The following is a 114,001-nucleotide window of genomic DNA, read 5'->3' as shown; positions in this document are numbered from 1 at the left end:
TGACCTTCGGGTTCGACCATCTTGAACGGCAGCACCTGTTCGCGATCTTTCGCGGTCAGCACCAGACTTGCCTGGAACTCATGCGGTTCGGCAGGGGCGACGGTGCTCTCAAGGCGGTGATGGTTGTCGCCGACAGGTTCGAGGCGAAGCGTCTCCGGCCCGCCGGGCCGGTCGATGATCACCGTCGCTGCCAGATCGTCGGCGTGGCGATCGATGGTCAGCCGTATCCGCTCGCCGGCCGGTGTGTCGACGATTTCCAACGTCCCCGCAGCCAGACCGCAGGCGACCTTAAAGGGCTCCGGCGCATGATGGTGAGCATGAGAGGTTTCCGCGCCAGTGACGGCCGGCGCGGCCGGGCTCAACAGGCGGACATTGGCTTCCACCAACGCCGGCAAATGGGCGAACAACTCCTGCTTGAGGGCATCGGTTACGCCCAGCACGTCCTTGGCCGTCGCCATCTCCGGAACACTGATGGCGACGTCGGCATGCAGGCGATGTCCGATCCAGCGTGCCTGCACGCTTTCAACGCGCCCGATGCCCGACACATGCTCGGCGGCATGATGGATTTCGTCGATGATGGCGGGCTCGACACCATCGAGCATGCGCGTCAACACGGCTTTCGACGACTGCCAGACGATGGCGAAGATCGCCACGGTGATCAGCAGTCCTATGATCGGATCGGCAAGCGGAAAGCCCAGCCATACGCCAATAGCGCCCAGCACGACCGCCAAGCTGGTAAAGCCGTCGGTGCGAGCATGGTAGCCGTCCGCGATCAGCGCAGCGCTGTTGATCTCTCGCCCGACGCGGATACGAAATACGGCGACCGCTTCATTGCCGATGAAGCCTATGAGGCCGGCGATGGCGACCCAGCCAAGAAATGCGATAGGACGCGGATTGATCAGCCTGTCGATCGCCTCATAGCCAGCGACGATGGCACTGAAGAGGATGATGAGAACGATGACGATCCCGGCCAGATCCTCGACCCGGCCCAGGCCATAGGTGAACGTCTTGCTCGGTTTGCGGCGGGCCAGCACGAACGCGATCCACAGCGGAATAGCAGTAACCGCGTCGCCGACATTGTGGATCGTGTCGGCCAGCAGCGCCACGCTGCCGGAGAGGAACACTACCACGAGCTGAAGCCCTGCCGTAATGGCCAGAACGACGAATGACCATTTGATCGCCCAGATGCCGCGCGTTGTCGTGGCGATCGTCGGATCGATGACGCCGTGTGTGTGGCCATGGCCGCCATCACCGTGATCATGTCCGTGGCCGCCCATGCCATGCGTCATCGGGCCAAACCCGAACCAATCGCGAACTTTGTCCATCTGGCGCTTCTCACAGGTACTTGGTGATGTCCTTGAACTCGTCGATCGAGCGGCGCTGCTCGCGCGCCAGCGGCCCGACGACGTCTTCAAGGCAATGGTTGAGATGATCCTGGATCAGGGTCTTCTTGGCTTGCGAAATGGCCTTCTCGACAGCATGAAGCTGCTGGGCAAGGTCGAGGCAGGGCCGACCCGCTTCGATCATTTCGATGACGCCCTTGAGATGTCCGTCGGCCCGTTTCAGGCGCTTGACGATATCGGGGTGGGTTTCGTGGACGTGAGATTGCTGGCTCATATCTTGATACTATCCTCCTGGAGGGGATATGACAAGCCTCAGAGCGGCCTCGATTCTGGTTTAAGCAACAACCATTCGTTAGGATTTGGAGAATAGTCGCCGCTCATGCCGAATCGGATCAGCGGCGCAGCTCTTTGTCTCGTCAAAATCCCTTACGGCAAAGGTTTTCAATATCCGCTTTTGCCAGTCCTTCGATGCCGAGTGCTGGAAGGATATTGTTGTCTCTCTTGAGATCGCGACCATAGGCTGCCGAGAATATGTTGATTCCAGACTCATGGAGGATCGCTGGATTTCCACTGATCTTCCCCAAAAGTACCGTCGGTAGCAGCCCGAAAGGAACGTCCTCGAGAACATAGCGGCTTTCGATAGTTGACGGGCCGAAGCCGCCGCGGCCTTGGCGATCCATCTCCTGGTTCATTTCCGAAACGGTGCCAATGGGGACGTGAAACGACAATGAAAAATGCTCTTCAACTGTGCGCACGGCAATTCCAAAATGGGCGGCGATCGCCAATCGTTCGGCGTCCAGAGCCTCGACAAAGCGTCCGACGGCCGGCGTGACGTTTCCACCCTGGCTCCACTGCTCGGCCTTCTCCATGCGTGTGAGATTGAGAAGGGCAATCCCCAGATGGTTCTGCGGATTGAGGTTGCTGAGCGCGATCGCAAGCAGGCCGTCGCGCTTGACGAAACGATCGCCGAACAGGGCCGTACAAAGCTCGAATCCTTGGTCCAGCGCATCGAAAGGCAGCGTCGCAACATCAAGCTTCTGGCGAACGGTGACAACATCGATTTCAGTCGGTCCGAGCTGGCGGCCGGTCACGAGCGTTGTGCCCCAGACGACGATCGGCAGGCTGACCTTGCGCTTTGCCAGTTGCTTGGAGAGATACAGCGCCCCGAAAGAACTATGCGAGCTGATGATGACCGGTACACCCTCGCTCAGATAAGGAGTGGCAGCATCCATCACCATCTTGTGGCCGTAAGCCGGCAGCGCGATCATCACCACGTCCGCATTGTCAATGGCATCTTTACAATCCTTGGCGATACGCACCGACACCGTTGCCTCGATAGCGCCCGTAGCCGTTAGCGATTCGCCGGTGGCCAGTGCCTTGGTGCGCTCTCCCGACGGCGACCAAAGCATTGGATCGTGCCCCGCCTCCGCCAAGTAGGCAGCAAGGCCGTAAGCAATTGCGCCGGCCCCCAGAATACTCACCCTCATAGGATTTCTCCTGTTCCAGTCTTTATGTATCGCAGCGCGGCGATCGCCATTGCATGCATGCCCAGCAGGCAGGCACAACTCGATCGAAACCTATCGCTTCCTTGAGCCTGGCTACCCATGAAATCGTCATCCATGGGGTTCAGCTGGAACGCGTTCGAGCCACACGGCCGAGACGGCCGGCGACGCTCTGTGGGCTTGCGAATCATTCCGTACGGCGAATCACCGAGGCGTCTCCGGCCATATTATTTCCGCCTTGACATATATCAAATCCGCATGAGACGATCTTGTTCATACACAACGCGCATGTAGGCGTAAATGGAAACACGAGATCTACAGGCCTTTCTTGCTGTTGCTGCCAGTGGCAGCATCACCAAGGCTGCCGAGATGCTCGGGTGTTCCCAGCCTTCGGTGACACGCACCATTCAGGATCTCGAGGCGGAGCTCGGCTTCGAATTGCTGCACCGTGTCGGTCGGCGGGTGCAGTTGTCCGAGGAGGGTGTGGCCTTCGAGGAGGAGGCGCGGCGCTTGCTGATGTCCTTCACCGAGCTAGCGGCGCGGGCCAAGATGATTGCCGCCGGCAAAGGTCGGATTCTGCAAATCGTTGCGACCTCTGCGATCGGAACTGGCTTGATCCCGACGGCTATGGCCGAGCTCAACGGTGTCGAGCTTCCAGACGAGACGCATCTCGGGCAGTTTCTCCCCTCGATCGTCGCGCAGGAAGTGCGCAGCGGACGTGCCGAGATCGGGTTTTCGAGCCTGCCGCTCGATACGCCCGGTCTGGATGTCCTGAGGCTCTATTCGGCGCCTGATGTTGCTGCCGTGCGGGAGGACGATCCGCTGGCTGAACTTGACGTCATACCGCTTTCCGCTTTTGCCGGTCGCCGCGTCGCCACATTGCTCAACCCCCTACGTTTCCAGTTGCATGTCTCCAAGGCATTGGCGGCCAGGGGCATCGACACCGGGCCAGTGATCCGGACGAATACAGCATATGGCGCGTTGCAGATCGTTCGGCGGACTGGCGTTGCGGCTGTCATCGATCCTCTCACCGCCTATGGCGTGGCCCTGCCTGGGGTCGTCATTCGCCCGATCGACGTGACCGTTCTTTTCTATTGGGGCGTTGTGGCTGCCGAGAAACGCCCCCTCCGTCCAGTCGCGCAGGCGTTGATGGATGCGGTCGAGGCGGTGGCTGAACGGTCGATCGTCGGCTTCAAGAAACTAGATCCGACCCTCGCTGGCCAATTGGTGAACGATCCTGCATCCGGCACAAATCACGGAACGGGAATATGAAGCATACCCCCGCCGCGCCAACGTCGACAGGTCTTGCTGCGCTCGAAGCACAGTTCGCGCAGGATCTCGACTTTCTCGAACTGCCCGCCAAGCCATGGGTTCCCGCGCGTTCGCGCGATGGCGTGCCGGTCCGTGATGTCGTGGTGATCGGCGCCGGCATGTGCGGACTTGCTGCCACGGCAAAGCTGGTACTGACCGGGATAACCAATGTCGTGGCCTATGATGCGGCTAGGGCCGGGCTCGAAGGACCATGGGTAACGTTTGCCCGCATGCAAACGCTCCGGTCGCCGAAAACCCTGCACGGTCCGTCGCTTGGCCTGCCGCAATTGACGTTCCGCGCCTGGTTCACGGCGCAATGGGGCGTTGAGGCCTGGCGGTCGCTGGACAAAATCCCCAAGGGCCAGTGGATGGACTACCTGGTCTGGTACCGCAAGGTTCTCGGTCTGCCGGTGCGCAACAGCGTGCGCATGACCGGACTGGCACCCGTTGGAGATCTGATTGCGATCGATGTCGAGGGCGCGGAAACCGGCCAGGTCCTCACCCGTCGTCTCGTTCTGGCCACCGGTCGGTCCGGTTTGGGCGGTTTTGCCGTGCCCGATTTCCTCAGCGGCATCGATCGTGCCTATTGGGCCCATTCTGCCGACGACATCGATTTCGATGCGCTGAAAGGCAAGCGCGTGGCGGTGATCGGTGCCGGTGCCTCTTCCATGGATAATGCCGCAACGGCACTCGAGGCGGGAGTCGGCTCTGTTGACATGTTGATCCGGCGCAAGGAAATGCCGCGCATTAACAAGCTGACCGGCATTGGCAGCCCGGGTGTTGTACTCGGCATGCATCACTTGCCCGATGCCTGGAAGTGGAAATTCTTCGATTATACCGCCTCGACCCAGACACCGCCGCCGCGTTCATCGACACTCCGCGTGTCTCGCCACCCCAATGCTCGGTTCCTTCTTGACTGCGGCATAGTTGCGGTGAAGGAGGAGGCAGGGACCCTGCTGGTGGAAACCACGCAGGGGCCGATTCGCTACGACTTCCTGATCGCGGCAACCGGCTTTTCAAATGACTTCAGCGGCCGCCCGGAATTTGCGGCGATCGCCCCACATATCCGCACCTGGTCGGATGGCCGATATAGGCCGGATATGGGGCAGGCTCGTGCAGGCATGTCGGACGCGCCGGATCTCGGTCCCGCCTTCGAGTTTCGCGAACGCGTCCCCGGCTCCTGCCCGATGCTGGCGCATATCCACTGCTTCAACGACGCCGCCATGCTGACCCACGGCAAGGTCTCCGGCGACATCCCAGCCGTCAGCGCCGGGGCCGACCGTCTGGTCCGCGGCATTGCCGCATCGCTGTTTGCCGAAGATGTCGAAACCCACTTCGCCAATCTGATCGCTTACGACATCCCGGAACTTCTGGGGGACGAATGGGTCGATTCAACGTTGCATAAGGAGGCCGCACTGTGATCGACGCCATGGATAAGGCCGCGGGGATTTCCCCGGACGATGCTCTTTTCACCGCGCGTCGGTTTCGGCCCGAATTCGTTCAAGGGGCGGAGGAATGTCGCCTCTCAGTCCTACAGCCGGCAAACGATCAGGGGCTAGCGCCGAATTTGAGGGTTGCTCTGGCCCATCGCATGGCCGCTCTGAATGCTGATCCAGTCCTGATGGCCGAATATGATGTGCAACTGGCTCAGCTTGGTTCGACGGAGCAGCTTCTGGCCTTGGCCCGCGGGGAAAAGGATCTGGAGGAACCGTTGGCGACCATCGCCAGGCATGTCGACCTGATCACGCTGACACCGAAAAGGGCGGAGGCGAGCCACATCGCCCTGCTCGCCAAAGCCGGGTTGAACAATCCGCAGATCGTCGCGCTCTCCGAACTGATTGCCTTCATCAACTTCCAGACGCGGGTGGCGACGGGCTTAAGACTGATGAGGTCGGCATGATTTCCTCGGTGCGCCTGAAGCCGCTGAACTGGCAGCCATACATCGCGCCGGTCGAGCTATCCGAGGCCACGCCGGAACAGCTCAATGCGATGAAGGTTACACCCTCCGCCAAGAAAGTTTCGGAATATGTACGGACCCTTGTGCATGATCCGGAAAGCTATCTTGCCCGCACCATCTTGTTCAACGCGATCATGTACGTCGAGGGTGGGCTCGCCCGTCCCGATCGCGAGCTTGGCGCCTTGGGCGCCTCGATGGTCAATGGTTGCAAATTCTGTGCCGTTGTTCACGCCCGCCGACATGCGGAGTTGACCAAGAGCGACGATGTGGTCACCGCGCTGTACCTCGACGAACCCGAAAAGCTTGGGCCGCGCGATGCGGCAATCTACAGCTTTGCCCGCCGGCTGTCGGCGGCGCCTTCGGAAGCGACCGCAGACGATATCGCCACGCTGCGATCCGTCGGCATGAATGATGCCGAGATCATCGACCTTATCCACGCCATCTCGATCTTCGGCTGGGCAAACCGGCTGATGCACGTTCTCGGCCATGCGGAGACCGGGAAATGACATTGCGTATCATCACCACGCCCAGGCGTCTCCAATCAGAGCCAGCTGAACTGGTGGCTCATAAGGATAAGAGGGAACCAATGCAGATGAGTTCTTGGCTGCTCCGCAATCATTCAGCTGTTCTGGCTGTTTGTCCCTCCTCTAGGAAATGAAGGACACCAATCAGAAATGCTCGAACTCAAAGATATAAAACTGTCCTACGGAAGCACGCAGGTCCTGAACGGCGTTAATCTTTCGGTGAAACGCGGAGATGTGGTGTCGATTATCGGGCCTAGCGGCACCGGTAAGACCACGCTGCTGAAGTGCATCAACTACCTGGCCAAGCCGTCATCCGGGACCATCGGGTTCGATCAAATCCAGATGGATTACCAGCATGCCGACAAGACCGCGGTCCAGGCGATACGGTTGCGAACAGCCATGGTCTTCCAGCAGTTCAACGTCTTCAAGAACATGACGGTGATTCAGAACGTTATGGATCCGCTCGTTGTGGTGCAGCGCAAATCCAGGGAAGAAGCGCAGGAAATCGCCCAACGGGAGCTTGAGCGGGTTGGCCTCTCCTCGAAGCGAGACAGCTACCCATCCCAGCTCTCGGGCGGTCAGCTCCAGCGTACCGGTATTGCACGTGCGTTGGCAGTTCGTCCGGATGTGATCCTCTTCGATGAGCCCACGTCATCGCTGGATCCTGAACTTGTTGGCGAAGTTCTGAAGGTGATTAGAGACGTCACGTCCTCTGGCATCACTTCGCTGCTTGTGACCCACGAGATGCAATTTGCAAAAAGCATCTCAAACCGCATCGTCTTCATGGATCGGGGCGTCGTTGCCGCCGATGGCAGTCCGGCTGAGATCTTCGATGCACCTTCCAGCCCAAGACTTGCTCAATTCCTGCAGTCAGAACTCGCATTTCAATAGTCCAACAAGAAGGGAACCAAGAAATGTCTGCTATCAAATCCAATTTTTCCCGTCGCTATGCCTTGGCTGTCGCTGGCAGCATCGCAATTGCCCTTGCAACCGCAGGGATCAGCTATGGTCAGACCGTTCGCACGATCAAGATCGCGACGTCTGCCGAATCCAAGCCGCTGGCATGGGGCGCGATCGGCGTCGAGCCGCAAGGCTATGAGCCCGATCTTCTGAGAGCGATCAACGCAAAGCTCCCGCAGTACAAGTTTGAGATGGAAGGTGTTTCGGATATCGCGCAGGAAACCGGCCTCGCCACGGGCAAGTACGACATCGCGGTCGGTGGCTACTACAAGTCGCCTGAGCGCGCCAAGCAGTTCTTCATTCCGGAAAACCCCATGGGCGCCAGCCTGATGAAGATCTACAGCAAAAAAGGCAGCGGCATAAAGGAAATGAAGGACTTGGTCGGCAAGAGGATCGTTCCGACCACGGCCGGCGGTGGAACATACAAGTTCATCATGAATTGGCAAAAAGAAAATCCACAATACAAGCTTGAAGTAACGGCATCTAGCGCCGGTATTCCCTATCCGAACCGCCTGGACGAAGTTCAGTATGGCAAATTCGACGCGCTTGTCTTGCCGTCTAATCTCGGTGAGCAGACCGTCATCGAGGAAAAGAAGCTCGATATTGTGGCGTCCGATCCGGTCTTCAGCAACAACACCTACATGCTGATTCACAGGTCGGACGAAAACAAGGTTTTAGCCGACGACGTGAACAAGGTTCTCAAGGAATTAAAAGACGATGGCACGATCGAAAAACTCTCGCAGAAATGGTTCGGCGAGGACATCGTCAAATACATGAAGTAACAGGACCTTTCGCCACACTATAGCGATAGCCAGCGGTAAGGCTGAATTGAAAGAAGGAGCGTTTCAAAGTGGATGTTTCTGCTATGATTCCCGAGCTGCTCTCGGCGTTGCCGCTGACGCTCGCCATTACCTTTACGGCCATGGTCGTCGGCTTTTGCTTGGCTCTCGTCGCGACAACACTCCGGGTTCGGAGGATACCGGTAATCAGTCATCTGACTGACCTCTACGTGTCCTATGCCCGGAGTGTTCCCGTCGTCCTGCAGTTGTTCGTCGCGTTCTATGGGCTGCCCTTGTTGGTGATCCTGTTCGGCGCCAAGGATTTTATTTCTGCAACGATCGCTGCGATGGTGGGGCTGAGCCTCTATCATGGAGGGTATCTGTCGGAAGTCATGCGACCTGCATACCTGGCCGTCGATCGCGGCCAGCATGATGCGGCCGACAGTCTGGGATATACCTTCCGCCAGAAAATCACCCGCGTCGTTGGCCCGCAAGCGGTGCACTTCGCATTGCCGGGCTATGGAAACTCCATCATCTACCTGATCCATAACGTTGCGCTGGTCATGTACATCGGGGCTGCGGACGTGATGGCGACCGCGCACTTGATCATGGAGCGCGACTATAACCAGTACCAGTTCGAAACGTACCTCGTGCTGGCGGTTATCTATTCGCTGATGTGCCTTGTCGCGTGGCTCGTCGTGCGCTTCTTCGAGCTCCGCTCCCCGATGCAAGCGCCAGAGACAACGACAACAGCTCAGATCAAGAACGCGGCCGTCGCGAGCGTGTGACGTAACGAGGGTATTCGACCATGTTTGATACCGACATTTTGCTCCAAGACTCGCGGGAAATTCTGGGCGCCGTACCCGTAACGCTTGCCATGGCGTTCACGATTTTCGTCCTGTCGACGATCGTCGGCAGCCTTTTTGCGCTCGTCGAACATAGGCGGATCCCCGTGCTGCGAGAGCTCATCATGGCCTACAAGGTCGTCTTCAAGGGCGTTCCGATGGTGATCGTGATTTTCCTCGCCTATTTCGGTCTGCCCCCGGCACTCCAGTTCCTGCTCTCGTTGCTCGGGATCAACTTCAACGCCCACGAAACGCCCAACTGGGTAATCCTTGTCATTGCAGTCACCGGTTGTGTTGCGGCGTTCCAAGCGGAGATCATCAAAGGAGCCCTCAACGCCTTCGATACCGGTCAGTCGGACGCCGCCCATTCGCTGGGCTATACAAGCGGCCAACTGTTCCGACGGATCCTATTTCCCCAGGTGGCCCTCACCGCAATTCCAGACCTGACAACCTCGATGATGGTGATCATGAAGGCGCTTTCCCTCGGGTTCGCCATCGAGGTTGTCGACATCTTCGCCCAGTCCCAGTTGACCGCCGCGCTGAATTACTACTACCTCGAAGCGTTCGTGATTGCCGTCGTGATCTACATGGTGATTGCCTATATCGTCACACAGATCGCCGACAGACTGGAGCAAGCCCTTAGGGTGCGGACGTGAGGGCAAGCATGTGGCACAGGATAGCCAAGCTTCGGATATCGAGCCGCCCCTGGGAGGCAATTCTTTTGGGGATGAAAAGCTTGAGGCGAACCTCAAATAGCCGATGTAGGTACTGGTGATTTGACGCGATTCCGTGGATAGCGGTCCTCCGCCATCACCATCCCGCCCGACGACGCTACGATGTGCATGCTCGGACGGGTGGTCGGAATCGAACCGACACTCCTTTCGGAACTGGATTTTGAATCCTGCGCGTCTAGCAGTTTCACCACACCCGCAAGGTGCTATCTCATTGACCTCTTAACGCTCTCATACTGCACCTAGGTAGAAAGTGGCAGTTTGAGAATTAGGCGGCCGTCAACTCCTAACCTATTGAACTCTAATCCTATTGCCCTGCGTGCTGAAGCTAGACGCATCCTGATTTTGAGCGGCCAGTTGACGGCCGTCCAAAATGATTATTAAGTTCGGTCATAGAACGAATTAATCGGAGCTGCTGTTGAACGACTTGCCGCGCATTTCTCGTCAGTTCTCGCAGCGCTCCGTCATGGAGGCGATCGTGCAAGGCGGGCCGATCTCGCGCGCTTCAATCGCAAAGCAGACCGGCTTGTCCAAGCAGACAATCTCCGAGATCGTCAGGACACTCGAGCAGGAAGGCTGGGTGCAGGAGACAGGGCGCACGCGCGGACATGTCGGACGCACGGCTGTCACTTACGAACTCGTATTTGACGCGGCCTACATCGCGGCTGTCGACCTCGGCGGCGCCAAAGTCCGGGTCGCCCTCACCGATCTTGCCTGCCAGATATTCGCGGAGGAAACGGCGCCGACCGATCCTCGGGGCGGACAGTTCATCGTCGACCAGATCGTGGACCTAGCGCTTCAGGCGGCCGAGAGGCACCGAATCTCGCGCACAAAGATAAGGCTGGCGGTGATTGGTGTTCCGGGTGCACCCGACAAGAAGACGGGCCGCGTCCTGCTTGCCCCGAATATTGCCGGCTTTGGCACGATGAATGTCGTTCGAGCTTTCGAGAACGCATTTGGGTTTCATGTGGTGATCGAGAACGATGTCAACCTGGCGGTGCTCGGCGAGAACTGGCAGGGGTGCGGCCGCGGTATCGACAATCTCGCCTTCATAGCGCTGGGTACCGGTATCGGCAGCGGCCTCATGGTTGGAGGCAATCTGGTGCGGGGCGCCAGCAATGCAGCCGGCGAGATGGGCTTTTTGCCGATTGGCGCCGATCCTTTCGCGCCGACATCGTTGTGCGCCGGCGCTTTCGAGCGCGTGGTCGCAACCAACGCCATGGTTGAACGCTACGCAGCGCTGACGGGCAACATCGTCAACGTGCCGACGATTTTCCACAGTGCATTGGCCGGAGACAGGCATGCCGCGACGGTGCTCGACGAAACCGCGCGCTACCTCGCGCAAGGCATTGTGGCCATAGCGGCAATTGCCAATCCGCAAAAGGTCGTCCTGGGCGGCTCGATCGGGCTGCGGCCGGAAATCCTGTTGCGCGTTAGGGACCTGCTGCCGCGCTGCTTCCCCTATCCTATCGCCGTTGAGGCCAGCGAACTCGGGTCGCGGGCAGCGCTCATCGGCGCTGCCGCCATCGGGCTCGGCCAGTTGCACAACACACTGTTCGGCGTCGACGCGCCCGACGGACGCATTTCGCTTCCCCCAGCCAGTTCGGCCGTGCTGCGCGAGGCCACGCTATGACCGCCTCAAAGGACATCACCGCCCGCTTGCGCGCCGCCCTCGATTGCGACGCAGCGGTGGAGTTTCTGCAGGGGGCAATCGGCCGCGAAAGCATAACCGGTCACGAAGAAAACTTTGTCGCCTTCCTTGAAGACCGGATGCGCGTGCTTGGCTTGAGCGAAATTCGGCGTGCGGAATTCGCGCCCGGCCGGCCCAATGTCTGGGGTGAGCGCAAAGGTGCCGGCGCGGGCAAGCGGCTGCTCTTCATCGGCCACACCGATACGGTTCATGTCGAGGGCTGGCGCGAGCACTGGGCTGGTACCGCCATGCAGGATCCGTTTGCCGCGCCAATGGTCGACGGACAGATCTGGGGCCGCGGCGCCGGCGACCTCAAGGCCGGCATCTGCTCCGCGCTGTCGGCACTCTCTCTGCTCGACACAGCCGACATCCAACTGGCCAGCGACGTTGCCTTTGCCTTCGTCGGCGACGAGGAGAGCGGCCAGCCTGGAACCGGCGTTTCCGCCGGCATCAAGGACTTCGTCGGCCGCATTGAGAGAGGCGAAGTCTTGGCGCCCGATTTCGTCGTCTATGTGGAGCCTACCCGCCTTTCGGTTTATCCGGCCCAAATTGGCTTCTTCATTACCGACATCACCATCACCGGACGATCGGCCTATTTCGGCGTACCCGAACTCGGCAAGGATGCCTTGCGTGCAAGCCACGCCGTCATGAGCGCGCTGTGGAAGCATTCGGAAGATGTTGCAACAAGAGCCGAGCACCCGCTGATTGGGCGTGGCTTCCTGCTGATCACCGGGCTTGCGGGCGGAGGCTACATCGCGGTGCCCGAACGCTGCACGTTGTCGCTGATCCGCAAGCTGTTGCCCGGCGAGTCGCTGGACGAGGCCGCCGCCGAAATCGAGGCAGTGGTGCGCGGCGCCATCACCGATCCCGAAATCATATTGGCGTTCGCCTATCCGGCAGGCCGCGATCATCCGCTCGGGGGTAACGCCGCCGAGATTGCACCTGACAGGCCGGAGGTCGGCGCTCTTGCTGCCGCCATGGCCCGATCGATGGCTGGTCGCGGCACCATCGAAGGCGCGCCATTCTGGTCAGAGTCATCATTTTTCACCAACCGGCTCGGCATCCCCGCCGTGTACTGCGCGCCAGGCGACATTCGCAACTGCCACACCTTCGACGAACACGTCGATGTCGAGGAATATCTGGCGGGCGTCGTAGGCTTCGCCCGGTTCATGGTGGAGTATTGCGGCGTTACGGAATGAAGGACAACTGAGAGCGAAAATGGGAGAACTACCATGCTGATAGACAGACTTGTTGCTACAGCACTTGCAGGCAGCCTTATGCTGTTGGCCGGCGGAGCCGGCGCACAGACAGTGGGACCAAGCGGCGAGACGGCGACACCCAGCGCCGAGGTTAGATTGTCGGACGCAGACCTGGCCGCAGTAAAGGAGAAGGGCTACAAGGCCGCGCTGCTGTGGCACACCTCCTCAGACTTCACCAATGCGGTCACGTCCGGTGCCAAGGATGAATTTGCCCGTGCCGGCATTCAAATCGTCGCCACCACCGACGCGGGCTTTGACGCCGCGCGCCAGCGCAGCGACATCGAAACCGCGCTCGCGGCGAAGCCAAACGTCATCCTGTCGCTGCCCCTCGATCCGGTCACTTCGGCCGAGGCGTTCCGTCAGGCGCTCACCGACGGCACCAAGCTGGTATTCCTTTCCAATCTGCCGAAAGGCTACAAGCACGGAACCGACTATGCCGCCATCGTCACTGACGACCTGTTCCAGATGGGCAAGCAGGCGGCCGATGCACTGGCCAAGGCGCTCGATGGCAAGGGCAAGGTCGGCTACATCTTCCACGACGCCAGTTACTATGTGACGAACCAGCGCGACCAGGCTTTCAAGACAACGATCGAGAAGGATTATCCCGGTATCAAGATCGTCGCCGAGCAGGGAATCTCCGATCCGGCGCGGGCAGAAGAGCTGGCCAGCGCCATGCTCGTGCAGCATCCCGACCTTGACGGCATCTACGTCACCTGGGCCGAACCGGCCGACGGCGTGCTGTCGGCCTTGCGGGCAAGCGGAAACACCAAGACCAAGATCGTTACGCTCGACCTCGCCGAACCGGTTGCGCTCGATATGGTCAAGGGCGGCAACGTGACCGCACTGGTGGCCGACAAGGCGTATGAGCTCGGTCGCGCCATGGCCGCTGTCGGCGTCAAGGCGCTGCTCGGCCAGGAGACGCCGGCCTTCGTCGTTGCCCCGGCGCTTACCGTGACCAAGCAGAACGTTGCGCAGGGCTGGAAGGACTCGTTGAACCGCGACGCGCCGCAATCGGTGCTCGACGCGGCCAAGTGACAGGCGAATGCCCGGCGGCCAATCAGGGCCGCCGACACCATAAAAGCAAGGGGAACTGACATGCGCACAGCAATTGGAATGTTGTCGGCACTGGTAGCGCTCGTCGCCGCCAACGCCTTCGCAGCCGAGGGCACCACCACGGGACCGAACGGGGAAAAGCCGACGCCGGCAAAGAGCGTCGTGCTCACACCAGCTGAGGAGCAGCAGATCAAGGACGGCAAATACACCGCCGCGCTGGTCTGGCATGAGATGAGCGAATACACCAACGCGGTGAACAGCGGCGCCCAGGACGAGTTGAAGCGGCTCGGCATCAGGGTGGTCGCTCAGACCGACGCTGGCTTTGATGCAGCCCGGCAGAAATCCGACGTCGAGACAGTACTCGCCAAAAAGCCCTCGATCATACTGTCCCTACCGGTCGATCCCGCAAGTGCGGCCACCGTCTATGATCCTGCGCGCCAGGCCGGCGTGAAATTGGGATTCGTCGACAATTCGCCGGCAGGCTACGTTCAGGACAAGGACTATGTGACCATCGTTTCGGACGACCTTTTCCAGATGGGCAACAAGGCCGGGATCGCAATGGCCGACGCGCTCGGCAAGCAGGGCAAGGTCGGCTACATCTTTCACGATGCCGATTTCTACGTCACCAACCAGCGCGATGGAGCATTCAAGCACATGATCGAGCAGGACTATCCGGACATGAAGATCGTGGCCGAGGCCGGAATGGCCGACCCCGCGCGCAGCGAGGAAATCGCGCAGGCGATGATCACACAGCACCCAGACCTCGACGGTATCTACGTTACCTGGGCTGAGCCGGCGCTTAGCGTGCTGTCCACATTGCGGGCGGCCGGCAACAGCCACACCAAAATCGTCACGCTCGACCTGAACGAACCGGCGGCATTGGACATGGTGAAAGGCGGCAACGTTGCGGCACTCATCGCAGACGAAGCCTACGACATCGGCGTGACGCTGGCACGCGCCACGGCCGCCTCGTTGATCGGCAAGAAGGCCGCGCCGTTCATCGTGGTCGATTCCCTCGCCGTCACCAAGGACACTGTCGAGGACGGGTGGAAGCGGTCCCTCAACAAGGACGTGCCCGCGACCGTCGCGGCCGCCATGAAGTAGCGGCAGACAATGGCGCCCCGCCGGAGGAAGTGAGAATGTCGAGTATCAACACCAGCCCCGGCCGGGCAGCGAGCTTGGTCAGCCGCTTCAACCTGCAGCAATATGTCGTCTATCTCGGATTTCTGGCAATCTTCCTGTTCTTCGCGATCGTACTGAAGGACAGCGGTTTTCTGACGGTCCGCAATCTATCGAACATCGTGCTGCAGACGGCACCCGTGACGATCATGGCGATCGGCCTCGTCTTTGTCATGTCGGCGGGCGAGATTGATCTTTCGATAGGTTCGATCGTTGCCGTGGCAGCCCTTGCCGCCGCGGTGGCGATAAACGCCTACGGCTTGTTGGCCGGGGTGCTGGCCGGCCTCGGCGCCGGCCTGCTGATCGGCCTGCTCAACGGCGCCCTCGTGGCTTACGTCAAGTTGCCTTCATTCCTGGTGACGCTGGCGACGCTCGGGCTGTTTGCCGGCGTATCTCGCTCGATGACCGATTTGCGGTCGATCCCGGTCACCAACGACGCCTTCACCGGCTTCTTCGGCTCAGGTTCTTTGCTGGGTGTTCCGTCGTTGATCTGGTGGACGGTCATTGCCGTTGCGATCGCGCATCTCATCTTTCGCGAGACGCGCTTCGGCGCCCATGTGCTGGCCACCGGCGACAACAGCCGTGCCGCCAGTGTTTCCGGCATCAGCGTGGCGCAGATAAGGCTGGCCGTTCTGACCATAAGCGGCGGGCTCGCCGGCCTTGCCGGGCTGCTCTATGCCGGCCGCCTGCAGGCCGCGAAATATACGCTCGGCGAAACCGACCTTATGACGGTGATAGCGGCCGTCATTGTCGGCGGAACCCTGCTTAACGGCGGCAAGGGATCGATTGTCGGTGCGCTGGTCGGCTCGCTGATGATGGGCATGCTGAACAACGGCCTCATCCTGATGGGCCTGTCCGTCTCCGACCAGATGATCGTGCGCGGCTTGATCATTCTTGCGGCCGTCGCCGTATCGCTGCGCGAAAAGTCACGTTGAAGGAGTTTTGTCATGTTCCTCGATGTTCTGCGGCGCCGCAATCCGAGCTTTATAGAAAGCGCCACGCGCCTGCACCAGGAAGGAAAGCTGCCGGCTAATTCCTATGTGCTCGACCTCGATGCCGTCGAAAGCAACGCTCGGGTCCTGAAGCGCGAGGCCGACCGGTTCGGCCTGAAGATTTTCGCCATGACCAAGCAGGTCGGCCGCGCCAGTTCGTTCTGCCATGCGCTCAAGCGTGGCGGCATCGATCAGGCCGTTGCCGTCGACATGGCCTGCGCGCGGGCAACGCACAGAGCCGGCCTGAGGCTCGGTCATCTTGGCCACCTGCAGCAGATCGCAAGGCACGAGGCCAATGCGGCGGCCAAAACGTTCAGGCCGGACTATTGGACCGTCTTCAACGACACCAAGGCTGAAGAAGCCGCTGCCGGCGCAAGGCTCGCCGGGTACACGCAAAACCTGCTTGCCCGCATCCGCGCCGATGGTGACGTTTTCTACCGCGGCCACGAAGGTGGTTTTGAGGCGGCCGATATCGCCGCGGTCGCCGAAAAACTGGATGGTCTCGACGGCGCACGGTTCGCTGGTATCACCACCTTCCCGGCGCTGTTGTTCGACCAGACCACGCGAACGGTCCTGCCGACACACAATCTGGCGACACTGGGCAGAGCTGCCGAAGCGCTCGCCAAGTCCGGCCGCAGCAACATAGAGGTGAACGCGCCCGGCACGACGTCGAGTGTCCTGATTGGCGCGCTGGCCGAAGCCGGCGCCACGCAATGTGAACCGGGCAATGGCTTGGCCGGCACCACCGCGCTGCACGTCATGGAGGATCTGCCGGAGCTCCCTGCCGTTCTGTATTTGACCGAGGTGTCGCATTTGTCTGGCGGCAAAGCCTACTGCCTGGGTGGCGGCTTCTATATCGATCCGATCTTTCCGGACTATGAGGTGAAGGCAATCGTATCCGCAGAACCCACCACGGCCGCCGCCGCGCTCAGAAGCGTCGAGGTGCCGCCGCCTGCGGCAATCGACTATTACGCAATGATTGACGCTAGCGGCGCCAATGCTCCACGCCCCGGCGACACGGCGGTGTTCGGCTTTCGCGGCCAGGCGTTCGTGACCCGCGCCTACGTGGTCGGCATCTCCGGTGTCTCAAAGGGGGCGCCCCAAGTCGAAACGATCGAAAACGGTTTTGGCGAAACCGCTGCCTGGCCTGTCTAGGAGCAAGTGATGAACGCGACCACGACCGGCACGGGCCCTGTTTTGCAGCTGCGCGACATCCGCAAGAATTTCGGCGGCCTCACCGCCATCGAAAATTTCTCGCTCGAGCTCTTTCCCGGCGAGATAGTGGCGTTGGTCGGCGATAACGGTGCCGGCAAGTCGACGCTGGTCAAGATCGTGACGGGGGTGCATGCTCCGACATCCGGGACGATCATCATCGAGGGGCAGGCGGTGGCAATGTCGAGCGCCACCATGGCGCGCGCCCACGGCATTGAGGTGGTCTATCAGGACCTGGCGCTCGCCGATCAGCAGACCGTCTACATGAACATGTTTCTTGGCCGCGAGCCGGTGAACCGCTTCGGCCTGCTCGACCGACGCCGGATGATCGACGACACCGAAAAGCTGGTGAAGGATCTCGACGTTCGCATCCCCTCGGCTCACGCCACCATCCGCGATCTCTCGGGCGGCCAACGCCAGGGCGTGGCGATCGCGCGCGCCACGCACTGGGCAAGCAAGCTGATCCTGCTCGACGAGCCAACCGCCGCGCTCGGCGTTGCCGAGACCGCCAAGGTCGAGACGATTGTTCTGTCGCTGAAGCAACGCAACATTGGCGTGCTGATCATCAGCCACAGCCTCGACCAGGTGTTCAGGCTCTCAGATCGGATCTGTGTTCTGCGACGTGGCAAACAGATAGGCGTGCGCAGGACCAGCGAGACCGACAAGAACGAGATCGTCGCCATGATCACCGGGCTTCAGCACTAGCCCGGTCCGACAGAGGCGCGCCGTTCAGATATTGCGTTACCCGAGCAGCGAGTGGCATGACTTCAGATCCACGATCAGGCCCCGGCCAGAGAATGTCGCCAGCATCAATCTAGAGCGCGCAGATAGCGGATAGGGCGGCCACCGGCAATCCGGTCGGCCGCTGTGGCTATGGAATTGGCGTCGATGCCGAAATGCCGGTAAAGGTCGCCGATCGTGCCCGACTGGCCAAAATGCTCGACGCCGAGACTGCGCGTGCGATGGCCGTAGACCGAGCCCAACCAGCCGAGCGCGGCCGGATGGCCGTCGGTGACGGTGACGATGGCGCAATGCGCCGGGAGATCGGCAAACAGCCTTTCGACATGGCTCCTGGCGTGAACAAGGCCGCGTTCGCGTGCCCGGCTCGCGGCAGTCCAGCCTGCGTTCAGCCGATCGGCCGAGGTCACCGCCAGGAGACCGACATCGCGACGGTCCTCGGCCATCATGCCGATAGCCTCGATGGCCTCCGGCGCGACCGCGCCGGTATAGGCAACAATCACTTCGGCATTGGGACCCGGAGGCCGCAGCCAGTAGCCCCCGTCGATGATGTCCTGCTCGAGTGCGGGCGTCACGCTACGCGTGATCTGCTCGACCGGGCGCGTCGAGAGCCGCAGATAGACCGAACCGCCCGTCTCGTCGCGCAGCCAGGTGCGCTCCGACTGCACGACGTCGCCGTCGCGCTGCATATAATCCAGCGCAAAGCGCATGATGACGCCCAACTCGTCGACGAAAGCCGGCTCGTAGGCGGCAAGCCCGTCTTGCGCTATGCCGATCAACGGTGTGGCGATCGACTGATGCGCCCCGCCTTCCGGCGCCAATGTGACCCCGGACGGCGTGGCGACAAGGAGGAAGCGCGCATCCTGGTAGCAGGCATAGTTGAGCGCATCGAGACCGCGCTGGATGAACGGATCGTAGAGCGTGCCGATCGGCAGCAGCCGTTTGCCGAAAATCGAATGCGACAGCCCAAGTGCCGACAGCAGGATGAACAGATTGTTCTCGGCGATGCCCAGTTCGATGTGCTGGCCGGAGGTGCCGAATTCCCATTTCTGCGCCGAGGCGATACGTTCGCTGCGGAAAGTGTCCGCAAGTGACTGACGCGCGAACAGGCCGCGCCGGTTGACCCAGGGGCCGAGATTGGTCGAAACCGTGACATCGGGCGATGCCGTGACGATCGCATCGGCAAGCGGCCCGCCGGCCCGCCCAATCTCGTCCAGAATTCTGCCGAAGCCGACCTGCGTGGAGACGCTGCCTTTGGCTGCCGCGACGAGACGATCAGGGATCGCGATGCGCTGGGCGTGCCGGCGCCGCTGGCCCTTTGCCGCGAACGGAACGGCATCGAGGAATCGTTGCAGCTCCAAATCCCCAACAGCCAATCCCTCGAAGGCGTCCCACTCCCGCCCGTCGCCGACCGACATCGAGGCACGAAGGACCGCCATCTGATCCTTGGTCATCAGGCCGGCGTGGTTGTCCTTGTGGCCGGCGAGCGGCAGGCCGAAGCCCTTGATCGTATATGCAATGAAGCATGTCGGTCGATCGTTGCCGCGTGCCGTCCCGAAGGCTTCGATCAGGCAGGGCAGGTCGTGGCCGCCGAGATTGGTCATCAGCGCGGCGAGCTCGGCATCGGAGCGCCGGTCGAGAAGCGATGCCAGGCCCGGCTTGTCTCCGATGTCGGCGATCAGGCGCTTGCGCCAAGCGGAGGCGCCCTGATAGGTCAGCGCCGAATAGAGCTGGTTCGGGCAGGCGTCGATCCAGGCCTTTAGCGCCTCGCCGCCCGGTTCGGTGAAGGAGGCCTCGAGCAGCGAGCCGTATTTCAGGATGACGACGTCCCAGCCGAAATTGCGGAAAATGTTTTCGAAGCGTTCCCAAAGGCCTTCGCGAACCACGGCATCGAGGCTTTGTCGGTTGTAGTCGACGATCCACCAGCAGTTGTGCAGGCCGTGTTTCCACCCTTCCAAAAGCGCCTCGAAGATGTTGCCTTCATCCATCTCGGCGTCGCCGATCAGCGCCACCATGCGGCCCTCGGGCATGCTTTCGTCGCGGGCACTGAGATAATCCTGCACAAGTGAGGCAAACAGTGTCTGCGCGACACCGAGCCCAACGGAGCCGGTCGAGAAATCGACGTCGTCGACATCCTTGGTGCGCGACGGATAGCTTTGCGCGCCACCGAGGGCGCGAAAACCTTCGAGCTTCTCCCTCGTCTGGTTCCCAAGGAGATACTGAATGGCGTGGAATACCGGCGAGGCATGCGGCTTCACCGCAACGCGGTCGTGTGGCCTCAGCACCGAGAAATAGAGCGCGGTCATGATCGTCACCAGCGAGGCCGAGGATGCCTGGTGCCCGCCAACCTTTAGGCCGTCGGTGCTTTCGCGCAGATGATTGGCGTTGTGGATCATCCATGCCGACAGCCACAGCACCTTTTTTTCCAGCGCCGAAAGTGCCTCCAGCTGTTGTTTGTCCATGCCGCAAGTCTCCCGATTTCGATCACCGCAATCATAGAGCTGACCAAAAGCTGATTGTCGCTAAACTTGCGCGAACTTGGCAGTTATATTAGCTGCTTTCGCCAACATCGACGACAGGAGTGACGTTTCGTGCCAAAAAGCCGACTGGACGATATCGACCGCAAGATCATCGCCGCGCTGCAGGTCGATGGCAGGATGACGGCGCAGCAGCTTGCCGACCAGGTCGGCCTTTCGGCCTCGCCCTGCGCCCGCCGGGTGCGCCTGATGGAGGATATGGGCGTGATCACCGGTTACGCCGCGCTGATCGACCAGGATCTGGTCGGCTTGCCAATCTCGGTGTTCGCCTCAATCAGGCTGGAACGCCAGCGCGAGAACGAGCTGAAGCGGTTCAATGCAGCGATCGCGCGTTGGCCGGAGGTGGTCGATTGCTATCTGATGACCGGCCAGCGCGACTATCTGCTGCGTGTCGTGGTGCGCGACTTGCACGCCTATGAGCGCTTCCTGAAGGAAAAGCTGACCCGGCTCGACGGCGTCGCCTCCATCGAATCCAGCTTCGCGCTTGCCCAGATCAAGCGATCGAACCGGCTGCCGGTAGAGGAATGACCTTTGAAATTTCGCAGGTCATTCACTCAATTCCAGGGTCGCCGCGTTCTGGGAGAACATGATTTCAGCCGATCGCGAGTGGCGCTGTGGAGCCTTGATCAAAGTTTTGGCCGATAGAGATGGCTGCGCCCGCGCGGATGGTGTCCGGTGAGGCCAGCTGCCTGATTGCACTTTCGGCCCAAAGCACTGGCTCCGTTATGCCGTAGAATTGTCGCGTCGCGATCAAGGCTGACGGGCTGACATCAACCATCAGACCGATGATCGTCATATCATCATGTGCGAGCGCAGGCCCAAGCTGCTTCGGACTCCAGCCAATCGATGCGAGGCGGTCGAACCAGTACTCCTCGCACACGATTGTCAAATTGCTGATATGTCGCTGAATACAGAATTCCAAAATTCCGCAGTAGATCACGCCGGCTGCCTGGCAAGTTCGGCCGGGCTCACGAAGATCCCGCGCCACGAAGAACCTGGTCCATTCAAAGATATTGGGTCGGCGCGGAACGCCGCCGTCGGCGAGTTGCGGAAAGGTTTCGCTCATCAGATGTGGCCGAACGCTCGACACGAAACGGGATCCAGCAACGACGCCTCTTCCTGGCTGGATGCCGAGCAGATGAATCGCTTCTGGAGTATCAAACGCGTCGATCTCGCGACCGTCGGGGCGTCTCAGGTCCTGCCATCCACGTTCATCGACATAGATTTCATGCCGCAGGCGAAAGTAGCTGTCGAGATCGCCTCGATAGGCAAAGCTGTTTGACGCGTCGACGACATGGACCTGAATCATTGCGGTTCCTCGAGATGGAACCCCATCCGACCACGCGACGATTGCCCATGAAATACCCAGATCTGGGGATGGATCAAAGTTCGATTTCGTGCCTGCGAAAAGCCTCGACGATCGCGTGCACCACGTTGGCGGTGCTGAGCTTCTGCTTGATGTTGCGCAGGTGGGTCGTCACAGTGTTTTCCGAGATGCCAAGTATTCGGGAAACCTCCCATGCGGTCTTTCCTCCCGCGACCCACTGCAGGATTTCACGCTCTCGTTGGGAAAGCATTTGTCTCGGCCGCCTGCGCGAGTTGCCAACGAGGCGATCGGCAGCCGAATAGGCATGGCGCGCAAGGGCATGAATGGTGCAGCGCACCGTCGGCGCCAAATCAATTTCATTTCCGGCAACCGTTACACAGGCCGGATCGCCAAACGCAGCCTGGATCGGGATGCAGATCCCGTCGCAAAGCCCAAACTCTTTCGCCTCATCCATCACCCTCCTGGCATTTCCGTCCGTCAAGCCGTGATGGACGTCCCGCCAAAGGAAGGGCCCGATCGCACCACGGCACACAGCAACACAAGGGTCATGGCGATAGTGTCCGGCAGCCATGTAGCGGTCGTACCATTCCTGCGGCCAACCGTTGACAAGGATGTGTCCATCCAGCGATCCGGTGTCCTGGCGTGGCAATTCGGTGACGAGACAGGCTGCGTAGCCGTGACGTTCGATGCTCTTGCGCAGTTGCCGAATGATCTCGGCGGCGCTGGTTGCACGGTCAATCTGCGCGGTTGCTTCAAAGATTTGTATTAGCTGATCCTGTAAGACGCTCCCGTGAACCGCCGCCATTGTAGGCCCTTTCAATGTACTGAGACAAAGAAACAAAATAAATAACTTAGGTCCGACCGCAACGTCCGGCATGACTTTTGACTACTATAGTAGGTGGCACTAAAGGGCGCGTTCTGACTGCCTCGCCGCATGAGGCTGAGGTCTGTTTTTGCTCGCAATCTGAGGTTGCTTCGCCAGGGCACCGGCTTGTCGCAGGAGCAGCTCGCGGACCTTGCCGGCCTCGATCGCAACTATGTCGGCAAGCTCGAGCGGGAGGAAAACTCACCGACCGTCGATACGCTGGAGGTGCTGGCGTTGGCATTGCAAGTTGACGTGGAGCAGCTCATCCGTCGAAACTCGCCATGCACTGGCCAGTAGGCCGCCGAGAGCATCAGGATTTTCCCTTGCGCCGCTCACGCGGCGCCACAGCACAATCACCAGCTGGGGCTCGGGCGTTTTTGCCGGGCCGTTTCGTCAGCTCCTCGATGTCGACGCTCAATGCGGCGGCAAGCTTTGCGAGCGACAGGAGTGTGGGATTGCGACGGCCGGCCTCGAGACCACTCAGATAGGCGCGCGTGAATCCTGAACGGAACGACAGTTCCTCTTGAGAGAGGGCCTGTGCGCGCCGAATCCTCTGTACGTTGAGGCCGACAACCAACCGTAGGTCCATGACGGCATGGTCGTCGCTGGGCACACTTTAGGACGACACACTATAATGAACATTCGTCATTGACAGGCGCGGCCATTGCTGCTTTTCTCATCATATTAAGGAACACCATTCCGAAATAAGGAACGTCAGTGACAGGAAATCTTTCCTTGGAACGTGGGCTTGCGGTTCTCAATGTCCTCAAGGAAGCGGACGAAGCTGTCGGGGTGCGCGAACTCGCCCGCCGGCTTGAGCAGAGTGCTCCCGCCGTGCAGCGAATTCTGAATACCCTGGCAGAGCAGGGCTATGTCGAGCAGTCGCCAGACTCGCGGCGCTACCGGCTGGGTCACTCCGTGCTGGCGCTGGCGCGGAAGGTCCTGGGCAGAGATCGCCTGGTTGGTTTGGCTGAAATCGAACTGCAGGCGCTGGCCGCCGAAGGTTGCTTCAACGCATTCCTCGGCATCAGGCGGGGCAATTGCGGTATTTATCTCCTGACCGTGCAAAGCAAGAGTCCGGTCGTCATTCGCTCGTCACCCGGTGAAACTTTCCCCTTGCACTCCACCGCCTTGGGCAAGGCGCTCCTGATGGAGCTGAGCGGCGAGGCGGTCATTGGGATTCTTGGACGAGGTCCACTGGAGCAGGTTGCCGTACGCACCGTCACCGATCCGCACAAGCTCGTTGCTCAAATCAGAGCGTCCGAGCCCATCGGTTACACAACATCCCTGGACGAGAATTTTACCGGGCTGATTGCGGTCGGCGCACCGCTTCGCGATGCATCAGGCACAATCATCGCGGCGATAAGTGCGGCCTACCCCCGGTCAGTGGGACCGCATGTGGAGATCGCTGAGATTGGAGAGGCAGTAATGGCGGCTGCGGCGCGCATTTCCGCCGGCCTCGGCTTTCTGGAAGCAAAACAGGCTCGGGATTCGCATCATGCTGCTTAACGAAGCGCGCCTGAAACAATGCATGACGGCAGCCGGGCTTGATGCAATTATAGCGACGGCGCCGGAAAACGTGACTTATATGAGCGGTTTCTGGGCTCTGCCGCAATGGATCCGTCGTGGTCCGCAGGCCTATGTGGTGTGGCCGGCTCCTGACAAAGGCGCGCCTGAAATCATCGCCAGCACCAGCACCCTCGACCTCGTCGCTGATCAGGAACTGTGGGTAAGCAAGGTGCGGCGCTATGGCGATTTTTATGCCGATGTCGGTCCGTCGACCAGCGCGGATCGCGCGAATAGACAACACCTCCAGCTTCGGGCGCTGCCGCGGCATAGCGATGCAATCGCGGCTTTGGTCGCCGCATTGGAGGAAGCCCAGCTCGCCCGTGGGCGGATCGGCATTGACGAGGCGGGACTCGCGCCAGGATACCAGGAAGCCCTCAAAGCCCATTTTCCCAACGCGTCGTGGATACCAGCCACCGCATTGCTTCGCGAGGTTCGTGCCGTAAAAACGGCAGATGAAATCGAACGGCTCGGCCAAGTTGCCCAGATTGCCGAACGCTCCATTCAAGCAGCACTCGGCGTTGCTCAGGAAGGCGCCACCGAAGCAGATCTGGCGCGCGCTTTTCATGTCAGGACGGTCGAGGAAGGCGCCCTGCCCGTATTGGGATGCATCGGCTTTGGCGAGCGTAGCGCGCTCATGAACGTCCAGCCTTCTGACCGCAAGTTGCGCGCTGGAGAAATCATCCGCTTCGACGTCGGGGGCCGGTTTCGGCACTACCGCGCCGACATTGCCCGCATCGCCACGCTGGGCGATCCGCCGCCGCAGGCGCATCGGCTTCAGCAAGCGCTGCTGCGCGGAGTTCAGCATGCCTGCGACATTATCCGGCCGGGCATGGCAGCGGCACAGCTCTTCGAGGCGGTGGTGGGTGTCGTTCAGCGCGAAGGAATTGCCCACTACAAGCGCGATCACGTCGGCCATGGCATCGGCCTTGACGGTTATGATGCACCAACGCTCTCGCCGCGCAGTACAGACGTCCTTGAAGAAGGAATGGTGCTGTGCGTGGAGACGCCCTACTACGAAATCGGCCGCTGGGGACTCCAAGTGGAGGACATGATGGTTGTTCGCCATGACGGAGTGGAGCGGCTGACGGAGACGCAAGGCCCAATCACCCGGGTGCCGTCATGAGCCGCGCGGTTGGACTTTCCTGTATTCGGTGCAGCGCCTTGTTCGGGATCGATATGAAGATCGACTCGCGCGGCTGCCCGAAATGCGGTGCGGAGGCGCCCGCAAATCTTAAGGTTGTCTACGATCCATCAGGAGCTACCTCGGTCTTTTCCGCAGCGGGTCCCGCGCTGCCCTCGCTCTGGCGCTATGCCGACATGCTTCCTTGTGCGCTCAGCGACGCAATCTCTTTGGGCGAGGGGCTGACGCCGCTGTTGAGTGCCGAGACGCTGGGAAAGCAACTCGGCGTCCCCAACCTTCTTATCAAGGATGAGGGCGGAAATCCTACGTGGTCCCATAAAGACCGCTTCTCGACCGTGGCGGTGTCGATGGCACGTTTGAGCGGCGCCCATGTCGTGGCGACTGCTTCGTCGGGCAACGCCGGGGCCTCACTTGCCGCCTATGCTGCACGGGCGGGCTTGAAATGCGTCGTTGTCACATTCTCCGGCACTGCCGGCGCCATGCTGGCACAAATCCGCAAATACGGCGCGAAGGTCGTGCCCCTGGCCGACAAGTCGCATCGCTGGCCATTGCTTGCCGCTGGTACCGAGCGCCTCGGATGGTTTGCAACGTCACCGTTTCACAGCCCCGTGGTCGGCAGTCATCCTGTCGGGATCGAGGGCTACAAGACCCTGGCTTATGAAATCGTCGAACAGATGCACGGTGCCGTGCCGGACTGGTGCGCCTTGCCTGTTTGCTATGGGGACGTGCTTGCCGGGCTGTGGGCCGGATTTAAGGATCTTCTTAGCCAAGGCAAGATCGATCGCTTGCCGAGACTCGTGGCGGCGGAAGTGCATGGATCTTTGGCCAGAGCGCTTGCCGGCAAGGGAGATCTGGTTGCCGAAGTCCCCGCAAGCTTCGACACGCTTGCCATCTCGATCGGCACCACACGAAGCACGTTTCAGGCGCTCAACGCCCTGCGTGAATCCGGCGGCACGGCAATGCCGGTCGGCAATGTCGGCCTGATAGCGATGCAGCGGCAGCTTGCGGCCACCGAGGGTGTTTTTGCCGAGCTTGCCTCCGTGACGCCATTTGCAGCTATCGAATCCTTGAGACGAGAAGGCACCATCGCGCGGTCGGACAGCGTCGTCGCCATCGTGACAGCAAGTGGCCTCAAGGACTTGGATCGTTCGACCCGTCCGGACAAAGCACAACCATCGTTTCAGTCAGTTGCCGAAGCGTGGGAATACGTTGCCGAGGGCCGTGACTATTTCACGCCCTCACATGAACGACGCGCGACCAAGATGTCTTGAAGAGAAGATAGAGACGATCATGAACGGATGCGAATTCTGATCGATTGATGATCTCGTCCACCATTGGACGGTATTGCGACTTCCTAAAAGCTATCCAGGAGAGGCAAATTCAACCCGCTTAGCGAGCGGAACCTCGATTCAAACATGATGTAAGGGGAATGTTCATGCTTCGGAAAACGCTCATCGCCTGGCTTGCAGCTATCGGTGTCGGAATGGCAACGCAGACAATGGCCGAGGAAACGCTCAGAGTCGGCGTTACTCCAACTGGGGTGCCGTTCACGTTTGTCGACACCGCAACCCAAAAGCCGACAGGCGCGATGGTCGATCTGGCAAATGCGATTGCCGCGAGCCTTGGTACGACCGCCGATTTTCAAATAAACGCTTTTCCTGCCCTGATCCCGGCATTGACGACCGACAAAATCAATCTGATCTCAGCCAGTATGTTCATAACGGACAAGCGCAAGCAGGTCATTGATTTCAGCACGCCGGTTTACGCCTATGGCGAGGCAATGTTTGTTGCTGCCGGCGACAGCAAAAACTACACGATCGAGGAGCTCAGGGGTGAAACTGTCGGCGCGCAGATCGGCTCAACCTACGCTGACGCTCTGGAAGGTCTTGGCGTATTCGGCCAAGTCAAGCTCTACGACTCGATCGCTGACATGATGCGTGATGTGGTCCTGGGTCGCGTCAAGGCCGGCTTTGGTGACGCCCCGATCGTCGCCTACCAGCTGTCAAAGAATCCCGAACTGGGTATTCGCCTCGTCGACGGCTATCAGCCGATGAAAAAAGGCGAGGTCGCGTTGGCGGTTGCCAAGGAAAATCCACTGCTTCTCGAAAAGGTGAACGCTTCCATCGCGAAGTTGAAGGAAAGCGGCGAACTCAGGAGAATATTTGCCAAATATGGTCTCTGAAGGCCATCGCGCATGGACCGCGAAACAGGCGCCGGCTGGCAGGACCATAGGATCGCGTCGGAATGACCGGCTTTGTCGGCCGGGCTATGTGCCAAGAGGAATAAAAGCCGGCCATGACCAAATTCATCGCGCACGCAACGGAATATCTGCCGCTTCTTCTTAACGGCGTTTGGCTGACCGTGATGATAACCCTATTTGCGCTGTGCCTTGCGACCGCGCTCGGTCTTGTCTGGGCGTTGTTCAGAACATCTGGGATCCGCTCTCTCGCAGTGCCGACACGGCTCCTTGTCGACTTCGTGCGCGGCATACCGCTCCTCGTCGTTCTCTTCTATATTTACTTTGTCGCGCCCGATATCGGCATCAACCTGACCGCGCTTCAGGCTGGCACGATCGGGCTGGGGCTGGCTCACTCGTGCTATCTCGGGGAAACTTTCCGGGCTGGCATCGAGGCGGTCGATACGGGTCAGATCGAAGCGGCAAAATCGATCGGGATGAAGCGTCCGTTGATGATGCGCCGCGTCGTGCTGCCGCAAGCATTCAAGATTATCCTGCCACCTTACGCCAACAACATGGTCATGCTGCTAAAGGACTCCTCGCTGGTGTCGGTGATTTCGGTTCAGGAGCTGACCATGCAGGGCAAGATGCTTGCATCCTCCACATTCGACAACATGACAGTATTTACCCTGGTGGCCCTGCTCTATCTGTGCCTGACGGTTCCGCTGAATCTGCTTATGCGTAAAATGGAAATCTATCTTGGGGCGGCAGGATGATCATCTTCGACGACGTGCACAAGTCCTTCGGGCTCCATGAGGTTCTCAAGGGGATCAACGCCGAGATCGCCAAGGGACAGGTCGTGTGTTTGATTGGGCCGTCGGGTTCCGGCAAATCGACGCTTCTGCGCTGTGTGAACGGGCTTGAAAATTATCAGCGCGGTCGCATCAGTATCGATGGCACCGTGGTGGATGCCGCCTCGCCCCAGGTTCATACCATCTGCACCCGCGTCTCGATGGTCTTCCAACGCTTCAACCTCTTTCCGCACCGCACCGCCCTGGAAAATGTCATGGAGGGGCCCGTATACGTGCTGAAGGAAAATAGGAAACAGGTCCGCGAGCGGGCAATGGCACTGCTCAACCGCGTCGGCTTGGCCGACAAGACGAATGCCTATCCCGCGTCGTTGTCAGGCGGCCAGCAGCAGCGCGTTGCCATCGCCCGCGCCCTGGCGATGCGCCCACAGGCCATTCTTTTCGACGAGCCCACCTCCGCACTTGATCCGGAAATGGTCGGCGAGGTCCTGCAGGTAATGCGCGCGCTCGCAGACGAGAACATGACCATGCTCGTCGTTACGCATGAAATTCAGTTCGCCCGGGAGGTTTCCGATAGTGTCCTCTTTCTCGACGGCGGCCGGATCGTCGAGCAAGGTCCGGCCAAGGAGCTCCTTCGGCACCCGAAGCACGAACGCACAAAGGATTTTCTTCACCGGGTGATGCACCCCGTCTGACTGTTGGCCGGTGCTGCCTTGTCGCGTCAAGGCTCTGAATTCAGACCTGTCGCTCCGCCGGGGACGAGCCGTCAAACTCTGCGAGAACGCCGCTTAGAGTTCTACGGTCCCAAGGAAATCTGGTCCATGCCGTCTCCTCGGCCGGGTGAATTCGCTTGAGAACCGTTGGCTCAAGTGGAATTGAAATTGGCCAGTCCTTCAAGCCGGCGAGCCAATCCGGGTTATAGACCGTATCGGAATGACGGTGCCCTTCATCTGGCATTATCACGACGGTGGAGGCTTCGGGATTTTGCCTGGCGAACCATGCGCCGACCAGGGCTGCGGCGCCGCTGGTCGGGCCCATGAAGAGTCCGTGATCGCGAAAGAGCCCATGCGCCATGGCGTAAGCTGGTAATGCGCCCACCCAATGAATATCGTCGATCATCTCATGTCGAACATTGTCCGGCAAAACACTGTTGCCGAGCCCGCGCAGTATGCGCCTTCCGACAGGCTGGCCGAAGAGCATGCTTCTGTGGGTATCGACAGCAATCATCCTGAGATCCGGAAAGAGCTCACGAAGGAAACCTCCGGTTCCACACAGCGATCCACCTGTGCCCACGCAGCCGACGAGGCAATCGACGCGGCCGAGTGAACGAACAACGAGATCCGCCAGGCGCGCGTAGGCAAGGCGGTTTTCGGGACTGTCGTATTGTCGTGGCCAATACGTGTCGGGGTTATTTTGCAAAGTCTTATGAAGGTACTCGAGGCGACCACGCTGATTGCCGTCTCCCTGAGGATCATCGATGGCAATCACTTTGGCACCGAGCTGTTCCAGCCGCCTCTTGAGTTTCAGGTCGATGAGGCTGGAGGCCGTGACGAGGGTAAGCGCATAGCCACGAGTGGCAGCTAGCATGGCGATGGCCAGGCCGAACGTGCCCGACGTCGTTTCAATGATGTGCCCACCGCGCTTAAGGCGTCCTGATGCTTCTGCACGGTCCACCATGAATCGGGCGGGCATCAGCTTCATGAGGGAAAAGCAGGCGGCGTTGAGGTTAGGCGCGAGCTGGGCAAAGCGCGGTGTTTCATAGGCGCGTAAGTAGTCTTCACCTGCGCTCACTGGATTACTCTCGTTTCGGCGTTAAGGGCAAATGTGTGAACATCTTTGAAGCCTGCGCCCCTCAACTGCCTTGCCAGTTCGACGGCGCGTATGGCTGGTCGCGGTGCGGCAGCATCCAGGAGGATGCCGATCAAAGTGCCACTGTGGGCCACTTGCACGCCGCATGCGTCATGCTCCCGCGCTATGTCCAGAACAGTGTTGAAAGCTGCCTTCGGCAGATGCCTCTGACTTATCCTGGCACTGATGGTTGCGACACGTCCAAGCAGGCGGGGATCTTGTTGCCGGATTGAGCGATACGCCAATCCGCGCAGAACACGGAAGACTCCGATTTCCTCACTATCGTAGCGTGCTCGTCGCATGCCTAGCGTGTCGATGGGCCGGGCACTGCCGTCCCTGAAACCCACCACGAGAAAGGGCGGGAACTCGCCTCCGAAATGTTCGATTGTACGGCCTTCACGGTGAGCGAAGAGGAGAGCTTGATCGCAGTAGGCGATGGCGTCGCTTGCGCTTTCCGCGGCAACGGCCAGTCGCGCAACAGTTGACTGGCGCAGCGTGACGCCCGCCGAAGCCGCGACCGCGCGGATCGAGGCAATGACGTCTGCCGTGGAGGAACCGTAGCCGTGCCCTATCGGGATAGAGCTTTCGATCGTCAATTCTCCTCCTCTTCCAGCTACCCCGACATGCTCGAGCGTGAGGGCCGCCGCGCGCGCCGCTTTGATCCGGTTTGCGGGTCGCGGGCGAATGCCATCTTGTTCATCCGGCCAGAAGGTCGCTAGCGACTCTTGCGACGTCAGCGGAAGCGTGACGAGTCCGCGACAAAGCCGTCCGTTTTCCGCTTCAAAGACGCCTTGGAGGAATTCACCGTGGTGGGCGTGTGCCCGACCGACTCCTACCACCAGAGGCCATGCGACAGTCTCGTTGTTGATCTTCCTCGAATGTGTCTGCTGGCCGGATCTCGGTGTGCTTGTCTGTGTCACCGCATCATCTCCTCACCATGACATTGGGCGATGATGCGTGCGACTGACCCGTGCTGTCACTCGCCAAATCTTGGTAGTGCCATTGGCAAGCACATCATGCAAAGATACGGACAAGATTGCCCCACCAAATGGGGCCTCCAATACTGCACTAGACACAGCAGCACTCGTTTCGGGAACGGTTGGCCATGCGACCAATCCGAAACGAGTGCGGCCATGCACGGGCGTCAGGCGAGATCTCCCCGGGTAAGAACATCGGCCTTCGCTGCACGACCGCCGGATCTACGTCGCCTCGCCTTGGTCACAACGGTTTCGCGGTTATTTGCCCGCTCGCCCTGCTCGGCTCCGCCTCATATCCGGTTTCTGTTCGTCGGCCCGCAGCTTCGCTCCACGCTTCCTTCACGCCGGCCTCACGGTCCGACGCTCTGCGCCTCACTTCGCTCGCTGTGACCAGCTCACGAGAGGACTTTCACCTCCAAGTCGATGCCCATGCCGGGCGCACAAATGAGAAAGCCCGCTACCGTGAGGCAGCGGGCTTCAAATCTTGTGCGGAATGATATGCGGCGGTCGGCTACGTGGCGGACCGGCGGAGAGTTCAGCGACGGTACTCGGATGAAGAGCTGCTAGACGGACTTCGGCGGCTACGCGCCACTCACGGGTATCTCACGTTGTCGCTGATTAATGCGGACTCCGATCTGCCCACATACCGCGTGCTCAAAAGCGGTTTGGCTCGATGGCCGCCGCCTGTACGCTGGCTGGCTTTCCAGGCATGGAGTTAGAGCTAGAGCTGAGCTCGGCCGCGCGTAGGCGGGCCAGCGGCCCGGAGGGATTGCGACGCGACGTCTCGAAGCCTCCGAGCGAAGGACACGTTTGACCACCAAAACACCGAGGCCTGCCATTGATCCTTGCAAGCTCGCGCCAGTCCGTATCCTCAGCAACCGCGTTGAGCAGAGGGACGAGGCAAGCAGACGCTCTTCGTTCTAGCCTGTCAGCACGCAAGACGAGGGGCGCCCTCGTCGGCGATTTCGGGATCGAGCAAAGGTGCGCGCATTGCCAAATTCTAGCGCTTCGTGACAAACGCAAAAGGAAAGCCCGCTAGCGCCGGAACGCCGGAACGCAGGGGAACATGGAGTTGTGGCTTCGCTAGTATGGCGCCCCCCTCTCCCGCCGCATCGGGCCGAAAAGATGAAAGCAGGGGACGGGATCGGACCCGTCGAGTGTACATCGTGACGGCCCTTAGAGTGTACCTTAGGGTGACACCTGAGAGGGAACCTAGCAGGCTGTTGAAGAAGTCTGACGTATTGCCTTGAGGATGGCCTCGTCGCCGTTGTGGTAGGCGAATGTGATCTCGATCGAGCCGTCGTCGAGCAATTCGGCATAGCCATCGCCTGTGACTTCATCCATCTCGTCACACCCGGCCCATGTGAAGTGAACTATCGAGGGGCTGTAGCTCAGTTCGAGACCGGCTTGCAGGGCGCCAAAGGCGATCTCGCCGTTGTTGTCGGGTCCGATGGCGATGGTTGCGGGTCCACCGAGGTTCAGGTAACCGCGATCCCACAGATCGGCTTCGGAACTTGGGCAGCCGCACCAGACTGTAGGCGGCGGCCGCGAAGGTGAAGGCCCACCCAACGCGGGCGCGGCCGCGCAATTTGGTCTTCTCCTGCCCAGCGACGGTTTTGATCCAGCCGAACGCCTCTTCGATGCGCTTTCTGATGCGCTGGCTGACGGCATAGCCACCGTGGCGCGTGGTGCGGCGATCGATCGCCGAACGACGGCCGTTCGTGTTCTGCGCTACGTGGGGTGTCACCTTCATCGAGCGCAACTCGTTGACGAAGTCCTCTGCGTCATAGGCCTTGTCGGCACCGAGCGTGATCGCCCGCGGCCGGTCGGCACGAGGTTCGATCATGTGCAGGGCCGCCACCCGCTCGGCATGTCCGTCGGCCAGCGTCAGACAGGCTTCCACCAGCAGGCCGTGGCGGTTCTCCATCAACCCATGTCCCATGAAGCACAACCTGGCCTCCTTGCCCCGCCCTTTGCGGTAGAGCCTGGCGTCGGGGTCGGTAGTCGAGGTGTGCGTCTCGTTCGATCGCCTCTCGCCGTGGAAGTCCGCTTCCGCATTGCGTCCGCCGCCGTCTGCCGGCGGTTCGCCATGTCCGCCGCTTGGGCCGCCCTTTGGCTTGACGCTCTTCATCGAAGCCCAGGCCTCGATCAGCGTGCCGTCGACCGAGAAGTGATCCGTGGACAGGAGCTTCTTGACTTTGGGTTGCGCCAGCACGGCCGCCAGGAACTTCGCCGCGATATCGCCCTCCAGCAGCCGGTCACGGTTTTTGGAGAACACCGAATGGTCCCAGGCTGCGTCGTCGACGCCGATGCCGACGAACCAGCGGAACAGGAGGTCGTATTCCAACCGTTCCATCAAAAGCCGCTCCGAGCGGATCGAATAGAACGCCTGCAAAAGCATCGCCCGCAGCAGCTTCTCCGGCGGGATAGATGGCCGTCCGATCGGCGAATATAGCGCCGCGAACTCACGCTCCAGCCTCGACAGGGCTTCAGTCACGATCGTCCTGATCGCCCGCAATGGATGATTGCGCCGAACCCGGACCTCAAGGTCCACGTAGCTGAAAAGTTCGCCAGTTCGATCGTCGCCGCCGCGCACTCGCCACCTCCGAATCCCTTCGGAGCCAGTGAATCATTGCTGCGGTCCGGTGGCGAGGGCCTCTTTCAACAGCCTGCTAGAGGGATTAGGGTGCCACCTGAGCCTTCCAGCAAGGCTACCCTGAAGTTCTCCTCAGGGTGTAGCCGAGGGGGCACAGGGACACAGGAGACCCTTACCTACCACTTTACCGTTCGAGCATCCGTGCAACGAAGGCCCGGCTGAATTTGCCGCAGGTGAGTGTCAACGGATCATAGCTGGCAGGCTCGACGTGCCAAGAATGGGGCAGGATATCGCGCTTAGCCGTTGCCGCTTTGGACAGGTGCTAGCCTGGCGGTTGTCGTGGTCAATCCGGCGCAGGTGACAGCCTACGCCAATGCGCTCGGCAAGCGGGCCAGGACCGGCACCATCGATGCTGCTGTAACGCTGCCTTCGTTGGGTCGAGCAAGCGGCAATTGCCCGTTGCGCGGCACCGAAACCGAGGCCCTGGCCGGGCTCGTCGCCGCCGTCAGATTGTGCGGATGATCGCAACCGAGAGAGCCGTGCCCGCACCGCCATGGCAACGCAGGCACCAAAGAGCATCCAGCCAAAAGGAAAAAGACCGGCTGGAGAAAGTGTTGTTTCGCGGTTATTCCCGATCGCTTAGACTCAATTAGGCAACTTTGAGATCTTTCATCGCCTTTTCAACGACATCCTTGATCGGCCTCGATACATCTTCGGCAGCCTTGGTCGTCACGGCCTGAAATTCCTTGGCCTGCTCGACGGTCTTTTCGACCTGCGTGCGCAAGAAGGCAGTCTGCAGTTCGATGAACTCGGACGGCGACTTCACGGCAACCAGGGCTTCGAGGTGCGAGAAGCCGGCTTCGGCATTGGCGCGCAGAGCAGCAATTGTCTTCAGCGACAACTCGTTGCCGACGGTCTTGGCGGTTTCGAAGCTCGACTGCAGAGCTTTCTGGGTCGTCTCGGTGCCTGACGCAAATTTCGCATAGGCTTCTTTCGACTGCTCGACGCCCTTTTCGGCGACAGCGCGGACCTGGTCGGCAGCCTTCGACGCGTCGAAGGTGGGGAATGCGGTATTTTCAACGGTGTCAGCGGTCTTGGTCATAGTTTCCATCCTTTCCGGTGGACGGCCTTTCACAAAAGCCCTCTCGTTCATTTACGAAACTGACGTTACGGCATTTATAGTGCATTGCAATATTTTTGTGCGACGCACCATCCCTCTTCCAGCGTCCAAGGTCTGCTCTGTGATCGTTACGATCACGATGTCTGTCGGGGGCGCGACGAAGGGCGAGATGGTCGTCATCAAGACGTCGCGCAGCAGTTTCTCGCCCGAGGGAGAGAATGTGGCAATGCAGGCTCCCAGAATGAAAAAGAATCCGAACGATGCGAGAAGGCGCCCCTTTTGAACCTTTCCGATCGGCGTGAAGACGGCCAAGCTGCGTGCAATCCGTTTCGGTGTCTATCGGCGTGAATCTACACAGCATAGACCGCTGGCGAAGTGAGGGTTAGCGGTAGGCCCTTCGCTAAGTCCGTTGGACTGTCCGTTGGACTTGACACCGCGAAGCACCGGGCTCAGTCTCGCAAGACTGCTCCGGTTTTGTCCAGTCTATCGACTAGTGAACGCTTCGCTTCGCCATTGCGCTTCTTCTAGTTTCGCTGAGCGCCCAAGCGTGGCAGAACGGCGCGTCGCGCTGGTCATCGGTAATTCTGCCTATAGATACGCAGTTCCACTTTCCAATCCAAAAATGATGCGGTGGATATGACCGCAAAACTGCAGGCGTTGGGCTTTGAGGTGGTTGCAGGCGAGGACCTCGATCTGAGCGGGATGCGCGGCACGGTTCGAGATTTCATCGGCAAGCTGGATGGTGCCGACATGGCGCTTCTCTATGCCGGCCATGGCGTCCAGGTGAACGGCACCAACTACATGGCTCCCGTTGATGCGCGGCTATCCACATATAACGACCTCGACTTCGAAGCCGTGCCCATGGACCTCGTCTTGTCGGTCCGCCCTGTTGAGGAGGCGGTTACTCGCGAATGTCGAACGCAACGAACATGTCAAAGGCCGGGGCAATATCGACAATAAGCTCCAGCAGCTCGCAGTCACTTTCCACCAGATGTGGCCCGTCTCGGCGCACCGCTGCGATAGTCTCTTTGACGGAGATGATTTGGCCGCGCCTGGCTTGTAAGATCAGCTGTTCAACAAGCTCATTGGCAGTCACTTTGTTGGGTCGGCAGTTCATCCGAACGTTCATCCGAGGCCTCCACCTCAGCGAGAACCCAAGGGACATTCATGGTCCTCTGTCGGGAAAATCAAGAAGAATGTTTGGTGAAATTTCTGAGCGGGATTTAGAGAAACAAGCACGGAGCGAGCCTCTGTATTCTTTCGCTTTGACGCTCAGCCAGCCCGCTAAGGGACTTCTTCCGTCGGCTCCTGTTTGGCCCGATCAATAGCCGCAAGTAATGACTGTAACGTTGGCGGCAGTTCTGGTTCGACCGCGAGATTTAAGAACGTTTGTACGTGATGACGATAGCCTTCGGAATGGATCAGTTTCCGAAACGCTTTGGAGACAGACTGATGGTCTGCTTTGTTGCTCGTTGTCATGTTCGGGAAGTCCGTCCCAATGAGCCGTAACTCGCCCGCAACGAACGGGTTCCATCAGGAGGTCGGAATATTTGGTACAAATTTCTGAGCGGGGGATCGGATAGCTGGCTCGCGCGAAGACCCCCGTGCCCCCTTCGTTTGCCGCAGCATTAGTCCTCGGTCTTTGAACTGAAGATTCGTGTCGATCTAGCGTCGGTGTTGCACATCGTGAATGTTGGAATGCTTCTGTCCAATGTTTGCTCACGCTGTGATGCCAATAGGGCAGGCTCGCGGCAGGGTGCCGCAAGGTCGCGACGAATGAAACGCCGGCCCAGTTCAACCCGCGCGACGTCCTTCAAAGCTGGGGGGATAGATCTTCACCAAGCGGTCTGCGGCCTCGACCGCAGTTCGTATCCTGCTGCACAGCGCGAGATTTTCCGCCAGCATTTCTTCACTGCGTTGAAGCGCGAGCTCGGTCCGGTGGATGCGCTGCCTGGCATTGGCAACTTCCGATGCCAAAAGATCGGCCGCCATCCCGTGGCCGTGGGGTTCCATAGTGTCCATAGGTTTCTAATACATGGGGGGCGATATCGTTCCCTGATGTCGGGCGAAACGGCGGGCCGCAGAAAAGCGCGATGGGCCGAATGACCAATGCGCTCCCTGTCAAAACAGCGCCGGAAACAGGCGAACGGCTTCGGCCGCTCTACATCCCACGGGCAGAGGCGATCACGGTCCAGAGGGCCATTGATCTGTTCAGGTACGACTACAACGTAAGCGAAGACACACTCAGGCGGCTAGTGATCAAGCACCGTCTTCACAACCAGACAATGCCCGGTGCTCCGTGAAGAATAAGCGCTCCCGGTTTGGCTCTGTCGCTCGCCGGCGATGATGACGCGCTTGCGCGGTTGAGGCAGGACGATCGCGAGCACCCGGACGTAACTCGGTGTTTCAAGCGGCCCGGCATCCCGCGACCCTGACCTATTATCAAAAGTTATGGTCGCGGCGACTGTCTAAAGTAGACGTTAAGTAGATGTCGCGGCCCGACAGGGCCCCACACATGCCCATACGTGCGGAATTCCTCGACGAGGCCGCGCGTGCGAACTCTTGCCTCGAAACAGGGGCCGGAGATTAACGGGAATGCCGTTTATCGGTAGTTACCCCTGGGCCGTAATCGATTGCCTGTCGGATCGAGGCCGAGCAGCTTCAATTCCTCCAGATCGAACACTGAACTACTTGACCCGTTGCCTTGTCACGAACCCTTTTCGAAAACACGCGATGAAGACCGTGTGCGCGTGATCCAGCTTCGCCCCTCGCAACGAAATCGGGAGGGCCGACATGCGTTTGCCAGACAAAGTTTGGTGGGGCAGCTTTCCACGTAACTTTTGACCCATAGGCCGCTTTGCCCGGAGCTGTGCTATCGAACCGGCAGTCGATCGCTGCGGGCATCATGCCCTTCTTAGCCATTGCGTCGGAAACCCCGGAAGCACTTCGCTTCGTAAGCCATCCATCCGCATCGCTAGTTGAAACTGTGGTGCACCCTGCCAGAGATATGCTCGATATCAAAAGCCCGATGGCCAATGCGTTGCCTGCGGACGATCGCCGAGTGCCTTCCTGATTCTGTTTCATACCCGTCCACTCACTGCAAGTAGTTCAGGCTAGATGGGGAGACGGCGCGAAACAAGGGAGCGCGCCTCTTCTTTGGTAAGGCCGATCGCTTCTAGGCAACAGCGCGGGCCAGCCGCATCGCCTTCAAAGCCAAATGACGTAGAGTGCAGATCCGCGGCTCCAGCCTTCTCGCGCAAGCATTCGGCGTTTCCGCATGATTGACGCACGATGTTTGCGCAAATGTAACGGCTGCTGCAAGAGTGATGCACCATGGACAGTGGTGGGGCACGCGTTGACGAGATGTCAAGCGTTCAGGATTTTCGCTTCCTTGGCGGCGCTGAGAAATGCCCCGCGCGCTACCTCCGGTGCGCTGCCGCCGCCGAGCACCTTCATGCATGCCATACGAGCCTGGATGCGGCGGCCGGTTTCTCCAATGGGCCAGCGGTAAAGCAGCATTTCGGCGGCTTCGCGGGTGCTCGAAACACTGACTTTGCCCGAGGACAGCAAAACGGTCACGGGCTCTTCGAACGTGCCGACGTCTCGTTCGCAGGTCATATGCTGGTCTCCTTTCGCAACCTCCCCAAGACCTTACGGGTGAACCCTCCGTTCCGTTGCGTCACGTTTGTCCCGGTGGGCGAACATTCTGTGAGGATGGGACCTCGTCCAGAGCGCGGGCTTGATCGCTCAGATTAGACTCGCCAACGCGTTGCGGTCCTCAAATAGCGAGAACCGTCCTTATCGCTACGGGCCACTTGCCGGCGCAGGCATCCGCAGACGGAAGTCAATACTCATTTCTGGGGATGGAAATCTCGCGTGCAGATCGGCGAAGCTGGGCAAGAGGAGTGATCGTCATGACCGTTCTTTCACTTCCTGGTGAAGGTGGCCTTGGGCCCCAAGATGATTCAAGGAGCCCAGAACCCTCAGGGCAGAGGTCGATTACCTCTAGCAGCCATCCGCCTCACATCGGCGGAACAACGCCATGGTTTCCGACCACGACCCGTCCGGAGGTCAGCCCGTTGTCGCTGCCGCGCTCTGCGGCGACGAATACCGTCGCACCGGGGTTGAGATTCGCCGGCGTGGCCGGGGCAAACGTCACGATTGGTGTCGTTTGCGGAATCGCGATCTGCTTCTTCTGGCCATTGTCATAGGTAAGCGTCACCGTCCGGCCATCGACATCCGTCACATCGGCGACGGTGCCGTTGGTCATCCGGCTGTTGGGTTGTAGGTCCCAGGCACGGTCGCCCTCTCCGGCACCTTTCAGCGCCGCCGGAAAGACCACCACTTCCAGAGCGCCGCTGCCGCCATCCGCTTTCAAGACGGACGCTATGCCGAGGAAGTCGCCCTGCTTGATGTCCTCGGCGGATGCCTCGGCGACGCCAGAGATTTTCCAGCCGCTCGCCAGCGTTATCGCGTCCGTTTTGCCCTCGCGGGTCTTCACCGTCAGCGTCGATCCGGCAAGGCTGACCACGGTGCCGCGCACGCGCATGGTGTCCGCCGCCTGAGCCCCGGCTACACCGCCGGTACCGGCAAGGGCTGAAATCGTGCCGAGCACGATCGTGAATGTCTTCAAGTTCATGGGATCCGATCCTTCCAGAAATGCTGGCCCAATTGTGTTGGTTTGCCAGCGACAGCCGCTTAACGAACGGGCGGCTTGAAACCGTCGATCAATTCGATGATCGGCCTTTCAAAAGAATTTGATCGGAACAGTCGTGACGGAGCGTCGTCGTATTCTCCCGACCTCGTTCACAGCAATGTCATTGCGATCGGTTCACGACCGTGAAAAGTAAGGAGACCGCGAAGCACGCGCCGAAAGCCGAAAACAGGCGCGTGGTTTTTTCGCCTTACGTTACCGCCGCCATTCGTCTGCTCATTCTGTTGGGCTGCAGGTTGCGCGAAACCTCAATCTTCGGTGGCAGGAAGTCGATTTGGAGCGCGGTGTGCTATTCCTTCCGGATTCGCTGCTCTTTTACTCGGCGCGGTCTTCGCCTAGGCAGCCGCGGCCTCGCTATCGGCGTGGTGCGTGGCCGGGACGCTGCTCGCCCGGTTGCTTCGAACGGAGCGGCAGTGGCGCGTGCTTAATGCCGCGCTCGGCCTGCTGCTCGCCGCCTCGATCATCCCGATGTGGCGAACAGCGTAAGGCCAGACTCAGGCGGCGTAGCGCGCCGCCGGCTTGCCGGCCAGCAGGCTGCCGAAGAAACCTTGCCGCGCACCAAGATAGGTTTCCAACCCAGCCGGATCGGAGAGCCCGGGCGCGGTGACGGTTTCGCCCTTGGCCAGGCCGACAAGATCGTCGGCAGTCATAACGATCTCTGCCGGCACATCAGCAATGTCGCTTCCGGCAGCTTCCCAGAACTCGGTCCGGGTGGCCCCCGGCAGCACGACCTGCACGGCTAGCTTGGTGCCGGCGACTTCCCGCTGTAAGGCCTCGGTGAAGTTGACGACATAGGCCTTGGTGCCGCTGTAGATGCCGCCAAACGAGGTGTCGAAGGCCAGCACCGAGGCGATGTTGACGATGGCGCCGCGGTTGCGCGACAGCAGTCCCGGCAGCACCGCGCGCGTCAGCGATGTTTCTGATCTCGATGCCGCACTTGTAGAACTCTGTGCAGTATCCGCTGATATTGCCATCGCTCCACGTGCATTCTGGATCTGGGGTGATGGGCACGCGCCCGCAATATAGCGGGTCCATTTGGCGGTATTTCGGTCGGGACTCTCCGAAACTGGCGCGCGATGCGGCTAGTCTAGGCCCTTCTTTCGTCAAGGTTGGCAAGGCCGTCTTATATTCCGTCGATAAACTTGATGCGTGGGACGAAGCGAATAGAGTGCAGTGCCGTGCATCCAAACGACTCATTGAGCGGCTGGATGATCAGGAGTGATGATCACGAACGGGCGCGGGCAACAGATCCCAATTCCCGGCACCACCTCTTATAGAGTTCAAGATTAAGCCAACACAATCAACGTCTTTTAGGACGGCCTAGCGTAGTCCACAACGATCCCGCTCGACACCCCACTGTGATTGTGGATCACGACCGGTCACGCTTGGATCTGATTTCCGCGAGAAATCAGAGATGGTGAAAGTGGAACGCCAGTGCTGCATGCTATTCGTTTACGAGGCGCTGCGACCCAGAGCATCGCTTCGCGAAATTCCCTAAGGGCAGTCAGACATTGTTCCGATCAGTGTTGAACGAGATAGGTTTCAATTCTGCCGACACCTGCTAGTTCTACATCACAGCGCGGTTCGAGCTTCCAGGAGGTGCGCAGGGCCTGCTTGGTTGCCTCCGAGATTTGCATGCGGTCGGCCACGCCCTGGGACTCGAGCCGGCTTGCAATATTCACGGTCTCGCCCCAGAGGTCGTAGACGAACCGATGCCGGCCGATCAGGCCCGCGATCACCGGTCCCGTGTGCACGCCAATGCGGATCCGAAAACTATCGTTGCCCCAAGCTAAGGGCTTCAACGCGTCCAGCATGGATTTCCCCAGTGCCACGATCCTGTCGGCATGGTCAGCTGCCGGTTCGGGAACACCGCCCGCAGCCATATAGGCGTCTCCGATGGTCTTGATTTTCTCCACGGAATGCTTCTCCGCCAACACGTCGAACGTGCCGAATAGCCTGTCGAGACGCTTGATCAGGTCCGACGGCGGCAAGCTTGCCGCTATGCTCGAGAAACCGACAATATCGGCAAAAAGAATGGTCACTTCATCGAACCGGTCGGCAATGAACTCTTCGCCCCGATGCAGCCGTGCCACGATCTGACCGGGCAGGATCGCATGAAGAAGCGAGTCAGCCCGCCGCTTCTCCACCTCGATCCGCTGAAGATACTGGTGCTCGCGGTCGAGCCAACGCTTCTTCTCCAAACTCGAGTTGATCCGGGCGCGCAGCAGGACTGGATTGAAAGGTTTAGGCAAGTAGTCGTCGGCCCCCGCCTCGATGCAGCGGACCACTGCGTCCACTTCGTCCAACCCCGATATCATGATGACAGGGATATGCCGCCATCGGCGCTCCGCTTTCAATCGTGAGAGCACCTCGATGCCGTTCATGTCCGGCATCAGGAGGTCCAGCAGAACCAGGTCGAACTCGTGTTCCGCAAGGTGAGCCAGCGCTGACAGACCGGACTCGGCAGTGACTACCTGATGACCGTCACGTTGCAAGCGGCGGGAGAGGAGACCGCGGTTACTGCTGATGTCGTCGACGACAAGTATGCGGCCACAGCCGGAGCTTACGGGGTGCTCCGTCTTGATCAGTGCCCGTTCGAGTCCTGCCGCATCGATCTCAGCCTGATCCGCGGTCCGCGGTTCCTCGCTGTCGGGTGCGCGCGAGAGGCCGGCGATTGCATCGACATGCGCCAACAACTCGGCCGCCGCGGCGAGCATCACCCTGACATCCTCTTCCAGCGCGTATTCGTGCAATTCTTCGGCTTCTTCACGAATCATTTCGGAATAGCCGATGATCGCGTTGAGCGGCGTTCGCAAGTCGTGGCGCAGTTTCGCCTCGATCTCGACCCCTGCCCGGTTCTGATTGTCAGCTTTGCCATGGATCAAGCTGTCGATCAGGCTATTCAATTCGCAAGCAGCGGCGCTGACCTTCTCTAGATCCGGTGTCATGTGAACCAGACCGAGGTCCTGCACCTGTTCGGTCAGCAACTCCTGAAATCCTGAGATTGCCCGCGCCGGTCCGGCGAGCTGCTGTGCCAGATGGACGGCGACCGCATGGCGTTGGAACTTGTTCTTGGCAGTCATGTTTTCAAACCGTCGGCCTGGGCCTCATCGATTCCCGGCGAGCAATTGTTCAATTTTCTGGACAAGTCGCGACAGGTCCACCGGCTTGCTATCGTAGTCATCGCAGCCGGCCTCGAGCGCCATTTCGCGATCGCTGGCCATCGCGTGCGCAGAAAGCGCAATGATCGGGATCCCGGAGGTGGCCGGATCAGCCTTGATCCGCCTGGTCGCCTCCCACCCGTCCATGACCGGCAAGCTCATATCCATGAGGATGAGATCCGGCCTTTCCGAAACGGTGAGTTCCACGCCCGACTGTCCGTTTTCCGCAATTAGGACTTCGAACCCACGCCGCGACAACCGCCGCGAGAGCATGTCGCGATTCAATTCGTTGTCTTCTACGAGAAGGATCCTCGTCATCCTCGGCTTCCTTCAGCCATGGGGGCGGTTCCGCGATCGGCAATGCTGGCACCTGTCGATCCAAGCGGGAATATCTGGCGCTCGAGCGCCTCGACCAACTGAGACCGACTGTTTGCGCCCTTGGTCACAACCGCGACCGCCCTGTCGCGAAGCCATTTGAGCTCGTCGGCCGACAAATCCTTGGAAGTCACGACGACGACCGGAATGTTCTGCAGCTCCGGCACCTGCTGCATCTCGTTCAAGGTCTCGAATCCGTCCATTTCGGGCATCAGCAGATCAAGCAGGACCAGACGCGGCAACAGCCGCTTCATCAGCTTGAGGCCGCGCAGGCCATCGCTTGCCTCGTGAACCCGCCAATCCTTCTTGACCAGAATACGCCGAAGGAAATCGCGGGAGGCTTGATCGTCATCAATAACAAGCACATCGCGGTTGCCACTGCCGCAAGCCTCTATTGTTCGAACAAGCTTCCGCGTGTCGATCGGCTTCGTCAGGTATTCGACCGCACCGAGTGAGAGGCCGAGTTCGCGATCTGCAAGTATCGTCGCAAGGATTACTGGAATCTCGCAGAGCTCCTTGTCGCTTTTCAGCGAGCGCAGCACTGACCAGCCGTCCTGATGCGGCATGATAATGTCGAGAACGATTGCGACGGGGCGATGCGCTCGCGCAGCGGCTATTCCTTCCTCGCCGCTTGCTGCTTCGATCGACGCCAGTCCCGCCTCTGCCAAGGCCCTGGCGATGAGGGTTCGGGCGGCAGGTTCGTCATCGATGATCAGAACCGCCTTGTCCGACGGCCTCGACGACAGCGGTTCGGCGGATCGCTGCTCGCTAGATTCCTCGTTGCACTCGGCTGGAATCTCCATTGTGAAGGTCGAGCCTTTTCCGAACTCGCTCTTGACCGTTACAACGCCTCCGATCATTCGGCAGAAACTCCGGGTTATGCTAAGGCCCAATCCCGTTCCGCCATAGTTGCGAGTGGTGGACGCGTCTGCTTGCATAAAAGCGTCAAAGAGCCGTTCTTGCTGCTCTGGCGTCATCCCGATCCCGGTGTCCGACACTGTGAATATTAACCAGTCGCCGTCCGATCTCCTGTTGCGTCGAACCGCCAGCGTTACACGGCCCACTTCGGTGAACTTGGCCGCGTTACTGAGTAGATTGAAGAGGTTATGACGCAACTTCGTCTGGTCCGAATGCATTTTCCCAAGCTCGCCCGCGAGGTCCAGCACGAAACTGTTTCGGTTTTTCGCCATCAGTGGCGCGACTGTGGCCTGGACATCGCGCAACAAGTCGGCGACGCCGAAAGTCTCCAGGAAATTTTCCATCTTATTTGCCTCGATCTTCGACAGATCGAGGATGTCGTTGATGAGCGCGAGGAGATGGCGACCGGCCCCGGCGATCTTTTCCACATCTGGGACGAACTCGTTCATTTGCTCGTCACTCGCCTCTTCGATCAGCATCTCGCTGTAGCCAATGATCGCGTTCAGTGGAGTGCGTAGCTCGTGGCTCATGGACGCGAGGAAGCTGCTCTTGGCCTCATTTGCCGCTTCAGCATGGCTCTTGGCCCGCTCGAGTTCGACCTCTCTCTGCTTCAGTTCCGTGATGTCGGTGTAAACGGCGACGGTCCCGCCGTCAGGGGTCTTTCGTTTGCTGACGCGGACCCAGCGTTCTCCGAAGCGACCCTCGTGGACAAAGCCTGCCGGATCCTTCTGGATGCGCAACCTCTTGGCAATCCATTCCTCCGGCGACGCGCCCTCAAGGTCGACGTGCCCGCTCGCCAAGCGTCCTTTCAGAATATCCTGAAGGCTTTGCCCAGGAAGAGTAGCTCGCTCATTGCCGGGAAAGATTTCGCAGTATTTGCTGTTGGCAAGAAGGACCTTGTCCTCCGAATCGAACAGGACAAATCCGTCAGAAATCGCCTCGAGTGCCGCTGCGATCGTCCGTCTTTGCCGCTCCGCCTCATCTTCCAGTCTTTGCTTTTCAATTGCGCTCGCCCGGAAAAGCCGAAGCGTCCGCGCCATCGCGCCGAGCTCGTCCCCTCCCTCTGCCTGTATTTCGACGTCGTAGCGTCCTTCCGTCAGATTTCCGATCACCCGGTTCAACCGCCGCAACGGGCCGACGATCGAGCGAAGAACAAGGATGGTGAGAAGCGACCCGATCATCACCACGATGGCCACCAGCACGGCAGCGGTAGTCGCCGTTTTCTGGGTTTCCGTTACGACCTCGTTGCGAGCGGCTTCTGCCTCGGCGCTCGCTCGTTCGACGAGTTTGTTAAGCGCGGCATCCACATTTGCGCTGTGGGTGCGCGCCTCGGCGAGGAGAGTGTTGCCGATGATGCGGTTGTCTTGAGTATAGCTGTCTGCCGCTTGTAACGCCGTTTTGACATAGGCATCGATCTCAACGCGGATTCCCTGACCGCATCCGGTGATGATTTCGAAAGGCGGTCCAGATGTGCCAGCAGTCGCTCGCGCGCCTGCTCGGCATTGCGCTGAGAATTCATCAACAAGCTAACCGACAAATCAGTCAGCCAGTATCGCAATTCGCCGAATGTTACGTGGGCCGCAGCCGCAGTGGATGCGACGTCGAAAAATGCCTTGGTCTCCGCGGTTCGATCTGCACTGCGATAAAGTGCCTGTGTGAGAAAGATGGAGGATACGATGAGGCTGATAAGGCCGGCCGCTGTCAGCGCAGCTATGCGGGCCGAAATCGGTAAATTGGCGAAGCTACGCGCAAGTGGCCTCGCCGGCGCCGATACGGCTTCCACTTGGTGCGGTGATTGTTCCAAAGCGCTCATTTGAACAAGACGATGCTGATCGCGCCTCCCAGATCGCCCGCTTTGCCGCCCTCCTTTGGATATCCTGTCACGTCGATCTCTCCCTTCGGCTCGCCGTGACAGGAAAGACACGAGCCAGTATAGTATTCGGGCAGCAGCATTCGAAATGCCGGGCGTCCATCCGCCTCTGTGACGTCCGTGTAGGCTTCTCCCTTCGCTCTCTGCGGATCCACCAAGACCTTTTCGATGATCTGTGCTTCCCAGGCGTCCGGAAGCGATTTGCGGTTGCGCACGAGTTGCTCTGGCGCAGTCACGCGCACCCGAGCTTCGTTGCCGGCCTTGGCGACGAACTTGTCATTCATCAGACGCGCAAACACGGCTGGCACGAAGCCCTTGAAAGCGATTCCCGCGCGGTTGATGTTATCTTGCTGTTCGTCCACCACCTCTCGCATCGCCTCAATCTGGACCTCAAGCAGACGCCGGTCGCGCTCGGTCAATTCGCCGGAAAGCGGGTCGTTGCCGATGTGTTTTGAGTATGCGGCGATGGCCTCTCTCGTAATGCGCTCACCGTCGAGGTGCTTGTCGCCAAGAGCAGGATCATTGATGAGCGTCTGATAGTTCGAGATGATGCTTCGCCCCGCACGGAGCAATTCCGCGAGTCGTGTTCCCGTCACGACATCCTCGGTAACTCCCGCTCCGATGGCAGACGACACGACGAACGCGCAGCCGACGAGAACAGCGGCAATGAAAGTCCGCGTCAACGTTGACATGCCGGACATTTCCGTTTCCCTTCCAGGAAGGCCACTAGCAGCATAGCACGATAAAGGCCGGGGAGGCAGCGACAAACTGCGAAGCTCAGGGAAGGAGGGAACGAAATATTCGCCGTCTGTTCCGAAGCGTCCCTGGCGTGTAACCCATCTCCGCCGAATGTCCCTTACCACCCCATTGCCAACCCACAGTCTCGACCAACTGGATGACGGCTTCGGGTGATGGCCGTGAATTGGCCCGGAGCAAGCGAGCTTCCGCTTAGGGTCGGAACCGGCATTCCGCTTAGGGTAAAGCCACTGGGACAGCTTCAGGCGGAGCCATCACCTTCAGCACCGCTTCGCGTCGTGCTGCTGGCTGGAGACGCCCCTCGTTGACGGGCACGGCCGGCCTTCGTCTTACGGCTGCGCCAACCCCGATCCGAACCGACGAAGGCTTCCAGCATGTGCGGAATCAGCGCTGCGGTGTCCACGGGTTCGTAGAGCCGGCTGTGCTCGGCCGCATACTGATCGAGTTCCTCCTTGAGAGGCTCCGGCAGGATGATGGTCACGCGGACGACACCAACCTTCGGCAGCCGACCGAGCCTCAGATCTGGCATTGTTCACCTCCTGCTTGTGAGAGAAAGACATGTTGACTGTTCAGATAATCTGCGTAGGCGACGAGATCGCGATGAACGGCGCCGGGCAGTTCGACCGTGATCTTGACCGGACGGTCATCGGGAATGGCGGAGCGTTTCAGCTTGGTCATGACGCATCCTTCGGCGCACCATACGGCACAAGAACAAGGTCGCGATTGACGATCACGCGAACCGGGAAACCGGGCCGCACCGTGAGCGTCGGCTGCACGTTGAGCTGATTGCGCACGATCTGCTGGCCAATAACGGAGGCCGAATCCTGCGCGCTTTCGCGGATGGACTTGGCGATTTCGCTTTCGTCGTCGCTGGACCCAAGCGATGTCCCAATGCCGAGCAATGTCGAGAGCGCGGCGGCCCGAAACATCTGGCCCCAATGATGGTCAACCTCGTCTTCAAGGCCAGAAAACCCCTGCGTGTCTGCGCCCTGCTGGCGCTCCAGCACGATCGATGTGCCATCGGGCATGATCAGTCGGTTCCACACCAGCAGCAGGCGTGACTGACCGAACGCGACCTGGCTGTCATACTGGCCGATCAGCCGCGCACCCTGCGGGATCAGAAGGTATGAGCCCGTTGGGCTGTCGTAGACATTTTCCGTGACCTGAGCGGTGATCTCGCCGGGCAGGTCGGAACGGATGCCGGTGATGAGGGCTGCCGGAATGACGGTACCAGCCTGCACGATATAGGGCGAGGCCTTCTCGGCGAGCCGATCGGGGCTGACGGTGCGGCGATCCGGTCCGGCATTGACGAAAGCGAGCTTGCGGTCCTGCATGTTTTGAGCGGGGCCTGGATCGCTCGGTGGCTCCTCGACCGGCGTTGTCGGGCCGGACAAAGTGTTCGCGACCGTGTTCGGATCCTGTCTTACCGGATGCACCCGCGCGCTGGTATTGGTGAACAGTTTTGCCACGCGGGCGGCCTCGATCTCGGCCAGGCGGCGCTGTTCTTCCGGATCGGCGCGCGGTCCACTGATGTTCGGCGCCCCGGTCGGCTGGCCGCGCTCCTGCGCACGCAAGATCGGCCGGCCAAGATCGCCAGGCAGCGCGGGGCCGAGTTGCGGAATCCCGGCATAATCCTTCGGCAGGGTCTGCAGCCCGTCGGCGGTGGAGCGGTTTTCAGTGGTGAAGAGCTCGGACGGTTGTTCGGTGCCGCGCCGTCTGGTGTCGAGCGCCCAAATCAACGTGCCGAGAATCGCGGCGCTGGCAACCCCACCAACGCCTATCAGCACCTTGCGCGACAACCGCGCGACCCTAGCCGGTTCGGGCCGCAGGCGCAGTTCGGCTCGAATGTCCTGGTTGAGTGCATTTGCAGCGTCGCTCATCGGAACAGCCCCGTGCCAGACTGGCGTCGTTTCGCGTCCGTCCGCACGATGCGGACGCGCTTTTCGCTCGTCTTGTCGCCGAGCCTCAATTCAGCGGCCGCAAACATCCGATCAACGACGTAGTAATTCTGGCGAGCGCGGTAGTTGACCAGTTCCGAACCACCCGAAGGGCCGATGACGAACAGCGGCGGCATTTCCCCCTGCCCTATGCCCGATGGGAACTCGATGTAGACCTTTGCACCGTCGTCGAAGGCGCGAAGCGGCCGCCAGGGTGCGGCATCGCCCTCGATGCGGTAGCGGAAATTCAGTCTCTGGAGGTCGACGCCGGTCGCGACCGGCTTTGCGGCGGAAGCCTGCGCATTCTGGCGCCGCAGCGCAATCAGCTGGTCCTGCGGATACTGCCAGGAGACGGAGGCCATGTAGGTCTTTTCGGTCGAGCGGAGCTCGAGATGATAGGTGCGGCGGTCGCTGTTTATGATGAGGTTGGTCTGGAGATCTGGCCGTGTCGGCTTCACGAGAATGTGGACCTGCTGGCGCTCCCCTGTCCCACTTTGCGTATCGCCGATGATCCAGCGCACTGTGTCACCTGCGGCGACTGGCCCGGAGCCGACAAGCTGCTCGCCGGGCTGCAAGGCGATGTCGGTGACCTGGCCAGGTGCGGCGTAGATCTGGTAGAGCGCGCCCTCACTCCAGGGATAGAGCTGGATGGCATTGACGAAACCGTCGCGAACCGGCTGCATGCGTGCGGCCTCATTGGCCTGGCTGATCCGCTGCTTCGGATCGGCTGGCTCCGGCTTCACCTTCGTGTTCGTGGCCTCGACCGGTTTCAACTGACCAGGCAGTGGAAGCAGTTTCGGTACTTCCACCACCTTCACTGGAGCAGGTGGGTCGACCTTCTGCACGGCAGGCCTGGCATCGTCATATTGGATCTCGGGCGGAATGTATTTTTTCGAAGCACAGCCGGCGAGCGCCGTTGCTGACAGCAGTGCCAGGGCAAGCATACGCGCCCTGGGCGCATTGCGCATGGCCGGTCTCGCCAATGTTCTTGTTCGTGCCGCACACATCATCATGAAAGTTCTTTCGACCAGTTGATGGCGTTGACATAGACACCGAGGGGATTGGCTTTCAGCCGGTCGGCGTCGCGCGGTGGCTGGATCACGATTGTGAGGATTGCGGTCCAGCGCTCGGTGCCGGCCAAGGTGCCGTTCTCGTAGCGGCGCTCGATCCAGGCGACGCGGAAGGAATCCGGCGAAGCACGGATGACGCTGGAAACCTCGATGGCGATCTGGAGTTTGCCCACTTTGGCAAAAGGGTCGTTCAAGCGAGCATAATCATTGAGGGAAATGGCGCCGCGGTCTGTGGTGTAATCGTAGGCGCGCAGCCAGTTTTGGCGGACGATGACCGGGTCGGCCGGAATGCTTCTGACCTCTTCGATGAAGCGGGCCAGATGCCAGGCGATCTGCGGATCGGTCGGCCGATAGTCGGCAATGGCCGGAGCGACAACCTGCGCTTCGCCGAACTTGTCGACCTCCACCACCCAGGGAACCACTGAGCCGCGCGTCGACTGCCAGACCAATGCGGATGCAAAACCGCCGGCCAAGATGAGCGAGCCGAAGGCCATCAGCCGCCAGTTTTTCGCCTGGACGCGAGCCGAGCCGATGCGCTCGTCCCAAATCTGGGCTGCACGCTGATATGGCGTCTCGGGCTGAGGCGTTTTTCCGTAACGAACAAAAGGGCGTCTAAAGGGGGTCATCGGCGGTCGTCCTGATCGAGGGAAACATTCATCGAGCCGCCGCCATCATTGCTCGAGTGGATCGAATGCGCGGCGATGCTGGCGCCATGGCTCATAGCCTGGCCGCGCTTCATGCGTTTTGCCCATGCGGGCGCAGAGTCGGCGCTGGCTTCGGTGGTCGGCCATTCACCGGAGGAAGCCGTTGGCGACGATTGCTCTCCAGTCGCCGCATTCAAAGCTGCAAAGCGGCCGGCCTCGTAGCTGTCGGACAGGGCTGACGCGGCGCGTGACATCGCCTGCTTGACGGGTTGAACGGCAGCGCTGGCACCAACCTTTGCGACACCCGCCATGCCGGCGGCGATTGAGCCTGCACCACCTCTTCCAGATGTCGCTGCGCCAAGTTCCCAGGCGGCCGAAGTGCTGCCGGCCAAATGCGCGCCGCCGCGTGCGGCTGCTGCCGACATGCGCCCGCCTGCACTGAGCCCGCCTGCTGCGCCGCCTATTGCGGCGCGGGCGCCCATAGCGCCGGCTACGCCAAGGCCACCAACGGCGAGGCTCGTGCCAACAGCGGCACCTGCGCCCAGTTGCGGGGCACCAGAGACCAGCCCCGTCGCAATGCCGGGACCGAAGATCGACAGCCCCATCAGCGACAGAGCGCCCAGGACAAGCGACAGCGCATCCGTGATTGTGGGTTGTTCGGCGCCGAAACCTTGGGTGAACTCGCCGAACAGCCCCGAGCCGATGCCGACGATGACGGCGAGCACCAGGATTTTCACGCCGGAGGCAACGATGTTGCCGAGCACTTTTTCAGCGAGGAAGGCGGTCCGGTTGAACAGCGCAAAAGGGATCAGCACGAAGCCGGCAAGCGTCGTCAGCTTGAATTCGACCAGCGTGACGAAGATCTGTACGGCGAGAACAAAGAACGCAATCAGCACGATCGCCCAGGCAATCATCAGGACCACGATCTGAACAAAATTCTCGAAGAACGAGACGTAGCCCATCAACTGGCTGGCGGCTTCGAGGATTGGATTGCCGGCATCGACGCCGACCTGCGCGACGCGGCCCGGCTGCAGCAGTGCGACGCCCGAAAGTGCCGAACCTCCCGCCTTCAGACCGAGTCCGGAAAAGCTCTCGAAGACGATCCCGGCCAGACGATTGAAGTTGCCGATGATGAAGGCGAAGAAGCCGATATAGAGCGTCTTCTTCACCAGCCGGTACAGCACGTCCTCATCCGCACCCCAAGCCCAGAACAGGCCGGCAATCGTGATGTCGATGACGATCAAAGTGGAGGTGAGGAATGCGACCTCGCCGCCGAGCAGCCCGAAGCCGGAATCGATATAGCGGGTAAAGGTCTCCAGGAAGCGATCGATCACGCCGGTGTCGTTCATGGCGCCACTGTCTCCGGATTGAGCCGGTCTTCCGCGCGAGAGGTCGTCGGCGGTTGGGCCGGCGGCAGGCGCCTCGTGTCTTTTTCGATCGACGGAGCCCCGTTTGGCGCGATGGGGCGGGATGGTTGCAGGAAGCGTCGGCGGCTTTCCGCCCAGGCTCTCCTGCAGGCTTCGTCGTCAACGGCCGCCATGCCGATGGCCCGGCATCGGGCAAGCTCGACCTTAGCCGGCTCGCCGCCCGGATATGCGGAGCGCGGGGAGGACGCGTCCTGCGAGCCGTCGCCGCGCAGCGCCATGGAGGCGGCGGTCATGGCGGCGCCAAGGGCAAGAACGGCTGTTATCCGGGCGGCGATCTTGAGATCCATGCGACTGTGGCCTCAGTCGTGGAACATTTTTACCGATGACGGGCTGTAGCTGCTGCCCGTCATGAAACGGCTGAACTGTTCGCGTGCCTGCTCCTGCGCGGCCGCCCGCCTCGCCTGCTCAAGGGCTTCGGCTCGTCCTTGTGCGGCCAGCATCGCAGTGAGATCGGCAACTTGCTTGGCTTGCACGGCGAGGAGCTGGTTGCCGGCCTGCGTTGCCTGAAGCACCCCGACAGCCGACTGGCTGGCACCGACCAGCGCACTCGTCTGCTCTTGTGTCCCGGCGATGTTGTCGACCGCAACGGCGCCGGTTTTCAGCGAGTGCTCGAAGGCCGACACCGAGGTCTGCCAGCGTTGACGCGCGCCGTCTACAAGCTGCTGGCTCGACAGATCCGAACCGAAATTCTCGTAAGCGGAGGTAAACTGGCTCTCGATCTCCTGGACGCTATAGGCCAGCTTGCCGGCCTCGCCGAGCAGGCTCTTCATCTCGGAGAAATTGCCCTCGATCTGGCCAAGCAGCGAGGTCGGCAGCGACGTGAGATTCTTCGCCTGGTTGATCAGCATCTGCGCTTCGTTTTGCAGCGAGGTGATCTGGTTGTGGATCTGCTCCAGGGCCCGCGATGCCGAAAGCAGGTTTTCGGCATAGTTCCTCGGATCGAACACGATCAGCGCCGATGCTGGTGCCGATGACAGCGCCATGGCGACGGCGATGGTGCCGGCTGCCGCCATGCGACGGATTCGGCTGCCTGCAAGATTGGAATTCATGACGAAATCTCCTCTGTGGACTGGTCGATCACGTTGGTGAGACCTGGGATGAGGTCGGCCGCCCAGGAGAGACCGCGCTCCGCTAGCCAGGCCTCGAGGAAATGCTCTCGGCCGGCCTCGGCGATTGTCCGGTCGATCGCGGCCTGGTCCGATTTGGACGATGCGGCGCAGAGCGCCAGCGCGATCGGACCGAGTCCCAGTTCGAACAGACGGTTGCCGCGGCGGCTTTGACAGTAATAGTCGCGCTTCGGTATCGCCCGGGCGACGATCTCGATCTGGCGATCGTTGAGACCAAAGCGTCGATAGATCTCGGCGATCTGCGGCTCGATAGCGCGCTCGTTCGGCAAGAACAGCCGCGTTGGGCAGCTTTCGACGATTGCCGGCGCGATTGGCGATCCGGCGATGTCGGAAAGCGACTGCGTGGCGAAGACCACGCTGGCGTTCTTCTTTCTCAGCGTCTTCAGCCATTCGCGCAGCTGGTCGGCGAAACCGCCATCGTCGAGCGCCAGCCAGCCCTCGTCGATGAGCAGCAGTGTCGGCCGGCCGTCCATCCTCTGCTCGATGCGGTGGAAAAGATAGGCAAGCACCGCGGCAGCAGCACCCGTGCCGATCAGGCCCTCGGTTTCGAACGCCTGGACGGAGGCTTCGCCGAGACGCTCATACTCGGCATCAAGCAGCCGGCCAAAAGCGCCGCCGATGCAGTAGGGACCAAGCGCCTGTTTCAGCGGCGAGGACTGCAGCAGCACGGACAGGCCAGTCAGCGTCCGTTCGTGGACGGGCGCAGAGGCCAGCGACGTCAGCGCCGACCACAGATGTTCCTTCACCTGCGGCGTGATGGACACGCCTTCGCGCAGTAGAATGTCGAAAAGCCAGTCGGCCGCCCAGGCCCGCTCCGGCGTATGATGGATGCGGGCAAGCGGCTGCAGCGACACGGTGTCAACGTCGTCCGACAGATCGGTCAAAGTGAGCAAGGGCAACGGATCGTCAGACCCCTGCCCGCTTGCGGTATCGCTTCCGAGATTGTGCCAGTCACCATTCATGGCGAGTATGGCCGCGCGGATTGAGCCGCCGAAATCAAAGGCAAAGACCTGGCTGTTTTCGTAGCGCCGGAACTGAAGCGCGATCATCGCCAACACGACCGACTTGCCAGCGCCCGTCGGGCCGATGACGAGGGTGTGGCCGACGTCTCCAACATGCAGGCCGAACCGGAACGGTGTGGCGCCCTCGGTTCTGGCGAAGAACAGCGGCGGCGCTCCAAGATGCTCGTTCTCGATCGGACCTGCCCAGACCGCGGAGAGCGGAATCGTGTGCGCGAGGTTGAGCGTGGAAAGCGGGGGCTGGCGAATATTGGCATAGACATGGCCAGGAATACCGCCCAGCCAAGCTTCGACAGCGTTGACGCCTTCGGCGATACAGGTGAAGTCCCTGCCCTGAATGATCTTTTCGACCAGACGCAGCTTTTCGTCGGCGATCGACGGATCGGCATCCCAGACCGAAACGGTGGCGGTGACATATGCTTCGCCGATCTGGTCAGAGCCCAGGTCCTGGAGCGCCGCGTCCGCATCGGCCGCCTTGTTGGCGGCGTCCGTGTCGACGAGAACGGATGCCTCGTTGGTCATCACCTCTTTGAGGATCGCGGCGACGGATTTCCGCTTCGCGAACCACTGACGGCGTATCTTCGTCACCAACTTGGTCGCGTCGGTCTTGTCGAGCATGATCGCCCGCGTCGACCAGCGGTAGGGGAAGGCAAGGCGATTAAGATCGTCGAGAATCCCCGGGAAGGTCATCGTCGGAAACCCGGTGATGGTGAGTGTGCGCAGATGCGCATCGCCAAGCCTCGGCTCTAATCCGCCGGCCAACGGCTGATCGACAAGCAGAGCATCGAGATGCATCGGCGTTTCCGGTACGCGAACGCGATGCCGCTTGGTCGAAATGGTTGAGTGTAAGTAACTCAGCGTCTCTCCGTCATCGAGCCAGTCAGCTTCGGGAACGAAGCCCTCGATGAGGTTGAGCACGCGGTCGGTGCGGTCGACAAAAATCTTCAGGAGCTCCCAAGGATCGACGCCGGTCTTTTCCCGGCCTTCGTAGAGCCAACTCTCCATGCGCGACGCTTCCTCGGCCGGAGGCAGCCACACGACGGTGAGGAAGTAGCTGCTTTCAAACAGCACACCGGAGTCTTCGAACTGTTCGCGACGCTCGATATCGAGAAGTGCGGATGCGCAATCCGGGAACCGGCTGTCTGGGTAGCCGCTGGCAGGATTGCGCTGTGCTTCGATAAAAAGTGCCCAGCCGGAGCCGAGCCGGCGCAGCGCGCCGTTGAGCCGCGCGGTCGTGCCGACGAGCTCCGCCGGCGTCGCGGAGTCCAGATCCGGCCCGCGAAAACGCGCCGTCCGTTGAAAACTGCCGTCCTTGTTGAGCACCACGCCCGGCGCTACCAGGGCAGCCCACGGCAGATAATCGACGAGGCTGGCACTCTTCTTTCGATATTCCGCGAGGTTCATCATGGCGAAAAACCTCAACAGCCGAAATGCGTGGGATAGCGCAGGTGGCGGCGAACCACATCGACGAACTGCGCATCGCGCTTTGCCGCCCAGACGGCCACGAGATGTCCGACCGCCCAGATGATGAGCCCCGCGATCCACAAGCGAAGCCCCAATCCGATCGCGCCGGCCAGCGTGCCGTTGGCGATGGCGACCGCACGCGGCGCGCCGCCGAGCAGGATCGGTTCGGTGAGCGCGCGATGCACCGGCGCGAAAAAGCCACGGATCTCCTCATCCATCAGATCAGAGCTCCGCCACCGAAGGAGAAAAAGGACAGAAAGAACGAACTTGCCGCGAAAGCGATCGACAGCCCGAAGACGATCTGGATCAACCGGCGAAATCCGCCCGATGTGTCGCCGAAAGCGAGCGACAAACCGGTGATGATGATGATGATCACCGCCACGATCTTGGCGACTGGCCCCTCGATTGACTCAAGGATTTGCTGAAGCGGCTCCTCCCAGGGCATGGAGGAACCGGCAGCATGGGCGGGCGCAATCGTAATGATCGCGGCGGTCGCCGCATACGACAGCTCCACGGCAAGTTTGCGGATAGCCGATGAATTGAAGCGCATCTGGGTCATTCTGAAGCTCCATAGGGAGAGTGGCGATTCACGGTCGTTGTGGTCTCGAAATTTGCTTCCAGGGTGCGGTAGTCGCCGGTGGCCGGATCGAGCCCGTCGACCAGGGCGATCTCGACGAGCCGGCGCGCTGAGCCGCGGCCAGCGAGAACTGCGATGAGATCTATGGTTTCGCCAATCAGTGCGCGCGGAACCGTAATGACCACCTCCTGCACGAGCTGCTCCAGTCGCCGCAGTGCGCCAATGGCAGAATTGGCGTGGATGGTGCCGATGCCGCCGGGATGGCCAGTGCCCCAGGCCTTCAACAGATCGAGCGCTTCCGCACCGCGTACCTCGCCGATCGGAATGCGATCGGGCCGAAGGCGTAACGACGACTTCACCAGATCGGAAAGCGAGGCGACACCGTCCTTGGTGCGCAGCGCCACAAGATTGGGCGCAGCACACTGCAGCTCTCGCGTATCCTCGATCAGCACGACGCGGTCGGCGGTTTTAGCGACCTCCGCCAGCAACGCGTTCACGAGCGTGGTCTTGCCCGTCGACGTGCCGCCGGCCACCAGCACGTTCTTCCGTGTCTTCACGGCAAGCTGCAGGACGCCGGCCTGGGCTTCGGTCATGATGCCGGCGGCGACATAGTCTTGAAGCGTGAACACCGCGACTGCCGGCTTGCGGATGGCGAAGGTTGGCGCCGTGACAACAGGCGGCAACAGACCCTCGAACCGTTCGCCGGTCCCGGGCAGTTCGGCCGAAACGCGCGGCGAGCCCGAATGCACCTCCGCACCGACATGGTGCGCGACCAGCCTGACGATCCGGTCGCCGTCGGCCGCGATCAGTATTTCATTGCTTGCAGCGAGTCCTTCGCTGAGACGGTCAACCCACAGGCGACCGTCGGGATTGAGCATCACCTCGACAATGGCTGGATCGTCAAGGAAGCCTGCGATCGCCGGGCCGAGGGCGGTGCGCAGCATGCGCGCGCCGCGCGATACCGCTCCCTTGCTGGCATGATAGTTGGTCGCCATGCGGGTCCCCGTTTCTCGCCACGAACTGGTTCTTGCCGCGGTCGGGGATCATTAGAAAAGGCAGGAGCGCGGGCCTTGCAACAAGCAAAACCGGCGATCGTGGCATGACGTGCAGAGACTTGCGAAATGCGGTGCCGCGACCGCGATAGCTCAGCAACCCGGTGCCCGACTGGCCATCTCCGCTCCAGCAGAACAGCCGGCTATATCTAGGGCCGCAAGCGAAGCCCGATTGGGAAGTCATTATTGGCATCGACGTTCCAAGGATCGGCTCGACGTGCATGTTTTGACGTCCGGTGAGGCGTTCTCGGGGGGTATGACCATGCCGGGGTGGAGGATCTGGTTCGGCGATTGGCAGCCCTTTCGCCGGCCGTTGTCGGATTGGAGTCGACAGGCAGCTTCGAGAGACTGGCGGTCGCCGCCTTGGCAGGCAACGGCCTGGCGATTGTCATGATCAATCCGGCGCGGGTGTAGGCGAGGCTAGCAGGTATGTTGAAGAGCCTAGAGAACTATGGTGGAAATTGCCAGAAAGGTAGATTTTTGGAGTTTCTCGTGTCCCTGAATATCAAAAATCCGGCTACCGTTGCTCTCGCCGATGAACTCGCACGCCGCCAGGGTATCAGTAAGACAGCAGCCATCCATCAAGCCCTTAGCGAGCGCTTGCATCGCTTGGGCTTTGGAGAGACCGCTCAGGAGCGTCTGCTGGCAGAATTGCGCGCCATCCGAGAAAGAGTGGCACGATTGCCTGAACTGGACACTCGCAGCGACGAGGAGATCATCGGGTATGACGAGCATGGAATCCATAACTGATGGTGATCGATACCTCAGCTGTTGTAGCGATCCTTCGGAGCGAGCCTGAGGCAGCAAGGCTGGAACGAGCGCTGGTCTCCGACCCAATCCGACTGGTCCCGGCAACCGGGGTGCCCGAGGCACGCATGGTGCTGGTCAGCAGGCGCGGCGAACACGCATTGGCCGAGATCGATCTTTGGCTGCGCAATATCGAGGCCGACATCATTCCTGTCGACTCCGAATTGGTTGATCTGGCGACCCAGGGTTGACTGACCTACGGCAAAGGCCACCACCCGGCGGCGCTGAATTTTGCCGATTTCCTGTCCTATGCTTTGGCAAAGCGTGCAGACGAACCGCTGCTTTTCATCGGCAAAGACTTCTCCCAAACGAATATCGAACCGGCGTGAGCACGAGACTCTAGGATCATCGGCTGTCTCCAGCTTGAACCCTGTAATAGCGCCAATTAGTTTCGATCCTGTCGGCTGGGCCTGCATCAAGGGGTGTCGTGCCAATTGGTCCCAAAGCAGAGCAAGCTGGCGTCTTTCGTCCCTCCGATCTGGCGCTGCTGGGCCGCGTCTTCGATCGGTTGGAAGTTGAGGGCCAATCCAGCCGGCCAACATGTTGCTCAGACATTCACGGCCGCGACGCTGGTTGTGCGAACAAATGATGGGCCTCGTCGAAAACGGCCCTTGGGAGGACCCGAAGCTCGCTTGCTTCGTAGGGGAGATGCTCGAGATACTGCGTCGTCAGCCGGGCAACCACTTGCGCTTGGGCCAGGTCGCGGCGGCGCTTGATTGGCTCGCGATCAGCTCGTTTTGAGACCCAGAATTTGTGAGCGGCAAAAATACGCGGATCGGGTGCCACGAGCCGTAACGGTCCGCCTTTTTCATCGATGGCGATTGCTTCGAAAGCAGGGGCATTTTCCAACCATGCCAGGCCGGCGATCTCGGCGGCCACCAATTCGTCGTCAGCCTTCCCGATAGTTTCCCGGCTCGGCTTCCACGCCGGGTTTGCGAGCGGTTTGATCAGATCGACGAGATATCCGTCGCGGTTCACCGCGCGGAATGTGGCGGATGAACGCTCGAAAGACCGATCGACCTTGCGCAAAAGGTTGATGAGCGCTCCATCTTCGACGTTGGCGCCAGACATGATCCTGAGGGACTGGCGCGAGTCCATGAGGAGATCGATATCTTGCGTCGATGTGATTCCGGGATCCACGAACACTCCGGCCGCCGCCTCATAGGCGTAGATCGCATTCGTGCCTGCAATACGAATGCCTTCCCCGAGAAGACCGGCGTTATCGATTGCTCTGATAATTCTTGCGGCGATCAGGGGAACACGCCCAAGCCGGAGCGCGCGATTGACAGCAGATTGGCGCTCCATCTGCTCCTGTCGCGCAGAGAGCGTTTCTTGGGCGGACGCGCGAGCTGCTTCCCAATCCGCCTTGACAGCTTCGCTCGCCGGCGAGCGCCGACCCTCTGCCTTTTGGTGTCGTACGCCAGCGGCGTCGTAGTAGCTTCGCATCAAATGGTCGATGCCGTTCACGGTGTGCCAGACGAGGGATCCCCGAAAGCTCTTCGCCTTCCTTTGGGCCTCTTTGAGCGCAATGAACCGTTGGTCGGAATTGACTTTTTCCCGACGCTGATCGTTATTTAATTCAACAAAATCAATCAATTCAACAGTTACCACACGTTTATCTCAGAGCTGTTGCAAGACACAATAGGCGGCGGAGCGCCCGATTGCAACAGCTCTCACGTGATTCCACTGCGACTGTAGAAGTAGCTGTATTAATTAAAAAATATGAGGACCGAGCGACTTTTCTACGGCAGCGCAGTCGAAGCAAAAGCGCCGCTCGAACGCGGCCTTCGCTGGTTTTATTCCATCCCCAGACCGGGCCGGTGCAAACGGTCTGAGAAAGCTACCAATATGGCGATGGTGGTCATTCGTCACCTCAAGCCGATCCGCTCGATTTGCAACTCCGCGGATGTCGTGACAAAGCTCCCTTTCCCCCGGCTTGGAAGTGCTTAGCTGTCGTCCTTATAAGACTTGGCGGCATTATCGATCTTACGCCAGTCGTTTCCGTGGCGCCGCACAAGCTCCCGCGCCTGGGCTGGCGATACACTTTGCGTTTCGACGAAGTGGTTCACTTCCGTCTCCTCGCTTTCAGGGGACGCGAACGAGGGCTCGTTGGCCGTCTGGCAATTGGGTTTTTGCATCTAGTCTGGGCATGAATGGACCTCTCCTGGAGCAAAATAAACGGTCCGGCGCGGCGAAGCTTTCCCACGCTAGCATTCAGCAGTTTCACCGATCGCCTCATTGGCTGCCCCTAGCGGCTCTGACCATACGTTCTGGTGCTCTTGGACCCAAATGAACTGCACCGCGTTGTTTGCGAGCAGTGCTGTGCTTCGCAATCTGATGGAAAAATCCGACTCCCCTGCTGCACCGCAGCCAGCTCCTGGAGCCGAAGCGCGCTTTCCGTACGATCGCGCGGCGGTTGAGCGGTTTCGACAGGCATTTCCGCGCGCCAGGTGGAGTGACGAGCGCAAAAGCTGGTTCGTGCCGGGAAAGACTGCCGCGCGGCGCATCCTGCGCTGGCAGGCGCAAGAGGCGAATCTACGAGTAGCACATGATGACAGCAAGGGACGGGATGCCTTCGCCTTCGATCCCCTGTCGAGCCGGTATCTGGAAGTCGCGGACGACCTGCGAATCCGCACGCCATATTCGCGGACGGTTCTTGAGGAATTGCGAGCCGTTCCATGGGCGAGCTGGGACGACGAACTGCGGGCCTGGAGGGTGCCTTTCCGCTCATACGAGGAGTTGAGGCGCCATTGGCCAAGCATCGAAAGGGCCGCAGGCCGCGCAGAACCGGAGGAGCGGAAACGACGACGGGAAGCATCCAAAGACTCCGAGGAATATAAAGCCGCTAGATTGCGGTATGCCGAACGCAGGCGACGTCGCTATCCACTGCCCCCTGACGATTTACCCCGGCTTGGCCGTGCCGTGGCGACGGAGCAATACGGCATCGTGGTCTTCACCGAGATTTCGGGTGAACTCGTCAACGCCTCGGAGTTAGCAGCGTTCTATCCGCATTTGATCGAGGCGAACGTCGACCATGTCTGGGGCAGATGGCGTCCGGCGACGTTGGCTGAATTGATTAGAACATGGCCCGCTCGGCGTGCTGCCGAGTTAGCGGAACGGCAACGAGGCTGGTGGCAACCAACGCTGCCCGAACTCAGGATAGCTCGCCAAAAAGCTCGAAGCCTGGCCCGGAGAAGGGCAAGGCTTGGGCCGCTTCCAGCGTCTGTCCGGTTGCTCTAGTGTTGAAATGTCAACCGATCGGAACCTTCCATGTGCAGCAATTGCGAACAACATATGAGCTGGCTGAACATTGCCGGATGATGGCGTCGCTGGCCTTGAAGATCGGGACGCATGAAACCGAACTTGACCTGCCGTAGGCGCGCGACACCCGCATCAATGATCTGGCTCCAATAACCCGCGTGGCAGCTGAAGCCAGCGTCGGCGTTCTTCGAATTTACCGGACGAAGTACCCGAAGGCGAAGGATCCATTTTCGCTCCACGCTCCGCGTTTATGGCCATCGCCGACCGAGAGGAAGTTCGCCGCTCCGCTAACACGGGCCTGGGCGCGCCAAGGTCATCGCTGAATGTAAAGCCATTTCTGCAGAATTCGACGCACACAATGCCGATCCGAGGCCAACTGGGAGTGCATACCCCAGCTTGGAATTGTGCGGAACCGTACAAAGCCGATTGCAAGCAACCAACCTGGCTGGCCGGGCATTAGCAAAGCATCAATTTGGAAAGCATCGGGAGGAAGACCATGCTGCACGTTAACATGCCTCGCGAATTTGAGGTCGGCGATGAGGTTGCGCTGGCAGGTACCGTCATCACGATTCTCCCCAGCGGGCGCGCCAGGGTGAGCATTCCTTCATATGACCATCCTTATACGATTGATCCGCCACCCAAAGTCCGGGCCGGCGACCGAGTGGTTCTTGTTGGGGACGTCACCCGCATCGATTGCGGGGCGAACAAACTCTCTGTGCGGATTGACTGCGGCGGGGTGATCACGGTCGACAAGTCGGCGATCACTCGGCTGAGAAAGCACCGCCGGACTTCAGCGGGTTGACGCTCCGGCGATACAACGGCCGGTGTCGGCGTAGGGAAGATGCCAACGCCTTTGGACAGCCCAAGGGTGCGGCGCGGTCCAGCCGGATATGGAGCGGACGAACGGATAAATGGGAGCTCGACGGCTAGGGCACGCGTCCAGCGTAGTGCGTCCCTGGCGTCTTCGAGATTACTGGTGAAGCAAGTCGCAACCGCGCCTCACCTGCCGTCCAGCGTTCGGATTCGCGATCGTCGCTCTCGGCAACAGGCGGCGCGCCCGTCCAGGACGTGTCGCACGTGTGCGCTGTGGAAGGAGATGCCCAGCACATTTCGGGTGAAGGCAGCGCGGGCATCGCGATTGATCGTAACCTTTCTGTGCAACGAGCGCCTGATCGCCGGTCAGCAGTTTCAATCGCGATGGGCTCCGGCTCGTACCCATTATGGAGATCACATGTTCGTCCCGGGCCCCGATGCCGGCAATAGGTCTGCTTCGGAGCGTCGCGACGGAACTGGGCGACATGGTTGCGGTGGAGTAAGCGCCCTCCCCTGGGTTAACAACCCGGTCGGTGGCGGCCGCGACCGCATCGACAACAACCGCAACGGCAATCAAGTCGTCGCTGAAAGGCCGCAAGGTATCTGTCACGACATAGCGTGCCGGCGAAGCTCCGCCCTTGCGACGGGGATTCGTTGTAAGCCGATCAGACGGCAACGCCGGGCCAGATGAGGGAGAACTTACCCTCGGTGTGGGTCTCGACCAGGCTCGACGTTCGTCGAGGGTCGTCGGTAACTGCCGACTACGAGTCGAGGTCGTATGGCTCGTGGCCCAGCTCGTTGTGATGAAGCGCCTCTGCCATACACCTGATGTCGAACGCCTGGCCGCACGCCGGGCAGAGGACGAAATACTCCTCCTCCCGAAGTGGCGATGCATCGTGGTCCTGGGGGATGACGATGTCATTGTATTGGTCGGGCATTGGGTCCTCCGGCAACGCCGCCCGCCATGCTGGAACGCCTGCCGGCAGGATTTGTTTCAAAGTTACTGCGCCTAAGAAGAAGCCCTGAGCATCGATTGGGGCCCGATGTCCGGTTTCGCTGGCAATAACCCTTGCCGAGGCCCGCCGCTCCGATGCACGGTGATCTGATGGGCATCAGCTGCGCAAAATAGCTCCGAAATCGGGCACTGGGGTTGGGCTGTTGAAGCGCCTGTCTTGCCGGCAGCTCATCCAGTCGCTGGCGGCGCTGGCGGGACATCGTCGGCTATTTCCTGCCTCAGCCTTGGTCCTTTGCTGAGCCGGCGACCGAGCGCATCGACGAAATTGTCATAACGCTGCAAACCCTTCGCGCGGGCTTCGGCCTGAGCGGATTCCGGCAAGGCTGGGGTCGAGTTGAGCCAAAACCGGACGAACAATGCTAGCGTCTCAATAGCAATTCCGACGTCACGCTCGACACGCTGCACGCGTCGATCGATCTGGTCGAGGCGGCGAGTTATCGCCGCTTGCTTCCGCTCTTCGGCATCCGGCGACAGAAACGATGCGAGCGCAGCCTCGGCGACCAGTGACAGCGAGACCTCGCGCCGCCCAGCGTAATCGGCCAGTCCGTTCATCACGTCAGGATCAAGATAGGCAGACAGACGTTTTTTCTTGGCGTTCTTCATGGGCTCAAAGCTCAATGCCATCACTGGGGTCAAGAGCGGCCTGACGTGCTGCGCGCCTCATAGCCTGATCGACACCACGACGGCGCATGGCGTCATCGTCGGGCTCGTCCCGGTCAAGATCGAACTCATCGTCGCGCTGTGTTGTTCGCTCCGGTGCGATGTCCTCGTGTTCGGGAAGCTCGGGCTGGCGGCGGATGCCGCCATTGGCCGGATCGTCGTCCTGCTGATCCTTGGCGCGCCACGATTTTTGAGGATTGCCTTCCGGCTCAGCAAAGACTGTCGTTCCGGTCCAGTCGTCAGAGCGTTCGGCTTTCAAGCTCTCTCCGGCTTTCGGTGGCGGCAGGACACGCTCGGCCAGGCGCTGATCGGCGAAGTAGCGTGCCTTCTTCGCTCGGATTGGGAACTGGCCAGAGATCATGATGATGGCATCGCTCGGCGGAAGCTGCATGATCTCGCCCGGCGTCATCAGAGCGCGCGCCGTTATTGTCCACGTGCTTCGTGGTGGCCGACCAGCGCCAGCACCAGGCAGGGCTGGTCCTTGTCGCCTTCTTCGCGCCCTCCCGGTGTGCCAATGCCAGAGATAGGAATAACAGAAGACGTGTCCGACTTTGGTTTTGGCCCAGAGAGCTCGTCGTTGAGATGGTCGAGACTCGGCTCCATGCGGAGGCTTCGACCGCAGCGATATCGTCCTCGCTGAGCTCCACTATCAGCTCGACCCGCCTGTCGCGCTTCAACAGCCAGACAAAACCTCGTAGGCCAGCAGCACGGTGCGCGTGCGGCCGTTTTGGTGATGACGAACCGGATTGCGGAACCGAGGTATCCTGATAAGCGCCGAAGTTTTTCGAGACGGCGGTGACGGTGGCGGTCATCGGCGAGAGTGCTCTATTCCGGAATAGAGGCGTTTTCGCGCTTTCCGCGAGTGTCTGGCGCCAACCAAATGGAAACGAGCCCGTGACAAGGCTGCTTGCAAGATCCAGCTGAAATCGCCGCGAGACGGGCTGAAGCCGTCTACGCGCTCAACTGCGTGCCGTCCTTCGACCGCCGGGATTTTCTAGCCGGAGTTTTGACCGACGACGACCACGCCGGCTCGCTCCCAAAAACAACAAGGCCCACTCTGGGGGCCTTGCCGTATCAACTCTGCTGTCGGCCCTGCCCTCAGTTTCCCATCATCTGCTTGGCATTTTCCGGCGTGATCGCGGTCGTGTCCACCGTCACCGTCGGCTCCACCGACGAAGCACACTCAAGCAGGATCTTCTTCGACATCTCGATCGCTTCTTTGGCGCCGGTCGGGTAGGTGAAGGTTGCCGCCCAGTCGCCCTTGGCCACGGCCTCGATGCCGCCGGCCGGACCCGGCAGGCCATCGGTGCCGATGATCTTGACCTGCTTGCCCGCACCCTTCGCTGCGAGCAGCGCACCAGCCGCCATCATGTCGTTCGAGGCATAGAGCACCTTGATCTCCGGGTGCGCTTGCAGCATGGCGGAAAAGGCGGTTTGGGCTTTGTCGGGCACCCAGTCGGCGGCCTGCTCGGCCACCACTTGGATTTTGGCATTCTCCTTCACACCGTCCTTGAAGCCGTTGAGTCGCTCCACCGCCGGCGTTGAACTCGGCAGGCCTTCAAGCACCGCCGCCTCGCCGCCTTCCGGGAGCAGGGTCTTTGCGGTGTATTTGCCCGCTTCGAGCGCGATCTTGTAATTGTCGCCGCCGATGAAGGCGGTGTAGTCCTTGCCGGGGTCGCCTACCGTTTTGCGGTCTAGCTCGATGACGGGAACGCCGGCATCCATCGCGCGCTTCACCGCCGGTGTCATGGGCGCTGCCTCGAAGGGCGAGATCAAGAGCAGATCAACTTTCTGGGTTATGAAGTTGTCGACCTGCGAGGTCTGCGTGTTGACGTTGCCGGCGCCGTCGGCGATCTGAAGCGTGAACTGCGGCACTTCCTTGACCGCCGCGGTCAGCTCGTCATTGACATGCTGGCGGTAGGGCTCGGCATTGTTCGCCTGCGAAAAGCCGATGATGAACTGGCCGTCCTTGGCGCAGGCCTTGACCATCGGCTCGGCCGCTTGGGCAGCACCCGCCATGCACAGGCAAGAGCCTGCTAGAAAGGCGACCTGCAGGGCGCGCCTCGATCCTTTTTCCATCGTTGTCATGCTTGCTCTCCTCCTCGTCGGGCCTAGGGGCCAGACCTTGGTTTCACGGTCTTCCAAATGCTGCCGCCGGCCTCCTATCGTCCCAAACCCTCGCGGCGGCGAACGAGGGATTGAAGCACTGCCGCCAGAACGATGATCGCGGCGGTCGCGAGCAGCTGCATGGCGGGGGTAATGTTGTTGAGCTGAAGGATGTTGGCGAGCGCGCCGAGCATGATGGTGCCGGCAACGGTGCCGACCATCGAGCCGGCGCCGCCGAACAGGCTGGTGCCGCCGATGACCACGGCCGCGATGGCCGTGAGCTCATAGCCCATACCGTCATTGGCGCTGCCGAAGTTGAACTGACCGGCATGCACGATGCCGGCAAGGGCGGCGGCAAATCCGGTAATGGCGTAGACCGAGATCTTGATCATCGAGACCGGCACGCCCGAAATACGCGCCGCTCGCTCGTTGCCGCCGACGGCAAAGACATAGCGGCCGAAGCGCGTGGTATTCAGTACCAGGGTAGCAATAGTGGCGAAGACGATGAAGACAATGGTGGCCACCGGCACTGTGTTGTTGAACAGGCGCTCGCCCAGTACCGCGAAGACAGGTGGCGCCAGGCCGGGCCCGTCGCCATAGGAAATATTAATGTACTGGTTGCCGGAAACGACCAGCGCGAGACCTCGCGCCGCCTGCAGGCCGGCGAGCGTGACGATGAACGGCTCGAGCCTAAAGCGGCTGGAAATGGTGCCCTGGATCATGCCGAAGACGGTGCCCATTACCAGCACCGCGAGGATGGTCGGGATAAGCCCGAAGCCGCCGGAGATCATCATCGTCGCGGTGACGACGCTGGAGAGACCAAGCACTGCGCCCACCGAAAGGTCGATGCCGGCGGTGATAATGACGAAGGTCATGCCGATGGCGATAATGCCGGTCTCCGACACCGCGCGCACGATGTTGGCCATGTTGTCGGGCGCAAGGAACAGGATCTCGCCATGGCGCCTCGGCGAGAAGATGACGCCGCCGATCGCCACCAGCACCAGGCCGATCAGGCTCTGGAAGCGCACGATCAGCGCGAGTGGATCGCGATGCTTTGCGGCCGGTGCAGCTAGCACCGGACCGCTCGCAACCGAAATCTTCTGCTCGGACATCACGCCTCCCTGCCATTTGCCGCTGCCATCACGGTGTGCTCGTCAACGCCACCGGTGAATTCCGCTACATTGCGCCCCTGGCGCAGCACCACGATGCGGTCGCACAGGCCTATAAGCTCCGGCATTTCGCTGGAGGCAACCAGGATGCCCAGGCCCTGCGCCGCCAACTGCCGCAGCCGCTGATAGATCTCGCCCTTGGCGCCGACATCGACGCCGCGCGTCGGCTCGTCGAGCAGCAAGAGCCGGGGATTGCCAAGTATCTCCTTGGCCAGCACCACCTTCTGCTGGTTGCCGCCGGACAGCGCGCCGACCGCGACGTCGGGATTCTTCGGCCGAATGTCGAACTGGCTGAACGATTGTTTCACCGCCTCGGCCTGGCGGCCCGGCGACATCAGTCCGCCCGGCGATATTCGCCGGATCACCGACATGACGAGGTTGAGGCCAACCGCCATCCTCAGCATTAGGCCACTGCCACGGCGGTCGTCGGTGACGAAGGCGATGCCGGCAATGCGCGCGGCTCTGATGGAATCAAGCTTGACCGGACGGCCGGAAATGGCGACGCCGCCCTCCCAGTGACCGGAAAGGCCGGTGCCGTAAAGCGCGCTCAGGAGCTCGGTGCGCCCTGCCCCCATGATGCCTGCCAGCCCGACGATCTCGCCTTCATGCACCTCGAGTGAAAGCCCTGTCGGGGCCTGCCAGCCGGCGCTGTCGCGCACTAGCCGGAAGCTGGCATCGCGCAGGCTGAGCAGAGCCCGGCCGACGGCCGTGGTGCGCTGGGGATAGAGTTCGTCCAGTGGGCGCCCGACGAGCAGCCGCACCAGTTCGGCCTGCGGTGCGTGCGGCTCGGTGATGCCGGCCACACGTCCGTCCCGCATCACCGTCACCCGGGCCGCGATCTGCGGCACTTCCTCCAGGCGGTGGGAGATATAGACGATGCCGACGCCACTGGCAGCGAGCTTGCGCATGATGTCAAACAGCCTCTCGACCTCGCCCACCGTTAGGGCCGCCGTCGGCTCGTCCATGATCAGGACCCGCGTCGCATAGGACAACGCTTTGACGATCGCAACGACCTGGCGTTGCCCGATCGATAGGTCGCCGACTAGCCTGGCGGGATCGATAGCCAGTTCGATAGCTTCCAGGCGCTTGCGAGCTTCGCGGCGCATCCCTGCCACATCGAGCAGTCCGCCCGAGCACATCAATTCGCGGCCAAGGAAGAGGTTTGACGCCACATCGAGCGTTGGAACGAGATCAAGCTCCTGAAAAATGGTCGCAATTCCGGCCGTCTGCGCCTCGCGCGGGTTGTTGAACCGCACCGGCTTGCCGTCAATCTGGATCGTACCTTCGTCGGGCGCGTAAACTCCCGACAGCAGATTCATCAATGTCGATTTGCCGGCGCCGTTCTCGCCCAGCAGGGCGTGGATCTCGCCTGGCTTGAGATCGAAATCGACACCGCGTAGCGCCTGGACGCCGCCGAAGCGTTTCACGGCCCCTGTCACCGATAGAAGCGGCGCGCTCATGCCGGCCTCCCGCAGGAGTGGCGGGCATGCAGCGTCGCCTGAAGCCGCACCGAGCGGGGCTCGGTATCCGTTGATGCAATTCGGGCGCTAAGCAACGATGCGGCCTGCCGCCCGATTTCGGTGCAAGGCTGCGCAATAAGGGTCAGTCGCGGCTCAAAACAATCGGCCCATTCGAAGTCGTCAAAGCCGACAAGTGAAAGATCCCGAGGTATTGCGAGACCTTTTTCGCGAACCGCTCGGACCGCTCCGATCGTCGCCATATTGTTGCCGGTGACCAACGCCGTAGGCGGCGAAGCCAATGACAACATCGCGCGGGTCGATGCCGTAGCGCTCGCCGTGTCGACGTTCCCTGGCGGCAGATATTCCGACACGTAGGCAAGTCCGTTAGCCATCAAAGCTGACTTGAACGCATTGATACGTTCGCGAGTCGTAGCAAGGCCCGGCTGCCCCGCAATGAACCCAATCCGCTGGTGGCCGAAGGATGCGACGTGATCGATAAGAGCCCGCATCGCAGATTGGTTCTCCACGCCGATCTGGTCAAATCGTTCGTCGGCAAACCGGTCGATCAGAACGCAGGGAACCATTTTCTCGGCAAGGTAGTTGGTGGCTCGCTCTGGGGCACCCGAGGGCGCCAGAATAACGCCGTCAACACGTCGTTGATGGAAGGCGCGAACGACCGCAAGCTCCCGATCAGGATCGTCCTGCGTGTCGGAGAGGAAAACCATGAGGCCAAGACGCGCGCATTCCGCTTCCACGGCACAGATGATGTCAGTGAAATACGGGTTCGAGATCGCCGAAATCGCCAAGCCGACGCTGTTGGTTGAAGCGACCTTGAGAGAACGCGCCAGCCCATTGGGCTGATATCCAAGCAAAGCAATCGCTTCGTTAATGGCTTTCGACTTCGCAGGCGAGACAAAGCGCGTGCGGTTGATCACATGGGACACCGTTGAGACCGACACGCCGGCACGACGGGCTACCTCAACCATCGTTGCCATTGCGGCTCAAACGGAGTGCACGCAAGCGCTCCTCCCTGATGTTGCGCTTTAAGCCCGCTCTGTCCTGGCGGGTACAATAACGATAATGCCATCGAAACGTTTGCGCAATCGATTCGATGGGCGTTTTTGATCTGATCAGACTATTGTTGTCTAGAGTGGAGCAAAGCAGACACACGACGTCCGCTCCCCTCACCACTCGAATTCTGTGGGCACGATTTAGAAATGGTGCGCGAGCAGATTGCCAAACCTGTCGGAAAGATCATGGTCCCGAGAGACGCTTCAATCTGGCGTCGCGCGATGATCGGGCATAGCGTCGCATGAGGAATTCTCGCCTCTGCCAACCTATCTTGCCGGCTCATTCATCCCTTTGCTGGCGGTACTGGCGGAACATCGTCGGCTATTTCCTGCCTCAGCCTTGGTCCTTTGCTCAGCCGGCGACCGAGTGCATCGACGAAATTGTCATAGCGCTGCAAACCCTTGGCGCGCGCCTCGGCCTGCGCGGATTCCGGCAAGGCTGGGGTCGAGTTGAGCCAAAAGCGGACGAACAATGCGAGTGTCTCAATGGCAATTCCGACGTCGCGTTCGACACGCTGCACACGTCGATCAACTTGGTCGAGGCGTCGAGTGATCGCCGCTTCCTTTCGTTCTTCGGCATCCGGCGACAGCAACGACGCGAGCGCAGCCTCGGCGACCAGTGACAGCGAGACCTTGCGCCGCTCGGCGTAGTCTGCCAGCGCGTTCATCACGTCAGGATCAAGATAGGCAGAGAGACGTTTTTTCTTGGCGTTCTTCATGGCTCAAAGCTCAATGCCATCACTCGGGTCAAGAGCGGCCTGACGTGCTGCGCGCCTCATAGCCTGATCGACACTACGACGGCGCACCGCGTCATCATCAGGCTCGTCCCTGTCGAGGTCGAACTCATCGTCGCGCTGTGTTGTTCGCTCCGGCGCGATGTCTTCGTGTTCGGGAAGCTCGGGCTGACGGCGGATGCCGCCGTTGGCCGGATCCTCGTCCTGCTGATCCGTGGCCGGCCTCAACGTCTGAGATGTGCTTTCCGGCTCAGCAGGGATCGTCGGTTCGGTCCAATCGTCAGAGCGCACGGTTGGCATGGTCGCTCCGGTTTTTGGTGGCGGCAAAACACGTTCGGTAAGCCGCTGATCGGCGAAGTAGCGTGCCTTCTTCGCTCGGATTGGGAACTGGCCCGAGATCATGACGATTGCGTCGGTGGGCGGCAGCTGCATGATCTCGCCCGGCGTCATCAGAGCACGCGCCGTTTCCTGCCGCGACACCATCAGATGCCCGAGCCAGGGCGACAATCTGTGGCCGGCATAGTTTTTCATGGCGCGCAACTCGGTCGCGGTCCCCAAAGAGTCTGAGACGCGCTTGGCTGTCCGCTCGTCATTGGTGGCGAAGCTTACCCGTACGTGACAATTGTCGAGGATGGAATTGTTTGGTCCGTAGGCCTTCTCGATCTGATTGAGTGATTGTGCGATCAGGAACGACTTGATGCCATAGCCGGCCATGAAGGCCAGTGCGCTTTCGAAGAAATCGAGCCGGCCGAGCGCCGGGAACTCGTCGAGCATCATCAACAGACGCTGTCGATGATCCTTCGCATGGAGATCTTCCGTCAGTCGGCGGCCGATCTGGTTAAGCACGAGGCGGATTAGCGGCTTTGTGCGGCTGATATCCGATGGCGGCACGACCAAATAGAGGGTCGTCGGCCGTCTCTCCTCGACAAGGTCGGCGATCCGCCAGTGGCAACATGACGTCACCTTGGCCACAACCGGATCGCGGTAGAGGCCCAGAAAACTCATGGCCGTCGAGAGCACGCCGGAGCGCTCGTTTTCGGATTTGTTGAGCAGTTCTCGGGCAGCCGACGCCACGACCGGGTGCGGGCCGGCATCGCCCAAATGCCGGGTCAGCATCATGGCGCGCAACGTCGTCTCGATTGGCCTCTGTGGATCGGAGAGGAAGTTCGCCACCCCGGCAAGGGTCTTGTCCTTCTCCGCATAGAGCACATGCAGTATGGCGCCGACCAGCAGCGCATGGCTGGTCTTCTCCCAGTGGTTGCGGCGTTCCAATGTGCCTTCCGGGTCGACCAGCACATCTGCCACGTTCTGCACATCTCGAACTTCCCGCTCGCCTCGTCGCACCTCCAGCAGAGGGTTATATGCCGCGGATGCGGCATTGGTCGGATCGAACAGAAGCACCCGGCCGAAACGTGTCCGCCATCCGGCCGTCAGTTCCCAGTTTTCGCCTTTGATGTCGTGGACAATTGCCGAACCCGGCCAGGTCAGCAGCGACGGCACAACCAGGCCGACGCCCTTGCCGCTTCGGGTCGGCGCAAAACACAGCACGTGTTCGGGACCATCATGGCGTAGATAGTCGTGGTCGAGCTTGCCGAGCACCACGCCATCAGGACCGATTATGCCTGCGGCTCTGATTTCGTCTCGCGTCGCCCAGCGTGCCGAGCCATAGGTCGCGGAGTCCTTTGCCTCGCGGGCGCGCCACACCGACATCCCGATCGCGGTGGCGATCGCCATCAGGCTGCCGCTTGCCGCAATCGCCGCGCCCTCAACAAAGATCCTCGGCGCGTAGGCGTCATAGAAAAACCACCACCAGAAAAACGCCGGCGGAGGATAAATGGGCTGTCCCGCCAGTTCGAACCAGGACGGACCGAGTTGGCTCTGAAAGCCGAGCCGCCATGCCGTCCATTGCGTCGCTGACCAAGTTGTCACGAGGACGAACCCAAGGGTGGTGAGGACCTGTCCCCACAAAATCTTGGATGCCGGCACTTGTCGTTTTCTCCGATCTGAATGACCCGAACAACGAAGAAAGACCGAGTGTCGAGATATGCAAGGGGAAGGAGTTGTCAAAAGCGGCAGGACGTACTGTGAGATAGAAAGACTTGCAGAATTCGGTCGGGGACCTTCTTTGGAAAGTATTTCACTTGGGCAGAGAGATCAGAGTCGGGTCGTTGCCATTGCGCCACCATGGAACAATTGTGACTGTTCTCATTCTGGTGGTCGTGAAGGAGATCAACTAGGCCGTGAACTCATAAATGCGGAATGACCGAGATGGGGTGGAAAGCAGTCGGCCGCCCTATCCCGTCTTCAGTTCCCCAATGCTCATGATTTGAGGGCTTCCACGCAGAAGCACCTCTCCATACCAAGATACACTCTCATGTGATGGCAGAAGCAGGGGTGATGCCTTTCGGCCTAGCAGGGCGCGCTCCATGGCGTCACCAAAAGTGCGCCCCATTAAGCCGATGCCGCTCATCATCGGGGACACCACAAATACCCGGCCCCCACTATCGATATACAGGCTTTGGTGATGGTTGTGAGCTGTGGCAAAGCAAGCCAACTCCGTCTGAAGCAAGTCTCCAATCTCGGCAATCTCTCGGTAGCCTTCATGTGGGGACCAACAGAAGACGACATCGCTCCGGGCGCATTCCATGCCACGGCCGAGCTCGCCGACATTGAGGCCGCCGAACTCGCTGAGAATGGCAGCCACGGGATGACTAGCCGGGACCTCTGGAGACATGGGCACTTTGCGCCCAGGAAACCATCCGGCTGCGGCAAAGATCGGCAAAACAGCGGTCGGCAGAGTTGTCATTCTGAATTTATCGTCGGTAGTTTCAAGGTCCGCAATGGGTTGTTTTCCGACTGGCGGCTTTCATATTGCGGCGCAATCTGATTCAGGCTCCGCATGAGCCGATATGACCTGACCGACTTCGAGTGGCGCGTGATCGAGCCGCTGTTGCCCAACAAGCCGCGAGGAGTGCCGCGCGTCGATGACCGGCGGGTGCTCAACGGCATCTTCTGGGTGCTGCGATCCGGTGCGCCATGGCGCGATCTGCCAGAGCGATACGGCCCACGCACCACCTGCTACAACCGCTTTGTCCGATGGCGGAAAGCAGGTGTTTGGGACCGCCTCATGGCCGACATTACCAAAACCCATGACGGCGAGGTGCAGATGATTGACACCTCCATTGTTCGCGTCCATCAGCAGGGCGCGACGGCAAAAAGGGGGGTCGAGATTATTGTCTCGGTCGTTCTCGAGGCGGGCTGACAACCAAAATCCATGCTCTTGTCGACGCCCAAGGGAGGCCGATCAAACTAACGCTGACGGCAGGCCAGAAGAGCGACATCGCCTCCGCAGTCGACTTGATCAGGGATTTGCCCGAGGGTGCCATGCTGCTCGCCGACAAGGGCTACGATGCGAACGCCCTGCGCACGGCCATCACCGAGCGAAAGGCTTGGGCCAACATCCCGCCCAAGGCCAACCGCAAGGACCCGATCTGCTTCAGTCCCTTCCTCTATAAGGCGCGCAACCTGGTAGAGCGCTTCTTCAATAAAGCCAAGCAGTTCCGGCGGATCGCGACACGCTACGACAAGCTGGCAGAAAACTATCTTGCTGCCCTCAAACTCGTCTCAATTCGCATCTGGCTACGCAGTAATGAGTCTACGCCCTAAATCGCAGATCTGCACAACTATCCCCCTTGCGCCTCGAATGGGAAAGGGGTCCGACACCTGGCACATGGAATGTCCGGCCCAGAGCCGCTCGATCTCTTGTGCCCGATCGCACTGTCTGCCGACGACCTGATCACGTGCAGCCGCGCGTAAGATCCGCAATTTGCAAGATGATCGCGGCTGCGGTGGCTATTTGTCGACGAAAGCCGGCTGCAGGACCGTCGCTGGTTCTCGATGGAGACTGCCGCAACCGCGCCAAAGCGCGACGTTATCGGGAACGAATCCGTGCGTTGGGTTTAGCTCCGCTTCGCAGCGCGCGCTCGAGGAGCGCCTACGTCGATTCGGATCCGACGCTCGCAAGCCGGCAATGCTGGAAGACCTAGCTGCCAGCCGCCGGCGCTGGGCCGCCCTGCCCGTGCTCGATGCTCGCAGCGCCGACGAGATCATCGGGGGCGCGGCCAGCAAGGACGCTTAGTGCGCAATCGATAGGACCTCCTCGCAACCCCGTTTGGACATGGACTTGGAATAGCTGAACAACGCTCTCGACAGCCGTTATTTGGACTGGCGCGCGGCAGCGATGGCCTGCAAGAGATTAATGCTGTTCATGTCAGGTTGACTGGATGCGGCAACAGCCAGTGCTGCGGCATCGGCCATTTTCGCGACGTCGTCGCTGCTGATGGTTCCGCGCTTTTCCAGCAGGTTTAAAAGTTCGACAACGAGAAGGAAGGCGTTCACGCCATACCGTTCGGCTCTGAGCTCGAATTCGCCCCGCGCCAGTTTCTCCGAGTCTCCCTCGACCCTTTTGTCCATGATTTGGTCGCCTCCCGTCGCGGCAAAGCTATCACAAATTAACAACGTGTTCTAAACCCTCCTCCATCTGAAAAACCGGCCGTGCCCATCAGCACGGCGGGTGATCAAGCGTTGCGCGAGGCCTGGTGCTCGCAGATCTATAAATCGATTGCCGCCCGACAGCCTATCAAACACGCTTCGCCCCCCGCCGCTTAACTTGGTAACGGCGGGCTTCTCCTCCCCAAATGGTTCAGGTCACTGGATGACTTTGACGATCTTGGGTGTGGCTGGGTCAACGACAACGGTCCGGTTGTCGACGACGACGTAGCGGTATTTGACGTTCGGGACCTCATGAAGCTCGACGGTGTCGGGCAGGGTTGAGCCTATATTGAGCTCCACTCCAGGAATTTTTCACCGATGCGAGCGGTTGCTTTTTCACATATTCTTTCATGAGCGTCTCCTGTTCAGGTTGGATCACCACGTCCTGAGCGCGGCGGCACCGACACCAGCCGGCAGCAGAAATCCCGCGGCTGCGGTGAAAAGATGCATTCTCACAGCTATCTCCTTGTGAGCTCTCTTGTACTGGACGCGAATTTTGCGCCAAAGCTCCCCCAAACCTGAAGCTTCTGCAGACGTTCCTCACTGAGCCTTCGGTCTGGCGTGCGTAGCACCTAAGTCTGAGTTGTTGTGCGCAAGAGCCCCGGACATCGCGCCGCCCCGGAACTGTGTCTGTTCGTACTCGTTGGCGTCGCTCAACGGAGGAGCCTATGGAGAACAGTGTCCACCAAGCTCGCTGGCTGCTTGCACCGGTTTTCGCGGTCTCCATCACCCTCTTGGCGATAGGAATGGTCATTAGCTGATACTCGTTAGCCAGAAATGACGCTCTAACAGCCCTCAAAATTTGTGTCGGCGCAGAAAAGTGCCTTCCTGCGCTTATAGGATCCGCCCGCCATTCCTCGATTGGCGGGCGGATCCTCATCTCCCAGCTGCATCGGATGTCGAGTAAGTAGGAAAACGGAAATGGACGAGAACAAGAGCAATCGAGACTTGTTCGACCGAGGCCGCCTGTTGATCGATGCGTTTCATGAGGTGGAACATTTCGCGCGGGAAAATGTCGTGTCGCCGAGCCAGGTCGGCAAGCTGATCAAAAGAACGGCATCGACCGTCTGACCCTCACCAAGGCAGTGAAGAGCTGCGCGACCGGCATTGAAAAACCCGCCGCACTCTACAGTACGACGGGTCGATCGGGCCGTTGCGCCGAGCACGGGGGCGTGGGCGCTGGGGTGGGCGGTGCCCGGTGCGGCCCGATCGAAACGAACGATACGTGCGCGGCTGCTTGGCGTCTACCAACCGCCAGTTGGGGACAATTTTCGTAGCCGGTGGGGCGGACAACCATTGCAAATGTCGTCCTTTTACATACCGTTGACGCGTTCATCCCGACGGGCGCTAATTTTGATTACCAGTGACGGCCCTTCTGAAGCTTGGGGGTTGCAAAATGCCTTTCAAACAAGCCGGTTTATACCCGGTCCGATCTGGATTCGCCAACCCGTTTTCGACCAGGTTTGGAGTGAGGGAGGATATCGCCCGCTCGTCCTTGGAAGGCGAGACGCTAGCAATGCGAATATGGGCTGCCTTGCAAGAGGCAGGCTTGGACGAGGGCGTCTGCTCGAGCTCGTGAGATCGACACGTAAGCTCATTCCTTGTCCCAAAAATTTCCCAGCTGCCAATCTGTAGTTCGGAGAGAGAGGGGTGGAGTTCAGGCCGCTCGACCTGTTCATTTCCGAACTGCCGCGCGGGGCCAATGAAGTCGATTGACCGACGATGCCGGAGCGTGCCGGCTTGCTCCGTCGCGCAGCAGCGACGATCAAGGCCTATCGTGACGACATCGGCTATTCCGGAACGCGAGCCAATGACACCGGCTCTGACGACGTCGTCTTCGACCTGGAATCGATTGGGAGCATTGTCGAGATTTTTCCGGCCGCCAGGGTGTCGGCCGCGATGCTGGAAGCGGTCGAGTGCATCAAGGCGAGGACGCTGTGCGACAAAAAGCCATCAAAGTGACCGCTATGTTCAAACCTTGGACCATCCTGTGGCCGGCTGTTACCAGCATAGTTAATGGCTGCACGGGCGTAAGCGGTCATACTAGCTTCCGCCTCCGCCCCTAAGTTCGCGCGTTTTGGCGAACACTAAACGCTGTCGTGCAGAGCCGAACTCTCGCCAGGGATTAAGGGTTCCAAAAGAACGGCAGTTCCTCTCAAATGCAAACGGGTATTGCTTTGGCAGAGCTTGAGTTCATCGACGGTCGCGCCTCTTACGGACGCCTCATTCGACCAGACGGGAAAGGCGGAAACATTGTCTTCAACGACGCCGGAACCGGCAGCCTCTTCGGCTTGGCCGGCACCTGTCAGGGGGCTCGAGAAACGGCTCCGCCGTCATCGACAATCCTAGCCAGTTCAACTCGTAAACCAGGCAGCTTTCTATGGCTGTTTTGCTGAAGAGCGGAGATCGGCCAATGTCCGCTCTTACCCATTCCTGCCCGACAGTTTGCGCCCAAGCCATCGCGCTCATTGGCTAATCGCGGCACCGTTCACCGCCCGCCGCGGCGGAAGTTGGTCGAGGGAGTTGCCCGCGTGCTGGAATCCAAGAACGGCGAGGATGCGAATGCGTTCTGGCGCAGCACCGCCAAGACAATTCTCGTTCAGTTGTCCGAATCAGGAATTGCACCCGGGCGCGCCGAACAGGAAATTGGAACGCTTCTTCATGCCGTCTTACGCGAGATAGCCAGCCGGAGTCCTGCGAAACGCACACATTAGCGTCGACTCACGACGAATGATTGCCGCTTGCAGACTCGACTAGGCTTCGCACACGTTACTGCACTGCTCCCGTCGAATGCTAGGTTTCTCACTTGGCAACTAGCGCGGCTCCCGCCCAAAAAGCCAGTTTCGAATATTTCAATTGTTTACCCCAGCTGGCACGTGCCCGGTGGCAGCCAGCTGGAAACCTGGCGGAGCCAACCAATTGAGATCGTGAAACACTCCACTTACGCCAATGGTTACGCTCGCTGCCTATCGCCGCGCTGGCCCTAATCACCGTCCGTCGCGGTCTGTAATGGGTCGGCTGGCTGCTCCGCGTCGCAATGCTGAATGCCGAAGGACTGGCGCGGCCATGGACGCGCAAGCGCAGGTCCTGATGCGATGTTTGGTGAATCCGGTTTGCTGGGCTTGCATTCCATGGTGGCTCTATCGGCTGGAATAAGCTTCTGGCGCGCAGTGTCCGTTCGAATGATGCTTTTGCGTTGCCTTGAGCGCAAGTTTTTGGCCAGCCAGCCAGCACCTCCTCTTAAGCATGCTGCTGGTCAAGGCCCAGCGGCCTCTAGCTGCTAGTCCCCCCTCAACCAAGCCGCTGGGCCATACCCGCTAGAGCGAAGCGTGCTGTCTCGCACATTAGCAATCCCTTGCTTAAGGCCGTGCACGCTCCAGACTCGTTTCATGAAGCGGGGAATTGGAATTGGTGACGTGGTCGCAATCACCGCGACTGATCAGCGATCCGCCAAATTGGCGGCAAATCCATTGGAAAGCGCGCCAGACCGAAGCTATACCGCGCGGTTAGCCGGTCCCCATCGTCCTGCCACTCGACAGCGCTGGCAATAGAGCACCAGATCCCGGTCCATACAGCCGCCCTACCCTTCGCAAGAGGGTCGATGAGGGCCTGGATATCTATCCCTATTCGGCCGCACCTAAGTTCCAGATGTCCCGATGCAGGCGCCATGTCCCGTCGTCGCCCTTTTTCCAGACGACGAGATACTTGCCCGCGACGGTGGAGAGGGCGCCGCCTTTGCTCGGCACACCGAGCGTAAATGCACCAACTTCGTAGGCGAGATTCCCGCTCCCTTCCACTTCCAGCGCCTTCAGGGTGAGATTCTTCATCCCGGCCTTGATTGCGCCCTGCCAGAATTCTTCCACGCCCTTGCGGTCATCGACGCGTTTGCCGTCGGGTGGCAGCAGGGCGGCATCGTCGGTATACATTTGACCTACCGCTGCTGCGTTTCCGCTGTTGAAGGCGTCCATAAATTTTACCAACGCCGCTTCGATGTCCTCACGAGCCGACTGGGCGGCCGCAGACAATGCAGACGAAAGAAGCAGCACAGCAGCAAATGCAAATGACTGAACCAGTCTCATTTCGTCCTCCCTTGCGTGCCCGACATGCCCACCCGATGAATAGCGCCGACCCGAGGGCGCCGCAGCGTTCGATGGCCAGGCGCGGATTATATTAGACTTATCTGATATGACGGCGCAAGCGCAGCTGCGACCCTCTGAACGACCAGCGTAGCAGCTGCCGGAGAGCTTCAAAGCGGCGGCTACCGCCTCACTGCCCTCCTCGTCTCGACGAAAGAGTTCGTTCGAATGATGCTTTTCCGTGGCTTTGCTCGCAAGTTTTCGTCAGCCAGCACAGGGCCTCCTCTTACGCTCGCTGGTCGTCAAGGCCCAGCGGCCACTAGCTGGCAGTCCTCCCGCAGCCAAGCCGCTGGGCCCCTCGACGTGGGGAACGAGCATTGGAGACGATGTCGCGCTTTCCTTTACAGCCCGAAGGCGGGTGACAGATGACCGCGTCAGCCTCTCCACCCCGAGCTACGATTTCACGCATTCGATCAGGCACAGCTCTCTCGGGCTTGCGCGCCAAGCATGAGTTAGCTCCCGAATGAGCAGGTGCCGCCCAGTTCAGCTTCGGCCCTTGCGCGCGCAAAGTATTGGGCGAGATCGATCGGCAGTCCAGTCGGCAAATTGGGGCAGCGATGGCGAGAATGAATGCCAGGAACTTCCCTTCGGTGCCGCTTCGTCGATCTGTTTGCCAAAAAGACGCGCGCGCTGCGTGCCGCCCCATACCGCAGAGAACTCACTTCAGGTCACACACACACACACGACGCCACCGAGATCCTGCATCACTTTTCTACTCCGACGCCGCCACGTCGCCAAGATCAGTCGCGAGCGTGATCGCGGCTATCAAATCGGGATCGCGCGCCGGAGCGCTCTATGAGTGAGCCCCGAACGGCGCGCTGCTCCTCGAGCAATCCGGCTCGACGTAAGGCGGGCCATCCGTGCCGGCCTGGTGACTAAGAGACGGGCGAATGGCGGTTCCTGGACTCACCTTTTGTCTGAAGTCGCTTCCTTGAGCCGGTGGCGGAGTTCTTGCTTGATCGACTTCAGCACCGTTTTAGAATCGGTTTTCGGAAAATTTGTCTGGTGGCATCAATTTTCATGGGATAGGATCATTTTTCATAAGTTTTGGCGGAACTAAACCAAAATTCGATGGAAGGATTCGCTTTTCATGCCTGCGATCCAACAGCACCAATTTTCAGGTCCTGTTACCGTTTTTCAGGAAATCCGCCTTCCTGAAACGGCGACCCCGGCCGGGTACAGCGCCCTGATCGGAGCCTACAGGCTCGCCGTGCCCTTGCCCCGTAGGTTGTTCGCCACTGGCGAGCATCATCGCATTACCGAACGGGATGGCTGGCGGATCATGACCCCCCGCCATGCCCCAAATCCTACCCTCGAAGGCCACCTGACCTTTGCGCTCAAGTACGAGGGACTGGACCTTGCCGTCCTCAAGCGGCTGTTCCAAGTGACCGGTCCCGCGCCGATCGAGGCGCTGGTCCGTGAAAGCCCGACCGGCAGTTATGCCCGCCGCATCTGGTTTTTATATGAATGGCTGAGGGGCGCGCGTATCGATCTGCCGGACGCGGAGGCCGGACGATACATTCCGGTTGTCGATCCCGAGCTGCAGTGGCCGGGACCCGACAAGACCGCTTCGCGCTACCGCGTAAGGGACAATCTCCCCGGCACGCGTGAGTTCTGCCCTCTGGTGTTCCGCACCAAGATTCTCGAAAAATTCATCGGCCTTGAACTACCGCGGCGCGCGGAGGCAATCGTAGCGGACGTGCCGCGCGACCTCCTTGCTCGGACCGCCGCCTTTCTTTTGCTCAAAGACTCGCGATCAAGCTATGCGATCGAGGGCGAGCACCCGCCGCAAGATCGCATCCAGCGCTGGGGCCGCGCCATCGGCGAAGCCGGCCGCTGGCCGATCGATCGCGATGAGCTGCTGCGTCTGCAAAGAATTGTACTTGGCGACGCCCGTTTCGTAAGACTTGGCTTCCGAAAAGAAGGAGGTTTCGTCGGTGAGCATGACCGAGACAACGGCACGCCCTTGCCCGATCACATCAGCGCTCGGCCCGAGGACCTGCCGCGGCTAATCGATGGAATGGCGGCGTTCGATCAGGGCCCCGCGCAAAACCTTGATGCAGTCGTAGCCGCCGCAATCCTCGCCTTCGGCTTTGTCTACATTCACCCGTTCGAGGACGGAAACGGCCGCATTCACCGCTACCTAATCCACCACGTCCTTGCCATGCGCGGCTTCAATCCGCCGGGAGTGGTCTTTCCCGTCTCGGCCGCGATCCTGGACCAGATCAACGAGTACAGGGGCGTGCTCGAGAGCTATTCGCAGCGCCTTCTGCCGTTGATGGAATGGGAACCGGCGCCGCAATTCAACGTCCGGGTGCTGAATGACACCGGTGATTTCTACCGGTTCTTCGATGCAACCCCGCACGCCGAATTCCTCTATGCCTGCGTTCAGCGGACGATCGAACGGGACCTTCCCGAGGAAACCGCATTTCTGCAGCGCTACGATCAGTTCCGGCAGCAGGTGGACGCCTTTATCGACATGCCCGAGCGGTTGACCGATCTGCTCTTCCGTTTTCTTCACCAGAATGATGGACATCTATCGAACCGCGCGCGCGAAAAGGAATTCGCCGCGCTGACCAGTGACGAGGCAGGAAGAATCGAGGCGATCTACGCGCAAACCTTTGGTGCCCATTGAAGGTGTGATCATCAGGATCGATTTTTAGTCCGACGGTTTGCGATTCCCTTGTCCCTGCCTTCATCTCCGACGCTTGACTTGTCGCCGAGACATGCACGATTTTTTCCGCACGGTCTGACCGGCCGCCGATCAGCCGCGGCCAGAACGCGCTTGACAAACCGGAGCCGTCCCGTCCAACCTCACGCATTCACCAGGGGAGTCCCGGCAAGGGGCTGAGATACTGCTGGCATTCGCGGCGCAGTGACCCGTTGAACCTGATCCAGTTCATACTGGCGTAGGGACGGTGCAAGCGCTTTGCGGGAGTTTACGCCCGAGGTCCTGTTTCGGCAGGTCGCTAGAAGCGTCTTTTCATCCTTCCGGCACAGAACTGGGTCTCCAATGCAACGAGCAAAGGAGCCTCAAGATGAATGCCCTCACCCCCGCCGTCTCGACGGGACCGCTGCCTGCCTCACGCAAAATCCACAAATCCGGTACCATCCACCCGCAGCTCAGGGTGGCGATGCGCGAAATCTCCGTCCATCCGACAGCCGGCGAGCCGCCCGTCACCGTCTACGATCCGTCAGGCCCCTATACCGACCCGACTGTCGAAACCAGCATCGAAAACGGCCTTGCCCGGCTTCGCCACGAATGGATTACGGCGCGGGGCGATGTCGAAGCCTATGACGGCCGCCACGTGCGGCCGGAAGACAACGGATTCGCCGCAGGCGAGCGCCTGACGCCGGAGTTTCCAGTCCGTAACCGGCCGCTGAGGGCCAAGTCAGGCAAGGCGGTGACTCAGCTTACCTATGCGCGCGCCGGCATCATCACGCCAGAAATGGAATTCGTGGCCATCCGCGAGAACCTCGGCCGCGAGATCCTGCGCGGCAAGCTTGAGCGCGACGGCGAAGCCTTCGGCGCGGCGATCCCCGACTTCGTCACGCCGGAATTCGTGCGCGAGGAGGTGGCGCGCGGCCGCGCGATCATTCCCGCCAACATCAATCATCCCGAGAGCGAGCCGATGATCATCGGCCGCAATTTCCTGGTGAAGATCAACGCCAATATCGGCAATTCGGCGGTCACCTCCTCGATGGCTGAGGAAGTCGAAAAAATGGTCTGGGCGATCCGCTGGGGCGCCGACACGGTGATGGACCTATCGACCGGCCGCAACATCCACAACATCCGCGAATGGATCGTGCGCAATGCGCCGGTGCCGATCGGCACGGTGCCGCTCTATCAGGCGCTTGAGAAGGTCGGCGGCATCGCCGAGGATCTTACCTGGGAGGTCTACCGCGACACGCTGGTCGAGCAGGCCGAACAGGGTGTCGACTATTTCACCATCCATGCCGGCGTGCGGCTGCACTACATCCCGCTGACCGTCGACCGGGTCACTGGCATCGTCTCGCGCGGCGGCTCGATCATGGCCAAATGGTGCCTGCACCATCACCGGGAAAGCTTCCTTTACGAGCATTTCGCCGAAATCTGCGACATCTGCCGCGCCTATGATGTGTCCTTCTCGCTCGGTGACGGCCTTCGTCCCGGCTCGATTGCCGATGCCAACGACGCCGCGCAATTCGCCGAGCTGGAAACGCTCGGCGAGCTGACCAAGATCGCCTGGGCGAAAGATTGCCAGGTGATGATCGAGGGGCCCGGCCACGTGCCGATGCACAAGATCAAGCAGAACATGGACAAGCAGCTCGCGGTCTGCGGCGAAGCGCCGTTCTATACGCTTGGACCGCTCACCACCGACATCGCGCCGGGTTACGATCACATCACCTCCGGCATCGGTGCTGCCATGATCGGCTGGTTCGGCACCGCCATGCTCTGCTACGTCACGCCGAAGGAACATCTCGGGCTTCCCGATCGCAACGACGTCAAGACCGGCGTGATCACCTACAAGATCGCGGCGCATGCCGCCGACCTGGCGAAGGGTCACCCGGCGGCGAAGATCCGCGACGACGCGCTGTCGCGGGCCAGATTCGAGTTCCGCTGGGAGGACCAGTTCAACCTGTCGCTCGATCCCGAAACAGCGCGGTCCTTCCACGATCAGACCTTGCCCAAGGAGGCGCACAAGCTGGCGCATTTCTGCTCGATGTGCGGACCGAAATTCTGTTCCATGCGCATTTCCCACGACATTCGTGCCGAGGCGCAGAAGGAGGGCATGGCGGCGATGGCGGCGAAATACCGCGAGGGTGGTGATCTCTACATGCCAACTGGCGAGACCGGCGTGCCACTCAAGCCAGAGGCGCCGGAACCGTCATGAGGGTGCTGGTCAAAGGGGCCGGCGTTGCTGGCCTCACCGCAGCTTTCGAGCTCGCCACGCGCGGCGCGGCTGTGACCGTTGCCGAGACAAGGCACAGCCTTGGCGGCAATGCGTCATGGTTCGCCGGTGGCATGCTGGCGCCCTGGTGCGAGCGTGAAAGCGCCGAGCAGTCCGTGCTCGATCTCGGACGCAACGCCGCAGACTGGTGGGATGCGGCGACGCCTGACCAGGTGACACGGGCAGGAACACTGGTCGTGGCCGCGCCGCGCGATTCGGGCGAGCTCGACCGGTTCGCCCGCCGCACGTCGGGCCATCGGTGGGTCGATGAAGATGAAATCGCGTTGCTGGAGCCCGACCTCGCCGGCCGCTTCCGTCGTGGATTGCTCTTCCCCGACGAAGCCCATCTCGACCCGCGCCAGGCGATGGCGGCACTGCATGACAGACTAGCAGCGATGGGCATCGAATTCCGCTTCGGCGCCGACGCCCGGCTTGGCTCCGGTTTCGGTCGTCAGATCGACTGCACGGGCATGGCCGCCATAGACGACCGACTGCGCGGCGTTCGCGGCGAGATGCTGATCCTGCGCACGCCCGATGTCTCGCTCTCGCGCCCGGTCCGACTGCTGCATCCGCGCTTTCCGCTCTACGTAGTGCCGCGCACTGACCACCAGTTCATGGCCGGCGCGACGATGATCGAGAGCCAGTCCGCTGGACGGGTCACGGCGCGTTCCATGATGGAGCTTTTGGGCGCGACCTATACCCTCCATCCGGCCTTTGGCGAGGCCGAGATCGTTGAAACCGGTGTCGGCGTCCGTCCAGCCTTTCCCGACAATCTGCCGCGTGTCGAAGCACGCGAAAGCACCGTGGCGATCAACGGGCTTTATCGCCATGGCTTTCTTCTCGCGCCCGCCATGGCGCGCCAGGCGGCCGAACTCGTCTTCAGTCACCACAAACCCTTGGAGCCCGCCGATGAAACTGATCGTCAACGGCCAAGCGCTTGAGATTGACGCCTCAACGCTGGCCGAACTACTTGCCGCGCTCGACTATGAAGGCGATTGGCTGGCGACGGCCGTCAACAGCGACCTCGTGCACAAAGCCAACCGGGCGGAGTTCCAGTTGAGCGAGGGCGACCGGATCGAAATCCTCTCACCGATGCAGGGAGGCTAGCATGTTCGAGCTTCTCGGGACGACGCTTCCCTCTCGGCTGTTTCTCGGCACGGCTCAATATCCATCGCCGGCCATCCTTGCCGATGCGGTCCAGGCATCGGGCACGTCGGTGGTGACCGTGTCCCTGCGGCGTGAAATGGCCGGCGGCAGGGACGGCGAAAAGTTCTGGTCGTTGATCCGCTCGCTTGGCACAAGAATCCTGCCCAACACGGCCGGCTGCCACTCCGTCAAGGAAGCGATCACGACGGCGAGAATGGCGCGCGAGGTGTTCGGGACGACCTGGATCAAGCTCGAGGTGATCGGCAACCACGACACTCTGCAGCCGGATGTGTTCGGACTGGTCGAAGCCGCCCGCATCCTGTGCGAGGATGGGTTTTCGGTATTCCCCTATACCACCGACGACCTTGTTGTCGCCGAGCGGCTGCTGGAGGCGGGCTGCAAGGTCTTGATGCCGTGGTGCGCACTGATCGGTTCCGCCCTCGGACCGATCAACATAACTGCGCTGCGCTTGATGCGCGGACATCTCCCTGGCGTCCCGCTGATTGTGGACGCTGGCCTCGGGCGGCCGTCGCATGCGGCGACCGTCATGGAACTCGGCTTTGACGCCGTGCTCCTGAACACGGCGGTCGCCAGGGCAGCCGAGCCAGTCGGCATGGCGCGCGCATTCGGCAAGGCAGTCGATGCCGGCCGTGAAGCCTTCCTTTCAGGAATGCTCGAACCGCGCGACGTCGCCGTGCCATCGACACCGACGATCGGCAGGGCGGTTTTTTCATGAAGCTCGATCCCTTCTACCTGATCGTCGACAGCGCCGCCTGGATCGAAAGGTTGGCGCCGCTCGGCGTCAAGCTGGTTCAGCTTCGTATAAAAACCATGGATGAAGCCGGGTTGCGCACGGAGATCCGCAAGTCGAAGGCCTTGTGTGCTCAACATAAAAGCCAGCTCATCGTCAACGATCATTGGCGCCTGGCAATCGAGGAAGGCTGCGACTTCGTGCATCTCGGCCAGGAAGATCTGCAAACCGCCGACCTCTCTAGGATCCGGTCAGCCGGTGTCAGGCTCGGGTTGAGCACGCATGATCATGTCGAGCTGGAAACGGCCATGTTTGCCGACCCCGACTATGTTGCGCTCGGTCCGATCTATCCCACCATCTTGAAGAAGATGAAGTGGGCGCCGCAAGGGCTAGAGCGGATCAGCGAATGGAACCGGCGAGTGGCGCCGATCCCATTGGTCGCTATCGGCGGCCTCAACTCCGACCGCCTCGACTGCGTCTTTGAGGCCGGCGCCAACTGCGCGGCAGTGGTCACGGACATCAAGTTGAGCTCCGATCCCGAAGCGCGCACGCGAGAATGGATCGAAAAGACAGACCGATGGCGATGAGACGAGCAGCGCATGTGCTTGTGGTTGGCGGATCAGATTCCAGCGGGGGTGCCGGAATAGCACGCGATATCGAGACGATCGCTTCCATTGGCGTGCGCACCTGTCTCGCTGTCACCGCGCTCACAGTGCAAACGCACGACGCCGTACTGGAAATCCTTCATTCGCCACCAAGCCTGGTGGCTGATCAGATGCGCGCCGCGCTGCAGGCCAACGAAGTGGCGGCAATCAAGATCGGCATGCTCGGAACAGCCGAGACCATCGCTGCGGTTGCCGCCGTACTGCGCGAAAATCGACAGGTGCCGGCAGTACTCGATCCAGTGCTGGCCTCCACCTCAGGCCGGGCGCTCTTAGAGGCAGCCGCTATCGCTGTCATGAAGCGCGATCTGATGCCGCTTTGCCGTCTGGTCACGCCCAACCTTCCCGAACTGGCGCACCTTATTGGCTCCGAACTGGCAGTGGATGAGGACGGTGCGCTCCGACAAGGACAAAGACTGTTGGCCGCCGGCCCTCAGGCCCTGCTGATCAAGGGTGGGCATGCCTCGGGACTCCGATCGACCGATATTCTATTACGCTCCGATCATGAACCCATCCACGTCGATACACCGCGCCTTGCCACATCAATGCGCGGAACAGGTTGCATGCTGGCCAGCGCGATTGCGGCGCATCTGGCGAAGGCGAAGCCGCTTGAAGACTGCGTGCGCGAAAGCAAGCGGCTTGTCTTCGCCACGTTTCAGAGGAATGGAGCAGAATGAACCCGGCTATGCGGTACAAGCAGCTTTGGCCGCTAGTATGCTGGATCCTGAGCGTCTTGCTCGCTGGCGCAAACTCTTAGACGAAAATCGCAACAACACGGGGTTCGAACCGGACCTCGTGGCAGCAATTCGGCCGCGGTCGCGGCGATCATTCATGAAGGAGGAGAGCTGGTCCTCTTGTTTCGAGGGGATCGGCAGCTCGTAGTTCGCAGTTTCGTTCAGTCCGGGGAGCCACCTCAGATCAAAACTGCGAACGCCCCTTACACGCGGTTCCACTCCAGTGCCGCCTTCCTCCGTCGCGAGCGTCTGTAAGAGTTTGATCTTGGAGCCAGTGATCCGTATTTCGGCATCTCCCATTTCAAGCCACTGCACTAGCGCCTGCAGATAGTGACGGCTGAGCCCACCATCCGTTCGAATCTTCTTCCGCGCCTCAATGCCAAAGCGGTGAAGCAACTCAGGCATGATCCTGGTTTCCCCACTTTCCCTGCGCCCTTCAGCACGCTCGGCGTCGGCACGTGCAGCGTCTCGGGCTCGCTTCAGTTCACTGACGGGCCCTTTGAGATTAGAATCATCCAAATCGGCGAGGCCATTTCATCGCTTCGTACAATCGCGTTAGCTTGGCCTCAGCGTCCGCCGCCTGCCTCTTCAGCTCGATGACTCGGCCTTTTTGCCGCTCTGCTTGCCCGTCGCGACGCCTAATCAAGCCCGACAGCAGCTCCATGCGGCACTCGTTGACAAGCCTGCCGTGATATGAACAGGATTATACAGGCTCACTGAACAGGTACCATATGAAGCGGCGCTCGGTTCAACTGTCTCCCGGCACGGGCAAACCCGAACAGATCGCCACCGTTCTCGAACATGAAATCCGCTCCGGTGTTCTCGGCTTCGGCGACCGGCTGCAAAGCGAGAACAAGCTCGTCCAGCGTTTCTCCGTCAGCCGCAACACCGTCCGCAAAGGCCTCGAGGAACTGTCCAACCGCGGGCTGATCACCACCAAAGTCGGCATCGGCTCTTTCGTCACCTTCGATGGCAAGCCCGTTGATGACTCCATCGGTTGGTCGCGGGCGCTCGCCAACGCCGGCGCCAACGCCGAGACGCGGACGCTGCGGCTCGAGGTGATCGAGGACCCCGGTCTTGCCGCACTGCTTGGTATAGAAAACCCGTTTTTCATCGCTGTCGACCGGGTGCGCACCAATGCCAGCGACGGCCACGCCATCTCCATCGAGCGCAGCCGCCTGCCATTATCGCCGGAACTGGAGGATGTGCCGTTGCGCGGCCTGCGCGAAGGCTCGCTGCACCAGACGCTGCGCGGCGCCGGCCTCATTCCTGACCATGGCGAGGAATGGGTCGGCATCGAAATGCTCAACGCCGAGGACTCTGCGATCCTCGGCTGCCCGCAAGGCACGCCGTTCCTGCGCGGTCGCCGGTTGACCCGCGCCGCCGATGACCGGCCGATCGAATATGTGACCAGCCTGCTCAACCCGGCGCATTTTGCGCTGCATATGAGGTTCTGAGTGATGCCGGACGACATCGGGAACATGACCGACCGGGCCATGGGGGCGCTTGTCGGCGGGGCACTGGGAGATGCGCTGGGCATGCCGACGCAGCTTTTGTCGCCGGCCCGGATTGCCGAACTCTACGGCCATGTAGAGGGCTTCATTGCTCCTTTCGCCGACCATCCGGTGTCGAAGGGGCTCCCCGCTGGAACGATCACCGACGACACCGAACAGGCGCTTCTGCTTGGCCGTATCCTGGTCGAATCCGGCAACCGCTTCGATCATGCGCGGTGGGTCAACGCGCTGCTCGACTGGGAGCGCGACGTCAAGGCGCGCGGCAGCTACGATCTGCTGGGGCCATCAACCAAACGCGCCATCGACGCCATCAACAATGGCGTGTCGGCCGAGGAAGCGGGGCGCAGCGGCGATACAAATGGTGCGGCCATGCGCATTGCGCCGGTCGGCATCATGATGGCGCCGGAGCCGCTGGACGCGCTGGTCGCCAAAGTTGCCGAGACCTGCCGGGCCACGCACAACACCTCGATTGCCATTGCGGCCGCAGCCGCCGTTGCGGCGGCCGTCAGCCGCGGCGTCGCCGGCGGCGACTGGCGCGCCGCTTCCGACAGCGCCATCGCCGCGGCGCAGAGCGGAGCAACGCTCGGCCATTGGGTGACCGGCGGTGACATTGCCGCGCGCATTGGGTGGGCGCAGGAGCTTGTGCGCGGCAAGGCGACGAAGGACGCGATCCGGCTGATCACCGATCTGGTCGGCACCGGCGTCGCCAGTCAGGAGTCCGTCCCGGCTGCATTCGCCGTACTGGAAGTCGCCGGCGGTGATCCCTGGCAAGCGGCGGTCATCAGTGCCAATCTCGGTGGCGATACCGACACGATCGGCGCCATCGCGACCGGCATGGCCGGCGCCTGCAGCGGCTTTTCCCGATTGCCTCAGAACCGCATTGCTGACCTCAAGGGCATCGACATAGCGGCGGTTGGCGCGCTCACCGCCGACCTTGTTGCGGCCCGTATATCCAAGCGCCGTGCGGACAGGACCGGTCCCGGCAAGGATGCGGCGGCATGAGTGGGCGTCTCGTCCATGTCGGCAGCACGGTGGTCGACTATGTCTATCGCATCGACGCCTTGCCGGCGCCGGGTACGGAGAAGACGGCGTCGAGCTACACGCAAGTCGCCGGCGGCGGCTTCAACATGATGGTCGCGGCCAGCCGCACCGGCATGAAGGTGGTGTTCGGCGGCCAGCTCGGCAGCGGACCCAATGGCGACTTCCTGCGCACGGCCTTAGCCAGTGAGGGGATCGAGACACTGACGCCGCCATCGCCCGTCATGGACAGCGGCAATTGCGTCGCCATGATCAGCAGCGATGCCGAGCGCACCTTCGTCTCGTGGCCTGGTGCGGAGAGCTTGCTCAGCCTTGACATGATGGCGCCCGTCTCGGTCGCACCGGGGGATTGGGTGTTCACCTCCGGCTATACGCTTAGCTATCCGGGAAGCCGAGACGCGCTTGTCGACTGGATCGAGGCACTTCCGGCCGACACACCGCTTGTCCTCGACCCGACACCTGTCGTCGTCGACATTCCCCGCCCTATCCTGTCGCGGATACTCGCCCGCACCAACTGGTTGAGCTGCAACACGACGGAAGCGGCCGCGATTGCCGGTCCGGGCGGCGTCGAGACACTCGCGTCACGGCTTCTTAGCGACCACTCCCCGAAGGCCGTCGGCGTCGTTATTCGCGCCGGAGCGAAAGGCTGCCACATGCGGCTGGCCGACGGCTCGGCGCAAACGAGTGCCGGCTTCGAGGTCGACGCCATCGACACCAATGGCGCCGGCGACACCCATATCGGCGCTTTCGTCAGTGCGCTGGCGCGCGGCGCGCCGCCTTTTGAAGCAGCGCGCTATGCCAATGCGGCAGCGGCCATTTCCGTCACCCGCCACGGTGGTTCATCAGCGCCGACCGACCACGAGATCCAGACATTCCTAAGCCATGCCGGCGGTCCGCCGATCGGCCTCCATGGCCGGAAGCAAGAGGCCAAACGCCCGACAGCCTGACAAAGCCCGGGAAGCGGGCAAACACAGAGAGGAACGAACATGCGCATGCCCGACTTGACTGCCCTGCTGACGGCGACCGCCGTCTTCACCTCCGCACTCGCATTTGCCGCCAAGGCCGACGAGGTCCACGTACTCAACTGGAAGGGCTACGGCGCCGACGAGCCGTGGGCCATCGAAGCCTTCGAGAAGGCGACCGGCAACAAGGTCGTCAACGATTTTTTCAATTCCGAACAGGAGATGCTGACCAAGCTCAGGACCAATCCCGGCCTTTACGATGTCGTCATGATCAACGCCGCCTTCAACGACCAGGCGATGGCGGAAAAGCTGATCCAGCCGATCGACACGTCCAAGCTGCCGAACTTTGCCGACATCAGCAAGGACAAGGCCGGATCGCCGATGCTCGTCCATGACGGCAAGGTCTATGGCGTGCCCTGGGTCTGGGGGCTGACGGCGCTCGCCATCAATGAAAAATCCTTTGACAAGCCGCCGACGAGCATCGCCGAAATGTGGGATCCCGCTCACAAGGGCCGCGTCACCATCCGTGATGATGCCGTCGAGGCGGTTCAGTTCGGCGCCATTGCCAGCGGCCAGAACATCAACGACATCAAGGATATGGAGGCGGTCAAGGCGAAGCTCACCTCGCTGATGCCGCAGATCAAGACGTTCTGGAGCTCGGAGAACGACTGGAACCAGATGGCTGCCTCTAACCAGATCGACATCGGCACCTATTGGAGCGGCTCGGCCGACCGCGCCAAGACCCATTTCAAGCTGCCGGTCTCGCTCGTGATCCCGCAGGAGGGCGCTGTCGCCTGGCTCGACGCCTTCTCCATTCCGGTCGGTTCCAAGAATGTCGCCGGCGCCGAGGCCTTCATCAACTACATGATCGACCCGAAGTTCTATGTCGAATGGGTCACCAAGGTCGGAGCCCCGGTATCCGCCAACACCAAGGCTGTAGAAGCACTTCCCGGGGATGCGTTCAACCGCAAGGTGATGGGTGACCCGGCAGTCGCCAAGCGCATTCAGTTCCAGGCGCCGATCACAGACGCCCAGCGCGAAACCTATCTGTCGCTCTGGCAGCAGCTCAAGGTCGACGTGAAGTAACAGCAGAAGCCGGGATCAGCCGACCATCCATGTCGTCTGATGCTTCCCCATCCTGGGAGGAGGATGTCATGGCAGCACAGGTTGCGGCCGCGTCGCGCAGCGGATTGAGATCGGCCTTGCCGCTGCTGGCGCCTGCCTATCTCTGGCTGACGGTTGCGATCTTCCTGCCGCTCTCAGCCATGGTCTTCTTCTCCTTCATGACCGACCTGCCGCTGTCGGGAAAGCCGTGGGCGTTCACGCTCGAAAACTATGCCGCCTTCTTTTCACAGAGCCTTTATCTGACATTGCTTTTGGCCTCGCTGCGCCTCGGCCTCGAGGTGACGCTGTGGTGCATCGTCATCGGTTATCCCGCCGCTTATGTGCTGGCCAAGGTGCTGAAAGGCCGCAGCCGAGAGGCGATTTTCCTTCTCGTCATCCTGCCGTTCTGGTCGAATGGGCTGGTGCGCATCTTCTCCTGGGCGATGGTGCTGCGTGAAGGAGGCATTCTCGACACCGCGCTCAACGCCGTGCTGCCGTTCAAGATCAACATCGACCTGATGTATTCTTATCCGGCGGTCATCATCGGGCTGGTGCACTCCTACGTACCTTACATGGTGCTGACCTGCTACTTGACCCTGCAGGCCATCGATGACTCGCTGATAGAGGCCGGGCGCTCGCTCGGTGCCTCGCGGCTGCAGGTGCTGAATCGGGTCATCATTCCGCTGTCGTTGCCGGGGCTGGTGGCGGGCGCAGCGCTCATCTTCGTCCCGGTTGTTGGTTCGTTCATGGAACCGCGCATCCTCGGCGGCCGTACCGGCACCTTTTACGGCACTGTCATCGAGGACCAGTTCGTCGCAGTGTTCAACTGGCCGCTGGGTGCTGCGCTCTCCTTTATCCTGTTGGCCGTCGTGCTGGTCATCCTGGCGGTTGCCTCGCCGGTGCTGCGGAGGACTACGTGATGGCGACGACACGTGTTCTCGAATGGCTCGGCCGCCTCTACATCTGGCTATTGCTCGCCTTCCTCTATGTGCCCATCGTCATCATGGCCCTGATGTCTTTCAACGTTTCGCCCTTCTACCAGCTGCCGTTCGAGTGGACGACGGAATGGTATGTCTCGCTGTGGCACAACGCCCAGCTTATCTCAGCCACCTGGAACAGCGTCGAAATCGCAGTCATCAGCACCATCATCTGCGTCGTGCTTGGCTCGGCCGCGTCACTTGCGCTCTACCGCTATGAGTTTCGCGGCAAGAAATTCCTGCAGGCGCTGCTGTTTCCGCCAATCGCCATTCCGTGGCTGATAACCGGCACGGCGATGTTGATCTTCTTCTTCGGCGTCGGCATTGGGCGCGGCCTGTTCGCCATCCTGCTCGGGCACGTCGCGCTTGCGCTGCCCTACGTCATTGTCGTCGTGTCGGCCCGACTGCAGACCTTCGCGCCCGAGTTGGAAGAGGCGGCGCGCTCGCTCGGCGCCAATCAATGGCAGGTGACGAACCGCGTCACGCTGCCCTGGATCATGCCGGGCGTCATTGCCGGCGGGCTGTTCGCCTTCGCCGTGTCCTTCGACCAGTTCGTCGTATCCTACTTCCTGTCGACGCCCGGCCAGACGACGCTGCCGGTCGAAATCTACGCCGCGATCCGCAAGGGATTCACACCCGAGATCAATGCGGTCTCGACGATCATCATTGTCGTGTCGATGGCACTGATGCTGCTGACGGCGCGCTTCTTCAAATTCGGCGGAGAGAAGTAATGGCTGGCGTCCAAGTAGCGAACGTGTCGCGCGCTTTCGGTGCCCATAAGGCGCTGGACGATGTCTCCATCGATTTCGCCGATGGCGGCTTCTATGCCCTGCTCGGGCCGTCAGGCAGCGGCAAGACCACGCTGCTGCGACAAATCGCGGGCTTCGACTTTCCCGATTCCGGCCGCATCACCATAGGTGGTGAGAGCGTCGAGCGGGTGCCGGTCGAAAAACGGCGCATCGGCATGGTGTTCCAGAACTACGCCCTGTTTCCCAATATGAGCGTTGCCGGCAATGTCGCCTTCGGCCTGTCGGTGCGCGGCGAGCCCAAGGCGGTGATTGCCAGCGAGGTACAGCGCGCACTCGATCTCGTGCAACTCGGCAGGCTCGGCGGCCGCCGGCCGCACCAGCTGTCCGGCGGCCAGCGCCAACGGGTTGCGCTCGCTCGCGCGATCGTCATCCGGCCGCGCGTGCTGTTGCTTGACGAGCCACTCGGCGCGCTGGACAAGGCGCTGCGCGTCGACATGCAGATCGAGCTCAAGCGCATCCAGCGCGAGATCGGCATCACCACCATCTTCGTCACCCACGACCAGGAAGAAGCGCTGACGATGAGCGACCGCATCGGCATTCTGCGCGATGGCAAGCTGGTGCAGGAAGGCTCGCCCGAGGAGATCTACGATCGGCCGAAGAGCGAGTTTGCCGCCACTTTCCTGGGCGACGCCAACATCCTTCGCGGCGACAGCACGGGCAACGGCATCCGACTGCCGGACGGCACAGCGATTGCCGCTGGCGCGGGTGCCAAGCTTGCCGCTGGTGCCAAGGCAAGCTGCGCCGTGCGGCCCGAACGCCTCCGCATCTTCATTGATGCCGAGGCTCCGGATGCGGCCAATGCGAATGTGCTGCGAGGGCAAGTGTCCAAACGCATCTTCGCCGGAAATAGCAGCACTTACTTTGTCGAGCGTGCCGGCCAGACGCTCAAGGTGATTGTGCAGAACACCGGCGCTGGCAGGCTGGCGGAAGGTCAGGACGTCGTGCTGAGCTGGTCGCCAGAAAGCACGGTCTTGATCGCGGCGGGTTAGATTGACAATCACCGTCGATTTTGTCGTCGGCGTGGCCGCGGTGGCCTATCCGGGCAAGGGTGGCGGATTTACCAAGACGCTGCTTCGCGGCCGCACCTCTCGCGTCGTGGTGACGATGGGCATGCCTTCCTTCTTTACCGGCTCTGGTTCCTCGGCCACGGCATTGCCGGCACAGCATCTTCGGCGCATTCATGCACGGCTCGACCTCAGCGCGGCAGATCGACGGCGAGGCCGATGGGCCTTCCGAGCCCTCTATGGCGTTATAGGTCTTGGCACCGTCGGCCCTTAGCGGAGCATGACGGAAAAGGCTGAAACGCCCCCCTTTTCGCCGCAGCTCAGCCGCTTTCCATCGAAGGGCCTTCAAGGTGGTAGGCGCGTGAGCCCGTTCCTAGTCTAGTCCGAAATGATTACTTGCGCTGTAGCTAATGTAATTACAATTTTATCAAGCGGGAAGCCGCATCGACCGGCCAAGCGCGAGTACCGTCTCCGCCACTGTCTCAAGACAGCCGACGACATTTTTTGCGGTGCGCTCTAAGGGGGAAATGCAATGAGATTGACGATTATTTGTGCGGCAATTGTGATTGCCGGATCCACCGCCACCGTTGCGCACGAGAAGAAGATGGTGGTCAGAACAGAAGTTACGTCAGCCTGCCCCGACTTGTCAGGCACGGTCAAGAAAAAGAGGGGAACAGAGTTGGATTGCCGTTTAACCGGAACTGTCTCCAGCACGGTCGCGAAAGACAAATCGGAGCCGCGCCTAGGCTATGAAACGGTTAGTCCCGGGATCATATCAATCTTTTAGCTCACAACCGGCTACGAAGGCGAGCGCCGGCATGATGCGCTGCCCGTCCCCGTGCGATTGTTCCTTCGATCGGCGACAGCAACGAACGACCTGTGAAGCGGTACTGCCCCAAGCGGATGTTGTATCACCGTCTTGGTCTGTCGGATGACGAGATGAGGCGGGCGCCAGCTAGGAACCTGCGAACTGCGATGCGAACATCCTGCTGCCGTCCAACCAGAAGATGTCCGCCAGTGTCGTAGACGACCAGTTTGGGCCTTGAACGGCGCTCCACTCCGGTAACAACAGGCAACTGCAATATGGAACAGTCGCCTGGCCCTCTGCATAGCCCTTCAGATGCGTCTTTGATTATTGCTTGAGGAACGCGCCCGTGTAGGTCTGGCCGGCAAGCGTAACGGTTCCGGCCAGGGCCCCGTCGGGCCGCATGACAAAACCGACGTCCGCGCCATTCGGTAAGCGCTCAAGCTTCAACGTGCTCCCTACAATTCTTCCAGCGCCGGCGGCCTCTCCCGGATAGTTGTCGCCCAGATTTCCCCACGCATAGGTGACCGTCACTTTTCCATTGGAAGAAATCGTCTGAACAGCAAGTTTGGCGTCATAGATCCCGTCCAATTGTCCGGCCCATAGACCCGAAAAAGCAGCATACTTTGTTGGAACGCCCTTGCCAGGGGGAGTGACCGCCACGGATTGATCTAAGATCGCTGAGCCGGAAGGAACAGCGCCAGGATCCAAGGCAGGTTGTGAAGGAATACTATCAGGTTCTAACGCAGGTTCGAGAGTGGCGGGTTGCGGCGTTTCAGGAGCCGATTGGCACGCGGCTAAAGCAAGCGCCGCGAAGCCAAGCATTGCGTTGCACATGCGGTGTGCCATCTTCTGGTGCCCCGGGCCATCTTTGAGTCTAGCGCGGGCCGACCTTATCACGCGTTTTCACAACCTGTGTCTAGGCAAGGTATGTCGTACGACGGCGGCTCGTCGAAAAGGAGCCTTTGGTGCCGTTCAGATCACAAAGTTGATGGCTGATGCTGACCGCTAGCTGACGATGCTTTGCCAACGTTGGCGATCTGACAGTTGCTGGGCCCATCATTCTTTACCGCGACCTCGGCGGCGAAGCATTGCGGTCGACCGCTTGACGGATCGATACGGTCGGGGTCGGGATGCGCATTTGCGCGTTCACTGCTGGAAGCGCGAATTGGCAGTCTGAAGCTTGCACCGGTTGAGCTATCCCGAGGGATCTCCTGATTCATCCGCCGAGATATTTGTCTCAAATATTCTCCGGCGTGACTATTTCGAAAGGTATGGACCGCTGAAGCGTAGCCAACGGTGCTTGTGGTCCCATGACATCAATCATTGTCTGCACAAGAAGTGCAGAGATCGCCTCCAGCGGATGACAAAGGGCTGCGGTGATCAACCCTTCAGATAATCCCTTTCGGGTCTCAGGGCCAATGTCACGGCAAACCAACTTGATCCCCGACCGCCTTTCGGAAGGAACCTCCCTCAGTGCGCGAAGTACACCGGTTATTCCGCCGCCGACGATCAGAATTCCCACAAGATCGTCAGTCGCCTTCAGCAACTCGGCCACCATTCGGTAAGCCTCGCTCGATTCCTCGTGGGTGGGGCGACTTTCCTCCACCGTGAGCCTTGGAGCGTGCTCGCGCAAGTAGGAGCGAAAGCTAGCGTCTGCGACGTCTTGGCATTGATACCGATGATTCCCTATGAAAACCGCAATGCGACCAGGACCATGGGTCGTTTGGGTAATCAGGAAGGCTGCAGTGCGCCCCAGTTTCCAGTTGTCGGTGCCCACATACGCCGCCCGTTCCGGCGCTGATTGGTCCGTAATGTAAGAAACGACTGGTTTCCCCATCTCCTTCAATGAACGGATGGCCTGACCAATGATCGGGTGATCTGCGGCGACCACCGCGACGGCATCGCATGCGTCGCCGAGTGCGATGAGGCGGCTCGAGATAGTCTCTGGCGTCAGCAGATCCACAAAGTCGACGACAGGTTCAATCACCTCGTCCCGACGATCGCGACAGGCGGCGACGATTTTCTTCCCGAACAGCTGGTAGAGGTCGCGGGTGGACTGCTGGAGCAGGAAACCTAATCGGTACTGGGGCGATAGCTGACGGGCCCGGTTATCAATCGCTCCGATAGCGTAAAACCCTATTTCTTCCGCCGCGCTTTGGACGCGTTGGACGGTTTTCGGGCGTACGGAAACGGTCCCACTCAGAATTCTGTTTACAGTCGCTGTAGATACGCCTGCCGCGGTAGCGAGATCGCGAATTGTCGGCCGTTTCATGAATGTTAACCCTCTTTTGTATCATCATGATTGAAGCTAAATGATACAAATGTCATTTTGATATTATTTTCGACTTCTACAAATATCAACCCTCCGATATGAAACGTGCCGAGCTAGGGCTCAATTTGATGATGAGCCCGGGGGCGACTGGACCCGCAAGCACACGACTGATCCGGGCAAGGACGTGCTGTTACGATGGATGACCTTCAGTATGGAACACGCGACAAACGCGGCAATTGGGCACCGCACCGCCGTGCAGAGCCGGCGCCGTTGTGGCATCGTCCGTTCAATGCAAAAAAGGTGGTTGCCTGGATTCCCGATTTTTTTTGGCCGTGGAACGCTTTCCACATCGCCACAGCGATCCTTTGGGTCAACCTGCTCATCCCGAGCTGGCAGAGCCTCGCAAGCTTGTCGCTACTCAACTATTTCTGGCTATACGGTCTGAACGCCGCCGGCATTTTCCTGTTTTATGGTTTCTTCGAGCTGCGCTACTACGTTCATCGCCGGCAGGGGACGCGCTTCAAATACAATGCGAAATTTCCGTCTGATGTGCCGTCCGACGTTTTCTGGTTCCAGCGCCAGAACCTAGACAATTTCCTGCGGTCTTTCTTTGTGACCATCCCGCTGTGGACCGTGGTCGAGATCATGATGCTGTGGGTCTATGCCAACAGCTGGGCGGCCTGGCTGCCCTGGACAACCAATTGGCTCTACTTGTCCTTTCTGGTGTTGATCGGACCGTTTGTGCACGAGGTTTATTTCTTTCTGCTGCATCGCGCGATCCATTGGCCACCCCTTTATAAATGGGTGCATTCGGTCCACCACAACTCGATCAACCCGAGCCCGTGGTCGTCTCTGTCCATGCATCCGGTCGAGGGTTTCCTGTACCATGCCGAGGCTTGGCTGCACTTATTGATCCCATCCAACCCGGTCTGTGCCTATTTCACGCTGCACGGCGCCGGTTTCGGCGCAGTCAACGGCCATCTTGGCTTCGAGACGTTCGAACTCACCGACAAGATGAATCTCGATAGCCATTCCTACGTGCATTACCTGCACCATAAGTACTTCGAGGTGAACTACGGCGGTGATGGCCTCGTGCCCCTCGATAAGCTGTTCGGTACTTGGCACGACGGTAGCAAGGAAGCCGACGACGCGATGAAGACGCGCTTCCTCAAAAAGAAGAAAAGGCGGCGCGCCAAGCAGGAAGCCCGCGGCGCGGCCTCTGACATGCCGGCAGAGTGACGGAACGACACCGTCCCGCATGTGCCTGAGAGGAGCGGGCGGGCGGGACAGTAGAACTTAATTTCAACACCCGCGAGGCGGGTGAAACCTGGGAGGACGACTGTGACGTTATTCAAGACACTCGTGTCGGCAACGGTGCTGACAGCATTTAGCACTGGCGCGACGCTTGCCGCCAACATCTTCGTCATCGGCGGCAAGCCGGACGACCCGTTCTGGTCAATCGTCAAACGCGGCGCCGAAGACGCGGGCAAGGTGGTCGAAGCCCAGGGTGGCAAGGTCACCTGGCTCGGGCCCCAGAACTACGACAATCTGGGCGTGGACGCCGCCGAGCTGATCCGCCAGGCAATCGACCAGAACGCCGACGCCATTGTCGGTCCGGACTGGGTGCCGGAAGCGATGGACCCTGCGTTCAAGGCAGTCGTGGATGCTGGCATTCCGCTAGTGATTTACAATGCCGGCGGGTTGAAAGCGGCCGATCGCCTCGGCGCCATGAACTACGTTGGCTCTGACGACTACAAAGGCGGCGTCGCCGGCGGCGAGTATCTCGCCGAGGCCGGCAGCAAGAAAGGCGTCTGCATTAACACCCTCCCGGGTGCGGCCAATATCGAGGCTTACTGTGGTGGCTTCAAAGAAGGGATGAAGAATGGCGGCGGCGAAGCCGACGTCCTGCCCTTGCCCGCCACGTCCTTCGGCTCGGCTACAGCTGTGGCCCAGGCGGTAAAGGCCTATCTGCTGCAACATCAGGACGTGAACGCCGTGTTCACCATCGGCAACGTTGACGCCAACTCCGCCATGAACGGCATCACGCAGTCCGGGAAAGACGGCAAGGTTCAGCTCTGCGGCATAAACTTCGACGAGACCATCCTGAATAACGTGAAGGAGGGAAAACAGGCCTGCGCCATCGACCAGCAGGGATACCTGCAGGGCTACCTCGCCGTCGCGATTCTGAATGGCAAGGTGAACTACGGCCTGACCGTGCCGACCCGCGAAATTCTCACCGGCCCCGGCATAATCGACAAGAGCACTGTCGAGGCCACCATTGCGGGCGTGAAGGCTGGGACGCGCTAAGTCCTCAACCAAGGCCGCTCGCGAAGAAGCGAGCGGCCCTTCCATCCCTGTAATGTGGCGACCGCGTTCGGCCGCCCGCTTGCTAGCGGATCCATTATGACGGCGCATCCAGTGATATCTCCCGCAGCCCCAACGTCAGAGCCCGCTCGTCATGGACTGGCGCTCGGCCGTCTGGCGCGCCGGCCCGAGGCGGGCTCGTTCCTCGGCATGGCCGCAGTCTTCCTCTTCTTCGGACTTTTCGGTGGCAGTGGCTTTCTGTCAGCAGCCGGTACGGCCAGCTGGCTCAACGTCGCGGCTGAGATCGGCATTATCGCCCTTCCGATAGGATTGCTGATGATTGCCGGCGAACTGGACATATCGGTTGGCGCTATCATTCCCGCCGCCTCTCTGACCGCCGCCATCATCTCCGGCCACTATGGCCTACCAGATTGGCTCGGCATCTTGGCCGCGCTCGGGATGGGCCTCGCCGTCGGATTCATCAATGGCTTGTTTGTGACGCGAACCATCATCCCGTCCCTCATCATTACCATAGGGACCATGTTCGGCACGATGGGCCTCACGCTTGGCCTCACCGTCATGATCGCCGGCAGCACCGGTGTATCGTTGGTGCCGGACGCTCTCACCAAGGCGATCCTTGGCCAGTATCTCGGCGGCATGTTCCAAGTCACAATTCTCTGGTGGCTGGCCTTCATCGTCGGCGCATTCTGGATGCTGCACGTCTCGCCGGTTGGCAACTGGATCTATGCACTCGGCGGTGACAAGGTAAGCGCGCGCAACGTCGGTATTCCTACCAACCGGCTTACAATCGGCCTGTTCATGTTCAGCGGCTTTAGCGCCGCTTTCGTCGGGGTCAGCCAGGTGATGGTCTACCAAAGCGCGCAGGTTCTGGCAGGCGAGTCCTTCATCTTCAATTCCATTATGTGCGTGGTTATAGGGGGCGTGCTGCTTACCGGCGGCTTCGGCTCAATCGTCGGCATCGTGTTCGGCACGATCACCTTCTCAGTCGTCAACCAGGGAATCTACTTCACTGGTATCGATCCTAACATGGGAAGTATCATCATCGGCGCACTTCTGCTGATCGCGGTGCTCACCAACGACACCTTCCGGCAGCTGGCTCTCAGCTATTCGGCGAAGAAGGCGTGAGGGACTGCCATGACTGATGCAATCAAGTCTTTTCTGCGCCGCCCCGAGGCGGGCTCGATCCTCAGCCTGGTCGGTGTCGTACTGTTCTTCGTCATTTTTGGCGGTGTCGACCTTCGGACCCTCGTCGGTGCGGCCAGCTGGGTCAACTTCGCCGCCAATCTCGGCATTGTCGCCATTCCTCTCGGCCTCCTGATGATCTCGGGTGAGCTCGATATCTCCATCGGTGCGTTGATCCCAGCGGGCTCAATGACCACCGCCATCCTCACTGGCTATTACGGCATGCCCATGATGGTCGGCATCGTGGGCGCGCTCGCGGTTGGCGTGATGGTCGGCCTCGTCAACGGCCTGCTGACCGTCCGCACTTCCGTGCCCTCGCTTATCATTACGCTCGGCACGCTGGTCGCCATGCAGGGCGTGGTGCTCAGTGCCTCGGTGTTGTTGACCGGCAATGCCAGCGTGGCGGTCACCGCGCCAGACTGGGCCAAATTTCTGTTCGGCCAACTGATCGGTGGCAGCCACCAGGTCATCATAGTCTGGTGGATAATTATCGCTGTGATCGTCGGCTTCGTCGTGCATCAGACTCGATACGGCAACTGGCTATTCGCCATGGGCGGCGACCGCATAAGCGCCCGCAATGCAGGCATTCCGACGGGCCGCATGACCGCCGCGCTGTTCGTGCTGTCCGCCGTCAGCGCCACATTCGTCGGTATGTGCCAGGCCATCCAGTTCAATTCGGCCCAAGTCTCCGGCGGAATGAGCTTCATCTTCAATGCGATCGTGTCTGTGGTGGTGGGCGGCGTGCTTCTCACCGGCGGCGTCGGCTCGGTGATCGGCATCTTCGTCGGCACAGTCACGTTCGCCATTGTGAGTCAGGGAATCTATTTTACCCAGATTGACCGCAACTGGTCGAACTTGATCATCGGTGTGATGCTCCTGGTGGCTGTGCTGATGAACCAGTCCTTCCGCGAGTTAGCCCTGTCGTACAGACCCCGGAGGGGTGCGAAGCCCGCCGGAGTGCCGCCAAGCACTGAGAGAAGTTTTATGAAATTGAAGGCCAATCCCGCGAAAAAGGGCTGAACGCGTCATGAGCGACAAACCTGCCATTCTCGAACTGAAGAACATCAACAAGTCCTTCGGCGCGATCGACGTGCTGCACGACATTTCATTGGAAGTGCGCCAAGGTGAGGTGTTGTGCCTGTTGGGCGATAACGGTGCCGGCAAATCCACCCTGATCAAGACGCTAGCGGGCGTCTTCATGCCCACCAGCGGCCAAATCTTGATGGACGGCCAGCCGATTAGCTTCAACGGGCCAAGTGATGCGCAAGAGCGCGGCATTGCCACGGTGCACCAATTCGGGGGCACTTTCCCGCTAATGAGCATAGGCCGGTCTTTCTTCGTGGGATTGGAGCCAACGAAGGGCTGGGGCCCGTTCAAGTTCTACGACCGTAAGCGCGCCAACGAAATCGCGGTCAAAGCGGTGCAAGATTTCGGCATCACGCGCATCGACGATGGCGACCGGCTGGTCGGCGGCCTGTCGGGCGGCGAACGTCAGTCCCTGGCTATTGCACGCGCCGTTCATTTCGGGGCCCGCGTCCTCATCCTCGATGAGCCAACCGCGGCGCTCGGCGTCAAGCAGGCGGCACACGTGCTTCGCATCGTCAACGAAGCCAAGCGCCGCGGACTCGCGGTCATCTTCATTACCCACCAGGTGATGCACGCGATGGCTGTGGGCGACCATTTCGCCGTGCTCATCCGCGGTGCCATCGCCGCGGATTTCCGCAAGCACGAAAAGACACGAGAGGAGATCACCGACCTGATGGCCGGCGGCGAGACCATGGCCGACCTCGAAGCCGAGATCGAAAATTATATGGATGAGCACGAAGGCCATCCGCCGCCTCTGGAAGTAGTTGAGGAGCGAACGAGTCGATAGGCTTCCCTCAGCAAGCGCGGCATCCGCCGCCTCCACATCAACCGACGCCTTAGGATTGCCAGGGTCGGCGGCCGTTAACTCAGAAAAAAGGCAGAAGAATACATGACAACCCGCATTGCCGTGATTGGCGCCGGCCTAATGGGCGCAGACCATGCTAAAATAGTCGCCGAGGACCTCCCCGGCGCCACGCTCCAGCTGGTGTGCGACAGGGACGAGGCGCGTGCCCGTGCGGTCGCCAATGCCCTTGGCGCCTCCGACATCTCCACCAACCCCGAAGGCGTCATCGCACGGCACGACGTGGACGCGGTGATCATCGCGAGCCCCGATTTCACGCATGCGCCGTTGTCGCAGGCTTGTATCGCGGCCGGCAAACGCGTGCTGTGTGAAAAGCCTCTTTCTCCATCGTCCGCCCAATGTGTCGCAGTGATGGAGGCTGAACAGAAGGCGGGTGCGAAGTTCGTCCAGATCGGCTTCATGCGCCGCTACGACCGCTCCTACCAGGAAATGAAACGTGCTCTATCAGGTGGCGGGCTTGGACGGCCGCTGATGATGCACAATTTCCACCGCAACGTTGAAACGCCAGCGGCCGATTTCACCGGCGCCATGGCCATCACCAATTCCGCCCCGCACGAATTCGACGTGGTGCGCTACGTACTCGACACTGAATACGCTTCAATCTCGGCCTTCCAGCCGAAGCGCTCCGATGCACGTGTCGCGCCAGTCTTCATGGTGCTCCAGACAGTTGACGGCCAACTCGTCAACATCGAGATCAACAACAATGCCGCATATGGCTACGACGTGCGCGCCGAGCTTATTGGCGAGCAGGGTGCTGTGGCGATGAACAATGTCGCCTACACCCGCTTAGATTCGGCGCTCGCCCAGAGCACGGGCTACGATGCAGACTGGCGGACCCGCTACGCCGACGCCTACCGCAAGCAGAATCGCGACTTCCTCCGTTTCGTAACTACCGGCGAGTTCCCCGGCACCGCCGCCGATTGCTGGGACGGCTACTGCGCTGCCACCGTTGCCGAGGCGGGCGTGAAGGCGCTGAACGAAGGGCGCAACGTTTCCGTGCAAATGATCGAAAAGCCGGAGTTTTATGCATGAAATTGGGTTTCGTTTCCGACAGTCTAGGCGGCCTTCCCTTCGAGACGATGCTGGACCATGCCAAGCGCATGGGCGTCGATGGCGTCGAGGTGAACACCTGCGGCTGGTCCACCGCACCGCATTTCCCGCTCTCGTCCCTACTGGGCGATAAGGAAGGCCAGAAGCGCTTCATCAATGCGTTTGAGGAGCGCGGGTTGGAAATCATCAGCCTCAATGCAAACGGCAATCCGCTGCATCCAACCGACCCAGCCCAGGGTCAGGGGTTGAAAGATACGATTCGCGTGGCCGGGGAAATGGGCATCCGGACCGTGTGCACCATGAGTGGCCTTCCTGCCGGCAAAGCTTCCGACGCCATGCCTAACTGGGTCGTCTCGTCGTGGCCCCCGGAAACGCAGACCATCCTGAAATATCAATGGGAAGAGAAGATAATCCCGTTCTGGACCGACATCGTGGCGCTGGCTCAGGAGAATGGCGTGGAGCGCATTGCGCTGGAACTCCACGGCAACCAGTGCGTCTACAACGTGCCCTCGCTCTTGAAATTGCGGCAGGCGGTCGGCCCGGTCGTAGGCGCCAACCTAGATCCCTCGCACCTCTTTTGGATGGGCGCTGATCCCCTGGCGGCGGCTCAGTCGTTGGGCGAGGCGGTCTACCACGTTCATGCCAAGGATACGATGCTGAACGGCCCGGTGCAGGCGACGACCTCTCTATTGGAAAACGGCAGCCTGATGGATATTCCGGCGCGATCCTGGAGCTACATCACGCTGGGCTTCGGCCACGGCGAGGAGTGGTGGCGGCAATTCTGCTATCGCCTGAAGATGGCTGGCTACGATGGTTGGCTCTCCATCGAGCATGAGGATGTCCTTTTGAACTCGCTCGACGGGCTCGAAAAGTCCGTTGCGCTACTCCAAGGCGTCATGCCGTCCGCCCCTGCCGACTTCAAACCGCAAGCCATCTGAAGGAAGACACCATGCCCTGGATCAACGCCTGTGCCGCCAACGAAATAGAAGCCGAAGAAGCCAAACGCTTCGATCATGGCGGCCGCACCTTCGCGATTTTCCGCAACGACGCGAATGAATACTACTGCACAGACGGGCTTTGCACGCACGAGAAGATTCACCTCGCTGACGGCCTCGTCATGGCCAATACGGTGGAATGCCCCAAGCACGCTTCCGTTTTCGACTTCACGACCGGCGAAGTAGAGACGCCACCGGCCTGCGAGAACCTCAAGACTTACAAGACGAAGGTCGAGAATGGCCGCGTCATGATCGAGGCTTGAGCCATCATGGGCCAACCCTTCCAGCTGGCCGCCTGCGCCGAGATGCTTTGGCTTGATCGCCCAATTGCTTGGCGCGTCGCGCACTTGCGTGAGATGGGTTTCGGCATCGGATTGTGGAATTGGCCGGACCATGACCTCGAGGAGCTCGAGAAGACGGGCGCGACTTTCACAATCATGAACGGCTATCTCGACGGAAGGCTCGCCGATGACGAGGGGGCCGACATTCTCTTAAAATCGGCGCTCGAGACCGCGAAGGTCGGAAAGCGCCTCGGAGTTGCTCGGTTGAACCTGCATGGCACCGGTCTCGGCGAGGGCGGCGTTCCTATTGTAAAAACTGACGTCGAGACTGGCCCGATGTGGCTCAAGGCGCGGGACACGTTAAACCGCATCTGTGACATGGCCGAGGCCGAAGATGTAACCTTCACGCTCGAGAATCTGAACCGGCTTGACCACCCCGGCTGCCCATTCGGCTCGACGGCAGCAGTGCTGGCATTGGTGTCATCGATCAACAGACCGCAATTGCGTATCAATCTCGACCTCTATCACACTCAAATCGGCGAGGGCGATATTGTGCGCTGGTGCGAGAAGTGCCTGCCGTTCATCGGCGAGGTGCAGGTGGCTGACAACCCGGGTCGTTGCGAGCCGGGAACGGGCGAGATGAACTGGCGCTACATCGCGAGAGCTCTATTCGACATGGGATACCGCGGGCCGGTGGGTTTGGAGGCGTTTGCCCAAAACGATCCGGAAGCGGCGTTGGACGCTTTTCGGCGGGCTTTTACGGTGTGAGCTATGCCGGGAACGGTCATCATAGGTGCGATACGGGTTTGGGCGTTATGATCAAGCGCGGCAAGCTATCTGACTATGCTTTCCGATCCGAACACCGCTCGCAGACTCATTTTCAAGGTCGCCTGAACTGCAGCGGAGGCTGATTATGGGCATGTATCACAACCGTCCTCATGTCGAGGACATCCGAAAGATGAAGAAGAATGGACAGAAAATCTCCATGCTCTTCGTCAGCACGCCCGACGAGGCAGCTGCCGCTGCCGCAGCAGGCATTCATATGCTTTCCATCGAGGGTCGATTTTTCGATTCGGAAATGCGGCAGGCAGCGGGCGACTGTTTCGTACAGGTCGGCCTGCCATATGGCAGCTGGGGCAGCTTTGCTGGCCGCCCGCTCGCGACAGCAGAGGATTATCTGCGTGCAGCCTTCCACTTCGCTGGCATTGGTGGCGACGCCTTTTATTGTGCGGCGTCTTACGACATCCAGAAGGCACTTTGCGACAACTACATCCCTGTCGTTGGCCATATCGGCTTGATCCCGTCATACATCACCTGGACGGGCTGGCGCGCAGTCGGCAAGACCGCGGACGAAGCGATGCGCCTCTGGCGACACACCCAGAAACTTGCGGAGATCGGCGTCTTCGGAGCGGAACTGGAAGTCGTGCCCGACCGGGTCGCGAAATTCTTGGCTGAAAACTCATCGCTTGTCATGCTTGGCATGGGCGCTGGCAAGTATGCGGATGCGCAGTACCTCTTCACGGAAGATGTGTGTGGTTACGGCAAGAACCACACGCCGCGACACGGAAAGGTTTACCGACACCTTGGCCCTGAACTGCAGAAGATCCAGGACGAGCGCCTTGTCGCCTTCAGGGAATACAAGGCAGACGTCGATTCCGGTAGGTATCCCGGTGACGAGCATACTGTTCCGATTGGGGATGCCGAGTTCGACATGTTCATGCAAGCAGCCAAACAGTGAGAACCATGCGTGTAGGGCTATCTGATTCCTCACGAGCGGGCGGTAGACAAGTCGTATCTCGCGACAGTCCGGTGCCAACGCTCGCCGAACTCAAAATGCTGATTGCGAAAAAGGAGCTCGTACTTCCCACGAAGTTGGAAACTGTCGCCCGGGTGATGTTTGCGCAGCCGGACTACGTGGCTTTCGAGAATGCCGCCGCGATCGCGCGCCGATGCGGAGTGTCCCCGACAACCTTATCCCGCCTCGCACCGCGCCTCGGCTTTAGGTCCTTCAAGGAAATGCAGAATTGCTTCCGAAATTGTATCCTAAATCGAAAGAACCAAGCAAAACAAGCTGACACGCTTTCCAGCCCGTCATTGAGAGACGGCCAGACCGCGTCCGGTTAGCTTAGATCATCGAGAGCTGTGAATAGCAGGAGATGGAGCAACCTCGACCTGCAGCGTAGTCCTCGGCAATGTCCGCTTTTCGGCGATGGCGAAGTCCGCAGCAATGACTGACTTGGTGAAGCGTTTCTGGTGGCGTCAGGCGTACGAAAGTCTCTCATGCAGGAACCCGCGGGCCGCGGACGATTGCCTATGGGGATTTGTGCCTCGGGGGTGCCAGCGCTTGTCGCGAACCCCGCATTGGGCATGTCGTGGAAGCGGCTTCCGGGCCAGGTCGCAGAGCCTGTAGCGTTGCTTCCGACGGGATTGGTGTGCGTGACGACCGGCGCCACGGCAACGTGCACATAGCATCCTGTTGACCGGCGCTTCAGATGACGCAGGAAGGCCTGATGGTCGGCCAGGTGCGCCGCCGATCCGAAGAAGGCGAGCCGACCGGCGTCGTGCAGCGCGACCAGCCGGGTCAGGAACAGACGGCGGAACAGGTTGGCCAGTACTCTGACTGGAAGAACGAAGGCCGGCCGCGACGATATCCAGCGTGATCCGTCCGGCGCGATGCCGCCGCCCGGCATCCTGCTGCCTATGGGGTCCCAAGCCCGCATCAGCATGTCTTGCTGCATGCGCTGCGAAGCGGCGTGATCGGAGCATCGGTCGACAAGGTAGCCGTGGCAAGTTCCTCTCGTTGAAGGGAACTCCATGCCTCAGAACCAGGCGACCCCTCCCGCGAAGCGGGTTCGTGCATACGGCGCAAAGCGGTCATTTTAGGGTATGTTCCGAAGTGATATCACACCATCGATCGCCACCAAGGTAACGTTCAGGTCAATAGCCAGCGTTCGTTACAGAAAAGCCTTGGGTCTAAAGCTCGATCTGACACGGCGCGTTCAACAAGCGGTTCTGTTGTTCGCTCAACCGCTCGCCCCGTGGTCGCTCAGACAGGAGGGACCTGAGCGCGCTCAGGATTTGAACCTGCGACCCCATCGTCCCGAACGATGTGCGCTACCGGCAAAGCCGCAGGTTCCCGGGTTCCTTCGTCACGCTCGCTCCGCAATGATTGCATTTCCTTTCGGGCTTTGTGTGGGGAACCTGTGGTGCGATCGGGCCAAGTTCACGTTTTCATCGCCACCTATCCTGAGCGAGGTTTTCGTCGCCTTGGCGGCGACGTGCTTCTTCGCGATCTTCTCGGCGGCGTCTGCCTGGAAGTCGGGATGATGGTGACCATAAGTATCGATCAGAACATCCACGGTGATGCCGAGAAAGCCCGCGGCCTGCCACATGTCGGCGCCGGCCCGCATCAGCCAGGTCGCAGCGGTGTGGCGAAGCGTGTGCGAAGTGACGTCGGGACCGAGGCCGGCAGCGTCGCGAGCTCTCCTAAAGCTCTTCTTGACCGACCCCACCGGCTTTCCATTCCACTCCACCACAAAGTCTTGCGATATCTTGCGACCAATATTTGCGCTCTTGCCGCGCGCCTTGGTCCTGATATCGAGATCTGTGCACGCCCAGCGGCGGAGATGCGCCAACAGCCTGTCCGGCAAGCGCACAGGCGGCTGGCGTTTTTTGGTCTTCTTTGCGCTATCGGCGCGGCGGTAAAAGATGCCGCGGTCGAGGTCCACATAACCACGCCCTTTGGTGGGACGGATGGCGGCACCGCAAACTGCGGCAGAGCGCGTTCCTGTATAAAGCGCGACAAGCATGAAGCGGGCGAGGTGTCGCCCGGTACGCCGGTCGCTCTCCTGGCCCTTCCATTTCTGCTTCATACGCCACGCGGCCCAGATAAGGGCGGCCGCCTCACTGCGCGTCAACCAGCGCTCGCGCGCACCGGCCTTGTCAGGCAGGACAATCGTCGGTGCGGCAGTCGTGTGGCCTTCCCTGCGGTAGTAGTTGATGGCCGCACGAAGATCCTCGAGTTGGCGGCGCGCAACGGCTTCGGTGGGACAGAACGCGACGTAGTCGCGGCAAAGCTTGCCGTTGATAGCGGCGAGCGTCTTTTCACCGAAGAAATCGAGGATGTTGTCCAGCCGAGCCGCCGTCTCTTCTGGCGCGGCATGCTTCGGTGCAACCTCTCTCAGGTAGACGCTGACGACATCGGCTATCAAGACATCTTCGGCACCGCGCGCTCGGTGGTACTTGCCGGCGATGTAGACCGCGAGCGCCTTTTCAGCTTCAGGTCCTGGATGGCCCTTTTTGCCGCTGCCAGCGCTGATGAACGTTGTTCGATCGCGGATAAACCATCCAGCTTTGTTTCGGAGTGTTCCGTCCTTTTTCCAGCTTTCGCCGCGCCAGACGAGGCGTGGCCCTTTCGACGCCCGCGGCATAGTTCCCTCATTCTGGTGATCGCCAGCAAGGTGACGTACTCCTTTCCTGCGATTAGCTCGGTTTCAAGTCGGCCGGCGTCACGTTCCTTGCGTAGGCCTGCTGCGCACATCGAGCCATCGGGAAAGGCAATTCGTGCTGCAATCGCGACGCGCAGGGGCGTGGTCTCGTCGAATTGTTCGGGGATTTTCAAAACGGAGCCCTCAGCCAATCTCTATGGTCCGATAGTTTCGCTCGGAAACAGACGGATCGCGGGTCGCATTGAGCACACTTTTCTGTCTCGCCATTCCGGATGCCCTGCCGCACGATCTTTTCTCTGAATATACGGCTGCGAAAAGCGCCGACTGGAGCGCCTGCGGCAAAGATGCTCCTTTGACCTGCTAATCGGAACGGTTGCGCTGACGCGCACTCCACGAGCCTTTCGGCTGGCTCCCCACTTCCGTGGCCGGTGAAACCGCTCCTGACTGGCTTCGGCTATCTGTGCGGCTTCCGTTTCCAAGGACTCACTGCCGGGTCTCTTGGGCCTACTCCCGCGCGCCCGGCTTTAGTGGGTTCTGCTGATCGCCTCACGCTGCGGTTTCGAACGGTGTCTTTCACCTCGGAGTTGGTCAGCAACCGCAATCGTCGTTCGAGTCCATAGAGTTAGAGGGCCGCGCTTGGCGCACTGACGGGTTGAAGGCTGGGAGAGAGGCTCCCGGCGCCCGGCGCGGAGACTCGCAATGACCAAGCATCAGCACCAGGCTGCCCCGACCCGGGCCAGCGTATATGACGATATCACCAACAAGATTATCGGCGAGCTGGAGGCCGGTCGGCTGCCCTGGGTTCAGCCATGGGGAATGGCGGCTGCGAAGGCGCCGCTCGCCATGCCGAAGAACGCCGCCACCGACCGGCGATACTCTGGAATCAATATCCTGATCCTCTGGGGTTCGGTGATCGAGCAGGGTTTTTCAGGACAGAGCTGGCTGACCTTCCGCCAGGCGCTCGCGCTTGGCGGCAGCGTCCGCAAGGGTGAGCATGGAACGACGGTCGTCTACGCCGATCGGTTCGTGCCCGACGACGAGAAAAAACGCGCCCGCGAAACCGGCGAGCAAGCCCGTTCGATCCCATTCCTCAAACGCTTCACGGTGTTCAACGCCGCGCAGTGCGACGGGCTGCCCGACGGTGTTGCAATGGCCACGCCCCCGCCCCTACTCGGCCTGATCGAGCCCAAGGTCGAGAGGCTGATCAAGCAGACGGGGATCGATTTCCGGGTTGGTGGCAGCCGCGCCTTCTACGCTCCGGCCCACGATTATGTGCGGGTCCCGCCACCCCAAGCCTACTTCGAGCCGATCAATTGGCACCGGACCGCCCTGCATGAACTCGGGCACGCCACCGGTCATGCCTCACGCCTCAACCGGGATTTGTCTGGTTCCTTCGGCACCAAGAAGTATGCCTTCGAAGAGCTGGTTGCCGAGATAAGTGCGGCTTTCTGCTGCGCCTCGCTGGGCATCACGCCGACCGTGCGTCACGCCGACTATATCGGCTCGTGGCTGGAGGTGCTGCGCGAGGATAACCGTGCGATCGTTCGCGCCGCCTCTCTGGCAAGCAGGGCTGCGGATTATCTCTTGGGGTTCTTGCCCGACAAAGTCGCCGCTGACGACGATCGGCGGGAGGCAGCGTAATGGCCGCCCGCTTCCAGTTCGGCGTCTTCCTGCGGATGCGTTCATGACCGAAGTCTGCCTCGATGCCGGACCCCGCTGCGGCGAAGTCGTTGCAGAGCGCCAGGACCGACCTGCTGCTCCGCGACACGTGTCGCGTGGCTGCCGAGCACATCAGAGGGCGAGGAGTGACGGAATTCTCATGACGGGTTTGGAGGTCGAGAGAGAGGCTCTCGGCCGCCCGTCGCGGAGTACATCCCGATGGCTACTGCCGTTCAGAAGATCACCCTGTCGTCCTCGCGCGACATTCCCTTCAACAAGCTGGTGCTCTCCCAGTCCAATGTCCGGCGCGTCAAGGTCGGCGTCTCGATCGAGGATCTTGCGGCCTCGATCGCCCGCCGCGGCTTGATCCAGAGCCTCAGCGTCTTGCCCGTCGTCGACAGCGACGGTAACGAGACTGGCATGTTTGAGGTACCTGCCGGAGGCCGGCGCTTCCGCGCGCTTGAGCTGCTGGTGAAGCAAAAGCGCCTCGCCAAAACCGCCCTCGTGCCCTGTGTCGTGCGCGCCCGTCACAGCGCGATCGTTGCCGAGGAGGTGTCGCTCGCCGAGAACATTGAGCGAGCGCCGCTGCACCCGCTCGATCAGTTTCGCGCCTTCCAGGACATGCGCCAAAAAGGCATGAGCGAGGAGGAGATTGCCGCAGCCTTCTTCGTGCCGGTCAACGTCGTTAAACAACGGCTTAGGCTGGCTTCTGTCTCCCCAGTGCTGCTCGATGTGTATGCCGATGACGGGATGACGCTGGAGCAACTCATGGCTTTCACGGTCTCTGAAGACCGCGCTCGCCAGGAGCAGATCTGGAAGGCAATCAGGGATGCCTGGTCGAAAGAGCCCTATCAAATCCGGCGCATGCTGACCGAAACGACGGTGCGCGCCTCCGACAAGCGCGCCGTCTTCGTGGGGACCGACGCCTATGAGGCCGCGGGTGGTATCGTCATGCACGACCTGTTCCAGTCGGATGACGGCGGCTGGCTGCAGGATGCAGCGCTGCTGGACCGCCTGGTCACCGAGAAGCTCAAGGCGGTTGCCCAGGAAGTTGCAGCCGAGGGTTGGAAGTGGGTCGAGGTCGCTGTCAGCTTCCCCTACGACGCAACGCGTGGGCTGTATCACCTGCAGAGTGATCCGCTCGATCTCTCTGCCGAGGAGCAGGCTACCATCGATGCCCTCAACGCCGAGCATGCCAAGCTTGAAACCGAATATGAGGGTGCTGACGAGCTGCCCGAAGACGTCGATCAGCGACTCGGTGAAATCGAGACCGCGCTCGCCAATTTCGACAAGCGCCCAAAGCAGTTCGATCCGGCCGACATCGCCATCGCCGGCGCGTTCGTCAGCATCGACACTGACGGCTCACTCTCGGTCGACCGCGGCTTTCTCCGGCCTGAGGACGTGCCGCCGATGTCATTTGACGGCGCGAATGAATCGAAAAGGGACGGCGGGTACGGGGCTGCCGACAGCTCGTCGGTGCACCGTGCCGTTGTCACCATTGGCGGCCAGGCAGTCGAGTGCGAGGAAGACGAGGACGATGCGGTCAAGCCCCTGCCGGACCGACTGGTGACAGAGTTGACCGCACACCGGACACTGGCGTTGCGCGATGCGGTTGCCGGCAACCCTCACGTCGCCATGACAGCGCTCTTGCACAAGCTGGTCACTGACACGTTCCAGCACCGCACAACGAACGGGTGCCTGGAGGCCTCGATCCGTCACGTCTTCTTCCCTCTGCAGGCAGGTGACCTGAAGGACAGCCCCTCGGCGAAATCGGTGGCCGAACGCCATGAGGCCTGGAAATCGGACCTGCCGACCGAAGACGATGCACTTTGGGACTGGATCGCCTCACTTGATGAGACCAGCCGCGCGGCGTTGCTCGCCCATTGCGTCAGCTACGGCGTGAACGCGCTCCACGAGAAAGGCGACCGCTATGGCGGCGCTATCTCGGCACACGGGGTTCGGCAGCGGATCGCGCAAGCTGATCGACTGGCACGCGCGGTCGGTCTCGATATGGTCGACGCCGGCTGGACACCGACAGTCGAAAACTATCTCGGCCGCATCACCAAGTCTCGCATTCTCGAGGCAGTGCGAGAGGCGAAGGGGGAACAGGCCGCACAGCTTATCGACCATCTGAAGAAGGGTGATATGGCGAAGGAAGCCGAGCGCTTGCTGACCGATATTGGCTGGCTGCCCGAGCCGCTGCGCCTGGTCGACCTCGACGGCAGTGCTGGCGCTGATAGCGGCGCCGGCGCCGACGGCTATGGGGAAGAGCTGCCCGAATTCCTCTCAGACGACGATGCGCAGATTGAAGACAGCGAACCGCACATGGCCGCTGAATAGATCGCCTCGGGGGGGGGGGGGGGGGGGGGGGCGCGGGCCCGGGGGGGGTGAGGGGCGGGGGGGGGGGGGGGGGGGGGGGGGGGGCCGGGGGGGGGGGGCCCGGTGCGGGGCGTGGGGGGCGGGGAGGG

106 protein-coding genes, 1 tRNA gene, 11 pseudogenes and 1 riboswitch (1 of these 119 cut by a window edge) are annotated in these 114,001 nt (G+C 60.6%); of the genes and pseudogenes, 64 read left to right on the top strand and 54 right to left on the bottom strand.

What is annotated here, in order from left to right:
• The 3 genes from NKI18_RS16825 to NKI18_RS16815 all read right to left on the bottom strand — a co-directional run.
• A protein-coding gene (locus NKI18_RS16825) for a cation diffusion facilitator family transporter (protein WP_352622687.1) crosses the window boundary here: on the bottom strand, window positions 1-1,325 show its 5' portion. The gene continues 10 nt to the left of window position 1, outside the view; only the first 1,325 of its 1,335 coding nucleotides appear in the window; the start codon lies at window positions 1,323-1,325; the stop codon falls past the left edge of the window.
• A gap of 10 nt (window positions 1,326-1,335) precedes the next feature.
• Complete coding sequence (locus NKI18_RS16820) at window positions 1,336-1,617, bottom strand: metal-sensing transcriptional repressor (RefSeq protein WP_352622689.1); 282 nt, start codon at window positions 1,615-1,617, stop codon at window positions 1,336-1,338.
• Window positions 1,618-1,759: 142 nt separating this feature from the next.
• Window positions 1,760-2,830, bottom strand: coding sequence for an NAD/NADP octopine/nopaline dehydrogenase family protein (locus NKI18_RS16815; protein ID WP_352622691.1), 1,071 nt, complete (start codon window positions 2,828-2,830; stop codon window positions 1,760-1,762).
• Between the two features lie 315 nt (window positions 2,831-3,145).
• Here NKI18_RS16815 and NKI18_RS16810 point away from each other — a divergent pair, with 315 nt between their 5' ends.
• The 8 genes from NKI18_RS16810 (at window position 3,146) to NKI18_RS16775 (ending at window position 9,877) form a co-directional block, all read left to right on the top strand.
• Window positions 3,146-4,117, top strand: a complete 972-nt coding sequence (locus NKI18_RS16810; protein WP_023679362.1) for a LysR family transcriptional regulator — start codon at window positions 3,146-3,148, stop codon at window positions 4,115-4,117.
• Window positions 4,114-5,577: an NAD(P)-binding domain-containing protein gene (locus NKI18_RS16805; RefSeq protein WP_353020060.1), complete on the top strand. Its 1,464-nt coding sequence runs from the start codon at window positions 4,114-4,116 to the stop codon at window positions 5,575-5,577. The genes NKI18_RS16810 and NKI18_RS16805 overlap by 4 nt, the downstream gene beginning before the upstream one ends.
• The gene (locus NKI18_RS16800; protein WP_352622741.1) at window positions 5,574-6,056 is read left to right on the top strand and encodes a CMD domain-containing protein; all 483 of its coding nucleotides are present in this window, start codon (window positions 5,574-5,576) and stop codon (window positions 6,054-6,056) included. Before NKI18_RS16805 ends, NKI18_RS16800 begins: the two co-directional genes overlap by 4 nt.
• Window positions 6,053-6,619 carry a peroxidase-related enzyme gene (locus NKI18_RS16795; RefSeq protein WP_023679365.1) on the top strand — a complete coding sequence of 189 codons (567 nt, stop codon included), beginning with the start codon at window positions 6,053-6,055 and terminating at the stop codon, window positions 6,617-6,619. Before NKI18_RS16800 ends, NKI18_RS16795 begins: the two co-directional genes overlap by 4 nt.
• A 168-nt stretch (window positions 6,620-6,787) precedes the next feature.
• On the top strand, window positions 6,788-7,528 hold the full coding sequence (locus NKI18_RS16790; protein WP_023679366.1) for an amino acid ABC transporter ATP-binding protein: 741 nt from the start codon (window positions 6,788-6,790) through the stop codon (window positions 7,526-7,528).
• A 23-nt stretch (window positions 7,529-7,551) separates the two neighbouring features.
• Complete coding sequence (locus NKI18_RS16785) at window positions 7,552-8,379, top strand: transporter substrate-binding domain-containing protein (protein WP_353020058.1); 828 nt, start codon at window positions 7,552-7,554, stop codon at window positions 8,377-8,379.
• A gap of 68 nt (window positions 8,380-8,447) precedes the next feature.
• Window positions 8,448-9,164 (top strand): amino acid ABC transporter permease, encoded by a 717-nt coding sequence (locus tag NKI18_RS16780; RefSeq protein WP_023679367.1) that lies wholly within the window; start codon window positions 8,448-8,450, stop codon window positions 9,162-9,164.
• A gap of 20 nt (window positions 9,165-9,184) precedes the next feature.
• The gene (locus NKI18_RS16775) at window positions 9,185-9,877 is read left to right on the top strand and encodes an amino acid ABC transporter permease (protein ID WP_023679368.1); all 693 of its coding nucleotides are present in this window, start codon (window positions 9,185-9,187) and stop codon (window positions 9,875-9,877) included.
• A 193-nt stretch (window positions 9,878-10,070) separates the two neighbouring features.
• Here the strand turns inward: NKI18_RS16775 and NKI18_RS16770 are convergent.
• Window positions 10,071-10,152 (bottom strand) — tRNA-Leu (locus tag NKI18_RS16770).
• 218 nt (window positions 10,153-10,370) lie between these two features.
• On the opposite strand from NKI18_RS16770, the gene NKI18_RS16765 reads away from it, so the two are divergent.
• The 7 genes from NKI18_RS16765 to NKI18_RS16735 are packed head-to-tail and all read left to right on the top strand — an operon-like array spanning window position 10,371 to window position 18,042.
• Complete coding sequence (locus NKI18_RS16765; protein WP_352621943.1) at window positions 10,371-11,585, top strand: ROK family transcriptional regulator; 1,215 nt, start codon at window positions 10,371-10,373, stop codon at window positions 11,583-11,585.
• Window positions 11,582-12,841 (top strand): M20 family metallopeptidase, encoded by a 1,260-nt coding sequence (locus tag NKI18_RS16760; RefSeq protein ID WP_352621945.1) that lies wholly within the window; start codon window positions 11,582-11,584, stop codon window positions 12,839-12,841. Before NKI18_RS16765 ends, NKI18_RS16760 begins: the two co-directional genes overlap by 4 nt.
• 33 nt (window positions 12,842-12,874) lie before the next feature.
• Complete coding sequence (locus NKI18_RS16755) at window positions 12,875-13,936, top strand: substrate-binding domain-containing protein (protein WP_352621947.1); 1,062 nt, start codon at window positions 12,875-12,877, stop codon at window positions 13,934-13,936.
• A 60-nt stretch (window positions 13,937-13,996) separates the two neighbouring features.
• On the top strand, window positions 13,997-15,058 hold the full coding sequence (locus NKI18_RS16750; RefSeq protein WP_352621949.1) for a substrate-binding domain-containing protein: 1,062 nt from the start codon (window positions 13,997-13,999) through the stop codon (window positions 15,056-15,058).
• A gap of 35 nt (window positions 15,059-15,093) precedes the next feature.
• Complete coding sequence (locus NKI18_RS16745; protein ID WP_352621950.1) at window positions 15,094-16,068, top strand: ABC transporter permease; 975 nt, start codon at window positions 15,094-15,096, stop codon at window positions 16,066-16,068.
• 12 nt (window positions 16,069-16,080) lie between these two features.
• Window positions 16,081-17,280, top strand: a complete 1,200-nt coding sequence (locus NKI18_RS16740) for an alanine racemase (RefSeq protein WP_352621952.1) — start codon at window positions 16,081-16,083, stop codon at window positions 17,278-17,280.
• 9 nt (window positions 17,281-17,289) lie between these two features.
• Window positions 17,290-18,042: an ATP-binding cassette domain-containing protein gene (locus NKI18_RS16735; protein ID WP_352621954.1), complete on the top strand. Its 753-nt coding sequence runs from the start codon at window positions 17,290-17,292 to the stop codon at window positions 18,040-18,042.
• Window positions 18,043-18,146: 104 nt separating this feature from the next.
• Here the strand turns inward: NKI18_RS16735 and NKI18_RS16730 are convergent, their stop codons facing one another.
• The gene (locus NKI18_RS16730; protein WP_352621956.1) at window positions 18,147-20,537 is read right to left on the bottom strand and encodes a thiamine pyrophosphate-binding protein; all 2,391 of its coding nucleotides are present in this window, start codon (window positions 20,535-20,537) and stop codon (window positions 18,147-18,149) included.
• A gap of 129 nt (window positions 20,538-20,666) precedes the next feature.
• Between NKI18_RS16730 and NKI18_RS16725 the strand changes: the two genes are divergently transcribed.
• Entirely contained in the window at window positions 20,667-21,140 is a 474-nt protein-coding gene (locus tag NKI18_RS16725; RefSeq protein ID WP_352621958.1) for an Lrp/AsnC family transcriptional regulator, read from the top strand.
• A gap of 64 nt (window positions 21,141-21,204) precedes the next feature.
• On the opposite strand, the gene NKI18_RS16720 is transcribed toward NKI18_RS16725, so the two are convergent.
• Window positions 21,205-21,921, bottom strand: coding sequence for an acyl-homoserine-lactone synthase (locus tag NKI18_RS16720; RefSeq protein WP_352621960.1), 717 nt, complete (start codon window positions 21,919-21,921; stop codon window positions 21,205-21,207).
• Window positions 21,922-21,994: 73 nt separating this feature from the next.
• Window positions 21,995-22,816 carry an autoinducer binding domain-containing protein gene (locus NKI18_RS16715; protein ID WP_352621962.1) on the bottom strand — a complete coding sequence of 274 codons (822 nt, stop codon included), beginning with the start codon at window positions 22,814-22,816 and terminating at the stop codon, window positions 21,995-21,997.
• A gap of 57 nt (window positions 22,817-22,873) precedes the next feature.
• Between NKI18_RS16715 and NKI18_RS16710 the strand changes: the two genes are divergently transcribed.
• Entirely contained in the window at window positions 22,874-23,101 is a 228-nt protein-coding gene (locus tag NKI18_RS16710; protein WP_352621964.1) for a helix-turn-helix domain-containing protein, read from the top strand.
• A gap of 13 nt (window positions 23,102-23,114) precedes the next feature.
• On the opposite strand, the gene NKI18_RS16705 is transcribed toward NKI18_RS16710, so the two are convergent.
• Window positions 23,115-23,381 carry a helix-turn-helix domain-containing protein gene (locus NKI18_RS16705; protein ID WP_352621965.1) on the bottom strand — a complete coding sequence of 89 codons (267 nt, stop codon included), beginning with the start codon at window positions 23,379-23,381 and terminating at the stop codon, window positions 23,115-23,117.
• 140 nt (window positions 23,382-23,521) lie between these two features.
• On the opposite strand from NKI18_RS16705, the gene NKI18_RS16700 reads away from it, so the two are divergent.
• From NKI18_RS16700 to NKI18_RS16675, 6 genes are all read left to right on the top strand, one after another.
• Complete coding sequence (locus NKI18_RS16700; RefSeq protein ID WP_353020052.1) at window positions 23,522-24,313, top strand: IclR family transcriptional regulator; 792 nt, start codon at window positions 23,522-23,524, stop codon at window positions 24,311-24,313.
• Window positions 24,303-25,496, top strand: a complete 1,194-nt coding sequence (locus NKI18_RS16695) for a M24 family metallopeptidase (RefSeq protein ID WP_352621969.1) — start codon at window positions 24,303-24,305, stop codon at window positions 25,494-25,496. Before NKI18_RS16700 ends, NKI18_RS16695 begins: the two co-directional genes overlap by 11 nt.
• A complete protein-coding gene (locus NKI18_RS16690; RefSeq protein ID WP_353020051.1) occupies window positions 25,493-26,785 on the top strand; it encodes a threonine synthase in 1,293 nt (430 codons plus the stop codon). Before NKI18_RS16695 ends, NKI18_RS16690 begins: the two co-directional genes overlap by 4 nt.
• A 164-nt stretch (window positions 26,786-26,949) precedes the next feature.
• Entirely contained in the window at window positions 26,950-27,696 is a 747-nt protein-coding gene (locus NKI18_RS16685) for a substrate-binding periplasmic protein (RefSeq protein ID WP_352621973.1), read from the top strand.
• A gap of 113 nt (window positions 27,697-27,809) precedes the next feature.
• On the top strand, window positions 27,810-28,466 hold the full coding sequence (locus NKI18_RS16680; RefSeq protein WP_352621975.1) for an amino acid ABC transporter permease: 657 nt from the start codon (window positions 27,810-27,812) through the stop codon (window positions 28,464-28,466).
• Window positions 28,463-29,194, top strand: a complete 732-nt coding sequence (locus NKI18_RS16675) for an amino acid ABC transporter ATP-binding protein (RefSeq protein WP_352621977.1) — start codon at window positions 28,463-28,465, stop codon at window positions 29,192-29,194. The genes NKI18_RS16680 and NKI18_RS16675 overlap by 4 nt, the downstream gene beginning before the upstream one ends.
• A 40-nt stretch (window positions 29,195-29,234) precedes the next feature.
• Here the strand turns inward: NKI18_RS16675 and NKI18_RS16670 are convergent, their stop codons facing one another.
• From NKI18_RS16670 to NKI18_RS16655, 4 genes and pseudogenes are all read right to left on the bottom strand, one after another.
• Complete coding sequence (locus NKI18_RS16670; protein ID WP_353020049.1) at window positions 29,235-30,290, bottom strand: PLP-dependent cysteine synthase family protein; 1,056 nt, start codon at window positions 30,288-30,290, stop codon at window positions 29,235-29,237.
• On the bottom strand, window positions 30,287-31,186 hold the full coding sequence (locus NKI18_RS16665; RefSeq protein ID WP_502900711.1) for a GHMP family kinase ATP-binding protein: 900 nt from the start codon (window positions 31,184-31,186) through the stop codon (window positions 30,287-30,289). The genes NKI18_RS16670 and NKI18_RS16665 overlap by 4 nt, the downstream gene beginning before the upstream one ends.
• A 1,350-nt stretch (window positions 31,187-32,536) precedes the next feature.
• A complete protein-coding gene (locus tag NKI18_RS16660) occupies window positions 32,537-32,668 on the bottom strand; it encodes a hypothetical protein (RefSeq protein WP_352595110.1) in 132 nt (43 codons plus the stop codon).
• 169 nt (window positions 32,669-32,837) lie between these two features.
• A pseudogene (locus tag NKI18_RS16655) lies at window positions 32,838-33,920 on the bottom strand (IS5 family transposase); the annotation flags it as partial.
• Between the two features lie 303 nt (window positions 33,921-34,223).
• On the opposite strand from NKI18_RS16655, the gene NKI18_RS16650 reads away from it, so the two are divergent.
• On the top strand, window positions 34,224-34,442 hold the full coding sequence (locus NKI18_RS16650; RefSeq protein WP_352620038.1) for a hypothetical protein: 219 nt from the start codon (window positions 34,224-34,226) through the stop codon (window positions 34,440-34,442).
• 127 nt (window positions 34,443-34,569) lie between these two features.
• Here NKI18_RS16650 and NKI18_RS16645 read toward each other — a convergent pair whose 3' ends face one another.
• Together NKI18_RS16645 and NKI18_RS16640 are read right to left on the bottom strand one after the other, a co-directional pair.
• Window positions 34,570-35,031, bottom strand: coding sequence for a phasin (locus NKI18_RS16645; protein WP_352620037.1), 462 nt, complete (start codon window positions 35,029-35,031; stop codon window positions 34,570-34,572).
• A 42-nt stretch (window positions 35,032-35,073) separates the two neighbouring features.
• Window positions 35,074-35,352, bottom strand: a complete 279-nt coding sequence (locus tag NKI18_RS16640; RefSeq protein ID WP_353020047.1) for a hypothetical protein — start codon at window positions 35,350-35,352, stop codon at window positions 35,074-35,076.
• A gap of 324 nt (window positions 35,353-35,676) precedes the next feature.
• Between NKI18_RS16640 and NKI18_RS16635 the strand changes: the two genes are divergently transcribed.
• Window positions 35,677-36,000, top strand: a complete 324-nt coding sequence (locus tag NKI18_RS16635) for a caspase family protein (protein WP_352620036.1) — start codon at window positions 35,677-35,679, stop codon at window positions 35,998-36,000.
• 324 nt (window positions 36,001-36,324) lie between these two features.
• On the opposite strand, the gene NKI18_RS16630 is transcribed toward NKI18_RS16635, so the two are convergent.
• The 5 genes and pseudogenes from NKI18_RS16630 to NKI18_RS16605 form a co-directional block, all read right to left on the bottom strand.
• Complete coding sequence (locus NKI18_RS16630) at window positions 36,325-36,519, bottom strand: hypothetical protein (protein WP_353020045.1); 195 nt, start codon at window positions 36,517-36,519, stop codon at window positions 36,325-36,327.
• Between the two features lie 315 nt (window positions 36,520-36,834).
• Entirely contained in the window at window positions 36,835-37,032 is a 198-nt protein-coding gene (locus NKI18_RS16625) for a hypothetical protein (protein ID WP_352620035.1), read from the bottom strand.
• A gap of 1,374 nt (window positions 37,033-38,406) precedes the next feature.
• On the bottom strand, window positions 38,407-38,619 hold the full coding sequence (locus tag NKI18_RS16620) for a DUF982 domain-containing protein (RefSeq protein ID WP_352620034.1): 213 nt from the start codon (window positions 38,617-38,619) through the stop codon (window positions 38,407-38,409).
• Window positions 38,620-39,061: 442 nt separating this feature from the next.
• Window positions 39,062-39,679 carry a hypothetical protein gene (locus NKI18_RS16615; RefSeq protein WP_352620033.1) on the bottom strand — a complete coding sequence of 206 codons (618 nt, stop codon included), beginning with the start codon at window positions 39,677-39,679 and terminating at the stop codon, window positions 39,062-39,064.
• Between the two features lie 569 nt (window positions 39,680-40,248).
• Window positions 40,249-40,716 (bottom strand): annotated as a pseudogene (locus NKI18_RS16605) (SDR family NAD(P)-dependent oxidoreductase); the annotation flags it as partial.
• Between the two features lie 60 nt (window positions 40,717-40,776).
• Here NKI18_RS16605 and NKI18_RS16600 point away from each other — a divergent pair.
• Window positions 40,777-40,976, top strand: a pseudogene (locus tag NKI18_RS16600) (DNA-binding protein).
• A 298-nt stretch (window positions 40,977-41,274) separates the two neighbouring features.
• Here NKI18_RS16600 and NKI18_RS16595 read toward each other — a convergent pair.
• The 16 genes and pseudogenes from NKI18_RS16595 to trbB form a co-directional block, all read right to left on the bottom strand.
• Complete coding sequence (locus NKI18_RS16595) at window positions 41,275-42,837, bottom strand: adenylate/guanylate cyclase domain-containing protein (protein ID WP_353020043.1); 1,563 nt, start codon at window positions 42,835-42,837, stop codon at window positions 41,275-41,277.
• A gap of 24 nt (window positions 42,838-42,861) precedes the next feature.
• The gene (locus NKI18_RS16590; RefSeq protein ID WP_352474820.1) at window positions 42,862-43,233 is read right to left on the bottom strand and encodes a response regulator; all 372 of its coding nucleotides are present in this window, start codon (window positions 43,231-43,233) and stop codon (window positions 42,862-42,864) included.
• A pseudogene (locus tag NKI18_RS16585) lies at window positions 43,230-46,021 on the bottom strand (ATP-binding response regulator). The gene NKI18_RS16590 and the pseudogene NKI18_RS16585 overlap by 4 nt, the downstream one beginning before the upstream one ends.
• A complete protein-coding gene (locus tag NKI18_RS16580; protein WP_352620029.1) occupies window positions 46,018-46,779 on the bottom strand; it encodes a Tll0287-like domain-containing protein in 762 nt (253 codons plus the stop codon). The pseudogene NKI18_RS16585 and the gene NKI18_RS16580 overlap by 4 nt, the downstream one beginning before the upstream one ends.
• 296 nt (window positions 46,780-47,075) lie before the next feature.
• Complete coding sequence (locus NKI18_RS16575) at window positions 47,076-47,363, bottom strand: DUF2274 domain-containing protein (protein WP_352620028.1); 288 nt, start codon at window positions 47,361-47,363, stop codon at window positions 47,076-47,078.
• 41 nt (window positions 47,364-47,404) lie between these two features.
• Window positions 47,405-47,512, bottom strand: a pseudogene (locus tag NKI18_RS16570) (DUF2274 domain-containing protein); the annotation flags it as partial.
• Window positions 47,509-48,714, bottom strand: a complete 1,206-nt coding sequence (locus NKI18_RS16565) for a TraB/TrbI/VirB10 family type IV secretion system protein (protein WP_352620027.1) — start codon at window positions 48,712-48,714, stop codon at window positions 47,509-47,511. The pseudogene NKI18_RS16570 and the gene NKI18_RS16565, both read right to left, overlap by 4 nt.
• Complete coding sequence (trbG, locus tag NKI18_RS16560) at window positions 48,711-49,739, bottom strand: P-type conjugative transfer protein TrbG (RefSeq protein ID WP_352620026.1); 1,029 nt, start codon at window positions 49,737-49,739, stop codon at window positions 48,711-48,713. Before trbG ends, NKI18_RS16565 begins: the two co-directional genes overlap by 4 nt.
• A gap of 41 nt (window positions 49,740-49,780) precedes the next feature.
• On the bottom strand, window positions 49,781-50,467 hold the full coding sequence (trbF, locus tag NKI18_RS16555) for a conjugal transfer protein TrbF (protein ID WP_352620025.1): 687 nt from the start codon (window positions 50,465-50,467) through the stop codon (window positions 49,781-49,783).
• On the bottom strand, window positions 50,464-51,834 hold the full coding sequence (gene trbL, locus NKI18_RS16550; protein WP_353020041.1) for a P-type conjugative transfer protein TrbL: 1,371 nt from the start codon (window positions 51,832-51,834) through the stop codon (window positions 50,464-50,466). The genes trbF and trbL overlap by 4 nt, the downstream gene beginning before the upstream one ends.
• Window positions 51,831-52,199 (bottom strand): putative entry exclusion protein TrbK-alt, encoded by a 369-nt coding sequence (trbK-alt, locus tag NKI18_RS16545; RefSeq protein ID WP_352620023.1) that lies wholly within the window; start codon window positions 52,197-52,199, stop codon window positions 51,831-51,833. Before trbK-alt ends, trbL begins: the two co-directional genes overlap by 4 nt.
• A gap of 12 nt (window positions 52,200-52,211) precedes the next feature.
• A complete protein-coding gene (trbJ, locus tag NKI18_RS16540) occupies window positions 52,212-52,961 on the bottom strand; it encodes a P-type conjugative transfer protein TrbJ (RefSeq protein WP_502900710.1) in 750 nt (249 codons plus the stop codon).
• A complete protein-coding gene (trbE, locus tag NKI18_RS16535; protein ID WP_352620022.1) occupies window positions 52,958-55,465 on the bottom strand; it encodes a conjugal transfer protein TrbE in 2,508 nt (835 codons plus the stop codon). Before trbE ends, trbJ begins: the two co-directional genes overlap by 4 nt.
• An 11-nt stretch (window positions 55,466-55,476) precedes the next feature.
• Complete coding sequence (locus NKI18_RS16530) at window positions 55,477-55,740, bottom strand: VirB3 family type IV secretion system protein (protein ID WP_023679160.1); 264 nt, start codon at window positions 55,738-55,740, stop codon at window positions 55,477-55,479.
• Window positions 55,740-56,081, bottom strand: a complete 342-nt coding sequence (locus NKI18_RS16525) for a TrbC/VirB2 family type IV secretion system protein (protein WP_502900709.1) — start codon at window positions 56,079-56,081, stop codon at window positions 55,740-55,742. Before NKI18_RS16525 ends, NKI18_RS16530 begins: the two co-directional genes overlap by 1 nt.
• Window positions 56,078-57,094 (bottom strand): P-type conjugative transfer ATPase TrbB, encoded by a 1,017-nt coding sequence (trbB, locus tag NKI18_RS16520; RefSeq protein WP_352620021.1) that lies wholly within the window; start codon window positions 57,092-57,094, stop codon window positions 56,078-56,080. The genes NKI18_RS16525 and trbB overlap by 4 nt, the downstream gene beginning before the upstream one ends.
• A 549-nt stretch (window positions 57,095-57,643) precedes the next feature.
• Between trbB and NKI18_RS16515 the strand changes: the two genes are divergently transcribed.
• Together NKI18_RS16515 and NKI18_RS16510 are read left to right on the top strand one after the other, a co-directional pair.
• The gene (locus NKI18_RS16515) at window positions 57,644-57,901 is read left to right on the top strand and encodes a type II toxin-antitoxin system VapB family antitoxin (protein WP_352620020.1); all 258 of its coding nucleotides are present in this window, start codon (window positions 57,644-57,646) and stop codon (window positions 57,899-57,901) included.
• Window positions 57,901-58,287, top strand: a pseudogene (locus NKI18_RS16510) (type II toxin-antitoxin system VapC family toxin). The gene NKI18_RS16515 and the pseudogene NKI18_RS16510 overlap by 1 nt, the downstream one beginning before the upstream one ends.
• 226 nt (window positions 58,288-58,513) lie before the next feature.
• On the opposite strand, the gene NKI18_RS16505 reads toward NKI18_RS16510, so the two are convergent.
• Window positions 58,514-59,569, bottom strand: coding sequence for a GSU2403 family nucleotidyltransferase fold protein (locus tag NKI18_RS16505; RefSeq protein ID WP_352620019.1), 1,056 nt, complete (start codon window positions 59,567-59,569; stop codon window positions 58,514-58,516).
• Between the two features lie 726 nt (window positions 59,570-60,295).
• Here NKI18_RS16505 and NKI18_RS16500 point away from each other — a divergent pair.
• Together NKI18_RS16500 and NKI18_RS16495 are read left to right on the top strand one after the other, a co-directional pair.
• On the top strand, window positions 60,296-61,198 hold the full coding sequence (locus tag NKI18_RS16500) for a hypothetical protein (protein WP_352620043.1): 903 nt from the start codon (window positions 60,296-60,298) through the stop codon (window positions 61,196-61,198).
• Between the two features lie 517 nt (window positions 61,199-61,715).
• Window positions 61,716-62,021, top strand: coding sequence for a hypothetical protein (locus NKI18_RS16495; RefSeq protein ID WP_352457223.1), 306 nt, complete (start codon window positions 61,716-61,718; stop codon window positions 62,019-62,021).
• A gap of 772 nt (window positions 62,022-62,793) precedes the next feature.
• Here NKI18_RS16495 and NKI18_RS16490 read toward each other — a convergent pair.
• The 11 genes and pseudogenes from NKI18_RS16490 to NKI18_RS16440 all read right to left on the bottom strand — a co-directional run bounded on the left by NKI18_RS16490 (window position 62,794) and on the right by NKI18_RS16440 (window position 72,980).
• A complete protein-coding gene (locus tag NKI18_RS16490; RefSeq protein WP_352620018.1) occupies window positions 62,794-62,970 on the bottom strand; it encodes a hypothetical protein in 177 nt (58 codons plus the stop codon).
• Window positions 62,971-63,215: 245 nt separating this feature from the next.
• Entirely contained in the window at window positions 63,216-63,650 is a 435-nt protein-coding gene (locus NKI18_RS16485; RefSeq protein WP_352572211.1) for a CopG family transcriptional regulator, read from the bottom strand.
• Window positions 63,651-63,654: 4 nt separating this feature from the next.
• Window positions 63,655-64,119, bottom strand: coding sequence for a type IV secretory system conjugative DNA transfer family protein (locus NKI18_RS16480; RefSeq protein ID WP_352620042.1), 465 nt, complete (start codon window positions 64,117-64,119; stop codon window positions 63,655-63,657).
• 149 nt (window positions 64,120-64,268) lie between these two features.
• A pseudogene (locus tag NKI18_RS16475) lies at window positions 64,269-64,519 on the bottom strand (type II toxin-antitoxin system Phd/YefM family antitoxin); the annotation flags it as partial.
• 286 nt (window positions 64,520-64,805) lie between these two features.
• Window positions 64,806-65,795, bottom strand: coding sequence for a substrate-binding domain-containing protein (locus NKI18_RS16470; protein ID WP_352620017.1), 990 nt, complete (start codon window positions 65,793-65,795; stop codon window positions 64,806-64,808).
• Between the two features lie 74 nt (window positions 65,796-65,869).
• Entirely contained in the window at window positions 65,870-66,925 is a 1,056-nt protein-coding gene (locus tag NKI18_RS16465) for an ABC transporter permease (protein WP_352620016.1), read from the bottom strand.
• The gene (locus NKI18_RS16460) at window positions 66,925-68,442 is read right to left on the bottom strand and encodes a sugar ABC transporter ATP-binding protein (RefSeq protein ID WP_352620015.1); all 1,518 of its coding nucleotides are present in this window, start codon (window positions 68,440-68,442) and stop codon (window positions 66,925-66,927) included. The genes NKI18_RS16465 and NKI18_RS16460 overlap by 1 nt, the downstream gene beginning before the upstream one ends.
• Complete coding sequence (locus NKI18_RS16455; RefSeq protein WP_352620014.1) at window positions 68,439-69,437, bottom strand: LacI family DNA-binding transcriptional regulator; 999 nt, start codon at window positions 69,435-69,437, stop codon at window positions 68,439-68,441. The genes NKI18_RS16460 and NKI18_RS16455 overlap by 4 nt, the downstream gene beginning before the upstream one ends.
• Before the next feature lie 359 nt (window positions 69,438-69,796).
• On the bottom strand, window positions 69,797-70,231 hold the full coding sequence (locus NKI18_RS16450; protein WP_352620013.1) for a CopG family transcriptional regulator: 435 nt from the start codon (window positions 70,229-70,231) through the stop codon (window positions 69,797-69,799).
• Window positions 70,232-70,234: 3 nt separating this feature from the next.
• The gene (locus NKI18_RS16445; RefSeq protein ID WP_352620012.1) at window positions 70,235-72,232 is read right to left on the bottom strand and encodes a conjugal transfer protein TraG; all 1,998 of its coding nucleotides are present in this window, start codon (window positions 72,230-72,232) and stop codon (window positions 70,235-70,237) included.
• Between the two features lie 307 nt (window positions 72,233-72,539).
• Complete coding sequence (locus NKI18_RS16440; protein WP_352620041.1) at window positions 72,540-72,980, bottom strand: SUKH-3 domain-containing protein; 441 nt, start codon at window positions 72,978-72,980, stop codon at window positions 72,540-72,542.
• 165 nt (window positions 72,981-73,145) lie between these two features.
• On the opposite strand from NKI18_RS16440, the gene NKI18_RS16435 reads away from it, so the two are divergent.
• Both NKI18_RS16435 and NKI18_RS16430 read left to right on the top strand, forming a co-directional pair.
• A protein-coding gene (locus tag NKI18_RS16435; protein ID WP_352527421.1) for an IS5 family transposase occupies window positions 73,146-73,912 on the top strand; the annotation gives its coding sequence in 2 pieces (ribosomal slippage) (window positions 73,146-73,470 and window positions 73,470-73,912; 768 coding nt in all).
• Window positions 73,913-74,213: 301 nt separating this feature from the next.
• Window positions 74,214-74,384, top strand: a pseudogene (locus NKI18_RS16430) (type II toxin-antitoxin system VapB family antitoxin); the annotation flags it as partial.
• Window positions 74,385-74,461: 77 nt separating this feature from the next.
• Here the strand turns inward: NKI18_RS16430 and NKI18_RS16425 are convergent.
• Together NKI18_RS16425 and NKI18_RS16420 are read right to left on the bottom strand one after the other, a co-directional pair.
• Window positions 74,462-74,719, bottom strand: coding sequence for a hypothetical protein (locus NKI18_RS16425; RefSeq protein WP_352620011.1), 258 nt, complete (start codon window positions 74,717-74,719; stop codon window positions 74,462-74,464).
• Between the two features lie 234 nt (window positions 74,720-74,953).
• Window positions 74,954-75,247 (bottom strand): annotated as a pseudogene (locus NKI18_RS16420) (DUF1236 domain-containing protein).
• 471 nt (window positions 75,248-75,718) lie between these two features.
• Between NKI18_RS16420 and NKI18_RS16415 the strand changes: the two are divergent.
• The 3 genes from NKI18_RS16415 to NKI18_RS16405 all read left to right on the top strand — a co-directional run bounded on the left by NKI18_RS16415 (window position 75,719) and on the right by NKI18_RS16405 (window position 77,511).
• Entirely contained in the window at window positions 75,719-75,868 is a 150-nt protein-coding gene (locus NKI18_RS16415; RefSeq protein WP_352620010.1) for a hypothetical protein, read from the top strand.
• A gap of 669 nt (window positions 75,869-76,537) precedes the next feature.
• Window positions 76,538-76,759 (top strand): hypothetical protein, encoded by a 222-nt coding sequence (locus tag NKI18_RS16410; protein WP_352620009.1) that lies wholly within the window; start codon window positions 76,538-76,540, stop codon window positions 76,757-76,759.
• A gap of 506 nt (window positions 76,760-77,265) precedes the next feature.
• Entirely contained in the window at window positions 77,266-77,511 is a 246-nt protein-coding gene (locus NKI18_RS16405) for a DUF6074 family protein (protein ID WP_352620008.1), read from the top strand.
• A gap of 909 nt (window positions 77,512-78,420) precedes the next feature.
• Here NKI18_RS16405 and NKI18_RS16400 read toward each other — a convergent pair.
• Window positions 78,421-78,876, bottom strand: coding sequence for a YybH family protein (locus tag NKI18_RS16400; protein WP_352620007.1), 456 nt, complete (start codon window positions 78,874-78,876; stop codon window positions 78,421-78,423).
• Between the two features lie 1,147 nt (window positions 78,877-80,023).
• Here NKI18_RS16400 and NKI18_RS16395 point away from each other — a divergent pair.
• The 17 genes and pseudogenes from NKI18_RS16395 to NKI18_RS16315 all read left to right on the top strand — a co-directional run bounded on the left by NKI18_RS16395 (window position 80,024) and on the right by NKI18_RS16315 (window position 95,352).
• Window positions 80,024-81,568 carry a Fic family protein gene (locus NKI18_RS16395; RefSeq protein WP_352620006.1) on the top strand — a complete coding sequence of 515 codons (1,545 nt, stop codon included), beginning with the start codon at window positions 80,024-80,026 and terminating at the stop codon, window positions 81,566-81,568.
• A gap of 182 nt (window positions 81,569-81,750) precedes the next feature.
• A riboswitch (TPP riboswitch) is annotated at window positions 81,751-81,867 on the top strand.
• Between the two features lie 104 nt (window positions 81,868-81,971).
• Window positions 81,972-83,807: a phosphomethylpyrimidine synthase ThiC gene (gene thiC, locus NKI18_RS16390; protein WP_352620005.1), complete on the top strand. Its 1,836-nt coding sequence runs from the start codon at window positions 81,972-81,974 to the stop codon at window positions 83,805-83,807.
• Window positions 83,804-84,805, top strand: a complete 1,002-nt coding sequence (thiO, locus tag NKI18_RS16385; RefSeq protein WP_352620004.1) for a glycine oxidase ThiO — start codon at window positions 83,804-83,806, stop codon at window positions 84,803-84,805. Before thiC ends, thiO begins: the two co-directional genes overlap by 4 nt.
• Window positions 84,774-84,971 carry a sulfur carrier protein ThiS gene (gene thiS / locus NKI18_RS16380; protein ID WP_352503089.1) on the top strand — a complete coding sequence of 66 codons (198 nt, stop codon included), beginning with the start codon at window positions 84,774-84,776 and terminating at the stop codon, window positions 84,969-84,971. The genes thiO and thiS overlap by 32 nt, the downstream gene beginning before the upstream one ends.
• Window position 84,972: 1 nt before the next feature.
• Window positions 84,973-85,746: a thiazole synthase gene (locus NKI18_RS16375; protein WP_352620003.1), complete on the top strand. Its 774-nt coding sequence runs from the start codon at window positions 84,973-84,975 to the stop codon at window positions 85,744-85,746.
• Window positions 85,743-86,348, top strand: a complete 606-nt coding sequence (locus NKI18_RS16370) for a thiamine phosphate synthase (protein ID WP_352620002.1) — start codon at window positions 85,743-85,745, stop codon at window positions 86,346-86,348. Before NKI18_RS16375 ends, NKI18_RS16370 begins: the two co-directional genes overlap by 4 nt.
• Entirely contained in the window at window positions 86,339-87,100 is a 762-nt protein-coding gene (locus tag NKI18_RS16365; protein WP_352620001.1) for a hydroxymethylpyrimidine/phosphomethylpyrimidine kinase, read from the top strand. The genes NKI18_RS16370 and NKI18_RS16365 overlap by 10 nt, the downstream gene beginning before the upstream one ends.
• Window positions 87,096-87,238: pseudogene (locus tag NKI18_RS16360) on the top strand (ribosome small subunit-dependent GTPase A); the annotation flags it as partial. The gene NKI18_RS16365 and the pseudogene NKI18_RS16360, both read left to right, overlap by 5 nt.
• 650 nt (window positions 87,239-87,888) lie before the next feature.
• Window positions 87,889-88,614: a GntR family transcriptional regulator gene (locus NKI18_RS16355; protein ID WP_023679209.1), complete on the top strand. Its 726-nt coding sequence runs from the start codon at window positions 87,889-87,891 to the stop codon at window positions 88,612-88,614.
• 3 nt (window positions 88,615-88,617) lie between these two features.
• The gene (locus tag NKI18_RS16350) at window positions 88,618-89,673 is read left to right on the top strand and encodes an ADP-ribosylglycohydrolase family protein (RefSeq protein ID WP_353020033.1); all 1,056 of its coding nucleotides are present in this window, start codon (window positions 88,618-88,620) and stop codon (window positions 89,671-89,673) included.
• A complete protein-coding gene (locus NKI18_RS16345; protein ID WP_352619999.1) occupies window positions 89,670-90,656 on the top strand; it encodes a PfkB family carbohydrate kinase in 987 nt (328 codons plus the stop codon). Before NKI18_RS16350 ends, NKI18_RS16345 begins: the two co-directional genes overlap by 4 nt.
• Window positions 90,657-90,695: 39 nt before the next feature.
• The gene (locus NKI18_RS16340; protein WP_352619998.1) at window positions 90,696-91,757 is read left to right on the top strand and encodes an ABC transporter substrate-binding protein; all 1,062 of its coding nucleotides are present in this window, start codon (window positions 90,696-90,698) and stop codon (window positions 91,755-91,757) included.
• Between the two features lie 68 nt (window positions 91,758-91,825).
• A complete protein-coding gene (locus NKI18_RS16335; protein WP_352619997.1) occupies window positions 91,826-92,695 on the top strand; it encodes an ABC transporter permease in 870 nt (289 codons plus the stop codon).
• A complete protein-coding gene (locus tag NKI18_RS16330) occupies window positions 92,695-93,483 on the top strand; it encodes an ABC transporter permease (protein WP_352619996.1) in 789 nt (262 codons plus the stop codon). Before NKI18_RS16335 ends, NKI18_RS16330 begins: the two co-directional genes overlap by 1 nt.
• Window positions 93,483-94,550 (top strand): ABC transporter ATP-binding protein, encoded by a 1,068-nt coding sequence (locus tag NKI18_RS16325; protein WP_352571235.1) that lies wholly within the window; start codon window positions 93,483-93,485, stop codon window positions 94,548-94,550. Before NKI18_RS16330 ends, NKI18_RS16325 begins: the two co-directional genes overlap by 1 nt.
• Before the next feature lies 1 nt (window position 94,551).
• The gene (locus NKI18_RS16320; protein WP_352619995.1) at window positions 94,552-94,839 is read left to right on the top strand and encodes a hypothetical protein; all 288 of its coding nucleotides are present in this window, start codon (window positions 94,552-94,554) and stop codon (window positions 94,837-94,839) included.
• 258 nt (window positions 94,840-95,097) lie between these two features.
• Window positions 95,098-95,352 (top strand): hypothetical protein, encoded by a 255-nt coding sequence (locus NKI18_RS16315; protein WP_352619994.1) that lies wholly within the window; start codon window positions 95,098-95,100, stop codon window positions 95,350-95,352.
• A 345-nt stretch (window positions 95,353-95,697) separates the two neighbouring features.
• On the opposite strand, the gene NKI18_RS16310 is transcribed toward NKI18_RS16315, so the two are convergent.
• Together NKI18_RS16310 and NKI18_RS16305 are read right to left on the bottom strand one after the other, a co-directional pair.
• Window positions 95,698-96,219 carry a hypothetical protein gene (locus NKI18_RS16310; protein ID WP_352619993.1) on the bottom strand — a complete coding sequence of 174 codons (522 nt, stop codon included), beginning with the start codon at window positions 96,217-96,219 and terminating at the stop codon, window positions 95,698-95,700.
• 391 nt (window positions 96,220-96,610) lie between these two features.
• Entirely contained in the window at window positions 96,611-97,645 is a 1,035-nt protein-coding gene (locus NKI18_RS16305; RefSeq protein ID WP_352619992.1) for a LacI family DNA-binding transcriptional regulator, read from the bottom strand.
• A gap of 195 nt (window positions 97,646-97,840) precedes the next feature.
• On the opposite strand from NKI18_RS16305, the gene NKI18_RS16300 reads away from it, so the two are divergent.
• The 10 genes from NKI18_RS16300 to NKI18_RS16255 all read left to right on the top strand — a co-directional run bounded on the left by NKI18_RS16300 (window position 97,841) and on the right by NKI18_RS16255 (window position 107,164).
• The gene (locus tag NKI18_RS16300; RefSeq protein WP_352619991.1) at window positions 97,841-98,884 is read left to right on the top strand and encodes a sterol desaturase family protein; all 1,044 of its coding nucleotides are present in this window, start codon (window positions 97,841-97,843) and stop codon (window positions 98,882-98,884) included.
• A gap of 102 nt (window positions 98,885-98,986) precedes the next feature.
• The gene (locus NKI18_RS16295) at window positions 98,987-99,952 is read left to right on the top strand and encodes a sugar ABC transporter substrate-binding protein (RefSeq protein WP_502900708.1); all 966 of its coding nucleotides are present in this window, start codon (window positions 98,987-98,989) and stop codon (window positions 99,950-99,952) included.
• Between the two features lie 207 nt (window positions 99,953-100,159).
• Window positions 100,160-101,095 carry an ABC transporter permease gene (locus NKI18_RS16290; protein WP_352620039.1) on the top strand — a complete coding sequence of 312 codons (936 nt, stop codon included), beginning with the start codon at window positions 100,160-100,162 and terminating at the stop codon, window positions 101,093-101,095.
• Window positions 101,096-101,104: 9 nt separating this feature from the next.
• Complete coding sequence (locus tag NKI18_RS16285) at window positions 101,105-102,172, top strand: ABC transporter permease (protein ID WP_352619990.1); 1,068 nt, start codon at window positions 101,105-101,107, stop codon at window positions 102,170-102,172.
• A gap of 7 nt (window positions 102,173-102,179) precedes the next feature.
• Window positions 102,180-103,025 carry an ATP-binding cassette domain-containing protein gene (locus NKI18_RS16280; protein ID WP_352457196.1) on the top strand — a complete coding sequence of 282 codons (846 nt, stop codon included), beginning with the start codon at window positions 102,180-102,182 and terminating at the stop codon, window positions 103,023-103,025.
• A gap of 102 nt (window positions 103,026-103,127) precedes the next feature.
• Window positions 103,128-104,132, top strand: a complete 1,005-nt coding sequence (locus NKI18_RS16275) for a Gfo/Idh/MocA family oxidoreductase (protein ID WP_352619989.1) — start codon at window positions 103,128-103,130, stop codon at window positions 104,130-104,132.
• Window positions 104,129-105,088, top strand: a complete 960-nt coding sequence (locus tag NKI18_RS16270; RefSeq protein ID WP_352571229.1) for a sugar phosphate isomerase/epimerase family protein — start codon at window positions 104,129-104,131, stop codon at window positions 105,086-105,088. Before NKI18_RS16275 ends, NKI18_RS16270 begins: the two co-directional genes overlap by 4 nt.
• 11 nt (window positions 105,089-105,099) lie before the next feature.
• Window positions 105,100-105,408 carry a MocE family 2Fe-2S type ferredoxin gene (locus NKI18_RS16265; protein WP_023674304.1) on the top strand — a complete coding sequence of 103 codons (309 nt, stop codon included), beginning with the start codon at window positions 105,100-105,102 and terminating at the stop codon, window positions 105,406-105,408.
• Between the two features lie 6 nt (window positions 105,409-105,414).
• A complete protein-coding gene (locus NKI18_RS16260; RefSeq protein ID WP_352619988.1) occupies window positions 105,415-106,194 on the top strand; it encodes a TIM barrel protein in 780 nt (259 codons plus the stop codon).
• Between the two features lie 145 nt (window positions 106,195-106,339).
• Window positions 106,340-107,164 (top strand): 3-methyl-2-oxobutanoate hydroxymethyltransferase, encoded by an 825-nt coding sequence (locus tag NKI18_RS16255; RefSeq protein WP_352619987.1) that lies wholly within the window; start codon window positions 106,340-106,342, stop codon window positions 107,162-107,164.
• Window positions 107,165-107,915: 751 nt separating this feature from the next.
• Here the strand turns inward: NKI18_RS16255 and NKI18_RS16250 are convergent.
• Window positions 107,916-108,116 (bottom strand): annotated as a pseudogene (locus NKI18_RS16250) (transposase); the annotation flags it as partial.
• A gap of 459 nt (window positions 108,117-108,575) precedes the next feature.
• Window positions 108,576-109,856 (bottom strand): tyrosine-type recombinase/integrase, encoded by a 1,281-nt coding sequence (locus NKI18_RS16245; RefSeq protein WP_352619986.1) that lies wholly within the window; start codon window positions 109,854-109,856, stop codon window positions 108,576-108,578.
• 717 nt (window positions 109,857-110,573) lie between these two features.
• On the opposite strand from NKI18_RS16245, the gene NKI18_RS16240 reads away from it, so the two are divergent.
• Together NKI18_RS16240 and NKI18_RS16235 are read left to right on the top strand one after the other, a co-directional pair.
• Window positions 110,574-111,515 (top strand): ArdC family protein, encoded by a 942-nt coding sequence (locus NKI18_RS16240; protein WP_352619985.1) that lies wholly within the window; start codon window positions 110,574-110,576, stop codon window positions 111,513-111,515.
• A 237-nt stretch (window positions 111,516-111,752) separates the two neighbouring features.
• Complete coding sequence (locus tag NKI18_RS16235; RefSeq protein ID WP_352619984.1) at window positions 111,753-113,873, top strand: ParB/RepB/Spo0J family partition protein; 2,121 nt, start codon at window positions 111,753-111,755, stop codon at window positions 113,871-113,873.
• Window positions 113,874-114,001: the final 128 nt, after the last annotated feature.

The sequence above is a fragment of the Mesorhizobium sp. M0800 genome (assembly GCF_040320095.1).
In the GTDB taxonomy this organism is placed as follows: Bacteria; Pseudomonadota; Alphaproteobacteria; order Rhizobiales; family Rhizobiaceae; genus Mesorhizobium.
Note: the sequence above shows the minus strand (reverse complement) of the source record. Positions and strands in the feature narration are given on the sequence as shown.

Bases quoted from the DNA above. Each gene is read 5' to 3' on its own strand.
- NKI18_RS16820 (WP_352622689.1), bottom strand. From the start codon at position 1,617: ATGAGCCAGCAATCTCACGTCCACGAAACCCACCCCGATATCGTCAAG.
- NKI18_RS16815 (WP_352622691.1), bottom strand. From the start codon at position 2,830: ATGAGGGTGAGTATTCTGGGGGCCGGCGCAATTGCTTACGGCCTTGCT.
- NKI18_RS16810 (WP_023679362.1), top strand. From the start codon at position 3,146: ATGGAAACACGAGATCTACAGGCCTTTCTTGCTGTTGCTGCCAGTGGC.
- NKI18_RS16805 (WP_353020060.1), top strand. From the start codon at position 4,114: ATGAAGCATACCCCCGCCGCGCCAACGTCGACAGGTCTTGCTGCGCTC.
- NKI18_RS16795 (WP_023679365.1), top strand. From the start codon at position 6,053: ATGATTTCCTCGGTGCGCCTGAAGCCGCTGAACTGGCAGCCATACATC.
- NKI18_RS16790 (WP_023679366.1), top strand. From the start codon at position 6,788: ATGCTCGAACTCAAAGATATAAAACTGTCCTACGGAAGCACGCAGGTC.
- NKI18_RS16785 (WP_353020058.1), top strand. From the start codon at position 7,552: ATGTCTGCTATCAAATCCAATTTTTCCCGTCGCTATGCCTTGGCTGTC.
- NKI18_RS16775 (WP_023679368.1), top strand. From the start codon at position 9,185: ATGTTTGATACCGACATTTTGCTCCAAGACTCGCGGGAAATTCTGGGC.
- NKI18_RS16760 (WP_352621945.1), top strand. From the start codon at position 11,582: ATGACCGCCTCAAAGGACATCACCGCCCGCTTGCGCGCCGCCCTCGAT.
- NKI18_RS16755 (WP_352621947.1), top strand. From the start codon at position 12,875: ATGCTGATAGACAGACTTGTTGCTACAGCACTTGCAGGCAGCCTTATG.
- NKI18_RS16750 (WP_352621949.1), top strand. From the start codon at position 13,997: ATGCGCACAGCAATTGGAATGTTGTCGGCACTGGTAGCGCTCGTCGCC.
- NKI18_RS16745 (WP_352621950.1), top strand. From the start codon at position 15,094: ATGTCGAGTATCAACACCAGCCCCGGCCGGGCAGCGAGCTTGGTCAGC.
- NKI18_RS16740 (WP_352621952.1), top strand. From the start codon at position 16,081: ATGTTCCTCGATGTTCTGCGGCGCCGCAATCCGAGCTTTATAGAAAGC.
- NKI18_RS16735 (WP_352621954.1), top strand. From the start codon at position 17,290: ATGAACGCGACCACGACCGGCACGGGCCCTGTTTTGCAGCTGCGCGAC.
- NKI18_RS16730 (WP_352621956.1), bottom strand. From the start codon at position 20,537: ATGGACAAACAACAGCTGGAGGCACTTTCGGCGCTGGAAAAAAAGGTG.
- NKI18_RS16720 (WP_352621960.1), bottom strand. From the start codon at position 21,921: ATGATTCAGGTCCATGTCGTCGACGCGTCAAACAGCTTTGCCTATCGA.
- NKI18_RS16715 (WP_352621962.1), bottom strand. From the start codon at position 22,816: ATGCCGGACGTTGCGGTCGGACCTAAGTTATTTATTTTGTTTCTTTGT.
- NKI18_RS16710 (WP_352621964.1), top strand. From the start codon at position 22,874: ATGAGGCTGAGGTCTGTTTTTGCTCGCAATCTGAGGTTGCTTCGCCAG.
- NKI18_RS16695 (WP_352621969.1), top strand. From the start codon at position 24,303: ATGCTGCTTAACGAAGCGCGCCTGAAACAATGCATGACGGCAGCCGGG.
- NKI18_RS16690 (WP_353020051.1), top strand. From the start codon at position 25,493: ATGAGCCGCGCGGTTGGACTTTCCTGTATTCGGTGCAGCGCCTTGTTC.
- NKI18_RS16685 (WP_352621973.1), top strand. From the start codon at position 26,950: ATGCTTCGGAAAACGCTCATCGCCTGGCTTGCAGCTATCGGTGTCGGA.
- NKI18_RS16680 (WP_352621975.1), top strand. From the start codon at position 27,810: ATGACCAAATTCATCGCGCACGCAACGGAATATCTGCCGCTTCTTCTT.
- NKI18_RS16675 (WP_352621977.1), top strand. From the start codon at position 28,463: ATGATCATCTTCGACGACGTGCACAAGTCCTTCGGGCTCCATGAGGTT.
- NKI18_RS16660 (WP_352595110.1), bottom strand. From the start codon at position 32,668: ATGGATGAAGTCACAGGCGATGGCTATGCCGAATTGCTCGACGACGGC.
- NKI18_RS16645 (WP_352620037.1), bottom strand. From the start codon at position 35,031: ATGGAAACTATGACCAAGACCGCTGACACCGTTGAAAATACCGCATTC.
- NKI18_RS16635 (WP_352620036.1), top strand. From the start codon at position 35,677: ATGACCGCAAAACTGCAGGCGTTGGGCTTTGAGGTGGTTGCAGGCGAG.
- NKI18_RS16630 (WP_353020045.1), bottom strand. From the start codon at position 36,519: ATGACAACGAGCAACAAAGCAGACCATCAGTCTGTCTCCAAAGCGTTT.
- NKI18_RS16625 (WP_352620035.1), bottom strand. From the start codon at position 37,032: ATGGCGGCCGATCTTTTGGCATCGGAAGTTGCCAATGCCAGGCAGCGC.
- NKI18_RS16615 (WP_352620033.1), bottom strand. From the start codon at position 39,679: ATGAACTTGAAGACATTCACGATCGTGCTCGGCACGATTTCAGCCCTT.
- NKI18_RS16595 (WP_353020043.1), bottom strand. From the start codon at position 42,837: ATGACTGCCAAGAACAAGTTCCAACGCCATGCGGTCGCCGTCCATCTG.
- NKI18_RS16590 (WP_352474820.1), bottom strand. From the start codon at position 43,233: ATGACGAGGATCCTTCTCGTAGAAGACAACGAATTGAATCGCGACATG.
- NKI18_RS16580 (WP_352620029.1), bottom strand. From the start codon at position 46,779: ATGTCCGGCATGTCAACGTTGACGCGGACTTTCATTGCCGCTGTTCTC.
- NKI18_RS16575 (WP_352620028.1), bottom strand. From the start codon at position 47,363: ATGCCAGATCTGAGGCTCGGTCGGCTGCCGAAGGTTGGTGTCGTCCGC.
- NKI18_RS16565 (WP_352620027.1), bottom strand. From the start codon at position 48,714: ATGAGCGACGCTGCAAATGCACTCAACCAGGACATTCGAGCCGAACTG.
- trbG (WP_352620026.1), bottom strand. From the start codon at position 49,739: ATGCGCAATGCGCCCAGGGCGCGTATGCTTGCCCTGGCACTGCTGTCA.
- trbF (WP_352620025.1), bottom strand. From the start codon at position 50,467: ATGACCCCCTTTAGACGCCCTTTTGTTCGTTACGGAAAAACGCCTCAG.
- trbL (WP_353020041.1), bottom strand. From the start codon at position 51,834: ATGAACGACACCGGCGTGATCGATCGCTTCCTGGAGACCTTTACCCGC.
- trbK-alt (WP_352620023.1), bottom strand. From the start codon at position 52,199: ATGGATCTCAAGATCGCCGCCCGGATAACAGCCGTTCTTGCCCTTGGC.
- trbJ (WP_502900710.1), bottom strand. From the start codon at position 52,961: ATGAATTCCAATCTTGCAGGCAGCCGAATCCGTCGCATGGCGGCAGCC.
- trbE (WP_352620022.1), bottom strand. From the start codon at position 55,465: ATGATGAACCTCGCGGAATATCGAAAGAAGAGTGCCAGCCTCGTCGAT.
- NKI18_RS16530 (WP_023679160.1), bottom strand. From the start codon at position 55,740: ATGGATGAGGAGATCCGTGGCTTTTTCGCGCCGGTGCATCGCGCGCTC.
- NKI18_RS16525 (WP_502900709.1), bottom strand. From the start codon at position 56,081: ATGACCCAGATGCGCTTCAATTCATCGGCTATCCGCAAACTTGCCGTG.
- trbB (WP_352620021.1), bottom strand. From the start codon at position 57,094: ATGGCGACCAACTATCATGCCAGCAAGGGAGCGGTATCGCGCGGCGCG.
- NKI18_RS16500 (WP_352620043.1), top strand. From the start codon at position 60,296: ATGGAAAAATCCGACTCCCCTGCTGCACCGCAGCCAGCTCCTGGAGCC.
- NKI18_RS16495 (WP_352457223.1), top strand. From the start codon at position 61,716: ATGCTGCACGTTAACATGCCTCGCGAATTTGAGGTCGGCGATGAGGTT.
- NKI18_RS16490 (WP_352620018.1), bottom strand. From the start codon at position 62,970: ATGCCCGACCAATACAATGACATCGTCATCCCCCAGGACCACGATGCA.
- NKI18_RS16485 (WP_352572211.1), bottom strand. From the start codon at position 63,650: ATGAAGAACGCCAAGAAAAAACGTCTGTCTGCCTATCTTGATCCTGAC.
- NKI18_RS16470 (WP_352620017.1), bottom strand. From the start codon at position 65,795: ATGACAACGATGGAAAAAGGATCGAGGCGCGCCCTGCAGGTCGCCTTT.
- NKI18_RS16465 (WP_352620016.1), bottom strand. From the start codon at position 66,925: ATGTCCGAGCAGAAGATTTCGGTTGCGAGCGGTCCGGTGCTAGCTGCA.
- NKI18_RS16460 (WP_352620015.1), bottom strand. From the start codon at position 68,442: ATGAGCGCGCCGCTTCTATCGGTGACAGGGGCCGTGAAACGCTTCGGC.
- NKI18_RS16455 (WP_352620014.1), bottom strand. From the start codon at position 69,437: ATGGCAACGATGGTTGAGGTAGCCCGTCGTGCCGGCGTGTCGGTCTCA.
- NKI18_RS16450 (WP_352620013.1), bottom strand. From the start codon at position 70,231: ATGAAGAACGCCAAGAAAAAACGTCTCTCTGCCTATCTTGATCCTGAC.
- NKI18_RS16440 (WP_352620041.1), bottom strand. From the start codon at position 72,980: ATGTCTCCAGAGGTCCCGGCTAGTCATCCCGTGGCTGCCATTCTCAGC.
- NKI18_RS16425 (WP_352620011.1), bottom strand. From the start codon at position 74,719: ATGGACAAAAGGGTCGAGGGAGACTCGGAGAAACTGGCGCGGGGCGAA.
- NKI18_RS16415 (WP_352620010.1), top strand. From the start codon at position 75,719: ATGGACGAGAACAAGAGCAATCGAGACTTGTTCGACCGAGGCCGCCTG.
- NKI18_RS16400 (WP_352620007.1), bottom strand. From the start codon at position 78,876: ATGAGACTGGTTCAGTCATTTGCATTTGCTGCTGTGCTGCTTCTTTCG.
- NKI18_RS16395 (WP_352620006.1), top strand. From the start codon at position 80,024: ATGCCTGCGATCCAACAGCACCAATTTTCAGGTCCTGTTACCGTTTTT.
- thiC (WP_352620005.1), top strand. From the start codon at position 81,972: ATGAATGCCCTCACCCCCGCCGTCTCGACGGGACCGCTGCCTGCCTCA.
- thiO (WP_352620004.1), top strand. From the start codon at position 83,804: ATGAGGGTGCTGGTCAAAGGGGCCGGCGTTGCTGGCCTCACCGCAGCT.
- thiS (WP_352503089.1), top strand. From the start codon at position 84,774: ATGAAACTGATCGTCAACGGCCAAGCGCTTGAGATTGACGCCTCAACG.
- NKI18_RS16375 (WP_352620003.1), top strand. From the start codon at position 84,973: ATGTTCGAGCTTCTCGGGACGACGCTTCCCTCTCGGCTGTTTCTCGGC.
- NKI18_RS16370 (WP_352620002.1), top strand. From the start codon at position 85,743: ATGAAGCTCGATCCCTTCTACCTGATCGTCGACAGCGCCGCCTGGATC.
- NKI18_RS16365 (WP_352620001.1), top strand. From the start codon at position 86,339: ATGGCGATGAGACGAGCAGCGCATGTGCTTGTGGTTGGCGGATCAGAT.
- NKI18_RS16355 (WP_023679209.1), top strand. From the start codon at position 87,889: ATGAAGCGGCGCTCGGTTCAACTGTCTCCCGGCACGGGCAAACCCGAA.
- NKI18_RS16350 (WP_353020033.1), top strand. From the start codon at position 88,618: ATGCCGGACGACATCGGGAACATGACCGACCGGGCCATGGGGGCGCTT.
- NKI18_RS16345 (WP_352619999.1), top strand. From the start codon at position 89,670: ATGAGTGGGCGTCTCGTCCATGTCGGCAGCACGGTGGTCGACTATGTC.
- NKI18_RS16340 (WP_352619998.1), top strand. From the start codon at position 90,696: ATGCGCATGCCCGACTTGACTGCCCTGCTGACGGCGACCGCCGTCTTC.
- NKI18_RS16335 (WP_352619997.1), top strand. From the start codon at position 91,826: ATGGCAGCACAGGTTGCGGCCGCGTCGCGCAGCGGATTGAGATCGGCC.
- NKI18_RS16330 (WP_352619996.1), top strand. From the start codon at position 92,695: ATGGCGACGACACGTGTTCTCGAATGGCTCGGCCGCCTCTACATCTGG.
- NKI18_RS16325 (WP_352571235.1), top strand. From the start codon at position 93,483: ATGGCTGGCGTCCAAGTAGCGAACGTGTCGCGCGCTTTCGGTGCCCAT.
- NKI18_RS16315 (WP_352619994.1), top strand. From the start codon at position 95,098: ATGAGATTGACGATTATTTGTGCGGCAATTGTGATTGCCGGATCCACC.
- NKI18_RS16310 (WP_352619993.1), bottom strand. From the start codon at position 96,219: ATGGCACACCGCATGTGCAACGCAATGCTTGGCTTCGCGGCGCTTGCT.
- NKI18_RS16305 (WP_352619992.1), bottom strand. From the start codon at position 97,645: ATGAAACGGCCGACAATTCGCGATCTCGCTACCGCGGCAGGCGTATCT.
- NKI18_RS16300 (WP_352619991.1), top strand. From the start codon at position 97,841: ATGGATGACCTTCAGTATGGAACACGCGACAAACGCGGCAATTGGGCA.
- NKI18_RS16290 (WP_352620039.1), top strand. From the start codon at position 100,160: ATGGCCGCAGTCTTCCTCTTCTTCGGACTTTTCGGTGGCAGTGGCTTT.
- NKI18_RS16285 (WP_352619990.1), top strand. From the start codon at position 101,105: ATGACTGATGCAATCAAGTCTTTTCTGCGCCGCCCCGAGGCGGGCTCG.
- NKI18_RS16280 (WP_352457196.1), top strand. From the start codon at position 102,180: ATGAGCGACAAACCTGCCATTCTCGAACTGAAGAACATCAACAAGTCC.
- NKI18_RS16275 (WP_352619989.1), top strand. From the start codon at position 103,128: ATGACAACCCGCATTGCCGTGATTGGCGCCGGCCTAATGGGCGCAGAC.
- NKI18_RS16270 (WP_352571229.1), top strand. From the start codon at position 104,129: ATGAAATTGGGTTTCGTTTCCGACAGTCTAGGCGGCCTTCCCTTCGAG.
- NKI18_RS16265 (WP_023674304.1), top strand. From the start codon at position 105,100: ATGCCCTGGATCAACGCCTGTGCCGCCAACGAAATAGAAGCCGAAGAA.
- NKI18_RS16260 (WP_352619988.1), top strand. From the start codon at position 105,415: ATGGGCCAACCCTTCCAGCTGGCCGCCTGCGCCGAGATGCTTTGGCTT.
- NKI18_RS16255 (WP_352619987.1), top strand. From the start codon at position 106,340: ATGGGCATGTATCACAACCGTCCTCATGTCGAGGACATCCGAAAGATG.
- NKI18_RS16245 (WP_352619986.1), bottom strand. From the start codon at position 109,856: ATGCCGCGGGCGTCGAAAGGGCCACGCCTCGTCTGGCGCGGCGAAAGC.
- NKI18_RS16240 (WP_352619985.1), top strand. From the start codon at position 110,574: ATGACCAAGCATCAGCACCAGGCTGCCCCGACCCGGGCCAGCGTATAT.
- NKI18_RS16235 (WP_352619984.1), top strand. From the start codon at position 111,753: ATGGCTACTGCCGTTCAGAAGATCACCCTGTCGTCCTCGCGCGACATT.